We start from the raw sequence: 115343 nt of genomic DNA, 5'->3' as shown, positions 1-115343 counted from the left end.
GGCCAGCACCAGCGCAGCCAGCAAAGCTGCGCCTTTCATCATCTTGCTCGTGTTCATCCTGCTCCCTGACGCCAACAAAAACCGTACCTTAACGTTTTCAGTGGCCTGCCGCTATCGGAGCGGGAGGATTTTGCGCGCTAGCTCCAGCGCTCAGCGGCCTGATGATCGCTATCACGGGCATCAACCCAGCGGTCGCCTGCGGCGGTGGCTTCACGCTTCCAGAACGGCGCGCGGGTTTTCAGGTAATCCATGATGAACTCGGTGGCGGCGAATGCGCTGCCGCGATGCGCGCTGCTGACGCCCACAAACACGATCTCATCGCCGGGAAACAGTTCGCCAACGCGATGGATCACCGTAACCTGCTGCAGCGCCCAGCGCTGACGCGCGTCTTCTACGATCTCCCCCAGCGCTTTTTCCGTCATGCCGGGATAGTGCTCCAGCGTCAAGGCCGCCACGCTGGCACCGAGATTGTGATTGCGCACTTTGCCGGAGAAGGTGACGACCGCGCCGTCGCTGTCATGGGCGGCGAGTTTTTCGTACTCCTCGCCGACGTTGAACGGCTCTGAACCCACACGAATCCGCGTTTCCATCATCAGCCTCCCGTGACCGGCGGGAAAAAGGCCACTTCATCACCCGCACGCAGCGGATGACTCATCGGCACCAGCGTTTGGTTTACCGCCGCCAGCAGCTTGCCGGATTCCAGCGCCAGCGCCCAGCGATCGCCCTTCTCTGCTAACGCCGCGCGCAGCGTGGCGACATCGGCGTAGTCAGGCTGCAAATCCAGTGAAGCGGTGCCGGTTAATTCCCGCACCTGAGCAAAAAACAGCACCTTAATCATGGCTCACCGCCTTGAAGTCGCCGGATTTGCCGCCGCTTTTGGTCAGCAAACGCAGCTGGTCGATGACAATGTCTTTTTGCACCGCTTTGCACATGTCATAGATGGTCAGCGCTGCAACGGACGCCGCCGTCAGCGCTTCCATCTCAACGCCGGTTTTGCCGGTGAGACGACAGAGTGAGGTGACGCGCACGCGATTATGCTGCGGTTCCGCCAGCAAGGTAACCTCCACTTTGCTCAGCATCAGCGGATGACAGAGCGGAATCAGTTCCCAGGTGCGTTTCGCCGCCTGAATACCGGCGATGCGTGCGGTGGCGAACACGTCGCCTTTATGATGGCTGCCGTCAATAATCATCTGCAGCGTTTCGGCGCTCATCAGCACCAGTGCTTCGGCCTGCGCTTCGCGCACCGTTTCGGTTTTGCCAGAGACATCCACCATGTGGGCTTCGCCAGCGGCATTGATATGAGTTAACGATGACATGCTTACAACTTCTTCAAATGTGAGACGAAATTACACGGACGCGTACGCGCATCCAGCTGATCTTCGATAATGCGCTCCCAGGCGCTGCGGCAGGCGTTGGTCGATCCCGGCACGGCAAAAATCAGCGTCTGATTGGCTAATCCAGCCACCGCGCGCGACTGCAGCGTCGAGCTGCCGATCTCTTCATAGGAGATCATGCGGAACAGCTCGCCAAAGCCTTCGATTTCGCGGTCCAGCAGCGGCAGCAACGCTTCTGGCGTGCTGTTTTTGCTATTGAAACCGGTGCCGCCGTTAACGATCACCACTTGCACATCGTCGCTGGCAATCCAGCGCGATACCGTGGCGCGAATGCGATAGCGGTTATCTGGCACAATCGCGCGATCAACCACCTGATGCCCGGCTTCCGCCAGCGCTTCACGCAGATAATCGCCCGATGTGTCATTGCTGGCATCGCGGCTATCCGAGACGGTCATCACCGCCACATTTAAGGCGACAAATTCGCCGGAAGGTTTACCCATGGCCGTAACTCCTGTGTTTAGCCACCAATAAAGGAGAGATTTTGCGTGATGCCGGTGTTGCCCTGATGCAGGAAATGCGTCTGCTTTTTCTGTCCAAGGCTGTGTGCAATGCGCGCCTGCAACTCGTCTTGCTGATCGTCAGAAGCCAGCAGATCGCGCAGCGACACGCCGCCGTCACCAAACAGGCACAGATGCAGATTGCCCAGCGCCGAGACGCGCAGGCGGTTGCAGCTGGCACAAAAATCTTTCTCGTACGGCATGATCAGGCCGACTTCGCCCTGATAATCGGGATGACGGAACACCTGCGCCGGACCGTCGCTGCGGCCGCGCGGCTGGCGTTGCCAGCCTTGCAGGATCAGCTGATCGCGGATCACTTCACCGGAGATGTGATGACGGCGGAACAGATCGCTGCCTTCGCCGGTTTCCATCAGTTCGATAAAGCGCAGTTGAATCGGTCGCAGGCGCAGCCACTCAAGGAAGGTGCTAAGGCTGTGGCTGTTCACATCGCGCATCAGCACGCTGTTGACTTTCACTTTCTCGAAACCGGCATCAAAGGCGGCGTCGATTCCCGCCATCACCTCGGCAAATTTGTCCTGGCCGGTAATGGCGTGAAACTGGCGTGCATCGAGGCTATCGACGCTGACGTTGATATGGGTGAGACCGGCAGCGCGCCAGGCATGTACGTCACGCGCCATGCGATAACCGTTGGTGGTCATCGCGATCTGGCGAATGGCGGCGTTTTCACGCACTGCAGCGATGATGTCGGTGAAATCACGCCGCATGGAGGGTTCGCCGCCCGTCAGGCGCACTTTTTCCGTGCCCGCCGCCGCAAAGGCACGCGTCACGCGACGAATCTCATCCAGCGAGAGAAAACTTTTATTGTGCGTACCGTTCGGCTTATAGCCGTTCGGCAAACAGTAGGTACAACGGAAGTTACACACATCCGTGACCGACAGGCGCAGATAGTAAAAGCTGCGCGCATAGGCATCTGTAAATTGTGGCACCTGAACACCTTTCCAAAGTCGGGAGATGCAGTCATTTCTTTCTGCACCCTGGCAGCTCAAGGCTGCGGCCTGGCTTCCATATCTATAGCGACTTAGGAAACCAGGCTTGGGAGTTTGTTGTCATTATGGACAACACGGTTAAAACGAATGGTAGCGCGATTAACGGTTAGCATCCATGAGTGATTTTCGCTATATATCTTGATGCATAACGTTTTTTCACCGCATTTTCGCGACAGGATACGGTAAAATGCACCACAGATATTGATGCACATCAGTTCAACTACGCCTCAACGCGAGGACGTCAGTGACAAAGGAGAAACATGAATCGAACCCTGGCAGATTTGGATCGCGTAGTGGCATTAGGTGGCGGACACGGTTTGGGTCGCGTGATGTCGGCGCTGGCACCGTTAGGTTCGCGCCTGACCGGCATCGTCACCACCACCGATAACGGCGGATCCACCGGCCGCATTCGCCGCTCGGAAGGCGGCATTGCGTGGGGCGATATGCGTAACTGCATCAATCAGTTGATCACCGAACCGAGCGTCGCCACCGCGATGTTTGAGTATCGCTTCACCGGTAATGGCGAGCTGGCCGGACACAACCTCGGCAACCTAATGCTGAAGGCGCTTGATCATCTCAGCGTGCGCCCGCTGGAAGCCATCAACATCATCCGCAATCTGCTCAAAGTCGATGCGTTTCTGATCCCGATGTCGGACCAGCCGGTCGATCTGGTGGCGCAGGATGGCGAAGGCAATATGGTGTACGGCGAAACGGCAATTGATGAGATGAAGCAGCCGCCCCAAGAGTTGATGTTACATCCGAATGTGTTGCCAACCCGTGAAGCCATCGAGGCGATTGGCGAAGCGGATTTGATTCTGATTGGCCCCGGCAGCTTCTACACCAGCCTGATGCCGATTCTGCTGATGGAAGAGATGGCGCGCGCGCTGCGCCGTACGCCTGCCACCATGGTGTTTATCGGCAATCTGGGCCGCGAACTGAGCCCAGCGGCAGCTAGCCTGAATGTGGCCGACAAGTTGGCGATTATGGAGAAAGCGATTGGCAAGCGGGTGATTGATGCGGTGGTGGTGAGTCCGGCCGCCGATATTCGCGGCGTGGAAGAGCGTTTAATTATTCGCGAACCGCTGGAGGCCGCCGACATCAAATATCGCCATGACCGCCAGCTGCTGCGCATCGCGCTGGAACATGCGATTCAGGCCGTTTAATTTCCAGGTGCGCATGAATGCGCACCCTACGAAAACCGCGCTGAATTCCTGTAGGGTCGTCATTCATGGCGACCTGGATACCACGATCACGAAGCCGCAATAAACAGCTCGCGCAATTGATGCAACTGATCGCGCACGCTGGCAGCCTCTTCAAACTCCAGATTCTGCGCGTGCTGCTGCATCTGCCCTTCCAGCTCGTGAATCTTCTTCTGCATCGCTTGCGGCGTAAGCGCCATATAGTTGGCTTCCGCTTCTGCTGCGGTGCGTGAGGCGGTTTTGCCTTTACCACGCGTTTTCACTACGTTTTTGCCGAGCTCAAGAATATCGGTGATCTTCTTGTTGAGCCCTTGCGGCGTAATGCCATTCTCTTCGTTGTATTTCTGCTGCTTCTCACGACGACGCTCGGTTTCGCCCATCGCGCGCTCCATCGACGGCGTGATTTTATCGGCGTAGAGAATCGCCCGGCCATTGATGTTACGCGCGGCGCGACCAATGGTCTGTATCAGCGAACGCTCCGAACGCAGGAAGCCCTCTTTATCGGCATCAAGAATCGCCACCAGCGACACTTCCGGCATATCCAGACCTTCTCGCAGCAAGTTGATGCCAACCAGCACATCAAATTCGCCAAGACGTAAATCGCGGATGATCTCCATACGTTCCACAGTATCGATATCCGAGTGCAGATAGCGCACCTTCTCGCCGTGCTCTACCAGGTATTCGGTAAGATCTTCCGCCATACGCTTGGTCAGCACAGTCACCAGCACGCGCTCGTTGATCTCAACACGTTTGCGGATTTCCGACAGCAAATCGTCGACCTGCGTCGCCACCGGCCGTACTTCCAGAATCGGATCCAGCAGGCCGGTTGGACGCACCAGCTGATCGATCACTTCGCCACCCGATTTTTCCAGCTCGTAATTGCCCGGCGTGGCCGACACGTAAATGGTTTGCGGAGCGGCTGCTTCAAACTCTTCAAACTTCATCGGACGGTTATCCAGCGCCGACGGCAGGCGGAAACCGTACTCCACCAGCGTCTCTTTACGCGCGCGGTCACCACGATACATGCCGCCAATCTGCGGAATGGTGACGTGCGATTCGTCGACCACCAGCAAGCCATCCGCCGGTAAATAGTCGAACAAGGTCGGCGGCGGCTCGCCCGGTCCGCGCCCGGAGAGATAGCGCGAGTAGTTTTCGATGCCGGAGCAGTAACCCAACTCGTTCATCATCTCGAGATCGAACTGCGTCCGCTGGGAAATACGCTGCTCTTCCAGCAGCTTATTGTTCTCCAGCAGCACTTTGCGGCGCACCACCAGCTCATCTTTGATCTCTTCCATCGCCTTAAGAATGCGCTCACGCGGCGTCACATAGTGCGTTTTCGGATAGACGGTAAAGCGCGGGATCACCGAATCAATCTGCCCGGTGAGCGGATCAAACAGCGACAGCCGCTCAACTTCTTCATCAAACAGCTCAATACGCAGCGCAATGTCGTCCGATTCCGCCGGGAACACATCAATCACTTCGCCGCGCACGCGGAAGGTGCCGCGCTGGAAGGCCTGATCGTTGCGGCTGTACTGCAGCTCCGCCAGACGACGCAAAATGCTGCGCTGATCAATAATCATGCCGCGCGTCAGATGCAGCATCATTTTCAGGTAGAGATCAGGATCGCCCAAACCGTAGATCGCCGAAACCGAGGCCACGACGATGACATCACGGCGCTCCAGCAGCGCTTTGGTCGCCGACAGACGCATCTGCTCAATGTGCTCATTCACCGAGGCATCTTTTTCGATAAAGGTGTCAGAACTCGGCACATAGGCTTCAGGCTGATAGTAATCGTAATATGAGACGAAAAACTCCACCGCGTTATCCGGGAAGAACTCCTTCATCTCCCCGTAGAGCTGCGCCGCCAGGGTTTTATTTGGCGCCAGCACCATCGTCGGGCGGTTGAGGTCGGCAATCACATTCGCCACGGTAAAGGTTTTACCTGAGCCGGTCACGCCCAACAGCGTTTGATGCGCGAGTCCATCTTCCAGTCCCTCTTCGAGACGGCGAATCGCCTCAGGTTGATCCCCTGAAGGCTTGAAAGCGGAGTTGAGTTTAAAGACTTTGCTCATGTTTTAGCGGTTCCAGCAGATGAAGTCGGCGGGCAGGCTGCTAATTCTACTCTGCTATGGCGAATTTGCCAGAAAAAAATACTGGACATAATCACAGTAACCTTGCACGATAATGGCACCTGACGGCGATTCTCTTCAGTGCAATTTAAGCGGCAGGCGGCAAGTTGTTGTTGCGCAATGTTATCCCCAGGCGGAGGATGCTTTTAACATTTGTCAATAGAGTGTCATTAAATTGCAGTCCGATGACAAGGCAGATAATTCGCATGCTTGATTTTAACTAACCTGCTGTTTTAATTCACTTTGACTCAAAAGCCCAGTTTCTCATCATAATGTAGGAAGTCCGCGAATTTACTCGCTTCCACACGGTTTTCAGTCGCTAATGCACAAGGTTATCCACAGTAATGGTGGATAAGTGAATCCAGCCCCGAGCCCATCGGCTGTGTATAATTTTCTCCCGCCCATTCTTAAGCGTGAAAAAAAATTTTTTCGCATTTATTTTTCCCGCCGTGCGTGTCGCATTCCCCCCCTTTTTCCGGCTTTACCTTCCCGTGCCCGGCGAAAAGTCAGGCGTTAAGGCCATTTATTTCTCCGGTTATTGCCTTACGAACGATCAAATGCACCAGAAACGTTAAGCAGTCAGCACCGTCAAAGTGCAGTCGGTTTATCACCGCTGGCAATTGTTAAGCGTTTCTCAACTTTTAGCCGCTGATTTGTCAGGTTTCCGCCGTAGATGCGCCTGAATTCCTAACCTGGCCTGGGAATTGCAGTGTTAGCTCTATGGAGTGACGAGTCCATATCGGCGCTTGCCGACGACAGCGGTGTCCATCAATCGTGCACGACTGTATGCCAGACGACACAGAGCGGGAGCATTCAGGCTAATAATCTGGAAGGAGTATGTCAGATGCTGAGTTTACGTTCGGTGAATCAGTTTTACGGTCAAAATCACATTCTGTGGGATGTCGATCTCGATCTGCCGCCGGGCACCTGTACCGGCGTGCTGGGCAGTCCCGGCATGGGCAAAACCACGTTGGTGAACTGCATTATGGGCCGCCTGCCAATTAACAGTGGCTCGATGACCTGGCAGGAGGATGGCGCGCCGCCGGAAGATTTACTGTTGCAACCGGCCGAACTGCGCGCGCGCACCGGCATTGGTTATGTGCCGCAAGGACGGCATATTTTCTCGCAAATGAGCGTGGAGGATAACCTGCTGATCGCCCTGATGGCGGCACAGGACGATCGTAGCCGTGCCATTCCGGAAATGGTGTTCGACCTGTTCCCGGCACTCTATTCATTGCGCCATCAGCGCAGCGGCGAGTTGCCAATGGAACAGCAGCAACATTTGGCCCTGGCGCGTGCGCTTGTGCTGCAACCCAAGCTGGTGATTCTGGATGAGCCGACAGAAGGGATGTCGCCGTGGCTGGAAGAGGAGATGGGCAATCTGATTCGTCGGTTAAACCGTGAGTATGGTTTAACCATTCTGCTGCTGGAGCAGCACGTCTCGTTTGTCCGCCGCGTCGCCGATTATTTCCTGCTGCTGCATCGCGGACGCAATGTTGCGCACGGCAAAGTGGCGCAGCTGGATGATTTGACGGTGAATAAGTGGCTGACCGCAAGGTGAAGATGTAGCCAGGTCGCCGTGAATGGCGACCCGGGTTATTTATTGCGGCAACGTCAAATAACGCCCGCACTCGGCCTGCTGCGCCTGGTCGCGTAGGTGCGGAATCTCACCGAGGAACGGCGCATCAATGCGCTGACGCAGCGTGGCCATATACTCCTGATGACGTTTGCCGGGCGGCTGAATATCATTGGCAATCCAGCCCGCAAGGCGTAATCCGCGCGCTTTAACCGCTTCGGCGGTGAGCATGGCATGATTGATGCAGCCTAACTTCACACCCACCACCAGAATCACCGGCAGCTGCTCGGCTTCCACCCAATCGGCGTAAGTTTTCGTCTCCGACAGCGGCGTAAACCACCCGCCTGCGCCTTCGACTAACACCCATTCTGCATGCTGCTCCAGCGCGCGCAAGCCCGCTGACAGCGTGGCAAAGCTAATCGGCCTGCCCTCTTCCGCGCTGATGATATGCGGCGAGGTCGGCTCGACAAACGCCAGCGGGTTCACCTGCTCGTAGCTTAACGACAAGGTGCTGTAGCGCTGCAACGCCAGCGCGTCGCTGTTGCGAATGCCTTGCGGCGTGATTTCGCAGCCGGATGCCACCGGCTTATAGCCTGCGGTGCGTAAACCGGCGGCGCTTGCCGCCTGCAGCAGCGCGCCGCTGGCCACGGTTTTGCCCACTTCGGTATCGGTTCCGGTAATAAACCAGCGTGTCATTTGCTTAAAACTCCATACATCAGGTGATAACTCAGGCGATAACCAGCCTCATCTTGCGGCCAGTGCTGCTCAAGTTGTGCCAGTTGGGAACGCGTTAGCACGCTGGCGCCGCGTCCGCCGTGCAGATGCGTGGCACCAATGCCTTTCAGCGAGCGCATAGCGCTGAGCGCGCTGGGAAAATGCAGCGTAATAACCTGCTGCTGCACGGCGATCGGCAGCGTCGCGGTGGCCGCATGAAACTGGGCAGCGCTGAGGAAACGGTTGGCGTGCCGGCGACCATCCAGCTGCGCCCACGCGTGATGCACTTCGTGCAGCGAACCGTCGAGCAGCGTGGAAAACAGCACCGTGCCGCCCGGCCGCGTGACGCGCAAAAACTGCTGCAGCGCGGTGTGCAAGTCGCTGCTCCACTGCACCGCCAGATTGCTCCACACGCCGTCAACGCTGGCGTCCGGCAGCGGCACCGCATCAATATCGCCCAACAGATAGTGCTGCGCCGATTGCTGATCGCGCGCGGTTTGCAGCATGTTGGGAGACAGATCGAGCGCCGTCAGCGTACGCCCGCGATCGCGCCAGTAGCGGCTATACCAGCCGGTACCGCACCCGGCATCCAGCAGGTGCGGACCAAAACCAGCGGGCGCCAGCGCCAGCAGCGCATCGCCGCTCAGCCGCTGTAACTGCGCGTGCTGCTCGTAATGCGCAGCCGCACGACCAAATGCCTGCGCCACAGCCTGTTTGTTAACCTGCAGCGTCATACAGCGCCTCCAGCAGACGATCAATGTCATCGGTGTGATGTGCAGCGGTAAGTGTGATGCGTAGCCGAGCTGTGCCCGGCGGCACGGTTGGTGGCCGAATCGCACTGACCCAACAGCCGGCCTGCGCCAGCCGCTGCGACAACGCCATAGCCGCGCTGTTTTCGCCAACGATCAGCGGCTGGATGGCGCTCGCAGAATCGACCAGCTGCCACGGCAAATCCGCCGCAGCGGCGCGGAAACGCGCAATGTGGCTGTGCAGTTTTTCGCGCAGCGCATCACCTTGTTGAATCTGCCGCAACGCCGCCAGCAGCGCATAGCACTGCGCCGGTGGCATCGCGGTGGAGTAGATCAGATGGCGGGAAAACTGCTCGACGTAATCAGCGGTGGCGTCATCGCACAGCAGCGCCGCGCCGCTGACGCCAAACCCTTTGCCGAAGGTGACGATCAGCAGTTCCGGTTTGACCTGCTGCTGCCAGCAGCTGCCGCGCCCTTGCGCGCCGGTCACGCCGATACCGTGCGCATCATCCACCAGCAGCCAGCCGTTGCCGCGCCGCGTCTCTGCGGCGATCTGTGTTAGCGGAGCGCTGTCGCCGTCCATGCTGAATACGCCTTCGGTCACCACCAGCGTGCCGCCTTCCGACGGCTTTGCCAGCAGCTTCGCCAGGCTTTCCGGCTGATTGTGGGCAAAACGGCGCAGGCTCGCCGGGCTGTGGCTGGCGGCATCCAGCAGTGAAGCGTGCGCCAGCTTATCGGCAAAGATGCGATCCTGCTTTTCCGCCAGCAGATGGATCACCGCCTGATTGGCGGCAAACCCCGAAATGAACAGCAGCGCGCGCGAATAGCCCAGCCAGTCAGCCAGCTCCGCTTCGAGCTGCGCATGGTGGCGGCTGTAGCCGGTCACATGCCCGGATGCGCCCGCGCCAGCACCCGTCTCGGCCGCGCCCTGCTGCCACGCGGCAATCACCGCCGGATGCTGGCTCAAACCAAGATAGTCGTTGCTGGAGAAGTGACGGTAACGCTGCCCCTCCAGCATAATTTCCCGCACGCTGTTGTGCTCAACGCGACGCCGTAAACGCCAGCCATCCGCGGCGCGCCGCGCCGTCAGCGCCTCGTCGATACGTTGTGACCAGCCCATTTACACAGCCGCGTTGTAGAACTGCGCGGTATCCGCGTGCAGCAGCTGCTCACTGAGCTGATGCTGCTGCTCATTGTCACCCGCCGTTGTCGCGGTGTGCTCCGGATTCAGGCCCAATTTGCGGAACAGAATCAGATCCTTATCCTCTTCCGGATTTGGCGTGGTAAGCAGTTTGCAGCCGTAGAAGATCGAGTTAGCGCCGGCCATAAAGCACATTGCCTGCGTTTGCTCGCTCATCTGCTCGCGTCCGGCAGAAAGACGCACGTGTGACGAGGGCATCATGATGCGCGCCACCGCGATGGTGCGAATAAAGTCGAAGGGTTCAACATCGTCGTTATCGGCCAGCGGCGTGCCTTTAACCTTCACCAACATGTTGATCGGTACGCTTTCGGGCGGCGTCGGCAGATTCGCCAGCTGCACCAGCAAGCCCGCACGATCTTTCACCGTTTCACCCAGACCCACAATGCCGCCGGAACACACCTTGATGCCCGCGCCGCGCACTTTATCCAGCGTATCCAGACGTTCCTGATAGCTGCGCGTGGTGATGATGTTGCCGTAAAACTCTGGCGAGGTGTCGAGGTTGTGGTTGTAGAAATCCAGTCCCGCTTCGGCGAGGCGCTGCGCCTGGTCGCCATCCAGCGTGCCAAGCGTCATGCAGGTTTCCATGCCCATCGCTTTCACGCCTTGCACCATCTGCTGAAGGTAAGGCATGTCGCGCTCGTGCGGGTTTTTCCACGCGGCGCCCATACAGAAACGGCTCGATCCCGCCGCTTTGGCTTTGCGCGCCGACTCCAGCACCGCGTCCACTTCCATCAGACGTTCCGATTCCAGCCCGGTTTTGTAGCGCGCGCTCTGCGGACAGTATTTACAGTCTTCCGGACAGGCGCCGGTTTTGATTGATAGCAGCGTGCTGACCTGCACCTGGCGTGGATCGAAATGTTGACGATGCACTTGCTGCGCTTCAAACATCAACTCAAGGAAAGGTTTATCGAAAAGTGCCTGAGCTTGTGTCAGTGTCCAGCGGTTTGCCATTGCTTACTCCAGAAAAAGGGGGTTCATCCCGACGATTAACGTGGTTATAATTGTAAACTAAATCTTTTTAAAATGGTTTACAACTCACATGTTCACTCAGGATGACCTCAACTTTGACCGTCAGCATATCTGGCATCCCTACACGTCGATGCGCGATCCCCTGCCCTGTTATCCGGTTGTGGCGGCGCACGGCTGCCAGCTGCAGTTGGCCGATGGACGTGAACTGGTGGACGGCATGTCGTCGTGGTGGGCGGCGATACACGGCTACAACCATCCGCGTCTCAATCAGGCGCTGCAGCAGCAAATAACGCAGATGTCGCATGTGATGTTTGGCGGCATCACCCATCCGGCGGCGGTGGAACTGAGCCGCCAGCTGGTTGCCATGACGCCTGATGCGCTGGAGTGCGTGTTCCTCGCCGATTCGGGTTCGATCGCCGTCGAAGTGTCGATGAAAATGGCGCTGCAATACTGGCTGGGACGCAACCAAACGCGACAGAAATTCCTCACGCTGAAGCGCGGCTATCACGGTGATACCTTTGCCGCGATGTCGGTGTGCGATCCGGAAAATTCGATGCACAGCCTGTGGCGCGGCTATCTGCCGGAACATCTGTTCGCCAACGCGCCGCAGTGCGCTTTCGATGACGCGTGGAACGAGGCCGATTTCGCCGATTTTGCGCAGCTGGTGGAAATCCACCATCGGGAGATTGCGGCGGTGATTCTGGAGCCGATTGTGCAAGGCGCTGGCGGGATGCGTTTCTACCATCCGCGCTATCTGCAGCAGGTGCGCGAGCTGTGCGATCGCTACGATTTGCTGCTGATTGCCGATGAGATCGCCACCGGATTTGGCCGCAGCGGCAAGCTGTTTGCCTGCGACCATGCGGGTATCACGCCGGACATTCTCTGCCTGGGCAAAGCGCTGACCGGCGGCACCATGACGCTCTCCGCCACGCTGACCACGCGTGAAGTCGCCGACACCATCAGCCGCAGCGCAGCGGGCTGCTTTATGCACGGCCCTACTTTTATGGGCAATCCGCTGGCCTGCGCGGTGGCGGTGGAAAGTCTGAAGATGATCAATGAAGGCGGCTGGATAACGCAGGTGGCGCACATCCAACAGCAGCTGCGCACCGAGCTGCTGCCGCTGCGCCGTCATCATGCGGTGGCCGATGCGCGCGTGCTGGGTGCGATTGGCGTGATCGAAACCCATCAGGCCGTAAACATGGTAGCGCTGCAGCACTTCTTCGTTGAGCGCGGCGTGTGGATTCGTCCGTTTGGGCGCTTTATCTACCTGATGCCACCTTATCTGATTTCTGCCGCCGAACTGACGAAACTAACGCAAGCGGTCGGTGCGGCACTGGATGTTGCGGCGCATTTCCACCATGATTGAGGGTTCTGCACAACCATAAAAGGAGCGATCATGCGCGTAGTTAGCCAGGATTTTAACGACGGCGATAAGATGCCAGAGCGACACGTTTTCAATGGCATGGGTTACCAGGGCGACAATCTGTCACCGCATCTGGCGTGGGATGATGTACCGGCAGGCACCAAAAGCTTTGTTGTCACCTGCTACGATCCTGACGCGCCTACCGGTTCCGGCTGGTGGCATTGGGTGGTAGCGAACATTCCGGCTGACGTTACCGTGTTGCCGCAGGGTGCCGGTTCCGGCGTGGCGGACTTGCCGGAGAGCGCCATTCAGACGCGTACCGATTTTGGCCAAACCGGCTACGGCGGCGCAGCGCCACCGCAGGGCGAATCCCATCGCTACATCTTTACGGTGCATGCGCTGGATACGGATAAAATTGACGTGGATGAAGGCGCGAGCGGCGCGATGGTTGGCTTTAATGTGCATTTCCATGCGCTGGCCAGTGCGTCGATTACGGTGAAGTACGCGTAACAGCTCAGAATCGCGCTGTTAGGAAATATGCCTGCCTGTTTGATCAGGCAGGCATTTTATTTATCCCAACGGGTGGATAACCACCCACATTGGGCCTTGTCCTACCGCGTAACGCGCCAGCGGATTAAGCAGGCCGCGTTCCTGAATCTTATACACTTCGATGTGGTGCGATTTCTGTCCCGCCGCTACCAGATATTGACCGCTGTGATCAATATTGAAGCCGCGCGGCTGGGTTTCAGTTGGCTGGTAGCCTTCAATCGCCAGCACCGAGCCATCTTCACTGATGCTGAATACCGTAATGGTGCTGCTGGTACGGTCGCAGGCATAGAGGAAACGGCCATCCGGCGTGATGTGGATGTCCGCCGCCCAGCGCGTATCGCTGAAATCTTTCGGCATCATATCAAGGCTCTGCACGCGCTCAACCTGGCCGTGCACATTGTTCAGCGCCCAGACATCCACGGTGCTATCCAGCTCGTTCACTACGTAGCCATATGCGCCGTTCGGATGGAAGGCCATGTGACGCGGACCGGCACCTTCAACGGTGGTGACCTGCGCTTGTTCGCGCGGAGCCAGAGTGCCGTCTACGTTCAACTGATACAGGCAGATGCGGTCCTGCTTCAGTGCCGGTACAAACAGCGTTTGGTTATTCAGATCGATATTGGCGGAGTGGCAACCGTCTAACCCGCTGATCACCTGACCAGGCGCTTGCGGCAAACCATCGCTGCCAATCGGGCTGATGCTGACGCAGGCATCGTTATACGAGCCGCAGAACAGATAATTGCCCTGACGATCGGTGGAGATGTGGGTCGGGCTGCCCGGCAGCGGTGCTTCACCGGCGAGGCTCAACGTGCCGTCGGCCGCAATGCGAAACGCCAGCACGCGAAAATTCGGACGCACACCGACATAGAGAAAATCTTTCTTCGGGCTCACCACCATCGGCTGCACCTGGCCGGCAACATCTGTTACCTGCAATAACGTCAGTGCGCCATCTTCCTGCAACTGCCAGGCATGAATCTGCTGGCTCTCGGGACTGGCGGTATACACGACTTGTTTCATGCGTTTTCCTTATTCGCTGCCTGATGAAAGGGATAACTGTAGCGCGTTTCATTTTGTCGCGCTGGATTCATTTGTGCCCTGTTTTTTGTCTCAGGGCCGCTGCCGGGTGTAGACTCAATGCTTTGCCAACTCCCGGACGGAAAGTGTAATGAGCTACCGCGTAATCGCCCTTGACCTCGACGGCACCCTGCTGACCCCGAACAAAACCATCTTGCCTGAATCCATTGAAGCGCTGGCCCGCGCGCAACAGGCGGGCGTGAAAGTGTTGATCGTTACCGGTCGCCACCACTGCGCTATCCACCCTTTTTATCAGGCACTTAAACTGGATACACCCGCAATTTGCTGTAATGGCACCTATTTGTATGATTATCCCGCGAAACAGGTGCTGGCCGCCGATCCGCTGGATAAAAGCAAAGCTGCTCGGGTGATTGAGATGCTGGATGAAGAGAACATCCACGGTCTGCTGTATGTCGATGATGCGATGCTGTACCAAACGCCAACCGGACATGTGATGCGTACGCTTAACTGGGCGCAATCGCTGCCGGAAGCGCAGCGTCCGCTGTTCCTGCAGGTGCCAAGCCTGGCGCAGGCGGCGATTGAGGCTGATTCGATCTGGAAATTCGCCCTGTCGCATCCCGACACGCGCGCGCTGCAACAATTTGCCGAACGCACCGAAGCCGAACTCGGTCTGGCGTGTGAATGGTCGTGGCACGATCAGGTGGATATCGCCAAAGGCGGCAACAGCAAAGGCAAGCGTCTCGCGCAGTGGGTTGAGAGTCAGGGCTTTAGCATGCAAGACGTGCTGGCGTTTGGCGACAACTACAACGATCTCAGCATGCTGGAACAGGTGGGATTGGGCGTGGCGATGGGCAATGCCGATGACGCCATCAAAGCGCGCGCCAAAAAGGTGATTGGCACCAATCTGGAGCCGGGCATCGCCGAAGTGATTTATCAAGAGGTTCTGTAACCGTAGGAAGTAGTGCGCAATTCATGGCGCGGATTTTTCTCACACCGCGCAATGAATCAATTTACGCCGCTATCGACACGCTCTTAATCTGCGCATACAGCCACAGATCGGGCCGGATGCCCAGCTCATCGCGCGCCCACGGCGAAATGCGCGCCCACAGTTCGCTTATCCCAATGCGCAGCTTCACTTCCACCTGATCGTCAATCTCCAGCAGTTCAACCACCTGCGCCGGCAGAATATTGCGGATCGAGGTGTTGTGCGGCGGCTGCAATGCCAGCGACACATCGGCTGAGGCGATGCGAATACGCAGCGGCGTTTTCAGCGGCTGATTCACCCGGCTCACCCAAATATGCTGATCGCCAAGCGACAGCGCGGTCATCGGGTAATCAGGATGCTGCTCCAGCACCTGCACGCGCAGCACGCTGGTGCGCTCGGCGATCGGCAGCCACGGACGCATCGCCGAACTGCTCCACACTTTTTCCAGCGGACCAAAGGCTTTCACCTGGCCGGCATCCAGCACCAGCACGTTATCCGCCAGCTGCAGGATTTCATCGAGGCTGTGCGATACGTAAAGAATGGGAATATCGACCTGCTTCGCCAGCTTTTGCAGATAGGGCATCAGCTCACGTTTGCGCGGCAGATCAAGCGACGCCAGCGGCTCATCCATCAGCAGAATATCGGGCGCCGTCAGCAACGCGCGGCCTATCGCCACGCGCTGTTTTTCACCGCCCGAAAGCGACGCAGGAAAACGCGTCAGCAGCGATTCTAAACCCAGCAGCGCCACCAGCGCGTTGAACTGCGGCTTCATTGAGGCCGCCATGCCGTATTGCAGATTGCCGCGCACGCGATAATGTGGAAACAGCCGCGCGTCCTGAAACACATAGCCGATACGGCGCTTTTCCGGCGGCAAATTCACGCGCGTGGCCGAATCGAACAGCAGGCGATCGTTTAACTCAATACGTCCGCTCTGCGGCTGGGTTAATCCGCCAATCGCGTTAATCAACGAGGTTTTGCCCGCACCCGACACGCCGAAAATGGCGGTAATGCCGCTGGCGGGAATATTGACGTTAACGTCGAGCAGGTGATCGCCCAACTGCTGAGAAAGTTGCAGATTGAGCATTATGCCGCTCCCAGCCGTTTACGGCCCCAGCGCGCCAGCATTTCCGATGCCACTAACGACATCAGCGCTAACGCTATCGCCACCGCACAGAGGCGCGCTGCGGTGCCTTCCGCGCCCGGCGTTTCAATCAGGGTAAACATCGCCGACGGAATGGTGCGCGTCTCGCCGGGAATGTTGGAGACAAACGTGATGGTGGCGCCAAATTCGCCCAGCGAACGGGCAAAGGCCAGCACCGTGCCGACAATAATGCCCGGCAAGGTGAGCGGAAGCGTAATGGTGAAAAATACGCGCCAGCGCCCGGCACCCAGCGTGCGTGCGGCCAGCTCCAGTTTGGTATCCACCGCTTCCAGCGCAAGACGAATTGCACGCACCATCAGCGGAAACGCCATCACCGCCGAAGCGATCACCGCGCCGCGCCAGCTAAAGGCAAAGGTGAAACCGAACCAGTCATACAGCCATTCGCCGATAAAACCGCGCCGGCCTAAGGCGATCAGCAGCAGATAGCCGACCACCACCGGCGGCAGCACCAGCGGCAGGTGGACGATGCTGTCCAACAGGGTTTTGCCCGGAAAGCGGCAGCGCGCCAGAATCCAGGCCATCAGGATGCCAAACGGCAAGCTGCATATCACAGCTACACAGGACACTTTCAGGCTGAGAAAAACGGCCTGCCATTCGGGATCGCTCAATATCATTTCTTCGGCGTGAATCCATACTGTTTAAACACGGCAGCGGCATCCGGCCCCTGCAAATAGTTGTAGAAGGCTTCCACCGTTGCGTTCTGATGTTCTTTGACAATCGCCATCGGATATTCCACTGGCTTGTGGCTATTTTCCGGGAATCGTCCCACGACCTGCACTTTCTGGCTGGCTACCGCGTCCGAACCATACACGATGCCGTACGGCGTTTCGTTACGCTCAACCAATGCCAGCGCGGCGCGCACATTGTTGGCTGGCGCCAGCTGCGGGGATAAAGCGTCCCACGCGCCGAGTTTTTGTAATGCTTCTTTGGCATAAATGCCGGCCGGCACGTGATCCGGATCGCCCACCGCCAGACGCTCGCCTTTCAGCAGACTTCTCCAGTCGGTTTTGCTATCAAGGGTGACCGCTTTAGCCGCGTCGCTTTTCGGTGCAATCAGCACTAAATCATTGCCGAGCAGCGTATAGCGCGTGCTGCTCACCACGCTGTTTTTTGCCACCACATCGTCCATCCACTGCTGATCGGCAGAGATGAACAGATCAGCCGGTGCGCCCTGATCAATCTGGCGCGCCAGCACCGAAGAAGAGGCAAAAGAGGATACCACTTCTACACCGCTTTTCTTCTGGTACTGCGTCGCAATGTCCTGCAGCGCATTAGTCAGCGATGCTGCTGCAAACACGGTGATTTTCTCTGCGGCCGCGGCATGACCGGCCAATGAAACGCTTAAAACGGTTGCAGCAGCCCAACGGTACTTGATGGTTCGCATTTGTTGCTCCTTGTTACGTTATATATTTGATAATACAACGTACGCGCAAATGCGTCATGAGCTTTATATCGGCAGGATTTTACGGAAGTTCAGAAACAAAACGCCCGCAGGAAGCGGGCGTTGAGAAATTAGTGTTGTGAGCTGTTGGCAGGACGATCGTCGCGGCGGCCAAATTTTGAGATGACGTTGAAAACTTCACCCAGGCCGTAAATCAAACCGAGCATAATCGCCATCACAATCGGCACCATGATGATAGCCACAGCCAGGCTTTTTAACAGTTCCAGCATGGAAACCTCACGCAGAAAATAAAAAAGTGATTGTAACGGTTAGCGAAAAAAACGCACTGCCCTTTTCGTGCTTTTACTTTTAAGCAGTAAACTGAGCGGATTAACCTAAGGAGCTGACATGCAGGCAGAACTTTCTCTCCATATTCGTCTTCAGCAAAAGCTGTTTGCCGATCCGCGTCGCATCGAATTACTGAAACGCGTGCAGCAAACCGGCTCCATCAGCCAGGGCGCGAAACTGGCGGGCATCAGTTATAAAAGTGCCTGGGATGCGATCAATGAGATGAATCAGCTGGCCGACCAAACGCTGGTGGATCGCGCCACCGGCGGCAAAGGCGGCGGCGGCGCGCAGCTGACGCGTTATGGCGAGCGGCTGATTCAGCTGTTCCAGTTGATGGAGCAGATCCAACAAAAGGCCTTCGATGTGCTACAAAACGACAGCTTGCCGCTCGACAGTTTGCTGGCGGCGATTGCGCGTTTCTCGCTGCAAACCAGCGCGCGCAATCAGCTGTTTGGTACGGTGCTGGCCAGCGATCTTCAGCAGGTGCAGCAGCACATTGAGGTGCTGCTCGCCGATGGCTTAACGCGCCTGCAGGTGGCGATCACCGCACGCAGTGCCGAACGCTTGCAGCTCGACAGCGGCAAAGAGGTGCTGGTGCTGATTAAAGCACCGTGGATTCACGTCAGTCACGCCGCCGCCAGCAGCGACAATCAACTGGCTGCGCAGATCAGCGCAATTGAGCCCGGCGATCAGCTTAGCGAAGTATTGATGGCGTTGCCGAGTGGCGAAACGCTGTGCGCGACCGTCACCAATGAGGCGGTGAAACAGCAGAATCTGCAGGTTGGTGCCAGCGTCACCGCCAGTTTTAATGCCGAACACGCCATCATCGCCACACTGCTCTGAAATCCACGCCATGATTTGACTTCGCCTGCGTCGCTGGCTAAAACTGGACGACACGATGCATAAAACGGAATAGATCATGGCTTCATTGCAAATTTCGCAAGGTACGTTTCACCTTAGCGACACCCGAGCACTGTCCCTTAACGATTTAACCCTCAACAGCGGCGAAAGCTGGGCGTTTGTCGGCGCCAACGGCAGCGGCAAGTCATCGCTGGCGCGCGCCCTTTCCGGCGAGTTGCAGCCCGGTAAAGGCAGCGTGCAGCAGGATTTTCAGCGTCGTACGCGCCTGTCGCTGGAGCAGCTACAGAAACTGGTCAGCGATGAGTGGGAACGTAATAACACCGATCTACTGAGTGAAGGCGAAGACGATACCGGTCGCACCGCCGCACAGATCATTCAGGATGAAGTGCAAGATGAGGCGCGCTGTCAGGCGCTGGCGCAGCAGTTTGGCATCACTTATCTGCTCGATCGCCGGTTCAAATATCTCTCCACCGGCGAGACGCGCAAAACGCTGTTGTGTCAGGCGCTAATGGCGCAGCCGGATCTGCTGATCCTCGATGAACCTTTCGATGGGCTGGATGTGGCGTCGCGCGCCAGCCTGGCGCAAACCCTCAACGATCTGCATCGAAGCGGTTTTAGCGTGGTGCTGGTGCTCAATCGCTTTGATGATATTCCCGATTTTGTCGGGAAGATCGGCGTGTTAGCCGAATGCACGTTAACCCACGTGGGCGAACGGCGCGCGATTCTGGCCGAAGCGCTGGTGGCGCAGCTGGCGCATAGCGAGAAGCTTGCTGGCATGGCGCTGCCGGAGGCGGATCAACCCGATCAACTGCCGCAGCTGGCCGAAGATGCGCCGCGCGTGATACTGCGCAACGGCGTGGTGTCGTACAACGACAAAGCGGTGATTGATGGCCTGAACTGGCAGGTTAATCCCGGTGAACACTGGCAGATTGTGGGGCCGAACGGCGCGGGTAAATCCACCCTGCTCAGTTTGGTAACCGGCGATCATCCGCAGGGTTACAGCAACGATTTGACGCTGTTTGGCATCCGACGCGGCAGCGGTGAAACCATCTGGGACATCAAGCAGCACATCGGTTACGTCAGCAGCAGCCTGCACCTCGATTATCGCGTCAGCTGTAATGTGCGCACCGTGGTGCTCTCCGGCTTCTTCGATTCGATTGGTCTGTATCAGGCGGTGTCCGATCGGCAAAAAGCGCTGGCGCGTCAGTGGCTGGCGCTGCTCGGTATGGATAATCAGCTGGCGGATGCGCCGTTCCACAGTTTGTCGTGGGGCCAGCAGCGGCTGGTGCTGATTGCGCGCGCGCTGGTGAAACATCCCACGCTGCTGATCCTCGATGAACCGTTGCAGGGGCTGGATCCGATTAACCGCCAGCTAGTGCGCCGCTTTGTTGATGTGCTGATTGGCGAAGGCCGTACGCAACTGCTGTTTGTCTCCCACCACGCCGAAGATGCGCCGCAGTGCATCACCCATCGCCTGAGTTTTGTCTCGCAGGAACAGGGTTACGGTTTCCTGCAAGAGTCGCTGCGTTAAATAGCGGTTGCCATAAGTGGCAATCCTACAAACATCTAACGTGCATAGCGCCATTGCCAAAATAATTCGAGCTGCGGCAAGCAGCAGCAGTTCGAAGTATGAAGGCAATGTAAGCGTTACCATTTCATCGCCTGGTAATTCAACAAACACACGCAACAACCCCACAAAATGAGAATCGTCACCTTATGTAAACGATACCATTTATCCAGACTGGATCACGCTTTCACGCTGGTCTTTGTGCTACTTTGATCAAAATCATTTTTATCTGTTTGCCGTTTACCAGGACTCATCATGGAAAAATTTAACCCGGTCGATCACCCGCATCGCCGTTATAACCCATTGATCGATCAATGGGTGCTGGTCTCACCCCATCGCGCTAAGCGCCCGTGGCAAGGTGCGCAGGAAACCCCGGCACTGGAGCAACTGCCAGCGCACGATCCTGACTGCTTCCTTTGTGCTGGAAACACCCGCATTACCGGTGACAAAAACCCCAACTATAAAAGCACTTACGTGTTCACCAATGACTTTGCCGCGCTGATGACTAACACGCCAGACGCACCGCAAAGCGACGATCTGTTGATGCGCTGCGAAAGCGCGCGCGGCACCAGCCGGGTGATCTGCTTCTCGCCGGATCACAGCAAAACGCTGCCGGAACTGCCGCTGAGCGGGCTGGAAGATATCGTGCGGACCTGGCAGGAACAGACTGCCGATCTCGGCCAGCATTATCCGTGGGTGCAGGTGTTTGAAAACAAAGGCGCGGCGATGGGCTGCTCCAACCCGCATCCGCATGGCCAGATTTGGGCCAACAGCTTCCTGCCGAACGAAGCGCAGAAAGAAGATGACAACCAGCGTCACTATTTTGCCGAGAAAGGCACGCCGCTGCTGGTCGATTACGCTGCGCGCGAGTTGAGCGATGGCAGCCGTACGGTGGTGGAAACCGAACACTGGCTGGCCGTGGTGCCGTGGTGGGCGGCGTGGCCGTTTGAAACCTTGCTGCTGCCGAAAGCCCATGTGAAACGCATCACCGATCTCTCCGAGCCGCAGCGCACCGATTTGGCGCTGGCGCTAAAGCAGCTCACCAGCCGCTACGACAACCTGTTCCAGTGCTCTTTCCCCTATTCGATGGGCTGGCACGGCGCGCCGTTCAACGGCGAAGCCAACGATCACTGGCAGCTGCACGCACACTTCTATCCGCCGCTGCTGCGTTCAGCCACGGTACGCAAATTTATGGTTGGCTATGAAATGCTGGCCGAAACCCAACGTGATTTAACGGCGGAACAGGCAGCTGAACGTCTGCGTTCTGTCAGCGATGTCCATTTCCGCGAGGCGCAATAAATGTCATTAAAATCCATTACTCAACAGGTTTTCGCTGACACTTTCGGCTATCAGGCGACACACAGCATTCAGGCACCGGGCCGCGTCAATCTGATTGGCGAACACACCGACTACAACGATGGCTTTGTGCTGCCGTGCGCCATCGATTATCAAACCGTGATTGCCTGCGCCAAACGCGACGATCGCCAGGTGCGCGTGATTGCCGTCGATTACGACAATCAGCAGGACAGCTTCTCGCTGGATGCGCCGATTGAGCCGCTAAAAGAGCCAATGTGGGCCAACTACGTGCGCGGCGTGGTGAAACATCTGCAAAAACGCGATGCCAGCTTTGGCGGCGTCGATATGGTGATCAGCGGCAACGTGCCACAAGGCGCGGGCCTGAGTTCTTCGGCGTCGCTGGAAGTGGCGGTCGGTACCGTATTCCAGCAGCTGTATGCATTAAACCTCGATGGCGCAGCGATTGCGGTGAACGGTCAGGAAGCGGAAAACCAGTTTGTCGGCTGCAACTGCGGCATCATGGATCAGCTGATCTCCGCGCTCGGTCAGCCGGATCACGCCATGCTGCTGGATTGCCGTACGCTCGGCACGCGCGCAGTATCAATGCCGGAAGATGTTGCGGTGGTGATCATCAACTCCAACTTCCGTCGTAGCCTGGTGGGCAGCGAATACAATACGCGTCGTGAACAGTGTGAAACTGGCGCACGCTTCTTCAATAAACCGGCGCTGCGCGATGTGACGCTGGAAGAGTTTGAAGCCTCTGCTGGTGAGCTGGATGCGTTGGTGGCAAAACGCGTGCGTCACGTGATTAGCGAAAATGCACGCACGCTGGAAGCAGCCGATGCGTTAAGCGCGGGCGATCTGAAACGCATGGGCGAACTGATGGCCGAATCGCACGCCTCAATGCGTGACGATTTCGAAATCACCGTGCCGCAAATCGATCAGCTGGTTGAGATTGTGAAAGCAGAAATCGGCCCGCGCGGCGGCGTGCGTATGACCGGCGGCGGTTTCGGTGGCTGCATCGTGGCGCTGATGCCAATCGATCTGGTCGATGCGGTGAAAACGGCGGTGGCCGAGAAGTATGAAGCGCAAACCGGCATCAAAGAGACCTTCTACGTGTGCAAAGCGTCCGCAGGAGCAGGCCAATGGTAAGTGATGTGAATTCACACGCGCCAGACGGGCAACCGTGGCGCATCACTGTGCTGCGCAATCGCAACGGCATGGTGGCTACTTTTATGGATTGGGGCGCGACCTGGCTGTCAGCGCGCGTGCCAATGTTGGATCACAGCGTGCGTGAAGCGCTGCTCGGCTGTGCCACGCCGTCCGATTATCTGCATCAGGATGCTTATCTTGGCGCGACGATTGGCCGCTACGCGAACCGCATCGCCTCGGCCGAACTTAAGCAACTCAATCTACAGCTGGCGGCTAATCAGGGCGCACATCAGCTGCACGGCGGGCCGCAAGGTTTCGATAAACGTCGCTGGCAGATTCTCAGTCAGAGCGAAAGCGAGGTGCACTATCGCCTCGATTCGCCCGATGGCGATCAGGGTTATCCCGGCAATGTGAACGCCAATGTCATCTATCAACTTGATGACGATAATTGCTTGTCGATTCGCTATGAAGCGCAAACCGACAAGCCTTGCCCGGTCAATCTCACCAACCATGCTTACTTTAATCTTGATGCGCATCATGGTGATGCGCGCCAGCATCGCTTACAACTGCACGCCGATCGTTACCTGCCGGTGGACAGCGAAGGCATTCCTAACGCGCCGCTGAAAGAGGTGGCGGGAAACAGTTTTGATTTCCGCCAGCCGAAGCGCGTCGCCGATGAGTTCCTTGCCGATGACGATCAAAAAGCGGTGAAAGGCTATGACCACGCCTTTTTGCTTAACACCGCTGGCGACAGCAGCCAGCCCGCCGCCCATTTATGGTCTGCCGATGGCAAGCTGGAGCTGAGCGTGTTTACTGCCGCTCCGGCGCTGCAGTTCTACACCGGCAACTATCTGGCGGGAACACGCGCCCGTGAGCAGGACAGCTATACTGCTTTCCAGGGCATCGCTCTGGAGAGCGAATTTTTACCGGATTCGCCTAACCATGCAGAGTGGCCGCAGCCCGATTGCTGGCTGCAACCCGGCGACAGCTGGCAGTCCGTGACGCGTTATCGCTTCACGCCGCACTGAGCCACCGGATGAAAAACGCGCACTGCGCTGCCGACAGGCTTACGCCGTGCGTTGTTTTCCGCTATGGTATGGCGCTATTAGTGAGCCGCTTCTCAGTGGCCGCAGCCGGTTTCAATACTAATCGTAAATCGAGCATTAAGGAGTAAAGCTATGGCCGTAACTAAGCTGGTACTGGTGCGACACGGCGAAAGCCAGTGGAACCAGGAAAACCGCTTCACCGGATGGTACGACGTTGACCTGTCTGACAAAGGTCGCACTGAAGCCAAAGCAGCCGGTCAGCTGCTGAAGAAAGAAGGTTTCGTGTTTGATTTCGCTTACACCTCAGTGCTGAAGCGCGCTATTCACACCCTGTGGAATGTGCTGGATGAGTTGGATCAGGCTTGGCTGCCGGTTGAAAAAACCTGGCGTCTGAACGAGCGTCACTACGGTGCGCTGCAAGGTCTGGATAAAGCAGAAACCGCCGCTAAATACGGTGACGAGCAAGTGAAACAGTGGCGTCGTGGCTTTGCTATCACGCCACCAGAACTGGATCGCGCTGATGAGCGTTTCCCAGGCCACGATCCGCGTTACGCTTCACTGACTGACGCGCAGTTGCCAACCACCGAAAGCCTGGCGCTGACCATCGAACGCGTGATTCCTTACTGGAACGAAAGCATTCTGCCGCGCATTAAGAGCGGTGAGAAAGTGATCGTTGCTGCACACGGCAACTCACTGCGTGCCCTGGTTAAATACCTCGACAACCTGAGCGAAGACGAGATCCTCGAACTGAACATCCCAACTGGCGTGCCGTTGGTGTATGAGTTCGATGAGAACTTCAAGCCACTCAAACGTTACTATCTGGGTGATGCTGATGAGATTGCTGCGAAAGCCGCAGCCGTAGCAAACCAGGGTAAAGCGAAGTAAGCGAACGCTGAAACGCAAAAAGGCCAGACGCAAGTCTGGCCTTTTTTATTGCCGCATTGGCTTAGCTGCGGCGCTGTTTGACCGCCTGAGCCAGCTGACGCAACGCCTTCTCAGTGTCTTCCCAGCCGATACAGGCATCTGTCACGCTCTGGCCGTACACCAGCGGTTTGCCGCTTTCGAGGCTCTGATTACCTTCCACCAGATGACTCTCGATCATCACGCCAGTAATCGCCTGCTCACCACCGGCAATTTGCTGTGCCACGTCGTCGGCAACCACCATCTGACGTTGGAACTGCTTGCTGCTATTAGCATGGCTGAAGTCGATCATCACTTGCGGACGCAAGCCTGCTTTCTCCAGACCGGTTTTCACGGCCGCCACGTGTTCGGCGCTGTAGTTCGGCTCTTTGCCGCCGCGCAGGATGATGTGGCAGTCTTCGTTACCGCTGGTTTCGACTATCGCCGAGTGACCATATTTGGTGACTGACAGGAAGCAGTGTGGCGCGCTGGCCGCACCGATGGCGTCAATCGCCACTTTGATGGTGCCGTCGGTACCGTTTTTGAAGCCCACCGGGCAAGAGAGGCCGGAAGAGAGTTCGCGATGCACCTGCGATTCGGTGGTACGTGCACCAATCGCGCCCCAGCTCATCAGGTCGGCCATATATTGTGGCGTGATCATATCGAGGAACTCACCGGCGGCTGGCAACCCGATATCGTTGATATCCACCAGCAGCTTGCGCGCCAGGCGCAGGCCGTCATTGATCTGGAAGCTGCCATCCATAAACGGGTCGTTGATCAGCCCTTTCCAGCCCACCGTGGTGCGCGGTTTTTCAAAGTAAACGCGCATCACCACTTCGAGATCGTCTTTCAGCTCATCACGCAGTGCCAGCAGGCGCGTCGCATACTCTTGCGCAGCTTGGGTATCGTGAATTGAGCACGGACCGATCACCACCAGCAGACGATCGTCTTCGCCATGAAGAATGCGGTGAATCGCCTGACGTGACTGCGCTACGGTTGCAGCCGCTTTATCGGTGGCGGGGAATTTTTCAAGCAAAGCAACAGGAGGCAGTAACTCTTTGATCTCTCTGATGCGTAAATCATCGTTCTGGTAATCCATACACAATTCCATTCAAATTTCTGGCCCAACGTCCGTCGGGCGCAACCCGCCCACTTTAGCCCTTCACGCGGTGGGTGTAAATTACGCACCGCGCTTAAAATGTACATCTCAAATTTGCATTTATATATCCATGCACTAAGCTTTTTAAATGTAAGCACTAAGGAATGATGTGTTTGCAAAATTAAATTTTTAAGTGAAGCGTATAAGGTGGATTTTATTCCATCGCGGCACGCTATTTTCGTCACTCAACACCAGCGGGTGTTAGACGGCAACTATCCATTAATTACTGGAGCATAATGATGAATAAGTTTGCAATGATCTTTCTGACAGCAGCGATGACCATGGGTAGCGGTGCTGTAATGGCTGCGGATAACAACAATGGTGCGGCCAACGCTTCAGCTGAAGCCGGTGCAGCAGCTGGCGGTGCAAAACAAAATCTGCCACCTAATAATGTTGATAACAGCAAAATTAACAGCAGTAGCACCAATACCAACAGCGCAGCAACGTCAGGCACTGACTCAAGCAATATGTCAGCCAACCAGGTGCACAAAAACAGCATGTGCAAAGACGGCAAATGCCCGGACATGAATAAAAAAGTCGACACTAAAGAGGGTGGCGGCCACGTGAAACATAAAACAGACGGTACTTCGCAATAAGTTTCCTTCTGTTTGATCAAGGGAGAGCTTCGGCTCTCCCTTTTATTTTGCCTCCCGCCCTTTTCCGCTATGCTGAAGCAATGAAATTCACAGGAACTGTTTCATGGCTTCATTGCTGCTTATTGATGATCACCCGTTAGTTGCCGTCGCACTGGAAGCGGCTTGCGTTAACGCTCCTATCACGTTGAACATTCACGCCGCTGGCGACGAAGCGCAGGCGCGACAACTGCTTCAACAACATCCCATCGATTTAATTGTGCTGGATATCGGTTTACCCGATTGCGACGGACTCGAACTGCTGCGCCGGTTGCGCGTGCGTAATCAGCACTGCCCGGTGTTGATCTATTCCGCGCAGCAGAGCCGCCACACGCTGCTCAGCGCCGTGTCGCTTGGCGCTGCTGGTTACGTGGTGAAAAGCCAAAGCATGGCGCAACTGCTGAGCGCGATTCTGGCGGTGCTCGGCGGCCAGCAGGCTTTTCCGCCGCTGCCGGAACGTATCGAACTGCCGTTAACCGAGAAAGAGCAGCAGATTGTAGCGCTGCTGGTGCGCGGCCTCTCGAATCTGCAGATTGGCGAACAGCTGCATATCAGCAATAAAACCGTTAGCACCCACAAGAAGAACATCCTGGAGAAAACCGGCGTACAGTCGGTGGTTGAGCTGGCTGAGCTGTGGAAAGCGCAGCAGTGAGGATCTGTTTGCTGCTGTGTACGCTGCTGCTGAGTGTGATGGCGAAAGCCGATCTGCAACCCGCCAGCAGCGTGATGCTACCCGCGATGATGCCGGCCCCACACGCCGAGCCGTGGCCTGGCGCAACGTTGCGCGTCGCGGTGCCGGCACAAAACAGCGCACCCTGGGCGATGCGTATTGGCGATCACATCTGGGGCATCGACGCCGACTATCTCAGCGCCCTAAGCCAGTTGACCGGTACGCATTTCACGCTGCAAAGCTATGCCGATCGCGCGCAGCAACTGGCAGCCTTGCAGCGCGGCGAGGTGGATTTGGTGTTAAGTAATCAACATGCCCAGCTCCCATCCGATGTGCTGCTCAGCGACAGCTGGTACAGCAGCCCGATTCGCATCTATCGCAACCGGGATAATCAGCGCGCGGTGATGTTCAATAGCGAAACCGCGCAGCTCACCATTGCCGAAGCGACGCTGGCGCAGTTGCCCACTGAATTTGTGCAGCAGCATCGCTGGCACAGCTTGCCGGGCGATCTGCAGGCGCTGTATGCGCTGCTCAATCAGCAAAGCGATTATCTGGTCGCCGATGAAGCCAGCGCCGGTTTCTTGCTGGGCCAGCTGCAGCAAGGACAAATTTACCAAATCACTGCCGATCCTGGCGCGGGCGAATTAACGCTACGCGCAATGACGCGCAATGCCGCGCTGATCCACTGGCTTAACAGCCAGCTGCGCCTGCTGCCCGCCGAGTTCAGCAGTCGGGTCCAGCAGCGCTGGAGCCCGCCGCTGCTGCGTTATCAGGACACACAAACTCTGATGCTGTCGGCCAGCGAAAAGCAGTGGCTGGCGCAACATACTGAGATTCCGTATGCGGTTGAGGCGGATAACGCGCCCTGGAGTTATCGCGACAGCAGCGGCAACGCGCGCGGCTTCGGCATCGACATGCTGAACGCGCTGAGCCAAAGTACCGGCCTGCGTTTTACCCCGCGCTGGGTCAACAATCCGCAGCAGGCCGCCACGCTACTGCAACAACAGCAGGTGATGCTCAACCTGTTGCAGCCGCTGTATGGCGACGATCCCGGCAGCAATACTTTGCCGGTATGGCGCGCCATTTGGGGCATTTACACGCTTGCCACGCATCAGCCAATGAACTGGCAATCGTTACAAGGCCAGCGCGTGGGCGTATTACGCGACGATCTCGCCATACGTTTGCTGCCGTCAGGTATTACGCCGCAGCCGTTCGACGATCGGACGCAGCTGTGGCAAGCGCTGAATAACGGTCAGATCGATGCGCTGGTAGATAACGTGCTCTCTGCCCGCTGGCGTATGGCGAGTCACGAAGATAATCGTGTGCATCTGGCGTTTGCTGCCAGCGATATCGCCTGGCCGCTGGCGCCGCAGGTCAGTGCTGAACAGCCTGAGCTGCGCGCCCTGCTCGACCATGCATTGCAGCAAATCCCGCCTGATACGCTCAACCAGATGCGCGTCAGCTGGTCACAGCCGCCGCAGCCCGGCACGACGATGGCGATGCGCAATATTCCGCTGATGATTTTGCTTGCGGCAGGCGTAATTATTCTGTTGCTGTTGGGCTTGCTGGCGCGTCGTTACTGGCAGCAGCGTCGTGACCGATTGCAGCGTGAGCAGGCCGAACGCGCCAATGCCGCCAAAAGCCAGTTTCTTGCCACTGCCAGCCACGAACTGCGCACGCCGATGCAGGCGATACTCGGTTTGCTGGAGCTGGAACAGCAGCAGCATCCGAGTGAACGGCTGGCGCTGATGCACAGCAGCGCGCGGTCGCTGATGGCGCTATTGAACGACTTGCAGGATCACGCGCGTATTGAGAGCCAGAGCTTCCGTCTGGCACCGCGCCCGCTCAATCTGACGCTCTGGCTGCAGCAACAGCAGCAGTTTTATCATCCCTTAATGCGCGATGCCGGGCCGAACCTGATTGCCGAAGCGCTGACGCCGCTGCCTGCCAGCGTGTTGCTGGATGGCGATCGCCTGCAGCAGGTAGTGAATAATCTGGTGGCCAACGCCCTTAAGTTTACCCGCGAAGGCGAAGTGCGCCTGTCGCTGGCGGTCAGTGAGCACATCCAGCTTACGGTCACCGACACCGGCAGCGGCATCCCGCTTAACGAGCAGGCAAAACTGTTTGAGCCGTGGTATCAGGCTCCGTCCGGCAAAAGCCATGCGGTGCAAGGCAGCGGCTTAGGTTTGTTTATCTGTCGCGAGATTGTGCAACGAATGGGCGGTACGCTAACGCTCACTTCAGCATCGGGCAGCGGCACCACGGTCAGCGTGCAGCTGCCATTAGTCGTGAGCCAAGAGCCGTTAACCGAGCGCACAGCCAGCTGGCCTGTTTACCCGCAGCTGCGCGTGGCCATTGTGGACGATCACCCGACCAATCTTTTGGTGATGCAGCAGCAGCTGGCGATGTTTGGCGTTGAGGCGCAGGTATTTGAAGAGGGCCGAGCGCTGCTGCGCGCCGATGCTCAGCGCGCCTTCGATATTCTGTTTATCGACCAGATGATGCCGCGCCCGGATGGTTTAACGCTGCTGCGTATTCTGCGCCGTCGTCAGCGCCAGCGCGGCAGCACCTCGCTGCGCGTGCTCTGCTCTGCCGATGTTCAGTTGCTGAAAATCGCCTTGCTGGATGACGAAGCTCTGCTGCTCAAACCCATTGAGCTCGATCATCTGGCACCGCTGCTGGCGCGCGCAGTAAAAGATCCATTGGATGTCTTGCCAAACAGCTTACTGATTCTGGCGCAGGATAATCAGGCATTTATTCCGCGCATCTGTCAAACCTTGCAGCGCACGCTGCAACAGGATCGGGATTTGCTGTTGAACGCGCGCGATACACAAAATTGGACGGCGCTGGAACAGGCTGCACACCGCATGAAGGGCAGCTGGTTGATGCTGGGCATTGATGAGGTAGCCGAGCGCTGTCAGCAGTTGATTGAGCAGGTTAAACAGCAGCAGTTGCCGCTTGATGATCTCAATTTACTGATATCATTAACAAACAGGTTACTTAAACAACTGGATAATTATGGCACACACGCATTCTCACGGGACCGCTAACGGCAACCGCAAACGACTGGCCGCGGCGTTTGGCGTAACGGCGCTGTTTATGGTGGCCGAAGTGATCGGCGGGCTGGTTTCTGGCTCGCTGGCGCTGCTGGCCGATGCCGGACATATGTTGACCGATGCCGCCGCGCTGCTGATGGCGTTACTCGCGGTGCAGTTTGCTCAGCGCAAGCCTAACGCGCGCCATACCTTCGGCTTGCTGCGTCTCACCACCTTAGCGGCGTTCGTCAACGCCATTGCGCTATTGGTGATTACGGTGCTGATTGTCTGGGAAGCGCTGCGTCGCTTCTATGAACCCCAGCCGATTGCCGGCGGATTGATGCTCGGCATCGCCATTGCTGGTTTGCTGGCCAATCTGCTGTCGTTCTGGCTGCTGCATCGCGGCAGCGAAGAGAAGAATCTCAACGTACGTGCGGCGGCATTGCATGTGCTGGGCGATTTGCTGGGTTCGGTCGGTGCGATTGTCGCGGCGGTGATCATCATGCTGACCGGCTGGACGCCAATCGACCCGATTTTGTCGCTGCTGGTGTCATTGCTGGTGGTACGTAGCGCCTGGTCGCTGCTGCGCGAGAGCCTGCATGAGTTGCTGGAAGGTGCGCCGGGCCATATCAACGCGGATAAACTGTCACGCGAGCTGACGCGCAATATCGATGAAGTACGTAACGTGCATCACGTTCATTTGTGGCAAGTGGGTGAAAAACCGGTGCTGACGCTGCATGTGCAGGTGATTCCGCCATACGATCATGACGGCCTGCTTAAGCGCATTCACCACTATTTGCATGAGCACTATCAGATTGCCCACGCCACGGTGCAGATGGAATATCAGCCGTGCAGCGGGCCGGACTGCGAGTTGTGTTTAGATAATAGCGCCGCGCAGCACGATCACCACGATCATGCTGCGCTGGAAGGTCAAGCTCATCATCACTGATGGGACAGCGCGCGCGAGCCATGTTCGCGTGCGCTTTGCATCCACAGGCGCGAACCGTTAAGCGCAATCAGCGTCAGAATCGCGTACTCCAGTGACATGGCATATACGCCCTGACGCGCAAAGATCATCACGCTGATAACGTTGATCACCACCCAAAGCAGCCAGTTCTCAACATATTTTCGCGTCATCAAAATCATCGCCACAATCGACAGCACCATCATGCACGAATCCCAGAACGGGAACGCGTCAGGCTGCAGTTGCGGCATCGCCACGTTAAGCCCCAGACTCTGCATAATGCCGACCGCTGTTTTGGTCAGGAAAGCAAAGACCGGATCGATGTACACCGTCATCAGCGCAATCGCCACCACGCACGCCGCGCCCCAGCCCAATGCTTTCGGCAGCGGCAGCCAGCGAATTCTCAGCTCCGTTTCGTTGTTAGAGGTTTGCCGACTCCACGCGTACCAGCCGTAAACGTTGGCGACGAAGAAGAACAGTTGCAGCAACAAGCTGGCGTAGAGCTGAATCTGGAAGAAAATCACCGCGAACAGCGTGACGTTTATCAGCCCGAAAAAGTAGTTGATGATTTTCTCAAGGCTGGCGAGCCAGATGCACAGCAGGCCCGCAAGGGTGCCAACGGCTTCGATCCATGAGAGATCGTAGCCGCCAACGCCGAGCGGAATGTGAACCAGAATATTTTGCGTGCTAAAGAAGTCCATATAAGGTGCCTGTGTAACGGGAGCCCGTCATGCATTCCCTTTGATTTTAAGTTTGAGATCTGCAGCAAAGGATAGCATGCGGTTGAGCGGTAGCAACGCGGCCTCACGCAACGCGCTATCCACATGGATCTCATGCGCGCTGCCGCCACGCTCCAGTCCTTCGGCAATCGCTTTCAGGCCGTTCATCGCCATCCAAGGACAGTGCGCACAGCTGCGGCAGGTGGCGCCCTCGCCTGCGGTGGGCGCTTCCAGCAACTCTTTGTTCGGCACCGCCTGCTGCATTTTGTAGAAGATGCCGCGATCGGTGGCGACGATCATCTGCGGATGCGGCAAACTTTGCGCCGCCTGAATCAGCTGACTGGTGGATCCCACCGCATCAGCCAGATCGACAATCGCCTGCGGTGATTCAGGATGCACCAGCACCGCCGCATGCGGATAGAGCGCCTTCATGCGTTGCAAAGCCTGTGTTTTGAATTCGTCATGCACAATACAGGCGCCCTGCCAGCACAGCACATCCGCGCCGGATTTTTGCGTGACGTAGCGGCCGAGATGGCGATCCGGTGCCCAGATGATTTTCTCGCCGAGGCTGTCGAGATGCTCAATCAGCTCAACCGCGATGCTCGAGGTGACGACCCAATCCGCACGCGCCTTCACCGCCGCCGAGGTGTTGGCATACACCACCACAGTGCGATCGGGATGCTGATCGCAGAAGCGGTTAAATTCTTCAATTGGGCAACCGAGATCGAGCGAGCATTCCGCCTGCAAGGTGGGCATCAGCACGGTTTTTTCCGGGCTAAGGATTTTTGCGGTTTCACCCATAAAACGCACGCCCGCCACCAGCAAGGTTTTAGCGGGATGGGTGCTGCCGAAACGCGCCATTTCCAGTGAGTCCGATACGCAGCCACCGGTCTCTTCCGCCAGCGCCTGAATTTCGGGATCGGTGTAGTAATGCGCCACCATCACCGCATCGCGTTCTTTCAGCAAGCGTTTGATTTTGTTTTTGTAGTGGGCTTTTTCATCGTCGCTGAGACGTGCCGGTTTCGGCGGGAAAGGATAGATCGCGCTTTCAGGATCGAACATCAGGCTCATGACACGGCTCTCGTTTTCTCAATTTAACAAAATTGCCGGTTACGGCAATGATGCGGCATCAAAACCGCTATCGTGTTTTATATGCTAAACACGATAACGGAATTGCGCGAGAGTGTCGTCTCTTTTTTGCGCGCTCTACAGCAACAATGCGCTGCTCAACGTTTTCTGCGGACTTTCCAGCTCCAGCAGGAAGGCTTTAACGGTGAGTCCGCCTGCAAAACCGGTGAGTTTGCCGTTGCTGCCAATCACGCGATGGCACGGTGCCATAATCGACAGCGGATTTTTACCGTTCGCTGCGCCCACAGCGCGCACCGCTTTCGGATTGCCGATCTGCTCGGCGATTTGCTGGTAGCTGCGCGTTTCTCCAAACGGGATGGTGAGCAGCGCCTGCCACACTTTTTTCTGGAACTCGGTGCCGACGGTGTCGTACGGCATATCAAACTGCTGACGCTCACCGGCGAAATATTCGCGCAGCTGGCGTTCGGCCTCACACAGAATCGGATGCTGATCGTTACGGCTGATCGGCTTCAGCGGCACGCGCTGCGCCCCTTCGTTTTCCCACAGAATCGCCGACAATCCTTTATCGGTGGCAACAAGCGTGAGCTCGCCAACGGGCGTCGCGATGATTTTGGCATGATACATGGTGCACCTCCGGCATATTCTCTGCTGGCGATTATCGCATTTCCGCCGCAGGAAACTGGCTGTTTTCGGTCATCAGCATAAACTGGTTAGTTGTCCGAAAGCAGCGAGTTTTCCTGTTCAGCTTGCGCGACTATGCCGTTTATTTGCCGGAGACGATGATGTTTGATGCTGAAATTGCGTACCAGGCGCTGACGTCGCGCGATAGCCGCTTCGACGGGCTGTTTTTTGTTGGCGTGACATCCACCGGCATCTATTGCCGCCCCATTTGTCCAGTGAAAGCGCCGATGCAGAAGAACTGCCTGTTTTTTAGTAGCGCAGAAGCCGCCGAGAAAGCGCACTTCCGTCCGTGTTTACGCTGCCGTCCGGAACTGGCGCCCGGCTCTGCGCCGGTGGATAGCCATCACCGCATTGCCGATCGTTTGATTCGCCGCATCGAAGAGGGCTTGCTGGAAGAGCAGGAGACGCTGGCAGACATCGCTGGCGAGTTTGACCTCAGTGAACGTCAATTGCGTCGCGTGGTGCAGCAGGAGCTCGGCGTATCGCCTTTAGAGCTGCGTCAGACACGTCGTATGCTGCTAGCCAAGCAACTTCTGACAGAAACCTCTTTGCCGGTCACGGAAATTGCTTACGCCAGCGGCTTCCGCAGTTTGAGGCGCTTTAACGATGTGTTCCAGGCGCGCTATCGCATGACGCCCTCCCGCCTACGTAAGCAGAATCAACCCGACGCCGTGAAAACCACGCAGGAGAGCGCCGAACTGCGCCTGAGTTATCGGCCGCCTTACGATTGGGATGCGATGCTCGATTTCCTGCAACAGCGTGTGATGAAGGAAGTGGAATGGGTGAACGAGGGCATGTATCACCGCACCGTGGCGCTGGGCAACTGTCGCGGCTGGGTGCGTGTGAGCCATGTTGCGGGGAAACAGTCGCTGAAGGTGCAATTCACAACGTCGCTAACGCCAGTGCTGCCCGCTCTGCTGCGTCGGCTACGCGATCTGTTTGATTTGGATGCGCAGCCACAGCGCATAGCTGAGCATCTAAGCCACGATCCGCTTTTAGCCGAGAGCTTGTCCCGCTTTCCGGGTTTGCGCGTTCCTGGTGCGTTTGACGGCTTTGAGTTGGGTGTGCGCGCGATACTCGGCCAGCAGGTTACCGTCAAAGCCGCAACCACGCTAAGCAGCCGAATGGCACAGCGCTTTGGTGAGCCGCTGGTGACGCCGTGGTCAGAACTTTCGCGTTTGCCGCCAAATGCGGAGTCGCTAGCGGCGGCGAGCATCGATGATATTGCCAGCCTGGGAATCGTCAGTGCGCGTTCACATGCCATTCAGGCGTTGGCGCAGGCCTGCGCTTCTGGCGCATTACGCTTTAACGGTGCGGTGAATCCGGACGTGGTTCAGCAGCAGTTACTGGCGCTGAAAGGCATAGGGCCGTGGACGGCAAGTTATATCGCCATGCGCGCACTGCGTTGGCCTGATGCGTTTCCCAAAGAGGATATTGCGATTCGTAATAATCTCGGCGGCGTGAGTGCCAAAGTGGCGGAGCAGTTATCGCAGCTTTGGCGGCCGTGGCGCAGCTATGCGGTGCTGCATATCTGGAAAAGTCTGACGCCGGTTAAGGTTAAAAAATAGATTGGGCTTAAAAGCTTGCCAACCAGCCGGAAGGACCGGGCGGTTCCGTAAAGTCGCCGTGGATACATCCCTGTAGGCTCTGCCGGCGCATCCATGCGCCGGAAGCTTTACTCCACCGCCCGGCCCTTCCGTCTTCGTCCAGCATGCGTGCGATTATTTCAAGCAACGACAAAGCATAAGGGCCAGAAAAGGCGGGAGCGGAAGGAGCGAAGCGTCCGAGCCATGGACAAAAACGCCGGGAGTGTTTTTGCACAACGCGAAGCGTTGCCCGCTTGCGGGCGAGCCTCATGGATGAGGCGAGTACTTGCGAGGCCGATCCACAGGGATGTGAGGTTTCTTCGCGATCCGCCCCGCCTTATCTGGCCGGTGCACCATCTCAAAGCAAATCCACCTAGCGTAGAAAAGCAAAAAGGCGCCTTTAGGGCGCCTTTCTACATAACTGGTGGGTCGTGCAGGATTCGAACCTGCGACCAATTGATTAAAAGTCAACTGCTCTACCAACTGAGCTAACGACCCGCTGTGGGGCTTACAACCTTTACTTGATGGTGGGTCGTGCAGGATTCGAACCTGCGACCAATTGATTAAAAGTCAACTGCTCTACCAACTGAGCTAACGACCCATCAAGGTTGTGAAGCTTACTGAAGAAATCATCTCACTTACAACGGGTTGAGATGGTGGGTCGTGCAGGATTCGAACCTGCGACCAATTGATTAAAAGTCAACTGCTCTACCAACTGAGCTAACGACCCATCTTCAGTGCTGCCGATACTTGTTAAGATATGTCCCGGCAACGGCGGCATATATTACTGATTTAGCGGGAGGGCGCAACCCTTATTTTCCACTAAATGTCTCAATTGCTTACCTTTCATGCTTTAAGACCAGAAATCACACGAAATCCGGTCTTTTAGGCACAAATTACAACCCGGCAAGGCGTTTTTGCGCCTGCTTAGCAGAATCACTATTTGGGAATTGTTTGATCACTTGCTGGAAGACAGCCTTGGCTTTCGCCGTATCGTTCTTCTCTTGCATGATCACACCAACCTTAAACAGCGCTTCCGGGGCTTTTGGCGATTTCGCGTAATTTTTTACCACAGTGGCAAAATAATAAGCCGAATCGTCTTTTTTACCCTTGTTGTAATACAGCTGACCCAGCCAGTAATTGGCATTCGGCTGATAGGTAGAATCAGGATATTTCTTCACCCAAGCCTGCAGGGCAGTAATCGCCTGATCGTACTGCTTCTTCTCCAGAATCAGCGCAACCGCAGCATTGTAGTCCGTGTTGGCATCGCCGGTTTGCGCTGGCGCGGCCGAACTGGCGCTGCTACCGCTATCCGCAGAAGCCGCAGCGCCCGCTGCAGCGGCATCAGCACCACCACTCGCCTGCGCACCGTTACTGCCGGAGCTAAGGCTGTCGATTTGCTGATAGAGCTGCTTCTGGCGCTCAATCACCTGATTAAGCTGATAGCTATTTTGCTGGATTTGCCCGCGCAGCGAATCGATATCGCTTTGGTTGTCGCTCATCTGCTGCTGCAATTGCTGCAAAAGCTGAGCCTGGGCATTAGAGATACGTTCAAGAGTGGTGACGCGGTCTTCGACCGAGCCTGAGCCAACGCTACTGATTGACGCCTGGGCATTAGCGGCCCCCAAAGGAGCCGCTAAACCAACCAGTAACGACAGACTCAACAGATGAAGTCTGAAGTTACTCATCATGATATTTTCTTAGTAAACCAGTACGGCACGACGGTTTTTAGCGTAAGCCGCTTCGTCATGACCCAGTACAGCTGGTTTTTCTTTACCGTAAGAAACGATAGACATCTGGTCAGCAGAAACGCCTTTGCCTTGCAGATACATCTTAACGGCGCTTGCACGACGTTCGCCCAGAGCGATGTTGTATTCTGGGGTACCGCGCTCATCCGCGTGACCTTCGATGGTCACTTTGTATGACGGGTTGCCACGCAGGAATGCAGCGTGCTGATCCAGCATCTGAGCGTAGTCAGAAGCCACGTCATACTTGTCCAGACCGAAGTAAACGATGTTGTTCTGCTGCAGCTGCTGCATCTGCAGGCGCGCTTGCTCATCAGAAGACATGTTACCGCCGTTCTGACCAGCACCGTAAGCACCGTCGTTAGCGCCCATGCCAGTCTGATCGTTGTTGTTGTTTTTGTGTGAGCTACATGCAGCTACTGCGATAACCGGCAGAGCCAGCATCAAACCCTTCAGCACTTTGTTCAGTTGCATTTCTTTATCCTATTATTTTGTTTGCCATACATTTTAATCCCCCGCCGTGCAGGGGACCTATGCATCACAGATACGGCGACCAGGCAGGGAATTTGACCTGTCCATCAGTTGCCGGAAGACGCGCTTTGAAACGCCCGTCGGTTGAAACCAATTGCAACACGGAACCCATCCCCTGAGTAGAGCTATAGATTACCATTGTGCCGTTTGGCGCCAGACTCGGCGTTTCATCCAGGAACGTGTCCGTTATTGTTTGAACGGCTCCCGTTACCAGATCCTGTTTGGCGACGTGCTGAGCGCCACCGGCGCTGCTGATCATCACCATAGTTTTACCGTCGGTTGACACATCCGCATCCTGGTTTTGCGCACCTTCCCAGGTAATACGTTGTGGCGCACCGCCGTTGATACCAACTTTATAAATCTGGGGCGCACCGGCCTGATCCGAGGTGTAAGCCAGTGTCTGGCTGTCCGGGAACCACGTTGGTTCAGTGCTGTTGTAGCGACCATCGGTCACCTGACGCGTCTGACCAGAAGCCAGATCCATCACATACAGGTTCAGGCTACCGGTTTTCGACAGCGCGAAGGCCAGTTTAGAACCGTCTGGTGAGAAGGCTGGCGCACCGTTATGACGCGGATAAGAAGCCACCTGACGGATTGCACCGTTAGACAGCGTCTGAACCACCAGCGCAGATTTGCCGCTTTCGAAGGTCACGTAAGCCACTTTGCTGCCATCTGGCGACCAGGCCGGAGACATCAATGGCTGCGGTGAACGGTGAACCACAAACTGGTTGTAGCCATCGTAATCCGACACGCGCAACTCATACGGGAACTGACCGCCATTGGTCTGCACCACATAGGCAATGCGGGTACGGAATGCGCCTTTGATGCCGGTCAGCTTTTCGAACACTTCGTCACTGGCGGTGTGCGCTGCGTAACGCAGCCACTGCTTAGTCACTTTATAAGAGTTCTGCGCCAGCACGGTGCCTGGCGCGCCGCCAGTGTCCACCAGCTGATAGGCAACTTGATAGCTGCCGTCAGCGTTAGGCGTTACCTGACCAACTACGACCGCATCAATACCCAAGGCGCTCCATGCGGCAGGTTGAACTTCCTGCGCGCTGGCTGGCTGTTGTGGCAGACGAGAACGATCGAGCGGATTGAATTTACCGCTGTTACGTAAGTCAGCAGAAACGATCCCGCCGATGTCTTCTGGTGCCGCACCTGGGCCAGCCCATTGGAACGGGACCACACCAATAGGACGTGCGGTGTTAACGCCCTGCGTAATTTCAATACGGACTTCTGCATGAAGCATTGCTGCCCACAGCAGTACAAAAAAACCTAAGGTTACACGAAGTGCCTGCTTCATTTTTTCTCCCTTACCTGAACCAGAGGTTCATGATAATTCGCACAGTTCCTGAAAAACACGAGTACTCATAGAGTATGGCAAGCTAACCTTAGTTCAACCTGCCGTACGTTACTGCATTTACTGAGGCTTGAAATCCAGAGGTGCATTCTTAAACACCTGATAGACATCCTGGCTTGGAGGCTTAGGAATACGAGCCTGTTTAGCAGCCGCTACCGCAGCTTGGCACAATGCAGGATCTCCACCTTCAGACTTAATCCCTGCCAATGTACCATCCGGCATTAGCTGGAGACGCAAAGTACAAGTTCGGCCTTTGAAGCTTTCCCAATCATAAAATTTACTTTTGATTGCAGCCTGAATCTGACCAGCATAATTACTAATATCCGCACCAGAAGCCCCGGATTTCTTCTGATTGCCCTGCCCTGCAGCGCCACCCGATGCGGTGCCGCTTTTCGGTGCATTCTTACCAGAAGACAAACCACCTAACAGGTCATCAACCGCATTTTCGTTCTTCGCAGCTTCAGCGGCGGCTTTTTTGGCATCCGCAGCCGCTTTCGCTTTTGCATCCGCTTTTGCCTTAGCAGCCGCATCGGCCTTGGCTTTCGCCTCGGCGGCAGCCTTCTCTTTGGCTTCTGCTGCGGCTTTTTCCTTCGCCTCAGCAGCCGCTTGCTCTTTAGCCTCTTTGGCTTCCTGAGCCGCTTTCGCCTTGGCATCGGCAGCAGCCTGCGCTTTGGCTTCAGCGTCCGCTTTGGCTTTCGATTCTGCGGCCGCTTTTGCCTGCTGCGCCGCTTTCTCTTTCGCTGCTTCAGCGGCAGCGGCTTTCGCCTGCTCTTCTGCTTTCTTCTTCGCGTCAGCTGCGGCTTGCTTGGCTTCTTCTACCGCTTTGGCTTTGGCGTCAGCCGCTGCTTTTGCCTGCGCATCAGCTTCCGCTTTGGCATCAGCCTTGGCTTTCGCTGCGGCGGCTTCGGCAGTTTTCTGCTGTTCCTGGGCTTGCTTAGCGGCGGCTTCAGCGGCTTTCTGCTGCTCGGCCTGCTGCTTCGCCTGCTCTTTGGCTTCCTGCTGGGCCTGCAAGCGCTCTTTTTCCATCTCTTTCAGGCGCTGCTGCTCAGCAGCTTGTTTCTGCTGTAACTCTTCGGCCTGCTGCTGCGACTGCTTCTGACGCTGCTGCTCGGCGCGCTGACTGTCTCGTTGCTGATTCTGCTGGCGGTTATACTGCTCAACCACGGCGCCGGAATCGACCATCACTGCGTCAATATCACTGCCACCGCCACCGCCGCTGGATTCGATTTTTTCGTTAAACGAGCTCCAAATCAGTAAGGCGATCAGCACGATGTGCAGAATCACCGAAACGATTATCGCGCGCTTTAACTTGTCGTTCTGCTCGGTTGCCTTCGACACACTCGGTTCCCAAAAAACGGTTCGCTTTAAATCGGCTGCGTCATCAAACCGACAGATTTCACGCCTGCCTGATGTAACAGGTTCAGCGCCTTGATGATTTCGTCGTAAGGGACGTCTTTCGCACCGCCGATCAGGAAGACCGTTTTCGGATTGGCTTCAATCCGGCGCTGCGCTTCGCTCACCACCTGCTCCGGCGGTAACTGCGTCATACGATCGTGATCCACCACCAGGCTGTACTGGCCAACACCAGACACTTCAACAATCACCGGTGGATTATCATCAGTTGAGACGGTTTTTGAATCTGTCGCATCCGGCAGATCCACTTCCACGCTCTGGGTAATAATCGGCGCGGTTGCCATAAAGATGAGCAGCAACACCAACAGCACGTCCAGCAGTGGAACAATGTTGATTTCCGACTTAAGGTCGCGTTTACCGCGACCACGGGTTCTGGCCATCGTAAACCTCGACTTACTTCGTGTTGTCGGTGGAGAAAGCCTGACGATGCAGGATAGCCGTGAACTCTTCCATGAAGTTGTCGTAGCCCTGTTCCAGCTTGTTAACGCGCTGGTTCAGACGGTTGTACGCCATAACGGCAGGAATGGCCGCAAACAGACCGATTGCGGTCGCGATCAACGCTTCGGCAATACCCGGTGCAACCATCTGCAGCGTGGCCTGTTTTACCGCACCGAGGGCGATAAAGGCGTGCATGATCCCCCACACCGTACCAAACAGACCGATATACGGACTGATGGAGCCAACGGTGCCAAGGAAAGGAATGTGAGTTTCCAGCGTTTCCAGTTCACGATTGAAGGAGATACGCATCGCACGGCTCGCGCCCTCAACAACCGCTTCAGGCGCATGGTTGTTAGCACGATGCAAACGCGCAAACTCTTTGAAACCCGAATAGAAAATTTGCTCAGATCCGCTCAGTTCATCGCGGCGTCCCTGGCTTTCCTGATACAGGCGTGACAGCTCGATACCCGACCAGAACTTATCTTCAAACGCTTCGGCTTCGCGCCCCGCCGCATTCAAAATGCGCGTACGCTGAATAATGATCGCCCATGAGGCAATAGAAAAGCCGATCAAAATCAACATGATAAGTTTGACCAGAAGGCTCGCCTTCAGGAACAAATCAAGAACATTCATGTCAGTCACTGCTTGAACTCCGCGACAATAGACTTGGGAAGCGCAATTGGCTTCATTAGATGTGGGTTGATGCAGGCAATCAGGACTTCTGCTTCATTTAGCACTTTGCCTTCTGCATTCACGATACGCTGCGAGAACGTCATCGTTGCACGCGTCATTGAGGTCACTTCTGTTTGAATTTCCAAAAGATCGTCCAGACGTGCAGCCGCAACAAAATCGATCGTCATGCGTCGTACCACAAAAGCCACCTGCTCTTCCAACAGGACCTGCTGATTGAAATGGTGCTGGCGCAACATTTCGGTACGTGCTCGTTCATAGAAAGCAAGATAACTGGCGTGGTAAACCACACCACCGGCATCGGTGTCTTCGTAATAGACACGAACCGGCCAGCGAAACAGCGTTGTACTCACTCTACATCCCGGTCTCATTTTAAACGTTGCTACTATACGCAAGAGAGATCGGCTTGGGAATGGTCCGCTGACGCCGCGAGAAAATAATTATCACAGGTTAACAACTGGAAGGATTTATAGGATGTTTCTTGACCGGACGCTGACAAAACCTCACGTCAGCGTCTGAAATTGCGGCGTTTTTTAAGTCCAGAGCCTGGACTTAATAGTAGAACCAGAAAATTCCTGCCACTAAAACTATCATCGCGGGCAACGGCGAGAAGAGCGCTTGCCAGCGTAGGCGCTGAGGGCGAAATCCGGTGCCGTGTATCACGCCGGTACAAACGGCCCATATCAGCAGCATTCCGTGCCATATCGCTAAATCACTGGTGCGCGCGGCAAAGCGTGAAGGCTGCCAAATGACACAGCCCGCCAGCCACAACGCGAGGATTAGCGAAAGGGCCCGAAGCGGGCCCTTGTCCATCAGACGATAAAGAGTCTGAATCAGTGTGCGCATCAGACTTGCTCGTCCTTCGCGCTGCTCTCTTCAACGTGCTCCAGCGCCAGCGCCGTAATCACACCGAACGCACAGGCCAGCAAGGTGCCAAGAATCCAGGCAAAATACCACATGCTCAATCTCCTTAATCAGTACAGGGAGTGCGTATTGCTCTCAATGTGTTCTTTGGTGATACGGCCAAACATCTTGTAATAACACCAGGCGGTGTACGCCAGGATAATCGGTACAAAGATGATGGCGGCAATGGTCATCACTTTCAGCGTCAGCAGGCTAGACGTGGCATCCCACATGGTCAGGCTGATGCCCGGCACGGTGCTGGATGGCATGATGAAGGGGAACATCGCAATCCCGGCCGTCATAATCACGCAAGCCAAAGTCAATGAAGACGAGATAAACGCCAGAGCGCCCTTCTCGATACGCGAGCAGAGAATGGTCAGCAGCGGCAACACCACGCCCAACAGCGGGAACAGCCACAGTACTGGCATCTGATCGAAGTTCACCATCCACGCACCGGCTTCACGCACCACATCTTTACCCAACGGGTTGGATGCCGCGTGATGATCGATAACGCTTTTCAGCACATAACCGTCGATGCCGTATTTCACCCACACACCCGCGAGAATGAAGCACACCATCATTACCAGCGCCGAGATTTGCGCGGTGCTGCGGCTGCGGACGTGCAGTTCACCGGCAGTACGCATCTGCAGATAGGTTGCGCCCTGCGTCAGGATCATCGCCACACTCACCACGCCCGCCAGCAAGCCAAACGGGTTCAGCAACTGGAAGAAATTGCCGGTATAGAAGAGGCGCAGATATTCGTCAGCATGGAACGGCACCCCTTGCAGCAGGTTGCCGAACGCCACACCAATCACCAGCGGCGGAACAAAGCTGCCGATGAAAATGCCCCAATCCCACATGCCGCGCCAGCGCATATCTTCAATCTTTGAACGGTAATCAAATCCAACCGGACGGAAGAACAGTGAAGCCAGCACCAGAATCATCGCCACGTAGAAGCCGGAGAACGCGGCGGCATATACCATTGGCCAGGCGGCAAACAGCGCGCCACCGGCAGTGATCAGCCAAACCTGGTTTCCGTCCCAGTGCGGCGCAATGGTATTGATCATGATGCGACGTTCGGTATCAGTACGACCCAGAATGCGCGTCAGCATACCAACGCCCATATCAAAGCCATCGGTGACTGCGAAACCGATCAGCAACACGCCAATCAGCAGCCACCAGACAAAGCGCAATACTTCGTAATCAAACATGGTCGCTCTCCTTATCCACGCGCCGGCTGAGATGATGTCTTCAGCGTTTCATGATGATAGCGGCCGGTTTTCAGGCTGCTTGGACCGAGGCGCGCGAACTTGAACATCAGGTACATTTCCGCCACAAGGAACAAGGTGTAGAGACCGCAAATCAGCGTCATTGAGAACAGCAGATCGCCAACGGTCAATGAGGAGTTAGCGACCGCGGTTGGCAGCACCTCACCAATTGCCCACGGCTGGCGACCATACTCAGCAACGAACCAACCCGCTTCAATCGCAATCCACGGTAACGGAATGCCGTACAACGCGGCTTTCAGTAACCAGCGGGACTTACCGATGCGGTTACGAATCACGCTCCAGAAGGAGAGCGCAATAATGCCCAGCATCAGCACACCGCCCAGCACCATGATGCGGAAGGCGAAGTACAGTGGCGCAACGCGTGGGATCGAATCCTGTGTCGCTTTCTGAATCTGCTCTTCGCTGGCGTTAGCCACATCCGGCGTATAGCGCTTCAGCAGCAGGCCATAACCGAGATCCTGTTTGCTGGCTTCAAACTGGCTGCGCACCTCAGGATCTTTGCTGCCACCACGCAGTTCGTTCAGCAGCGCGTAGGCTTTCATGCCATTACGAATACGCACTTCATGTTGTGCCAGCAGCTCTTTCAAACCGGTGACCGGCGTATCCACTGAACGCGTGGCGATCAGGCCGAGCAGATACGGAATCTGAATCGCATATTTGTTCTCCTGCGTCTCCTGATCCGGAATACCAAACAGCGTAAACGCAGCCGGAGCCGGTTGGGTTTCCCATTCCGCTTCAATTGCCGCCAGTTTGGTTTTCTGCACGTCACCGATTTCATAACCGGATTCGTCACCCAGTACGATCACTGACAGAATCGCCGCCATACCGAAACTGGCTGCGATGGCGAAAGAGCGTTTAGCGAAAGCAATGTCGCGCCCTTTCAGCAGATACCATGCGCTGATACCAAGGATGAACATCGCGCCCGTGGTGTAACCGGCGGCCACGGTATGGACAAACTTCACCTGCGCAACCGGGTTCAGCACCAGCTCGGAGAAACTCAACATCTCCATACGCATGGTTTCGAAATTGAATTCCGATGCAATGGGGTTTTGCATCCAGCCATTCGCCACCAGAATCCACAGCGCGGACATGTTCGAACCGAGCGCCACCAGCCAGGTCACCGCAAGGTGTTGCACCTTACCGAGGCGATCCCAGCCGAAGAAGAACAGGCCAACAAAGGTGGATTCGAGGAAGAACGCCATTAAACCTTCGATGGCGAGCGGCGCACCGAAGATATCGCCGACATAGTGTGAATAATATGACCAGTTGGTACCGAACTGGAATTCCATGGTCAGGCCGGTAGCCACGCCGAGTGCAAAGTTAATACCAAACAACTTGCCCCAGAACTTGGTCATATCTTTATAAATTTGTTTCCCCGTCAGGACATATACCGTTTCCATGATCGCCAATAAAAACGCCATACCCAGCGTTAATGGCACGAACAGGAAATGGTACATCGCCGTCAGGGCAAACTGTAAACGCGACAGCTCGACAATATCTAACATGATGACTCCTTGCTCCTCGCATGAACTTCCCCTGCGGATGACAACGGCAAACAACAGACATTGACGCGCAGAACAAGATTCAGGAACGACTGATTATTGATTCCAGTTTTGTTACTGATAGAACAGAGAAAGCTGTTGCCCGAAGAGAGCGAGTAACAGTGATAAAATTCCCTTAAAAACCGATCTTTTCAGTCAATTTAAAGCAGGAGTAACACGAGGAGGCGGCAGAATTGATATAACAACGCCTGGCACAAACTCCTGATAAATTATGACGAAGACTGAATTGATGCAGCGCAATTTATACCGGTTAGTCGGCCTTTTGCTAGCGGTAAAGTTTCCTATAAGTCGCCAATTATTGATCTAGATTAAGACAATAAATTTCCAGATATGTAGTGTTACAGTGGTTGTTAATTAGATGTCACAACATCATCATATTATTAAGAATATAATTACCTTTTCCGCAATTATTTAACCTCATTTTGGAAAGCCGCACGCCAATTGCTTGACAAAAATCCAGCGCCTTTTCCCTTCTTTACCTTGATGACAGAGTAAGCATAGCCGCAATTTTTTGAAGCCGTTGCGCTTTTTTCCCTATCTTTCAGGCGGGTTATTACCAAAAAAAAGCCACCCGAAGGTGGCTTTTCATTGTCAGTCTGTATTGGCTTATTTGATTGGTAAAACCGCTTTAACCGCGTCACCAATGTCTGCCAGACTGCGTACGGTTTTCACACCGGCCGCTTCCAGCGCAGCAAATTTCTCATCAGCGGTACCTTTACCACCGGCAATGATGGCGCCTGCGTGCCCCATACGTTTGCCTTTCGGTGCAGTCACACCGGCGATGTAGCCGACAACCGGCTTGGTCACGTGGGCTTTGATGTAAGCTGCTGCTTCTTCTTCCGCGCTACCACCGATCTCACCGATCATCACGATCGCTTCGGTCTGTGGATCTTCCTGGAACAATTTCAGGATATCGATGAAGTTAGAGCCAGGGATCGGGTCACCACCGATACCTACGCAGGTTGACTGGCCGTAGCCGATGTCAGTGGTCTGCTTAACGGCTTCATAAGTCAGCGTACCTGAACGCGATACGATACCGACGCGGCCTGGCTGGTGAATGTGGCCTGGCATGATACCGATCTTACATTCGCCTGGCGTGATCACGCCTGGGCAGTTCGGGCCGATCATGCGCACGCCAGCTTCATCCAGCTTCACTTTCACGGTCAGCATATCCAGCGTTGGGATACCTTCGGTGATAGTGATGATCAGTTTAATGCCCGCATCGATCGCTTCCAGGATACCGTCTTTGCAGAACGGCGCTGGAACGTAGATCACGGTGGCAGTTGCGCCGGTGGCTTCTACTGCTTCACGTACGGTGTTGAACACCGGCAGGCCGAGATGCGTGGTGCCGCCTTTGCCTGGCGTTACACCGCCAACCAGCTGCGTACCGTAAGCCAGCGCCTGCTCAGAGTGGAACGTCCCTTGACCACCGGTGAAACCCTGGCAAATGACTTTGGTGTTTTTGTCGATCAAAATGGACATTATTTACCCTCCGCTGCAGCTACAACACGCTGTGCAGCGTCTGTCAGGCTGGTTGCTGCAATGATGTTCAGACCGCTGTCCGCCAATTTCTTAGCGCCCAGCTCGGCGTTGTTACCTTCCAGACGTACCACAACCGGCACGTTGACACCCACTTCTGCCACGGCACCGATGATGCCGTCTGCGATCAGGTCGCAACGCACAATACCGCCGAAGATGTTAACGAACACGGCTTTCACTGCATCGTCAGACAGAATGATTTTGAAGGCTTCGGTGACGCGCTCTTTGGTTGCGCCGCCGCCAACGTCCAGGAAGTTTGCTGGCTCACCACCGTGGTGTTTCACGATGTCCATGGTGCCCATCGCCAGACCGGCGCCGTTCACCATACAGCCGATGTTGCCATCCAGCGCAACGTAGTTCAGTTCCCACTGCGTTGCGTGGGCTTCACGTGGATCTTCCTGGCTCGGATCGCGCATTTCACGCAGTTCCGGCTGACGGAACAGTGCGTTACCGTCCGCGCCCAGTTTGCCATCGAGGCAGATCAGATCGCCCTGCTTGGTGATCACCAGCGGGTTGATCTCAACCATCGCCAGATCGCGCTCAAGGAACATGGTCGCCAAACCCATGAAGATTTTGGTGAACTGGCTAACTTGCTTGCCGGTCAGGCCGAGTTTGAACGCCAACTCGCGGCCCTGATACGGCTGTGGACCCGCTAATGGATCGAGCGCCATCTTGTGGATCAAGTGTGGCGTTTCTTCTGCCACTTTCTCAATCTCAACACCGCCTTCTGTCGAAGCCATGAAGATGACACGACGGGTAGCACGGTCAACAACCGCACCCAGATACAGCTCCTGATCGATATCCGTCGCGGCTTCAACCAGAATCTGGTTTACCGGCTGACCGTGCGCATCAGTTTGATAGGTCACCAGACGTTTGCCCAGCCAGTGTTCAGCAAAAGCACGAATGTCTTCTTTGCTGTTCACCACTTTCACGCCGCCCGCTTTACCGCGGCCACCGGCATGAACCTGACATTTCACTACCCACGGACCTGCGCCAATTTTAGACGCGGCTTCTTCAGCTTCACGTGGCGTGGTGCAGGCGTAGCCTGTCGGTGCTGGCATGCCATAGCGTGCAAACAGCTGCTTCGCCTGGTATTCATGTAAATTCATGATGTTCTATCCATTCAGGTATGAGTTTGGGCGCGCCTTCACACCGCGCGCCCGGCGAAATTAGACGTCCAGCAGCAGGCGAGCTGGATCTTCCAGCATCTCTTTCACCGCGACCAGATAGCCAACGGATTCACGACCATCAATCAAACGGTGATCGTAAGAGAGCGCCAGATACATCATTGGCAGAATCACAACCTGACCATTAACCGCCATTGGGCGATCTTTGATGGCGTGCATGCCGAGAATCGCGCTCTGCGGCGGGTTGATGATTGGCGTAGACATCAGCGAACCAAACACACCACCGTTGGTGATGGTGAAGTTACCGCCGGTCAGCTCTTCAACCGTCAACTTGCCGTCACGGCCTTTCACCGCCAGCTCTTTAATTTTCTTCTCAATGTCGGCCATGCTCAGTGCATCAACATCTTTCAGCACCGGCGTAACCAGACCACGCGGGGTAGAAACCGCAATGCTCACATCGAAATAGTTGTGGTAAACCACATCTTCGCCATCAATAGACGCGTTCACTTCCGGGAAGCGTTTCAGCGCTTCCACTACCGCTTTGATGTAGAAGGACATGAAGCCCAGACGCACGCCGTGACGTTTCTCGAACGCATCGCCGTACTGCTTGCGCAGATCCATGATTGGCTTCATGTTGATTTCGTTAAACGTGGTCAACATCGCGGTACTGTTTTTCGCTTCCAGCAGACGCTCGGCAACACGCTTACGCAGACGCGTCATCGGTACGCGTTTTTCGCTGCGGTTAGCCACAGCGGCCTGCGGTGCAGCAGCGGCTGGCGCGGCAGCCGGTGCAGCTTTGCCACCGTCAGCTTTCTTCGCCAGATGTTTTTCCACATCTTCACGCGTCAGACGGCCACCAACGCCGGTGCCTTTGATCTGGCTGGCATCGAGGTTGTTTTCAGCAATCAGGCGGCGTACCGCTGGGCTGAGCGCATCGTTGCTCTCTTCTTCCAGCGAAGCGGTCTGGCGCTGTGCCGGTGTAGATTCGTTGCTTTCCGCTTTGGCCGCAGTCTCTTTCCCGCCGCTGTTGCCCTCTTTCAGACGGCCCAGAATCTGACGAGAAGTGACGGTAGCGCCTTCCTCTTCCAGCACGGCTTCCAGGATGCCATCCGCTGAAGCAGGCACTTCCAGAACCACTTTGTCAGTTTCAATCTCTACCAGTACTTCATCGCGGCTCACAGAGTCGCCAGGTTTTTTGTGCCAGGTTGCAACCGTTGCGTCCGCTACGGATTCAGGCAAATCGGGAACGAGAATTTCTACGCTACTCATTTTCTTTCCTTTTTATTAACCAAGGTTCAGCGCGTCATTAACCAGGTCTTGCTGCTGTTTTTGATGTACGGACATGTAGCCCACGGCCGGTGAAGCAGAAGCCGGACGGCCTGCATAACGCAGTGACGCACCAAATGGAACCACTTCGCGGAAATGATGCTGACTGCAATACCATGCGCCCTGATTCAGCGGCTCTTCCTGACACCACACGAAATCCTGCACATGAGCATAGTTTTTCAATACGTCCTGCACGACTTTGTGCGGGAACGGATAGAGTTGTTCGATACGCACGATGGCCACGTCGGTCTGCTCGTTTTTACGACGCTGCTCCAGCAGATCGTAATAAACCTTGCCCGAACACAGCACCACGCGTTTTACCTGTTGTGGATCGAGATCGTCGATCTCACCAATCGCTGGCTGGAAGCTGCCTGTGGCCAACTCTTCCAGGCTGGAAATCGCCAGCGGATGGCGCAGCAGTGATTTCGGTGACATCACGATCAGCGGACGGCGCATACCGCGCAGCGCCTGACGACGCAGCATGTGGTAAACCTGCGCTGGCGTAGAAGGCACGCACACCTGCATGTTCTGTTCAGCACAGAGTTGCAGATAACGCTCCAGACGCGCTGAGGAGTGCTCAGGACCCTGACCTTCATAACCGTGCGGTAGCAACATGACCAGGCCACACATACGGCCCCATTTCTGTTCGCCGGAGCTGATGAACTGGTCGATCACGACCTGCGCGCCGTTGGCGAAGTCGCCGAACTGCGCTTCCCAGATGGTCAGCACGCGCGGTTCTGCGGTGGCATAACCGTATTCGAAAGCCAGTACCGCTTCTTCAGACAGCACGGAATCCCACACTTTGAACTGACCCTGGCCGTTATGGACATGGTGCAGCGGCGTGTAGGTTGAGCCGTTGGTCTGGTTGTGGATTACCGCATGACGGTGGAAGAAGGTCCCGCGACCGGTATCTTCACCGGAAAGACGCACCGGAATCCCCTCGTCAACCAGCGTGGCATAGGCGAGGTTTTCTGCACCGCCCCAGTCGAACGCTTTGTTGCCTTCGGCCATCTCTTTACGATCGTTGTAGATCTTGGCAACGCGAGACTGCACTTCTACCGATTCCGGTACGCTGCTAATGCGACGCGCCAGTTCCTGCAGGCGTTTCAGTTCCACTGTTGCCGGGTAGCTTTCGTCCCACTCGTGGTTCAGATACGGCGACCAGGTGAATGAGTGCAGGCTCATCGGACGCCACTCTGGCACCACGCATTCGCCTTCATCCAGCGCGTCGCGATAGAGATTGACCATCTCGGTGGCATCTTCGCTGGTCGCTACGCCTTCGCTTTCCAGCTGATCGGCATAGAGTTTACGCGGCGTCGGATGTTTTTTGATTTTCTGGTACATCAACGGCTGCGTTGCACTTGGCTCGTCGGCTTCGTTGTGGCCGTGACGGCGATAGCACACCAGGTCGATGAAGACATCACGTTTAAAGGTGTTGCGATAATCCAGCGCCAGGCGAGTCACAAAGGCTACGGCTTCCGGATCGTCCGCGTTAACGTGGAAAATCGGTGCCAGCACCATCTTGCCGATATCCGTACAGTACGGCGTAGAGCGCGCATCTTTCGGGTTGGAGGTGGTGAAACCAACCTGGTTGTTGATCACGATGCGAACGGTACCGCCCACTTCGTAGCCACGCGCCTGCGACATGTTCAGGGTTTCCTGCACCACGCCCTGACCAATAACAGCGGCATCACCGTGAATGGTGATAGGCAGAACTTTGTTGCTGCTTGGCTCAGCCAAACGATCTAAACGCGCACGCACCGAACCCATCACTACCGGGCTTACGATTTCCAGATGCGACGGGTTGAACGCCAGCGCCAGGTGCACTAAGCCGCCTTCGGTTTCCACGTCAGACGAGAAGCCCATGTGGTACTTCACGTCGCCGGTGCCGAGGTGTTCTTTGTGCTTGCCGGAGAATTCGTCGAACAGATCCTGCGGCTTCTTACCTAATACGTTGATCAGTACGTTGAGACGACCGCGGTGCGCCATACCCAGCACCACTTCGCGCGTACCGCTCTTGCCCGCGTGACGAATCATCTCGCGCAGCATGGGCACCAGTGCATCGCCGCCTTCCAGCGAGAAGCGCTTCGCACCCGGGAATTTTGCACCCAGATATTTTTCCAGGCCTTCTGCCGCGGTCAGCTCTTTCAGGAAACCTTTTTTCTCGTCACTGCTGAAAGACGCGTGGCCCACCACCGATTCCAGACGCTGCTGAATCCAGCGCTTCTCGTCGGTGTTGTTGATGTGCATGTACTCAGCACCAATCGAGCCACAGTAAGTCTGCTGCAGCGCCGCAAACAGATCGGCCAGCTTCATGGTCTCTTTGCCGATAGCAAAAGAGCCTACGTTAAAGCTTTCCTGAAAATCGGCGTCGGTCAGATCGTGATAAGCCGGATCGAGGTCGGCTACCGTGTCCTGTTTCCACAGGCCAAGCGGATCGAGGTTTGCATGCTGATGGCCGCGGAAGCGGAACGCATTAATCAGCTGCAGCACTTTTACCTGTTTGGAGTTGGTTGCCGGATCGGTCACGGTTGATGTGTAACGCGTAGCGTCTTTAGCCAGGCGGCGGAAGTAGTCACGCGTGGTGGAGTGAAATTGCTCAGGTTTCACGCCAGTGCCCGGCAGCTGTTGGAACAGCTCGCGCCACATGTCATCAACTGAGTCAGGATCGGTCAGGAAATCCTCATAGAGCTGCTCTATGTAAGATTGGTTCGCGCCGGCCAGCCAGGAGGAGTCCAGCCAGGGTTTCATCGCGCTGTTCTGCATTGTGATCCCTTAAGCATTAATCTGCTTTTTATGAGGTTTCATTTTTTACCGCTTACGCGGCTTGCCGTAGTGAGTTCAGCGATACGAACCTGTGCGCTACCGGCGCCTGGCTCGTAAGGGAACCTTTATAAGCGTGGTCAGCACCGCGCTTATAGAGGCTTCCGTAAACATCCGGGAACTCAGGTTCCCGGAGAGTGACTTTTTCTGTTACGCCCCGCGTTGCAGCAGCATCGACTTAATATGGCCGATGGCGCGCGTTGGGTTTAGGCCTTTCGGGCACACGCTCACACAGTTCATGATGCTGTGACAGCGGAAAACACTGAAAGCATCGTTGAGATTGTCGAGACGCGCATTGGTTTCCGTGTCGCGGCTGTCGATCAGGAAACGGTAAGCGGCCAGCAGGCCAGCCGGACCGACAAACTTGTCCGGATTCCACCAGAACGACGGGCACGACGTTGAGCAACAGGCGCAGAGAATACACTCATACAAACCGTCCAGATGCTCACGCTCGGCTGGGCTCTGTAAGTGCTCGCGCGCCGGTGGATTTTCCCCATTATTCAACAGGAAAGGCTTAATCTTCTCATACTGTGCATAGAATTGTCCCATGTCTACCACGAGGTCGCGGATCACCGGCAAACCTGGCAGTGGACGGATAACAATTTTCTTCGAACCGTTGCCCAGCGCAGAGATCGGCGTGATACACGCCAGACCATTTTTACCGTTCATGTTCAGACCATCTGAACCGCACACGCCTTCACGGCAAGAGCGACGGAAAGCCAGCGTAGGGTCTTTCTCTTTCAGACGGATCAGCGCATCCAACAGCATCATGTCGCGACCATCTTCCGACTCCAGGGTGTACTCCTGCATGCGCGGCTTGGCATCGACTTCCGGGTTGTAACGATAGATTGAAAATTCGAGTCTCATGATGATCTCCGCAATTAGTAGGTACGCGCTTTCGGCGGGAAGGCCGCACGCAGTTTCGGTTGCATGTTCACCTCACGGCGCGTCATGCTTTCCGTCTGCGGAACATAGAGACTGTGGCACAGCCAGTTTTCATCATCGCGGTCCGGGAAGTCGAAGCGGCTATGTGCACCACGGCTTTCGGTACGGAAGTTGGCGGCAACAGCGGTGGCGTAAGCGGTTTCCATCAGGTTATCCAGCTCAAGACACTCGATACGCTGGGTGTTGAAGTCTGGCGAACGGTCATCAAGACGCGCTGATTTCAGACGCTCACGAATCACTTTCAGCTCTTCCAGACCTTCACGCATCGCATCGCCATCGCGGAACACCGAGAAGTTGTTCTGCATGCAGCGCTGCAGCGCTTTACGGATTTCGACAGGATCTTCACCGGTGGTGTTATTTTCCCAGCGGTTGAAGCGCGCCATCGCTGCATCGATATTTTCCGGCGTGGCTTCACGCAGTTCGCCCTGCTCTTCAATACACTCCAGCAGATGCACACCGGCTGCGCGACCGAACACCACCAGATCGAGCAGCGAGTTGCCGCCAAGGCGGTTAGCGCCATGAACCGATACGCAGGCGATTTCACCGACGGCGAACAGACCCGGAATCACCTCATCCTGGCCCTGCTCATTCACACGCAGCGCCTGGCCGGTCACTTTGGTCGGCACGCCGCCCATCATGTAGTGACAGGTTGGGATCACCGGAATCGGTTCTTTAATTGGGTCAACGTGGGCAAAGGTACGCGACAGCTCAAGGATGCCAGGCAGACGCGACTCCAGCACTTCGGCACCGAGATGGTCGAGTTTCAATTTAATGTGCGGACCCCAGGGGCCATCGCAACCGCGACCTTCGCGGATTTCCACCATCATCGAACGCGCAACCACATCACGCCCCGCCAGATCTTTGGCGTTCGGCGCATAACGTTCCATGAAGCGTTCACCGTGCTTATTCAGCAGGTAACCGCCTTCACCACGGCAACCTTCGGTGACCAGCACGCCCGCACCGGCAATTCCGGTTGGGTGGAACTGCCACATTTCCATATCCTGCACCGGCACGCCGGCGCGCAGCGCCATGCCAACGCCGTCACCGGTGTTGATGTGGGCGTTAGTGGTGGATTGGTAAATACGGCCCGCGCCGCCGGTCGCCAGAATAGTGGCCTTGGCTTTGAAATAGACGGTTTCGCCGGTTTCCATGCAGATAGCCGTACAGCCGACAATCGCGCCGTCTTCGTTTTTCACCAGATCCAGCGCATACCATTCGGAGAAGATGGTGGTTTTGTTTTTCAGGTTCTGCTGATACAGCGTATGCAGCAAGGCGTGGCCGGTACGGTCGGCCGCAGCTGCGGTACGCGCCGCCTGCTCACCGCCGAAATTCTTCGACTGACCACCAAACGGACGCTGATACACCCGGCCGTCATCCAGACGGGAGAACGGCAATCCCATGTGTTCCAGTTCCAGAATCGCTTCCGGACCGACATGACACATATATTCGATCGCGTCCTGGTCGCCGATAAAGTCGGAACCTTTGACGGTGTCGTACATGTGCCATTCCCAGTTATCGTCATGGGTGTTACCCAGCGCAACGGTAATACCGCCCTGCGCCGATACGGTATGGGAACGGGTTGGGAAAACTTTGGACAACAAGGCACAAGTCTGGCCCGATTGGGAGATTTGCAAGGCGGCGCGCATTCCTGCGCCACCCGCGCCGATCACCACGGCATCAAATTCTCTGACTGGCAAACTCATTTACACACCCCACACAACAACGGTTCCATAAATCGCATACGACAACAGCGCAACCACAATCACAAACTGCAGCAACAAACGGGTTGCAACAGGTTTCACGTAGTCAGTCAGCACCTGCCACATTCCAATCCAGCCGTGGATCAGAATCGAGAACAGCGTCAACATGGTGAACACTTTCGTGAAGGCGGACGAGAAGAAGCCATGCCAGACGTCATACGTCAGCGTGCCTGTCATCACGACAAAACCGAGGATGTAGAGAATATAGAGCGTAATTAAGATTGCAGCAGCACGCAGTAACAGCCAGTCATGGATACCGTTGCGTCCTAATGCAGAAGCATTGCTTACCATACGAGGACTCCAGCCAAAATTGAGAGCACGACAGTGATAACAAAAGCCGCTTGCGCGGAACGGGTTCCCACCTGCAGGGTTTCTGCTGTTACACCAAAATCAGCCAACATATGGCGAATACCGCTCACAGCGTGATACGCCAGCGCAGTTAAAATGCCCCACATGATGAATTTGGCGAAGAAGCTATCCATGATGGATGCCGCTTGCTGGAAACCTTCTGGAGAGGAGAGAGAGAGACCCAGTAACCAGAGCAGAATTCCGAGAGCGACAAAGGTGATCACGCCGGAGACGCGGTGGAGAATGGACGATATTGCAGTAACGGGAAACCGGATCGTCGAGAGATCCAAGTTAACAGGTCTTTGTTTTTTCACGGTTTTGCCCACACAGCTCTTTTTTATTTTGCTTCCTCCGGTCCTGAGTTGCATCAGAGACACAGCGTGTGTTCAGACTGCAACCGCCACCAAAATAGCAACATCCAGTGTTAAATAAAGCGGGTAAAACGCTGGGTGGCTCCTGGTGTCAGGGTGTTCCGGAGACCTGGCCGCAGTATAGGAGGATCACATTCTGATTACAATTCCCCTACAATCTCTTTGGTCACATTTAGGCTGAACAGTGATCAGTCTCACGAATTTCACAATTCATACATTTTTAATTATCTGATTTGACAAAAGATCAACATTTCAGTTACAAACAATCGCATTAAAGTCCTATGATGCACAAAAGTTATGGGGATACACTTTCCCCTAAGCTCAAGTTATGTAACATTGCCAATACAAGTAACACCAAGCATCAGGTTATTGGTTACCAAGAAGTTATGTCGTGACAGGAACTTTAACATCCTCGATGTGCAGCATGTCATGCCCCGACGCCACCGAATGGCCCAGTTCAGCATTTACTCTGTAACCCTGCACGACCAACGTTACCGCAGAGTGATGCTGTGAAGATTGTGGTTTTACGTAACAACATGGCTATTCTGGTGTCTAAGATCCTTACCTTAAAGGCGCTATGGAGACGAAATAATGACAGATAAAAAAGTGACGCTAACCCTACAAGATAATACTTCTGTTGAACTGGACGTGATGCAAGGCACGCTGGGACAAGATGTAGTTGATGTCCGCGCCCTTGGCTCACAAGGCCTGTTCACCTTCGATCCCGGCTTCACCTCTACGGCGTCCTGCGAATCTAAAATCACCTTTATTGATGGTGACGAAGGTATTCTGTTACACCGCGGTTTCCCGATTGATCAGCTGGCAACCCACTCTAACTATCTTGAAGTGTGTTACATCCTGTTAAATGGCGAAGCCCCGACCCAAGCCCAGTTTGAAGAGTTCCGCACCACCGTTACCCGCCACACCATGATTCACGAGCAAATCACCCGACTGTTCCACGGCTTCCGCCGCGATTCGCATCCAATGGCAGTAATGTGTGGTGTGACCGGTGCGCTGGCAGCGTTTTATCACGACTCATTAGACGTCAACATTGAACGTCACCGTGAAATCGCTGCGTTCCGCCTGTTGTCGAAAATGCCGACCATGGCAGCGATGTGCTACAAGTACTCGATTGGCCAGCCGTTTGTCTATCCGCGCAACGATCTCTCTTATGCCGGTAACTTCCTGCACATGATGTTCGCCACGCCGTGCGAAGAGTACAAAGTGAATCCAGTGCTGGAACGCGCGATGGACCGTATTCTGATTCTGCACGCCGACCATGAGCAGAACGCTTCTACCTCTACCGTCCGTACCGCAGGCTCTTCAGGCGCGAACCCGTTTGCCTGTATCGCCGCCGGTATCGCTTCACTGTGGGGACCGGCACACGGCGGTGCCAACGAAGCGACACTGCGCATGCTGGAAGAGATCAGCACCGTTGATCACATCCCTGAGTTTGTTAAACGTGCGAAAGATAAGAACGATTCGTTCCGTCTGATGGGCTTCGGCCACCGCGTGTACAAAAACTACGATCCACGTGCCACCGTGATGCGCGATACCTGTCACGAAGTGCTGAACGAACTGGGCATGAAAGATGATCTGCTGGAAGTGGCGATGGAGCTGGAACACATCGCGCTGAACGACCCGTACTTCATCGAGCGTAAACTCTATCCAAACGTCGATTTCTATTCAGGCATCATCCTGAAAGCGATGGGCATTCCGTCTTCCATGTTTACCGTTATCTTCGCGATGGCGCGCACCGTGGGCTGGATTGCACACTGGAAAGAGATGCACGACGAAGGCATGAAAATCGCCCGTCCGCGTCAGCTTTATACCGGTTACACCGAGCGTCCATTCACCTCGGCGCTGGATAAATAAGAGAAAGGCGGCCATCTGGCCGCCTTTTTTATAGCGCTACAACTGGCATCCAGGGCACCAGTAAAACGGCCGCGATGACAGCACACCCTTCTCAATCACCGCGCCGCACCGCCGACACTTTTTACCCTGCCGATGAAACACCTCGAAGCGAAACGCTGCTTCTTCATGATACTTCTTCATGCTGCCACGCATCTCGTATGACAAACGCGGCACCGCCAGCATCGCCTCACTTAACGCCGTCAGCTGCTGTTCGCTGAGGTCCTGCGCCCGATGCGACGCCAGCAATCCGGCATGCCACAAAATCTCCACGCGCAGATAATTGCCGAGGCCGGCCAAAAAGGCCTGATCAAGCAGCAAGCCGCTGAACTGGCGACGACGAAAACGCGGCGACAGCAAACGCTCGCGCACCTCTTCCACCGTTAAGCTGGCATCCAGCACATCCGGGCCCACGCGCTGCAAAAACGGATGCGCAGCTAAAGTATCGGCGTTGAGCAGCTCAATATCCGAGGCGCTATACAGCAAAATGGTTTTATCCGCCGTTGCGAGCCGAACGCGCAGCTGGCGCGTGGTATTCGGTTGCGTACCGGTTGGCACCACGCGCCACACGCCGTACAGCTGATTGTGGCTGTAGAGCGTCAAACCGTTGGAGAAGTGGGTGAGCAGCGCTTTACCGCGCGTTTCGAAGGCGTTGATGGTGGCATCCATCAGCGCCGGTTCGTAGGTTTTCAGCTGTGGAAAGGCAAACCACACATCGGTAAGGGGTTTGCCGACCATTGCCTCTGCCAGCTGATCCGCCGCGCGGCGGATCTCCGGTCCCTCAGGCATAACAACTCCTTTTAATGCGTAGCGCCACCGACGACGCGGATATCATTTTCGGTACTCAGGATCACCTGCAGCGAGGTTTCCAGCGCCTGAATCACGCTTGCAGTCGCCATGCTGGCCACGCCGGGATGGTGCACCGCTTGTTCCGGCATATACGGGATATGAACAAAACCGCCGCGCGCCTTGCTGTTGGTGGTGTGGATCCAGTGCAGCAGGCTGTACATCACGTGGTTACAGGTGAAGGTGCCGGCGGTTTGCGATACCGAGGCCGGCACACCCACTTCACGCAGCGCGGCAACTATCGCTTTGATCGGCAGCGTGGAGAAATAAGCCGCCGGGCCATCCGCCTCGATGGGCTGATCGATCGGTTGCTGCTGGTTGTTATCCGGTATGCGCGCGTCATCCACGTTGATCGCAACGCGTTCAACGGTAATATCGGCGCGGCCGCCGGCTTGCCCGACGCACAACACGCGGTCGGGTTGAATCTCCTCCAGCGCGCGCGTCAGCACTTCACCGCAAGTGGCAAATACCACCGGCAGTTGGCGCACCACAATGCGTGCACCGGCGATCTCTTTGCCGTCGAAGGTGCGCACCGCTTCCCACGAAGGGTTGATGTTTTCGCCACCAAAAGGCTCAAACGCCGTCATTAACACCGTTTTCATTGCAACCTCACAAGAACATCAGGAAGTAGAGCAGGAAAATATTCACTACCAACAGTAGCACACCGGTTGGCACCTGAGCCTTGATCACCGCGTTGCGGTCCGGCAGCTCCAGCAGGCGCGCCGGCACAATGTTGAAGTTGGCCGCCATCGGCGTCATCAGCGTGCCGCAATAGCCGGAGAACATCCCAATCGCCGCCATTACCGCTGGATTGCCGCCGTGCTGCAGTACCAGAATCGGAATACCAATGCCGGCGGTCACAATCGGGAAGGCGGCAAACGCATTGCCCATCACCATGGTCAGCAATGCCATGCCACCCGCATATACCGCGACGGCAATCAGGCGATTATCTACCGCCAGATACTGTTCGGTGAGATGCGAAATTGCCGTGCCGACACCGGCGCTGGTGAACAGCAGGCCAAGCGTGGCCAGAATCTGCGGCAGAATAAACGCCCAACCCACCGCATCCAGCAGGCGACGGGTTTCCTGCATCGACTGCAACGGCTTTTCATGGGTGATTTTCAATGCGATCAGCCAGCCCAGCAGGCAGCCAATCATCATGGAGAACAGCGTCACCAGCGTGGCGTGATTGCCGGGACCAAACACCGTATCCTGCAAACCGGGAATATGGTTAAACGCCAGCACGCCAATCACCGTCACCAGTGGAATCGCCAGCGCTGGCAGGAACAGTTTGTTGTGCAGACGTTTAGCACTTTCCTGTTTCTGCTCATCGCTGCGCTGATGATAACGCCCCAGACGCACGCCGCCGAAACCGGCAATTAGCGCCATCAACACCACGGCCACGCCCACGCCGATATGCAACCAGCGGCGGCCCAGTTCCGCATCGCCCGCCCATTGTCCCATTAGCTGATAAGCACCGTCGCCAATCAGGAAAATCAGGCCATACAGTGCCCAGAACAGACCGGTGGTAAAACGGCGCGGGTTAGCGCTGTCACGCCATGAAAGCACGGCAACCACCAGCAGGATCACACCTGCCAGCCACATCAAATATTGTTGCTGGAACATTACTTCGCTCCTTTGGCGTTCAGCGCCTGCTGGTTCAACGCGCCCAATTCACGCGACAGCTGGCGATCAAGACGCACCAGACGAGCTGAATGAATGAGGAAAGCACAGATAGCGGTAGGAATGCCCCACAGCGCGATATGCAGCGGTTCGGTGCTGATACCGGCAGATTCCTGCATGAAGTTATGCATGAAGATAATCGCGCCAAAGGCAACGAAGATATCCTCGCCAAAGAACAGACCGATGTTATCGGTCGCCGCAGACATGGCGCGCAGACGATGGCGCACTTCTGGTGGGACGTCCCCGTAGCGGTTCTCCGTGGCACCTTCGGCCATCGGCGCCAGCAGCGGACGCACCATTTGCGGATGTCCGCCCAGGCTGGTTAAGCCCAGCGCGGCGGTGGCTTCACGCACAAACAGGTAGACGATCAGCAAGCGACCCGCGGTGGCGGTTTTGATCTGCGCGATCCAGCTTTGCGCCCGCTCTTTCAGGCCATGACGCTCCAGCAAACCGATAACAGCCAGCGGCAGCAGCAGAATCAGCGGCAGGTTACGCGTATTGAGGAAGCCAGAACCGAGTTTTTCCAGAATGTCTGCCAGCGGCAGATGCGCCGCCAGCCCGGTGACGAAACCCGCCACAATCACCACCAGCACCGGGTTAAAGCGCAGCACAAAACCCAGAATGATGGCGGCAATGCCCAGCAGCGGCCAGAGGTTTACCACGTTATCCATGTTGTTCCCTTATGTGAAAAGACAAAGCCCGGCGTGATGCCGGGCAATGAGTAAAACGTTATGCGCTGGTGACCGCAATCTGACTGGTCGCAAATGCCGCGCGCAGCGTGCGGGCGAATTGCAGCGCGTGTGCGCCATCACCGTGTAAACAGACGGTTTCGGCGTTAACCTTGACCCATTCTCCGCTGATGCTCTGCACCTGACGCTGCTGCACCATCGCCAGCGTTTGCGCCAGCGCCTGATCGGCATCTTCAATTATTGCTTGCGGCTGGCTGCGTGGCACTAACGCCCCGCTCGCCAGATAGCCACGATCGGCAAACACCTCTTCGCGGGTGCGCAGACCATGATGCGCCGCCGCAGCAATCGACGCGCTGCCCGCTAATCCGACCAGAATCAATCCGCTATCCACGGCTTTTACCGCGCGCGCGATAGCATCCGCCAGTTGCGGATCGCCCGCCGCCTGGTTGTACAGCATGCCGTGCGGCTTGACGTGTACCAGCCGTTCGCCTTCGCTCTCGGCAATGCTTTTCAGCGCACCAATCTGGTAGATCATCTGCGCATACACCGTTTCCGGCGGCAGCTGCATGGCGGTACGGCCAAAGTTTTCCCGATCGGGGAAACTCGGATGCGCGCCAATCGCCACGCCAGACGCTTTCGCCCAGCGCACCGATTGCAGCATGGTTTGCGCATCACCAGCGTGGAAGCCGCAGGCGATATTGGCTGAACTCACCAGCGTCAGCAGCTCCCGATCGCTGGCGCTGCCTTCGCCGAGATCGGCGTTAAGATCAATCTTCATGGGCCAATCCCCAGGCTATTTGGTCGAAGGAACGCTGTTGATGCTGTTTGGCGTGTATCGCGTCTTCCAGCGTGCAGTGGATAAAGTGAATCGGTTCGCCGAGACGAATTTGCGCCAGATGATAGAGATCGGCTTCGATGATGCAGGCAATGCGCGGATAGCCGCCGGTGGTTTGTGCATCCGCCATCAACACAATCGGCTGGCCATTGGGCGGCACCTGTACCACGCCGGGCACTAAACCGTGCGACAGCAAATCGCGCGTCGCATCGCGATGCAGTTGCCGTCCCTGCAGGCGATAACCCATGCGATTACTTTGCGGACTGAGCTTCCACGGGCTGCGCCAGAAACCCTGCTGCGCCTCACGCGAGAACTCGTTATATTCCGGGCCCGCTAAGGCGCGGATGCGGTTGCCCCACAGCAGTTGACGCACGCCGGCTTTGTCTTTGAAGTCGCGCGTCGGTTTACCCAACGGCAGCTCATCGCCATCCTGCAGTTTACGTCCCTGCCAGCCGCCGAATGCCGCCTTGAGATCGGTACTGACCGAACCGAGCATGTCCGGCACGTCAAAACCACCGTTGACCGCCAGATAACTGCGCATGCCGCGCGTTGGCTTTGCCAGCGTCAGCACCTGCCCTTTTTTCACCGGCAGACGCCAGCCGGTCCAGACCGGTTTGCCATCCAGATCGGCATTGCAGCCCGCGCCCGTCAACGCAAACCAGCCATCACGGGTAAACTGCGTTTTAAATTGTCCCAGCACGATTTCCAGCACCGCGCTCTGCTCGGGGTTGCCCACCAGCATATTGGCGGTGCGCATTGCCGGTTGATCGAGCGCGCCGCCCACGCTGATGCCATATTGGCGGAAGCCGGTGCGGCCGTGGTCTTGCAGCGAGGTCATCATGCCCGCGCGGAGAATTTTCAACATACGCCCTCCTGCTGCGGCACAAAACGCACGCTATCGCCGGGGCGTAACAGTGTCGGCGGATGCTGAAGCGGGTCGAACAGGCTGAGCGGCGTATGGCCAATCAGTTGCCAGCCGCCGGGCGCGGCTAAGGGATAGATGCCGGTTTGGCTGCCGCCGATGCCCACCGAGCCGCTCGGCACCAGTACGCGCGGTTCAGCGCGGCGCGGCGTGTGTAAACGCTCATCCAGGCCACCGAGATAAGGAAAACCAGGCTGAAAGCCGATAAAATAGACCACATAATCGATGCTGCTGTGCAGTTCTACCGCTTGCCTGGGCGTCATGTTGGCGCGCTCCGCCACCTCCTGCAGATCCGGCCCGCCTGCGCCGCCGTACACAACTGGAATCTCGACGCGGCGCGATTCCGGCAGCTGCGCTTCGCTCTCTTCCCACCAACGCTGCAAACGCTCAATCGCGTCCAATGCATTGCGTTGCGGATCGCGCAGCAGCAACGTCAGGTTGTTCATGCCAGGAATCACTTCCTCAACCTGCTCGTTTTTCTGCAGTCGCTGACACAATCCCCAGATGCGCTGCTGGCTGGTCAACGAAACCGGTGGCTCCAGTTCCAGCACCACAGCGCGCTCACCTAGCAGATAACAACGTGCTCGTTGCAAAAACAACCTCCTGGTAAAAGTCTTACATGTCGCAGAACGAATGTTGCAGGATCGCCATTCATAGCGAACGAACTTCTCGTTTATGCGTAAAGGCCATAAGTTATGCGAAAGTGACAGAGATGTGTCAACAGATTTGCGCCCTTAACGCAGGTTAAGGGCGTGAGAGGGAAGAAATCAGGCAGGATTGTCGATGTCGATAAAGGTCACATCAAGGCCATGATGGGCAGCTAACCATTCGCCCAGCGCCTTGATGCCGCCGCGTTCGGTCGCGTGGTGTCCGGCGGCAAAGAAGTGCAAACCTTGTTCGCGCGCGCTGTGGATGGTTTGCTCGGAGACTTCGCCGGTGATAAAGGCATCGACGCCAAAGGCTGCCGCGCTATCGATAAAGCCCTGACCGCCGCCGCTGCACCAGGCAACGCGCTTGATCAATGCCGGCGCGTTATCGCCACAGTGCAGCGGTGTGCGACCTAAACGTTGAGCAATTTTTTCCGCCAGCGCCGCGCCACTCAGTGGTTGTGCCAGCTCGCCCCACGGCACCAGTGGCTGAATCTCGCCTTTCACTGCAATATCAAACAGACGCGCCAGCTGCGCGTTATTACCCAACTCGGGATGCGCATCCAGCGGCAGATGCCAGCCATACAAATTGATATCATTGGCCAGCAGCGTGCGCAGACGCTGGCGCTTCATGCCTTTAATCACCGGCGCTTCGCTTTTCCAGAAGTAACCGTGATGCACCAGCACCGCATCGGCGTTGCGCTTCACCGCCTCATCCAGCAGCGCCTGACACGCGGTTACGCCAGTGATGATGGTTTTCACCTCGGCGCGCCCTTCCACCTGCAAACCGTTCGGCGCGTAATCGCTGAAGGCGCTGTTATTCAGCTGCTGGTTAACGATCTGTTCTAACTCGACATTATTCATTACGGCTCCCTGACCGCCTCAGGCCGCGCTGCGAGCGCGCTCAAAGGCGTCTAGTGTCTTTTTACGTGCGTCCTTATGTTCCACGATTGGCGCGGGATAATCGAGTTTGTTGTTATTTTTCTGCGCCCACACTTGCGGCTGATGGATATCGCTGTCGGGCACGTCGCTGAGTTCCGGCAGCCACTGACGGATAAAGTCGCCCTGTTTATCAAAGCGCTCGCCCTGCGTGGTGGGATTGAAGATACGAAAATAGGGCGCGGCATCGGTGCCAGTTGACGCGGCCCACTGCCAGCCGCCATTGTTGGCGGCCAGATCGCCATCGATCAGCTGCTGCATGAAATAACGCTCGCCTTCACGCCAGTCAATCAACAGATCCTTTACCAGGAAACTGGCAGTAATCATGCGCAGTCGATTATGCATCCAGCCGAGCGTGTTGAGCTGGCGCATCGCCGCATCAACAATCGGATAACCGGTTTTGCCCTGTTGCCAGGCTGTGAGATGTGCGTCGTTTCGCTGCCAATCCACGTTGCGCGTCCAGTCGACAAACGGCTGATGCTTACACAGCGCCGGAAACGCCACCATCAGATGACGATAGAATTCGCGCCAGATCAGTTCGTTCAGCCAGGTAAAGGCCTTACCCTCGTTGAGCGCATCGGGATGCTCTTTGAGCACGCGATGAAGACATTGGCGCGGCGACAGCACGCCAGTGGTCAAATAAACCGATAGGCGGCTGGTGCCGTCAATGGCCGGTAAATCACGCTGATCCGGATAATGCTGCACCGCCTGTTTAGCGAAATGGCGCAGCTGTTTTAACGCCGCCTCTTCTCCCGCCGGGAACAGACTTTCATCAAAGGCTTCACAAGGATAATCAAAAGCGGGAATCTTCTTTTCGATACTAATGGGCGCACCATCACGCGCTTTCGGTGCCTGATGGCACTCCGGTAAGCCCTGATGTAAACGACGAACAAAGGCTTTGCTGAACGGCGTGAAAACTTTGAACATGGTGTTGCTGCCGGTTTGCACGCTGCCCGGCGGCAACAGCAAGCTGTCATCGAATCCCTGACATACTACGCCCTGCGCATCCAGACGTTTCTCCGCCTGCGCATCGCGTTCACGCTCGTTGATTTCGTACTGGTAGTTGTAGAACAGCGCATCAACCCGTTGCTGCTGGCAAAATTTCGCCAGATATTCAATCGAAGCGGCAAAGTCATCACACTGATGGAAATGCAGAGGAATGCCGCGTTCAGCCAATGACTTCTGCAACAAACTGAGACTTTGCTGGATGAACGCCGCCTGCTTTGGCGCCATATGGTGTTGCTGCCACTGCTGCGGTGTGGCGATAAACAGCGCAATCACTTTGGCCTGGCCATCGCGGCAGGCAGCGGCCAGCGCCATGTTGTCATTGATGCGCAAATCGTTGCGCAGCCAAACTAAATGGGTGGTCATAAATCCCCGAAATTATTGGCCGTAGCGCAAACGCAGCGCTTCCGGATAAGGATCAAAATAGCGCTGCTGTGCCAGCCACGGATGCGGGTATTCCGCCATGTAATGTTTCAGCATGGTGATCGGTGCTAACAGCGGCTGTACGCCCTGACGATAACGGTCAATCAGTTGCGCCAGCTCCTGACGCTGCGGCGAACTCAACTGCGGACGGAAGTAGCCTTGTACATGCATCAGCACGTTAGTGTGATTGCGTCGTGATGCCTGATGTGACATCAGGTGCATCAGACGACTGCGGTACTCAAAGGCGTAATCCTCCAGCGAATCCCACTGGTCCATCGCCGCGACAAAGCGGCCCATCTCGCGGTACTCATCCTGCGCATGAGAAAGCAGCAGCAATTTGTAGCGACTATGGAAGGCCATCAGCTTGTGGCGCGATAATCCGCTGCGCCACATTTCGTTGAATTCGTGCAGCGCATAGACGCGGCCGATAAAGTTTTCGCGGATAGCGTCATCATGCAGACGACCATCCTCCTCCAGCGGCAGCCACGGCATCTCTTTCTGTAAAAATGCGGTAAACATGCCGGTGCCCGCTTTACGATTGTTGTTGGTTTCAGGCTCGTAAACGCGGACACGTTCCAGCCCACAGCTAGGGGATTTGGCACAGAGGATGTAGCCGCACAGATGATGTAGCGACTTCACGCGTTCGGCGGACCAGCGCTGCATCTTTTCCGTCACCTCTTCGCCGCCATCTTTGCTGAAACAGAGATGGATGTTTTCATCGCTCTCTTTTACCAGGCGCAAAGCCGGACGCGGCGTCGGTAAGCCAATCGCCATTTCGGGACATACAGGTTCAAAGCGCACAAATGGCACGAGTTCGTCCGTGGCGAAAGCAAAACGTTTATGGCCACCATCAAATCGGACGTTATCCCCGAGCAGGCAAGCGCTGATACCAACAGGAATTTTCTCGCTCATACTTGTACAACCTCATAAATCTTGTAGAGGTTTTAAGTGTAGCTGAAATGCGCGGAGATAACAGCGGCAACGCGCGGTGGGCGTGAAAATTATCGATAAAAAAACCGGCGCTTCACGTGAAGTCGCCGGGTTAATAGTGCGTTAAAATCGCTTACCAGTGAATGCCGGCAGCCGCTTCAGACTGCGCCAGCCAGACGGGTTTCGTGCTGGTTTTGCACCACATACGATGCAGGTAACTGTACAAACGTGCGCGATCTGAGCGGAATAACATCACTGGCAGCGCCAGCAAACCGATTGCTACCACCAGCACGCGGCGCAGTACGATTTTATACAGTGGATATGCGCGATCCATCTTTGGCCCCCTTGTGGTAAACATTGCGTTGAAATGTGATCTGGTTCAGATATTACCCGTTATTGTGTAATTTTACTACTCATCCGACCACTATATTTGCGCTTTTTTTCAGCAATTTGTGTGGTGGTGAAAGTTAGTTACAAGATTGTGAATTAAACGATCCATTTAAGTTAAAAACTTCGTGACGGACGCCGGGCCGCTTTATTGCTAAAGTGATACGTTAACTTTTTTGCCGCTGGAGGCAGCGTGACGACCATCTTGATAGTGGAAGATGAAAAAGAGATTCGCCGTTTCGTGCGCCTTGCGCTGGAGAGCGAAGGCCTTAAGATTGTGGAAGCGGAGCAACTGCAGCGCGGCCTGATTGAAGCGGCGACGCGTAAGCCGGATCTGGTGATCCTCGATCTCGGCTTGCCGGATGGTGATGGCAATGACTTTATCCGTGAAGTACGTCAATGGAGCAGCATGCCGGTGATTGTGCTGTCGGCACGGAGCGATGAGCAGGATAAGATCGATGCGCTGGACGCGGGTGCGGATGATTATCTCACTAAGCCGTTTGGCATAGGTGAACTGCTGGCGCGCGTGCGCGTGGCGCTGCGTCGCCATCAAAGCAACCAGCCAGAACCGATTGTGAAATTTGGCGAAGTGAGCGTCGATTTGGCGGCGCGCCGTGTACTGCGCAACCAACAGGAAGTGCATCTGACACCGACTGAATTCCGCCTGCTGAGTTTGCTGGTGAACAACGCCGGAAAAGTGCTGACCCAGCGTCAATTACTGAATCAGGTTTGGGGGCCCAATGCGGTGGAACACAGCCATTATTTGCGCATCTATATGGGGCACTTGCGGCAGAAGCTGGAAGCGAATCCCACGCAGCCCAGCCATTTGCTGACCGAAACCGGTATCGGCTATCGATTTATGCCATAAAAAAAGGCCGCTAAGCGGCCTTTTCTCTTCACTGCCCAATCAGGCGTTTTTCAGTACTTCGCTAACAATCTCAACCGCTTCTTTCTCGATTTGCTGACGATGTTCAGCACCCAGGAAGCTTTCGCAGTAGATTTTGTACGCGTCTTCTGTACCTGATGGACGCGCGGCGAACCAGCCGTTTTCCGTCATCACTTTCAGACCACCGATTGACGCACCGTTACCCGGCGCGGCAGTCAGGCGTGCGGTGATCGGATCACCCGCCAGCGTATCTGCGCTCACCATTTCGGGTGACAGCTTAGACAGCGCGGCTTTCTGTGCAGAAGTCGCCGGAGCTTGCAGACGGTTATAGCTTGGCGCACCAAAGCGTTCGGCCAGCTCGTCATAGTGCTGCTGCGGATTCTTGCCAGTTACCGCCGTGATTTCAGCAGCCAGCAGGCATAGAATGATGCCGTCTTTATCGGTTGACCAGGCTGAGCCATCGAAACGCAGGAAGGATGCGCCCGCGCTCTCTTCACCGCCGAAACCGAAGCTGCCATCGAACAGACCATCAACGAACCATTTGAAACCAACCGGCACTTCCACCAGCTTACGTCCAATGTCGTTGACCACGCGGTCGATCATTGCGCTGGAAACCAGGGTTTTCCCTACAGCAACGTCTTTGCCCCACTGCGGGCGATGCTGGAACAGGTAGTTGATCGCCACCGCCAGATAGTGGTTCGGATTCATCAGACCCGCAGGCGTGACGATGCCGTGACGGTCGTAATCAGGATCGTTACCAAAGGCCAGATCGAATTTGTCTTTGTACGCCAGCAAACCGGCCATCGCGCACTCGGATGAGCAGTCCATACGCACCACGCCATCTTTATCCAGATGCATGAAGCGGAAAGTCTGATCGATCGCATCGTTCACGATGGTCAGATCCAGTTTGTAGTGCTCAGCAATGCGCTGCCAGTAAGCAATGCCGGAACCGCCTAACGGATCGACGCCAATTTTCAGGCCGGCTTTCTGGATGGCGGCGAAGTCAATCACCTGCGCCAGACCTTCAACGTATGGCTGGATCAGATCCTGCTCAACGATGTGGCCGCTCGCCCATGCCTGATCCAGCGGCAGACGTTTCACGTCTTTCAGCTCGCCTTTGATCAGCTGGTTAGCGCGATCTTCCACCACTTTGGTAACGTTGGTATCAGCCGGGCCACCGTTTGGCGGATTGTATTTGATACCACCATCTTCCGGTGGATTATGCGAAGGCGTGATAACGATGCCGTCCGCCTGCGCGCCGCAGCGTTTGTTGTACTCAAGAATCGCGTTCGAGATTGCAGGCGTTGGCGTGTAGCCATTGTCCTGCTGAACAATTACGTCCACGCCATTAGCGGCCAGCACTTCCAGCACCGACAGAATCGCTGGCTCAGACAGTGCATGCGTGTCTTTACCGACGTAGCACGGACCGGTGATGCCATTCTTTTTACGCTCTTCAGCAATCGCCTGCGCGATCGCCAAAATGTGCTGTTCATTGAAGCTTTGGCGTCCCGCGCTACCGCGGTGGCCTGAAGTGCCAAATTTCACCGCATGATCCGGATTCGCCACATCGGGCTTCAGGACGTAATACTGCGAGGTTAATTGTGCAACGTTAATCAAATCGCTCTGCTGGGCAGGCTGCCCGGCACGGGGGTGATTGGCCATTGGCGCTTCTCCCTGACGCTTCAGTTAAATGGTGCCGCGAACTTTCTCTGTCAGTTCCTGTGGGAACTGCATAGCCAGCATGATGTGTTCCACCATGCTGCATTTGCGACCTGTATTGGTGTTCGTGATCACCCAGTACGGTGTGCCGGGAACGTGCTTCGGCTTGGTATGGGTGCCATTTTGCAGCAGCGTGTGCTCGTCGCCCGCAAAGTAGACGCGGGTACGGCCCTGCAGCGAGGCAGTAGCTTCAGCAAACGCAGCCGGATCAAGACGATAGAGCGTTGACAGTACCAACATGAAGCGGTTAACCGCCTTATTCTGCTCGGCATATTCATCGGAAAGTAGCAGCTCTCGTACCGCACGGACGCGATCCTGAGGACGCGCTTCACGGCTGGCAGGTTGCGCTTCTTTCATTGATGCACCAGCGGCGGGCGCAGCGGGTGCGCTCTGTCCGGCGGTGAACTTCAACATGCGGCGCAAAATATCTGAGGCGCTTTCACCAATGTGCTGCGTGTGGCTGGCAATATAACGGTAGAGTTCTTCGTCAACTTCAATCGTTTTCATCTTTTTCCGTACGATTCTGGCAAATGACAGAACCACGCATTATTGCAACGGCCTTAGCAAAATCCAGTCGTGCAAAACGTGAGCGGGTTCTAACATAAGGATTATAAAGTTAAATCCGTGGCAGCCGATAGCGTTGGCAACGTTTACGGGCAAAAGTCGGAATATGCCCTAATGCCCACCGGCCTGACTGCTGGACAGGTGAATCCATGATAACCTAAGCCAAGGTCACAACCGTAAGAACTTTAGCCATGATTTTGAACGCCCGTCTGCAAACTGAACAATCTGCCTCCGATGCCACGCCGATTCTGTTGATCCATGGTCTTTTTGGCAGCCTTGATAACCTTGGCGTGCTGGCGCGTGGGGTGCGTGATGCACGTCCGACGCTGCAAGTTGACGTGCGCAATCACGGCTTGTCGGCGCGTAGCGATGAGATGAATTATCACGTGATGGCGCAGGACATTGTCGAAACGCTGGATGCGCACCATATCGATCGCGCGGGAGTGATAGGACACTCGATGGGCGGCAAAATCGCCATGGCACTCAGTGCAATCGCGCCGGAGCGTATTGATAAAATGGTAATGATCGATATCGCGCCCGTTGATTACCAAACGCGCCGCCATGACGAAATTTTTGCCGCTATTCGGGCCGTGAGCGCCGCGGGCGTCACGCGCCGCAGCGAAGCCGCTGAAGTAATGCGTCAGCATATTGATGAAGAAGGCGTGATCCAGTTCATCCTCAAATCTTTCGCAGAGGGCGAATGGCGCTTTAATGTGCCGGTGCTGTGGGATAACTACAGCACCATTTCCGGCTGGGAAGAGATTCCTGCGTGGCCGCATCCGGCGCTGTTTATCCGCGGCGGCGACTCGCCTTATCTGGATAATCAGCATCGCGATGCGCTGCTGCGTCAGTTCCCGCAGGCACATGCACATGTGATCAGCGGTGCTGGACACTGGGTGCACGCCGAGAAACCCGATGCGGTGTTACGCGCCGTTCGGCGTTTTTTTAACCTGTAAAAGCAAAAGCTTGCCGCTTGCGCTTTAGGGTTGGCGTCAGGGAAGGCGCTGGAGTATGATGTCGCGCTAAAAATTTGCCACGGATATTTTTTCGCCGTGGTCGGGCCGATAATGTTTTAATCGCGCAGCGCCTTTCCGCCGTTCGCGCCCACTCAGTTTTACAAACCATGGCAAAAGAACAGACAGACCGCACTACGCTTGATCTCTTCGCAGACGAGCGGCGTCCTGGTCGCCCGAAAACCAGCCCGCTGACGCGTGATGAACAGTTACGCATCAACAAACGCAATCAGCTCAAGCGCGATAAAGTGCGTGGGCTGCGTCGTGTTGAGCTGAAGATGTCGAGCGAGGCGGTTGACGCCCTCAGCACGCTGGCCGATCAGCAAAACATCAGTCGCAGCGAATTGATTGAACAAATGCTGCTGGCACAGCTCAAACTGTCGTAACGCGCGGAGACCGCACGCTGGAACACAAAGTCACGGCTTTATACGTTCCGCACTTTTTACCGGTCTGCTATTATTCGCATAACTGTGCAGTCAACTGACTTACTTTCACAATCAGGATTTAAGAGGTTACCTAACCCATGGCAATCGTAGGCATTTTCTTCGGCAGCGATACCGGCAACACTGAAAACATTGCAAAGATGATCCAGAAACAACTGGGTAAAGATGTCGCCGAAGTGCATGACATTGCTAAGAGCACCAAAGAAGATCTCGAAGCGTTCGACATCCTGCTGCTGGGTATCCCAACCTGGTATTACGGCGAAGCGCAGTGTGACTGGGATGATTTCTTCCCGACGCTGGAAGAGATTGATTTCAATGGCAAGCTGGTAGCGCTGTTTGGTTGTGGCGATCAGGAAGATTACGCCGAGTACTTCTGTGATGCGATGGGCACTATCCGTGACATCATTGAGCCGAATGGTGCGGTGATCGTCGGTCACTGGCCAACCGAAGGCTATCACTTCGAAGCCTCTAAAGGCCTGGCCGATGACAAAAACTTCCTTGGTTTGGCCATTGACGAAGACCGTCAGCCGGAATTGACCAACGAACGCGTTGAGAAGTGGGTGAAGCAGATCTTTGATGAGCTGCAGCTCAAAGAGATTATTGAAGCTTAATTCCCTGCTCTGCCCGATGTGCGCACTGCCTCACATCGGGTAACGGAATTTCCTATAAAAATAATAGCTACGGTTTTTTAACTTTTCCCCGCAAATCTGTAGAATACCCGCAATGGTCATCCGCTTATTCCTCTGGCAGTAGAATGAGGCTGAGTGAAATGGAATCCAAAACCCAAGCGTCTTGAAGACGTTAGTGACGATATCCTTACAACCTTTGGTGATTAAGGACGTTGCCTTGGTTTTCATTTCACTGCTTGAGTTCTATAATGAGACGCAAATGAGAATGCGCGTTGACCTAAACATTCAAGGCCCCTGCGCCGCAAGTGACTAGCAAAGTAACAGGACAATATCCGCATGACTGACAACAACTCCGCATTGAAGAAGGCTGGCCTGAAAGTCACGCTACCCAGACTGAAAATTCTGGAAGTGCTTCAGGGACCCGGCCCAGAGTCCCATCACGTCAGTGCGGAAGATTTGTATAAGCGCCTGATTGATATGGGCGAAGAGATTGGTCTGGCAACGGTGTATCGCGTTCTTAACCAGTTTGACGACGCGGGCATCGTAACCCGTCACAACTTTGAAGGCGGCAAATCTGTCTTCGAACTGACTCAGCAGCATCACCACGATCACTTGATCTGCCTGGATTGTGGCAAAGTTATAGAATTCAGCGATGAATCAATCGAAACGCGTCAGCGTGAAATTGCCACTCGCCACGGCATTAAGCTCAGCAACCACAGCCTGTACCTGTACGGTCATTGTGCTCTGGGAGACTGCCGCGAAGACGATACGCTCCACGATAAGTAATTGAGTGTGCTATGCAGTATAAAAAAAACCGGCGCTTGAGCCGGTTTTTTTATGCCTGTAATCAGGCGACAAGCGTTTCCTGCAGGTAGCGCCAGCGCGGAATGGCGGTGCTGCAATCCAATACCGCCAGTGAAATGCGGCTCTGATTGATGCCGTTCATCATCTGTAATTCACGATACTGAATCGTCACTTCCTCGCTTTGCTGCGAGATGATGGCGTGCTCACTGGTGGCAATGCGCATGCCTTCACGCTGCCCCTGCAACTGGCGAAACAGCACTTCCATTTCATTGAGGTCCAATCGTTTGCCTTGCGGCGTGACCATTTTGAACTCGGGATGAAAGTGCGACAAAAACAGATCAATGCTGTCGTCACTGCCTTCCGCCTGATTGAAAATACGTTCAATAAGCTGATGTAAAACCACCACGCTATGCCTGGCTTCCTGGGCGAGAGTTGTCATTTTTTTTCCTTAGATAAGCCGCAGAGCACCGTCTGAGAGCGCATAGCCTACCTGAAAAAAAGTTTTTCACACTGCCAAATGGGTTAATTTTTCTAAAGTCAGAATAGTCGCAAATAGGGAATTAAAGGCGGATTGAGGCGTGCAGCATAAAAGGTCGTATCTGGCCAAATTGAGATAATAAAAAAGGGCGATTGCTCGCCCTTTCATGATCTTATCGTGCTCGCGACTAAAACTATTAATCGCCGATTTTTGCCCAGGTATCACGCAAACCTACGGTGCGGTTAAACACCAGCCTGGAGGGCTGTGAATAGACGCTATCAGCACAGAAATAGCCTTCACGTTCGAACTGGTACGGTGCCATCGAATCGGCAGCACGTAAACCAGGCTCAACGAAGCCCTGTTTGATTTCCAGTGAGTTTGGGTTGATGGTGGTGAGGAAATCCTCAGCCGCGCCCGGATTTGGCACACTGAACAGACGATCGTACAGGCGGAATTCCGCTGGCAGCGCGTGGATTGCAGAAACCCAATGGATAACGCCTTTCACTTTACGGCCATCGGCCGGATCTTTGCTCAGCGTATCAACGTCGCAAGTACAATAGATGCAGGTAATATTGCCTTCAGCATCCTTCGCCACACGTTCGGCACGGATCACGTAAGCATTACGCAGACGCACTTCTTTACCCAGCACCAAACGCTTGTACTGCTTGTTGGCTTCTTCACGGAAGTCAGCGCGATCGATCCACACTTCACGGCTGAATGGCACTTCACGCGTGCCCATCTCCGGTTTGTTCGGATGATTCGGCATAGTGATGATCTCATCGTGACCTGCAGGCAGGTTCTCGATCACCACTTTCAACGGATCCATTACCGCCATCGCACGCGGTGCGTTTTCATTGAGATCGTCACGAATGCACGATTCCAGTGAAGCCATCTCCACGATATTGTCCTGTTTGGTCACACCAATACGGCGGCAGAACTCACGGATAGAAGCGGCGCTATAACCACGACGACGCAGACCCGAAACGGTTAGCATGCGCGGATCGTCCCAGCCTTCTACCACCTTCTCGCTCACCAGCTGAGTCAGTTTACGCTTCGACATCACCGCATATTCCAGATTTAGGCGTGAGAACTCGTACTGACGCGGATGAACCGGAATGGTGATGTTATCCAGCACCCAATCATACAGACGACGGTTATCCTGGAACTCCAACGTGCAGAGAGAGTGCGTAATGCCTTCGATCGCATCCGAAATGCAATGAGTGAAGTCGTACATCGGGTAGATGCACCACTTGCTGCCGGTCTGATGGTGATCGGCAAACTTAATGCGGTACAGCACCGGATCGCGCATCACGATAAAGCTGGACGCCATGTCGATTTTGGCACGCAAACAGGCTTTGCCCTCTTCGAAACCGCCATCGCGCATCTTCTGGAACAGCGCCAGGTTTTCTTCCACGCTGCGATCGCGGTATGGGCTGTTTTTACCCGGCGCCGTCAGTGAACCGCGATACTCACGGATCTCATCCGCCGAAAGTTCATCAACGTAAGCCAGACCTTTGTTGATCAGCTCAACCGCATAGTTGAACAGTTGGTCGAAGTAGTCTGAGGAGTAACGAATGTTGCCGCTCCACTCAAAGCCCAGCCATTGCACGTCACGCTTAATGGATTCGACAAACTCCAGATCTTCTTTAACTGGGTTAGTGTCGTCGAAACGCAGATTGCACTGACCTTGATAGTCTTGCGCGATACCAAAGTTCAGGCAGATAGATTTCGCATGGCCAATATGCAGATAACCATTGGGCTCAGGCGGGAAACGGGTATGCACACTGTTGTGCTTACCGCTCGCCAAATCTTCGTCGATGATCTGACGAATAAAGTTCGTTGGGCGGGCTTCAGCCTCACTCATCTCAAAATCCTCAAAAACTATAACGGGTGATTTGTACCACGAAGTAACGGAGTATGATCCACAAAGCGCAGGAGGGAAACAACCGTTTGTTGGTCGTTTTAAAACAAAAAAGGCAGGAATCGCTTCCTGCCTTCTGGCTCAATCACAAGGACTTAGCCTTTAACCTCGTACAGCGGGGTTTCGCCTGCAACCACTGAACCGGTTGCCAGTAAATTCAGACCAGCGAAATCATCGCTATTGCTGACCACAACCGGACTGATCATCGAGCGGGCGTTGGCATTGAGGAAGTCCAGATCCATTTCCAGGATTGGCTGACCTGCAGTGACCGTTGCGCCCTCTTCAACCAGACGCGCGAAGCCTTTGCCTTCCAGCGCTACTGTATCCAGCCCCATATGTACCACGATCTCGACGCCGTTTTCCGCCTCAAGGCAGAACGCATGGTTGGTATTGAAGATCTTCACCACGGTTCCGGCGGTTGGCGCAACCACGGTTTTGCCGGTTGGCTTGATGGCCAGACCATCACCGACTGCCTTGCTGGCGAATGCTTCGTCAGGCACATTTTCCAGCGCAACTATGTCACCGGTTACTGGCGCCAGCAGCGTAGCGATCACGGCTTTTTCGCTGTTCAGCACCGCCTGCGGTTTTACTGCAGCAGCAGGAGCAGCCGTTGACGCCGCGGCAGATGCCGCAACTGGACCTTTGCTCAGTACGGTTTTCATTGCTGTTGCAATGCTTTCCGCCTGCGTACCGACAATAACCTGTACGCTCTGCTTGTTCAGACGAATCACACCTGAAGCGCCGAGACGTTTAGCGACACCTTCATTAACCTGCGCGGAATCTTTAACGTTCAGACGTAGACGTGTGATACAGGCATCGATGTTGGTCAGGTTTTCTGAGCCACCTACCGCCGCAATATAACGACGCGCCAGAGATTCAGTTTGGCTTTCACCGTTGCCGCTGTTATCGACATTGACGTCATAACCATCGGTTTCATCGCCCGCAGAGAGTTCGCGGCCCGGCGTCATCAGGTTGAATTTCTGGATGGTGAAGCGGAATACCACGTAGTAGATAACGAAGAACACCAGACCTTGTGGGATCAGCATCCACCAGTGCACCGCCAGCGGGTTACGCGTTGACAGCACCATATCCACCAGACCCGCACTGAAGCCGAAACCGGCAATCCACTGCATGCTCGCGGCGATGAAAACTGAAAGACCGGTCAGTGCCGCGTGAATCACATACAGCACCGGCGCCACGAACATAAAGGAGAATTCCAGCGGTTCAGTGATACCCGTAAAGAAGGCGGCAAAGGCCGCCGCCAGCATAATGCCGCCGACTTTAGCGCGGTTTTCCGGGCGTGCACAGTGGTAAATTGCCAGCGCTGCACCTGGAAGACCAAACATCATGATTGGGAAGAAGCCCGCCTGATAACGACCGGTGATGCCTGGGATACCTGTACCTTCAGCGATAGACTGCGCGCCGCCAAGGAATTTAGGAATATCGTTGATACCGGCAACATCGAACCAGAATACCGAGTTCAATGCGTGGTGTAAGCCAACAGGAATCAGCAGACGGTTAAAGAAGGCGTAGATGCCCGCACCGACGGAACCCAGCTTCTGAATATGCTCACCAAAACATACCAGTCCACCGAAAATGATCGGCCAGATATACATCAGAATGAACGCAACCAGGATCATCAGGAACGATACAAGGATCGGCACCAGACGGCGACCGCTAAAGAAGGACAACGCTTTTGGCAGTTCAACATGACTAAAGCGGTTATAGACTTCAGCAGAAAGAATCCCGACAAGAATGCCAACAAACTGGTTATTAATTTTACCGAAGGCAGCGGGAACTTGCTCCACCGGCATCTTCTGAATCATTGCCACCGCTGCCGGAGAACAGAGTGTGGTCACAACAAGAAAGCCGACAAAACCGGTTAACGCTGCAGCGCCGTCTTTATCTTTTGACATACCGTATGCCACACCAATGGCAAACAGCACTGGCATATTGTCGATGATTGCCGAACCGGATTTGATCAACAGTGCTGCCAGCGCATTGCCTGCGCCCCAGCTATCTGGATCAATCCAGTATCCAACGCCCATCAAGATTGCCGCTGCCGGCAGAGTCGCTACCGGCACCATAAGCGCGCGGCCGACCTTTTGCAGATATCCTAGAATACTCACCTTATTCTCCCCCTATGAGACTGGCGTTTTGCCGTGGCGAAGGTTGATTTTATTATCCCGTCGCCCGGTACCTTGATGACACTTTTCACCACGAGGCGCAGTGTAAAGATAAATTAATTCGCCTCGCAAATTAAAACCACTACAACTGTGACTTTAATCACCAAAATGGTGGTTTGATAATGCGAAATGCTAGCCAGCACCACAAGCTTATTTTATGATAAAAAATATCGAGTCGCACTTATCCCTGGTGGCTACGCTTAAACGCATTACGCTTAAGGGCAAAAACTGTCAGAGAAACGGCAACTCCACATTTCCAATCTTAATTGAGGTGAAGACATGAGACTGATCCCTTTGGCCACACCGACCCAAGTGGGTAAATGGGCTGCACGCCACATTGTTAACCGCATTAATGCGTTTAAGCCTAGCGCAGAACGTCCCTTCGTGCTGGGTCTGCCAACCGGTGGAACACCGCTGGAAGCTTACAAGCACCTGATCGATATGCACAAAGCGGGCCAGGTTAGTTTCAAGCACGTTGTCACCTTCAACATGGATGAGTACGTTGGCCTGCCAAAAGAGCATCCGGAAAGTTACCACAGTTTCATGTACCGTAACTTTTTCGATCATGTTGATATTCAACAGCAAAATATCAATCTTCTGAATGGTAATGCCGAAGATATTGACGCAGAATGTCGCCAATACGAAGAGAAGATCCGCGCTTACGGCAAAATTAACCTGTTTATGGGCGGCGTGGGCAACGATGGTCACATCGCCTTTAACGAACCGGCTTCTTCCCTCTCCTCACGTACCCGCATCAAAACCCTGACGCACGATACGCGTATTGCAAACTCACGCTTCTTTAATGGTGATGTGGATCAGGTGCCGAAATACGCCCTGACGGTCGGTGTCGGTACGCTGCTGGATGCTGAAGAAGTGATGATTCTGGTTACCGGCCACTTGAAAGCGCAAGCGCTGCAGGCTGCGGTTGAAGGTAACGTCAACCACATGTGGACCATCAGCTGCCTGCAGCTGCATGCCAAATCTGTCGTGGTATGTGACGAGCCAGCCACCATGGAACTGAAAGTGAAAACCGTGAAATATTTCCGCGAAATGGAAGCGGAAAATATGAAAGGTGTGTGAAAACACGTTGTAACAAAACCTGCTGCTTTCAGGCAGCAGGCTTAGCCGGGAGAGAGAAACGATGTACGCATTAGTGAACGGCCGGATTTTTACTGGTCATGAAATTCTGGACAATCATGCAGTTGTGATTGCAGATGGCCTGATTGAGCGCGTGTGTCCGCGTGATGCCCTGGACGCGGCAATTGCACAGCAGGATGTGGCTGGTGCGTTTATCGCTCCTGGTTTTATTGATTTGCAGCTTAACGGCTGCGGCGGCGTGCAGTTCAATGATGACATCAATGCGTTAAGCGTTGAAACGCTGGAGATCATGCAGCGCGCCAACGAGAAATCAGGCTGCACCAGCTATTTGCCAACACTGATTACCAGCACCGATGCGCTGATGAGACGCGCAGTCGAAACCATGCGCGCTTACCTGGCCAAGCATCAGAATCAGGCAATCGGCCTGCATCTGGAAGGTCCGTGGCTGAATAAAGCTAAAAAAGGTACGCACAATCCTGAATTGATTCGCCTGCCGGATGCCGAGCTGGTGGATTTCCTCTGCGCCAATGCCGACGTCATCACTAAAGTCACGCTGGCACCTGAAAATACGGGCAGCGAGGTGATTCGTCAGCTGCGTGATGCCGGCATCATCGTGTCAGCGGGTCACTCCAACGCGACCTATGAAGAAGCAAAAATTGGCTTCAGCGCGGGCGTCAGCTTTGCTACGCATCTCTACAATGCCATGCCAACCTTCGCTGGACGTGAGCCAGGTCTGATCGGTGCGCTGTTTGATTCGCCTGATGTATACTGCGGCATCATTGCGGATGGTTTACATGTCCATTACGCTAATGTGCGCAATGCAAAACGCATTAAAGGCGACAAGCTGGTGTTAGTGACGGATGCCACAGCACCGGCGGGCGCATCGATTGATCAATTTATTTTTGCAGGCAAAACAATATACTATCGCGATGGCCTGTGCGTTGACGAGAACGGTACGCTCAGCGGTTCTGCCTTGACCATGATTGAAGCGGTGCAGAACAGCGTTGAACATTGCGGTATCGCTCTTGATGAAGCGCTGCGTATGGCGACGCTCTATCCAGCGCAGGCGATGGGTGTGGAGAAGCAGTTAGGCACGGTCGAAGCAGGAAAAGTCGCCAACCTGACTGTCTTTACCCGCGATTATCAAATCACTAAGACGTTCGTCAACGGAGACAACGTCCTCAGCGAGTAAGCATTGAATGACCACTGGCGGCCAGTCTCAAATAGGAAATGTTGATCTTGTTAAACAACTCAATAGTGCAGCCGTTTATCGGCTAATCGATCAGCAGGGGCCAATTTCGCGCATTCAGATTGCCGAACACAGTCAGCTTGCGCCCGCCAGTGTCACCAAAATTACCCGCCAGCTCATTGAGCGCGGCCTTATCAAAGAGGTGGAGCAACAAGCCTCCACCGGTGGGCGTCGCGCGATCTCCATCATTACTGAAACCCGTCATTTTCATACTATCGGCGTGCGCTTAGGGCGTAATGACGCGACGTTGACGCTGTTTGATCTGAGCGGGAAATCGCTGGCGCAGGAAGATTATCCGCTGCCCGAGCGCACGCAGGAAACGCTGGAGAACGCGCTGTTCAATGCCATCAGCGCCTTTATGGCCGCGCATCAGCGTAAGATTCATGAACTGATTGCTATCTCGGTGATTCTGCCCGGATTGGTCGATCCCATTAACGGCATCATTCGCTACATGCCGCACATCGCGGTAAGTCATTGGCCGCTGGTTTCCAGCCTGAAAAAACGCTTCAACGTCACCAGCTTTGTTGGTCATGACATCCGTAGCCTGGCGCTGGCCGAGCACTACTTCGGTGCAAGTCGCGATTGCGCAGACTCCATTCTGGTGCGTTTGCATCGCGGCACCGGTGCCGGAATCATCGCCAACGGCCACATTTTCCTCGGCAGTAACGGCAACGTGGGCGAGATTGGCCATATTCAGGTTGATCCGCTGGGTGAACGCTGCCACTGCGGTAACTTTGGCTGCCTGGAAACCATTGCGGCTAATGGAGCGATTGAAAACCGTGTGCGTCACTTGCTGAATCAAGGCTATCCCAGCTCATTAACCTTGAATGATTGCCTGATGCCGCAGATTTGTCGCGCCGCTAATCATGGCGACGCGCTGGCGTGCGAAGTGATTGAATATGTCGGCCGCTATTTAGGCAAGGCGATTGCTATCGCCATCAACTTGTTCAATCCGCAAAAAGTGGTGTTGGCCGGTGAAATCACTGAAGCCGATAAAGTGCTGTTTCCTGCCATTGAAGGGTGTATCAATACGCAGACGCTGCCTGCCTTCCGTAAAAATCTGCCGGTGGTGCGTTCCGAGCTCGATCATCGCTCGGCGATTGGCGCCTTTGCGTTGGCAAAACGCGCAATGCTGAATGGCATTTTGCTGCAACATCTGCTGGAAGAGTAATCACCAGCCTGCTGTCAAGCAGGCCCGACCGGATGCAATCTATGACGATTAAAAGCGTAATCTGTGACATCGACGGCGTGTTGATGCATGACAATACCGCCGTTCCCGGCGCGAAAGAATTTCTGCAGCGCATTCTGGCGAAGGATATGCCGTTGGTGGTGTTGACCAACTATCCTTCGCAAACCGCGCTGGATCTGGCGAACCGCTTTGCCAACGCCGGCATTGACGTACCGGATTCGGTGTTTTACACCTCGGCGATGGCCACCGCCGATTTCCTGCGCCGTCAGGAAGGGAAAAAAGCCTACGTAATTGGCGAAGGTGCGCTGATTCATGAGCTGTATAAAGCTGGCTTCACCATCACCGACGTTAATCCAGATTTCGTTATCGTCGGCGAAACCCGCTCCTTCAATTGGGAAATGATGCACAAAGCCGCTTTCTTCGTGGCCAATGGCGCCCGCTTTATCGCCACTAATCCCGATACACATGCACGCGGCTTTGTTCCTGCCTGCGGAGCACTCTGCGCCGGTATCGAAACCATCTCCGGTCGTAAACCATTTTACGTCGGCAAACCGAGTCCGTATATCATGCGCGCGGCGTTAAACAAAATGCATGCGCATTCGGAAGAGACGGTTATTGTGGGCGATAACCTGCGGACAGACATTCTGGCAGGCTTCCAGGCGGGTCTGGAAACCATTCTGGTGCTGTCTGGCGTTTCCACACTGAGTGATATAGATGCGATGCCTTTCCGCCCGGATTGGATTTACCCATCGGTCGCCGATATCGACCTGTTCTGATTCCAGCCATCACCCCTTCTTATGGCCCTGCTTATGCAGGGCTTTTGTTTTTTCTGTGGTTATGCCTTTCTTTACCGCTCGCCTTATGCCTATAAAACGAACGATAATGCAGTTTCATTAGATGACATCTAAAATAAACACGTAATAATTGAATAATATTCAATATTATTTGCCCATCAACATTCTTTTTATCAAAGAATCGCAATTTTGCTTGCACTAACACCGCCATTTAGCGCATTTTCTTATACATCACGCAGCCAAGGCTGCCGGACAAACGTAGAAATAACTTCGCCACAAGGTGAGATCAGGAGTCAGTTATGTGTTCAATTTTTGGTGTGCTGGATCTGAAAAGCGATCCTATTGAGCTGCGCAAGAAAGCGCTGGAATCTTCTCGTCTGATGCGTCACCGCGGCCCGGATTGGTCAGGTGTTTATGCGGATGATAAAGCCATTCTGGTGCATGAGCGTCTGTCGATTGTTGACGTTAACAACGGCGCACAGCCGCTGTATAACGCTGACCACACCCACGTACTGGCTGTTAACGGCGAAATTTACAACCATCAGGCGCTGCGTGCTGAGTTGAGCGATCGTTACGCTTTCCAGACCGGTTCTGACTGTGAAGTGATCCTCGCGCTGTATCAGGAAAAAGGCGTCGATTTCCTCGACGAGCTGCAAGGCATGTTCGCCTTCATTCTGTGGGACAGCGTGAAGCAACAATATCTGATTGGTCGCGACCATATCGGCATTATCCCGCTGTATATGGGCAACGACGAGCACGGCAACCTGTATGTCGCTTCCGAGATGAAAGCGCTGGTGCCGGTGTGCCGCAGCATCAAAGAATTCCCGCCGGGAAGCTACATGTCGAGCGCCGATGGTGAAATCCGTCGTTACTGGCAGCGTGACTGGATGGAATATTCCGCTGTTGAGCACAACACCACGGATGCCGCCGAGCTGAAACATGCGCTGGAAGAGTCAGTAAAAAGTCACCTGATGTCTGACGTGCCTTACGGCGTTCTGCTGTCTGGCGGCCTGGACTCATCCATCATCTCTGCCGTGACCAAACGCTTTGCTGCGAAACGTGTTGAAGATGCGGATAAGAGCGATGCATGGTGGCCGCAGCTGCACTCCTTCGCGGTTGGCCTGGAAGGTTCTCCAGACCTGAAAGCAGCGAAATCAGTCGCAGAACACCTCGGTACCGTGCACCACGAAATCCATTTCACCGTGCAGGAAGGCCTGGATGCGATCCGTGACGTGATTTACCACATCGAAACGTATGATGTGACCACCATTCGCGCCTCTACGCCGATGTATTTAATGTCGCGTAAGATCAAAGCGATGGGCATCAAAATGGTGTTGTCCGGTGAAGGTGCGGATGAAGTCTTTGGCGGCTACCTCTATTTCCATAAGGCGCCAAACGCCAAAGAATTCCACGAAGAGAACGTACGTAAACTGCTGGCTCTGCACATGTTTGACTGTGCTCGCGCCAACAAAGCGATGTCCGCCTGGGGCGTGGAAGCGCGTGTGCCGTTCCTCGACAAGAAATTCCTCGACGTGGCGATGCGCATCAACCCGGCAGACAAACTCTGTGGCAGCAACGGCAAGATGGAAAAACACATCCTGCGCGAATGCTTCTCTTCTTACCTGCCGGAGAGCGTGGCGTGGCGTCAGAAAGAGCAGTTCTCTGATGGTGTGGGCTACAGCTGGATCGATACGCTGAAAGAAGTGGCGGCGAAGCAAATCACCGACCAACAGCTGTCGACTGCGCACTTCCGCTTCCCGTACAACACGCCGAACTCGAAAGAAGCGTATCTGTATCGCGAAATCTTTGAGGAATTGTTCCCAATCGCCAGCGCCGCAGAGTGTGTGCCAGGCGGTCCGTCGGTGGCCTGTTCTTCGGCTAAAGCGATCGAGTGGGATGAAGCCTTTAAATCCATGGATGACCCTTCTGGTCGTGCCGTTGGTGTGCATCAGTCCGCGTATAAATAAGGTTTTTACTCAACAAGATATGGGGCTCATTCGAGCCCCTTTTTTATGCAATCTATCGTACAGCCTGTGAAATTAGCCGAATAAATCACCAGCCTGGTTACAAGCCAGACAAACAGGCGTTTTAAGGCGAAAAACGGCAAAAAAATTGTTGACGCTACAAGACTCAATACGCATAATGCGCCCCGCAACGCCGATGAAGGTTACGCGAAAAAGATGGCTACGTAGCTCAGCTGGTTAGAGCACATCACTCATAATGATGGGGTCACAGGTTCAAATCCCGTCGTAGCCACCATCTTTTTGCGGGAGTGGCGAAATTGGTAGACGCACTAGATTTAGGTTCTAGCGCCGCAAGGTGTGCGAGTTCAAGTCTCGCCTCCCGCACCATTTCAGTCTTCGGCAGCCGGATGGGGTATCGCCAAGCGGTAAGGCACTGGTTTTTGATACCAGCATTCCCAGGTTCGAATCCTGGTACCCCAGCCAATCCGGATTATGTTGTGGATACAAAGTCGACGAATGGGATATCGCCAAGCGGTAAGGCACCGGTTTTTGATACCGGCATTCCCTGGTTCGAATCCAGGTATCCCAGCCATCGTCGGACGCAGTAAGCAGTACAAAGGCTACGTAGCTCAGCTGGTTAGAGCACATCACTCATAATGATGGGGTCACAGGTTCAAATCCCGTCGTAGCCACCAAATTATTGGGGTGTCGCCAAGCGGTAAGGCTCTGGTTTCTGATACCAGCATTCCGGGGTTCGAATCCCTGCACCCCAGCCATAAAAAGACAATTTGATCAAACACCTATTGGGGTGTCGCCAAGCGGTAAGGCACTGGTTTCTGATACCAGCATTCCGGGGTTCGAATCCCTGCACCCCAGCCAAATTGCACAATAAAGCCCGCTTATGCGGGCTTTATTGTTTTCTGCGTTTGGCAAAGTGGCGAGCAAAGTTTTAACCAGGAGCGCATCAATACGCTCCCTACAATCACAAACCTAATGCGTAACGCAGCACCTTGCGTTTCAACGCGCCGGCATTCTCCGCCGCAATCAGCGCCAGGTTTCGCGCAAAACGCAGCGGCGGCAGTTTATTGCTAAACGCGAAGTAGAACAGATCCATACCGCCCTGCATCAGTAAATTATCTTTGTAACGCTGACGATGATAACGCTGCAGCACAGCATCCGATGACCAGAGCTCCGCCTGGTTGCGCGCCTCGACCAGCGTCGTGATCAACGCATCCACATCCCGATAGCCCAAATTAACGCCCTGCCCGGCCAGCGGATTGATGGTGTGCGCCGCATCCCCCACCAGCGCCAATCCCGGCATCACATAACGTGTTGCATGACGTCGCACCAGCGGGAAAGAGGCCGCAGTTTTGACCTGAATACGGCCAACGCGTGCCGGGAAGTGAGCATAAATCTCTTTCTCCAGTTGCGGGAGCGGCAAACTTTGCAGCTGACGAATTCGTGCTGGCGCGTCGTACCACACCAGCGAAGCACGACGATCAAACAGCGGCAGGAAAGCGCGCGGCCCTTGCGGCGTAAACTGCTGCCAGGTGGCATCGCCCGCCTCCTGCTCGCACTCCACGCTTATCAGCATGCAGGATTGCGCATAGTTCCAGCCGCGCACGCCAATACCCGCTAACTGACGCACACGCGAGTTAGCACCATCTGCGCCGACCACTAAACGCGCATCCAGCGTTTGGCCGTTATCGAGTTGCACCTGCCAGCCAGCGCTGTGCGGCTGCAAACCCTGCAAGCTCGCCGGGCAGATCAGTGTGATGCCCTCTTGCTGCATTTTTTCCCACAGCGCACGCTGCAGCACGCTGTTTTCCACCATAAAGCCCAGCTCGGGCAACCCAAGCGACGCCGCATCAAACTTCACATGCGCGTTTTGCCACTCCCAGGTTTCCAGCTGGCGATAGGGCGCACAGCGCATCGCCTGCACACGTTGCCAGACATCCAGTTGCTGCAGCAGCGCAACCGACGACGCACCGATGGCGGAGATACGCACATCTGGCTCGCTGCTGGCATCAAAGCTTGCCGGTTCTGCCCGTTCAATGACCGCTACGCGAAACTGCTGCTGCGCCAGGCCACACGCCAGCGCCGCACCAACCATGCCACCGCCCACGATCACCACATCAAAATGTGAATCCTGCATCGACTCTAATCCTTCTTTTTGCCATGAAACCTTCCAGCATCACGTTGATAGCTAAAGTGTACCGGAAATTAGCAGCGCGATGCGATGCAGATGCGTGAAGCCTGGTAACAACAGCGTCGAAGCATTACAATACGCGCCCTGCACTTCGCTTGAATCAATGGCTAGTTCGATGACCAAAAAACTGCACATCAAAACCTGGGGCTGTCAGATGAATGAATACGATTCATCGAAGATGGCCGATCTGCTGAACAGCACGCACGGCTACACCCTTACCGAGGAAGCTGAAGAGGCGGACGTTCTGCTGCTCAACACCTGCTCCATCCGTGAAAAGGCGCAGGAGAAGGTTTTTGCTCTGTTAGGCCGTTGGAAAAAGCTGAAAGCGAGCAATCCCGATCTGATCATCGGCGTGGGTGGCTGCGTGGCCTCACAAGAAGGTGAACGTCTGCGCCAACGCGCCAGTTACGTCGATATCGTCTTTGGCCCGCAGACCTTACATCGTCTGCCGGAGATGATTAACACCGTGCGCGGCAGTAAAAGCCCGGTTGTTGACATCAGCTTCCCTGAAATTGAGAAGTTTGATCGCCTGCCAGAACCGCGCGCCGATGGCCCAACCGCCTTTGTGTCGATTATGGAAGGCTGCAACAAATATTGTACTTTCTGCGTGGTGCCTTACACGCGCGGCGAGGAAGTCAGCCGTCCGAGCGACGATATTCTGCTGGAAATCGCCCAGCTTGCCGCTCAGGGCGTACGTGAAGTCAACCTGCTGGGCCAGAACGTCAACGCCTATCGCGGCGCCACCTTTGATGGCGATATCTGCACCTTTGCTGAGTTGCTGCGCTTAGTGGCGGCGATCGACGGCATTGACCGTATTCGCTTCACCACCAGCCATCCTATTGAATTTACCGATGACATCATCGAGGTTTACCGCGATACACCCGAGCTGGCGAGCTTCCTGCATCTGCCGGTTCAGAGCGGATCAGATCGCATCCTGACGCTGATGAAGCGCGCGCACACCGCACTCGAGTACAAAGCGATTATCCGCAAGCTGAAAGCCGCACGTCCGGATATCCAGCTGAGCTCTGATTTCATCATCGGTTTCCCCGGCGAAACGCAGCAGGATTTTGAGCAGACCATGAAGCTGGTCGGTGAAGTGAATTTCGATGTCAGCTTCAGCTTTATCTACTCCATGCGCCCAGGCACGCCAGCGGCCGATCTGCCCGACGATGTGACAGAAGAGGAGAAAAAGCAGCGTCTTTTCATCCTGCAGGACCGCATCAATCAGCAGGTGATGGCGTGGAGCCGCCGCATGCTGGGCACCACGCAGCGCGTGCTGGTGGAAGGCATTTCGCGTAAGAATGTGATGGAACTGACCGGCCGCACCGATAATAACCGCGTGGTGAACTTCGAAGCACCGGTTGAAATGATCGGTAAGTTTGTTGATGTCGAAATTGTTGATGTCTATGCCAGCTCCCTGCGCGGCGTGCTGGTGCGCACCGAAGATCAAATGGCGCTCCGTGTGGCCGAAAGCCCGGCGTCAGTGATTGCGCGTACCCGCAAAGAGAACGACATCGGCGTCGGACTGTTCCAGCCTTGAAACCTCGAACGTTGAGCGATAGCGCACAAAGCGCTGTCGCCTGTTTCATCCCCAGGCCCTTGCTTTCCACAAGTGCTGCCCAAATATCGACTCTGAAGCTTGCGCCAGTGCGCAGCGCCATAAATAATTTCATAAAGATGTGGAGAGATTGCTCTTCGACATCCGGCACACCTTTTCAACTGGCCCTGAGTGACCTTAAGGATTCATTTGAATATCGAAACGCGTGAAATCGCCCTTGAACCGGCAGATAACCAACGACTGATGAGCTTGTGCGGTCCGATGGATGACAATGTGAAACAGCTGGAGCGCCGTTTGGGCCTTGAAATCAAACGCCGTGACAACCAATTCACGCTTACCGGCCGCTCGCTCTGTGTGGACGCTGCCGTCAATATCCTGCGCACGCTGTATGTTGATACCGCCCCAATGCGCGGTCAGATCAAAGATATCGAACCGGACCAGATTCACCTGGCAATCAAAGAGAGCGGCGTTCTGGAACAGAGCGCTGAGAGCGTGCCGGAATTCGGCAAAGCGGTGAACATCAAAACCAAGCGTGGCGTAATCAAACCGCGTACGCCTAACCAGGCGCAGTACATCGCTAATATCTTCTCCCACGACATTACCTTTGGTATCGGCCCGGCAGGTACCGGTAAAACCTATCTGGCGGTCGCTGCCGCAGTGGATGCGCTGGAGCGTCAGGAGATTCGCCGTATTCTGCTGACGCGTCCGGCGGTTGAAGCGGGTGAGAAACTCGGCTTCCTGCCTGGCGATCTCAGCCAGAAGGTCGATCCCTACCTGCGCCCGCTGTACGACGCGCTGTTCGAAATGCTCGGCTTTGAGCGCGTAGAGAAACTGATTGAGCGCAACGTGATTGAAGTGGCTCCGCTGGCCTACATGCGCGGACGCACGCTGAACGACGCCTTTGTGATTCTCGATGAGAGCCAGAACACCACTATCGAACAGATGAAGATGTTCCTGACGCGTATCGGCTTTAATTCGAAAGCGGTCATTACCGGCGATATCACGCAGATTGACTTGCCGCGCAGCACCAAATCCGGCCTGCGCCACGCCATTGAAGTGCTGGCAGAAGTCGATGAGATTAGCTTTAACTTTTTCCACAGCGAAGACGTGGTGCGTCATCCGGTTGTCGCACGCATCGTGAATGCTTATGAAGCCTGGGAAACCGCCGACCAGAAACGCCGTGATCAACAGGCAGAAGAGCGCAAACGCGAAGCTATCGCGGCTCAGCTTGCCAGCCAAACCAGCCCGCAGGAGCGTTCATGAGCGCGGTGATTCTTGATTTACAACTGGCCTGCGCCGATGAAAACCATCTGCCAGCGGAGAGTGATTTTCAACGCTGGCTGGAAGCGGCGGTAACGCCGTTTCAACCAGAAAGCGAAGTCACGATTCGTCTGGTGGATGAAGCCGAGAGTAATGAGCTTAATCTGACTTATCGCGGCAAAGATAAGCCGACCAACGTGCTGTCATTCCCGTTTGAAGCACCGCCGGGAATTGAACTGCCACTGCTCGGCGATCTGATTATTTGCCGTCAGGTTGTCGAGCAAGAGGCTGCTGAACAAGGCAAAACCGTCGAAGCCCACTGGGCGCATATGGTGGTGCACGGTACGCTGCATCTGCTGGGTTACGACCATATCGAAGATGAAGAAGCCGAAGAGATGGAGGCGCTGGAGACCGAGATAATGCTTGCTCTTGGTTATCCTGATCCGTACATTTCGGAGAAAGAAGACGCCTGAGCCGCTGGTTCAGGTTATTGCGCTGCTGGCGCGGATGCCAGCAGCCCCAATCCCTCATTAGAGAGAACGAAATAAAAACGCCATGAGCGACGACCATTCTCAAAACAGCGACGCACCCAGTAGTAAAAAGGGATTTTTCTCCCTGTTAATCAACCAACTGTTTCACGGTGAACCCAAAAACCGTGATGAACTGCTGGGGTTAATCCGCGATTCTGAGCAAAAAGAGCTGATTGATCAGGACACCCGCGACATGCTCGAAGGGGTGCTGGACATTGCCGAACAGCGCGTGCGCGACATCATGATCCCTCGCTCGCAAATGATCACCCTGAAACGCAACCAAACTCTGGAAGAGTGCCTTGCGGTGATTATTGAATCCGCCCACTCACGCTTCCCGGTGATCAGCGAAGACAAAGACCACGTCGAAGGCATTTTGATGGCCAAAGACCTGCTGCCGTTTATGGCCAGCGCGTCTGAGCCGTTCAGCATGGAAAAAGTGCTGCGCACCGCCGTGGTGGTTCCTGAAAGCAAGCGCGTCGATCGCATGCTGAAGGAGTTCCGCTCGCAGCGTTATCACATGGCGATTGTCATTGATGAATTTGGTGGCGTCTCTGGTCTGGTGACCATTGAAGATATTCTTGAGCTGATTGTTGGCGAAATTGAAGATGAGTATGACGATGAAGAAGATCGTGATATCCGCCAGCTCAATCGTTACACCTATACCATGCGCGCCTTAACGCAAATTGAAGATTTTAATGAGGTCTTTGGCACCGATTTCAGCGATGACGAAGTCGATACCATTGGCGGATTGGTCATGCAGGGATTCGGCCACCTTCCCGCTCGCGGCGAAAGTATTGTCATTGATGGCTATCAGTTCAAAGTCGCCATGGCTGACAGCCGCCGTATCATCCAGGTGCATGTAAAAATTCCGGAAGACTCACCACAACCGCAACTGGAAGACGAATAACTTTATGGCTTTAGCCTCTCTTTACTCGCAGCAGCGGGTTCGCCTGCTGCTGGCGTTAATGACGGGTGCCATTGGCACCCTTTCCTTTTCCCCCTACGATTTCTGGCCTGCGGCGATAATTTCGCTGATTGGTCTGCAACTGTTGCTGCTGGAACGTCGCACTGCGCAGGCTGCGGCGATCGGCTTCGTTTGGGGCTTTGGACTGTTTGGCAGCGGCATCAATTGGGTTTACGTCAGCATCGCCACCTTTGGCGGCATGCCCGGCCCGGTAAACATCTTGCTGGTGATTCTGCTGGCGGCTTATCTATCGCTTTATCCGATGCTGTTTGCCATCCTGCTCAACCGTTTCTGGCCGCGCGCCACAATCTGGCGATTGGCTTTAGCGGCACCCGCGCTGTGGCAGATTAGCGAATTCCTGCGCGGTTGGGTGCTCACCGGCTTTCCGTGGCTGCAGTTTGGCTACAGCCAGATTGACGGTCCGCTAAAAGGCCTCGCGCCGCTCGCAGGCGTTGAAACCATTACCTTCCTGTTGATGGTGATCGCCGGCTTGCTGGTGCACGCGCTGCATCATCGTACCGTGAAAAGCTTGATAGCCGCCGCGCTCCTGCTGTTACTGCCGTGGCCGCTGCGCATGATGCAGTGGTATCAGCCGCTGCCGGAACGCAGCGTTGATGTTGCGATGGTGCAAGGCAATATTCCGCAGTCGATGAAGTGGGATCCGCAGCAACTGCTGAACACGCTGCGCGTTTACACCTCCTATAGCCAGCCGTTTATCGGCAAAGCACCGATCATTATCTGGCCCGAATCAGCGATTACCGATCTGGAAAGCAACCAGCAGCCGTTCCTGCGGGCGCTGGATGCTGACCTGCGCGCGCGCGGCAGCTCACTGATTACCGGTATCGTGGATTCTCGCGTGGAAGGCGATAATCGCTATCACGACTATAACTCGGTAATTGTGCTGGGTGGCGAGCAGCCTTACAGCTATCAAAGCCAGAACCGCTATCAGAAGAATCATCTGGTGCCATTTGGTGAGTTTGTGCCGCTGGAAGCGTTGCTGCGTCCGCTGGCGCCGTTCTTCGATTTGCCGATGTCCTCCTTCAGCCGTGGCGCCTATGTCCAGCCGCAGCTGAAAGTAGCGGGTTATCACCTGACCAGCGCTATCTGCTATGAGATCGTGCTGGGCGAACAAGTGCGCGCCAACTTCCGTCCCGATACCAACTTCCTGCTGACCGTCTCCAACGATGCCTGGTTCGGTCACTCCATCGGGCCGTGGCAGCATTTCCAGATGGCGCGCATGCGTGCGCTGGAGCTGGGACGTCCGTTACTGCGCTCCACCAATAACGGTGTTACCGCAGTAGTAAATGCCAATGGTGAGGTGGAGAAAGCGTTGCCGCAGTTCACACGCGATGTGCTGGAAGCCAAAGTCACGCCAACCAAGGGTGAAACGCCGTATGCGAAAGCGGGCATCTGGCCAGTGTGGCTAGTGACGTTGATTAGCATTGTGGTGGCCATTCTGCGCCGTCGCCACTAGTTCAGGCAGCTATGCAAACAGGCGAAGTGAATACTTCGCCTTTTTTATGCGCTGTTTTCTCTTCCTTCCGTGGTGCTTTCCCCGATTCTCTGCTGGCTTTTTACACTTCTTCATCGTGCTGGCACGATCATTGCTATTTATTTCAGTGATTTTCGCAAACATCGGCTTTTGTCAGCGTAGTGCAACCTTTACGCACTAATTTATGGCAATGATGCGCACTCTATTGGCGCATCGGGGAATTTTTGCCTTTTATTGGTGCGGAGCGGCTCGCAAAAAAGAAACTTTTTTGTTTCATTGCGTTAACAATTCGCTATGTTAATCACTATCCTGCGTGCGGTTGCGCTATGGGATAACAAAAAAAGCAGCACGAAATACACACAACATCACAATCTGCGCAGTTTATGTTCTGCGCGACATCCATACGAAGGAGTTGGAACATGCAGATACGCAAAGTGGCATTATCTCTTTTGCTGTTGGGAGCAGCAGCGGGAGCGGCCCAGGCGGAAGATCTCACCGGTACCCTGAAAAAAATCAATGATAGCGGCGTGATCGTCGTTGGGCATCGTGAATCATCAGTTCCCTTTTCTTACTATGACAACCAGCAAAAAGTGGTTGGCTATTCACAGGATTATTCAAACGCCATCATCGCGGCTATTAAAGCCAAACTGAATAAGCCTGATTTGCAGATCAAAATGCTGCCGATTACCTCGCAGAACCGTATTCCCCTGTTGCAGAACGGGACTTACGATTTTGAGTGCGGTTCTACCACCAACAACCTGGAGCGTCAGAAGCAAGCGGCATTCTCTGACACCGTGTTCATCATCGGTACGCGTCTGCTGGTGAAAAAAGGCGGCGACATCAAAGATTTCCCTGATCTGAAGGGTAAAACCGTTGTCGTGACCTCCGGTACCACTTCAGAAGTTCTGCTGCACAAACTGAACGACGAGCAAAAAATGGATATGCGCATCATCAGCGCGAAAGACCATGGCGATTCTTTCCGTACGCTGGAAACCGGTCGTGCTGTGGCCTTCATGATGGATGACGCGCTGCTGGCAGGTGAACGTGCCAAAGCCAAGAAGCCAGACAACTGGGACATCGTGGGTACACCGCAGTCGAAAGAAGCTTACGGCTGCATGCTGCGTAATCAGGATCCACAGTTCAAACAGCTGATGGATGAAACCATTGCTAAAGCGCAAACCTCTGGCGAAGCCTCAAAATGGTTTGAAACCTGGTTCAAAAAACCGATTCCACCGAAGAATCTGAACCTGAACTTCGAACTCTCAAGCGATATGCAGGCCCTGTTCAAAGCACCGAACGACAAAGCACTCTGAATTAACAACGACAACAAGGGCAGCCCCGCTGCCCTCTCGATTGCTGAACATGCGGTGCGGACAGACAGACTGTAACAGGCCGTTCCCCTGAAGCAGGATGCAAGACACCGCTCAACAATCTTATGGGTAGCCTCGCTACCCTTTTTTTACCGGAGCTCGTTATGGGTATCGATTGGAACTGGGGCATTTTTCTTGAACAGGCCCCGTTCGGCAATACGACTTACCTCGGCTGGCTGTGGTCCGGTTTTCAGGTCACCATTGCGGTGTCCTGCTGCGCCTGGATTATCGCCTTCCTGGTAGGTTCCTTATTTGGCATTCTGCGTACCGTGCCCAACCGCCTGTTGGCGGCAATTGGCACCTGCTACGTGGAGCTATTCCGTAATATCCCGCTGATTGTGCAGTTCTTCTTCTGGTATCTGGTTGCGCCAGAACTGGTGGGCGAAAAGCTGGGCATGTGGTTTAAGTCAGAATTGGATCCTAACATTCAGTTCTTCGTCTCCTCGACGATTTGCCTTGGTTTGTTCACCGCAGCGCGCGTCTGTGAACAGGTACGCGCGGCGATTCAGTCGCTGCCACGCGGTCAGAAAAATGCCGGCCTGGCGATGGGCCTGACGCTGCCGCAAACCTATCGCTACGTGCTGCTGCCGAATGCCTATCGCGTGATTGTTCCGCCAATGACGTCGGAAATGCTTAACCTGGTGAAGAACTCGGCGATCGCCTCAACCATCGGACTGGTGGATATGGCGGCGCAGGCCGGCAAGCTGCTGGATTACTCCGCGCATGCCTATGAATCCTTTACCGCCATCACTCTGGCGTACGTCGGCATTAACCTGGTGATCATGCTGATTATGAGTGTGGTAGAACGCAAAATTCGCCTGCCTGGCAATATGGGAGGCAAATAATGTACGAGTTTGACTGGAGTTCGATTGTTCCCAGCCTGCCTTACTTGTGGAATGGGTTGATCATTACCTTCAAGATCACCGCGATTGCCGTGGTGTTTGGCATTATCTGGGGCACGATTTTGGCGGTGATGCGCTTGTCGCCAATTGCGCCGATACGCTGGTTTGCCAAGCTGTACGTTAACCTGTTCCGATCCGTACCCTTGGTGATGGTGCTGCTGTGGTTCTATTTGGTGGTACCCGCCTTCCTGCAACAGGTGCTGGGCTTATCGCCTAAATCCGATATCCGCCTGATTTCTGCCATGGTGGCATTTGCGCTCTTTGAGGCCGCGTACTACTCGGAAATCATCCGCGCCGGTATTCAGAGCATCTCACGCGGGCAGTCCAATGCCGCGCTGGCGCTCGGCATGACGCACTGGCAATCGATGAAACTGATCGTATTGCCGCAGGCGTTCCGCGCCATGGTGCCGCTGCTGCTGACGCAGGGCATCGTGCTGTTCCAGGATACGTCGCTGGTGTATGTACTGAGCCTGGCCGATTTCTTCCGCACCGCTTCAACCATAGGTGAGCGTGACGGAACCCAGGTTGAAATGATTTTGTTTGCTGGTCTGGTCTACTTTGTGATCAGCCTGAGCGCTTCGCTGTTGGTTACCTATCTGAAAAGAAAGAGGACGGTTTAAATGATTAGCCTGAAAAATGTTTCAAAGTGGTATGGGCACTTTCAGGTGCTGACCGACTGCTCCACCGAAGTGAAAAAAGGTGAAGTGGTGGTGGTCTGCGGTCCGTCTGGCTCAGGTAAATCAACGCTGATCAAAACCGTGAACGGCCTGGAGCCGATTCAAAAGGGCAGCATTCAGGTGACCGGCACCGAAGTGAACAACAAAAAAACCAACCTCGCTCAATTGCGTAGCAAAGTGGGCATGGTGTTCCAGCATTTCGAGCTGTTTCCTCATCTCAGCATCATCGAGAACCTGACGCTGGCGCAGGTCAAAGTGCTGAAGCGTGATAAAGCGGCCTCGCGTGAGAAAGCGCAGGGCTTGTTAAAACGCGTTGGGCTCTCTGCGCACGCGGATAAGTTTCCCGGCCAGCTTTCCGGCGGCCAGCAGCAGCGCGTGGCAATCGCGCGTGCGTTGTGCATGGATCCGGTGGCGATGCTGTTTGATGAGCCGACGTCAGCGCTTGATCCTGAAATGATCAACGAAGTGTTAGACGTGATGGTTGAGCTGGCGAATGAAGGCATGACCATGATGGTGGTAACGCATGAAATGGGCTTTGCGCGCAAAGTCGCTAACCGCGTGATCTTTATGGATGAAGGGAAAATTATCGAAGACACCAATAAGGATGACTTCTTTAACAATCCGCAATCCGATCGTGCGAAAGACTTCCTGGCGAAGATCCTGCACTAATTAGCGCAATAAATCGCGCCGCTACGATAAGTGCTCGTACCCGTAGCGGCGCGATTCATCGCGCGGGGGTTATACATTCATAAAATCAGGGTTCAAACGGCTGGCGCTGGAACTGATCGTGCCCGCACTCCGGGCAGCGCGTTAAGCTCTCTGGCGTATAAATCGCCCGTGTGAAGCCGCACTTCTCACAGACTAAATTCCCCAGCCCCACCACTTCACCGCTCTGGTAAACGCCGTGATGGCGCAAATCCTGAAACACTTCACGCCACTCGAGCTGACTTTTATCGGTGATATCCGCCAGCTCTTTCCACAGGCTTTCACGAATCACGCGCAAAAACACTGAATCGCCGACCACATCAGAAGACTCCTGATAGCTCAGCGCAAACTCGTGTAAATCGCGCCGCACGGCGCGCATCACTTCATTGACCTCGGCGGGTGACAGCGTTTTTTTCGCCAGCAAACTTTGCCGCGCCTCGGCCACCAACGCATCAACATCGCGCTCGCCATGATCCAATCGTTGGGATAATGCTTCAATCGTTGCACGGTATTCCTGCGCCACGTTATTCATTTTATTCTCCTTTCCGCTGCGGATACTGCTATTAAGTTTAGCGGTTTTGTCACAATTGCATCGACAGCAAGCGGAGAAATCACAAAAGGGTGAAAGCGGCGGCGCATTCGGCAGAAATCCGGCCGGCGAGGGCGTGAAAAGTTGTTGAGGCGCAGCCTTATGGGTATGCTATGCGGATCTAAAAGTATGCTTAGCGATTTTCACAAAGGACCACAGGCAGCCATGCAAGAGCAATACCGCCCGGAAGAGATAGAATCCCGCGTCCAACAACACTGGGACGAAAACGAAACCTTTAAAGTGACCGAGCAGGAAGGCAAAGAGAAATATTATTGCCTTTCGATGCTGCCCTATCCTTCTGGCCGCCTGCACATGGGGCACGTGCGTAATTACACCATTGGCGATGTGATTGCGCGTTACCAGCGTATGCTCGGCAAAAACGTTTTGCAGCCAATTGGCTGGGATGCGTTTGGTCTGCCAGCCGAAGGCGCTGCGGTGAAAAACAACACCGCGCCGGCGCCGTGGACGTACGACAACATCGCTTACATGAAGAACCAGTTGAAATTACTGGGCTTTGGCTATGACTGGAGCCGCGAACTGGCGACCTGCCAGCCAGAATACTATCGCTGGGAACAGTGGTTCTTCACTAAGCTGTATGAAAAAGACATGGTCTATAAAAAGACCTCGGCGGTGAACTGGTGCCCGAACGATCAGACCGTGCTGGCCAACGAACAGGTTATCGACGGCTGCTGCTGGCGCTGTGATACCAAAGTTGAGCGCAAAGAGATCCCACAGTGGTTCGTCAAAATCACCGCCTATGCGGAAGAGCTGCTCAACGATCTCGATAAGCTGGAAGATTGGCCGGAGCAGGTCAAAACCATGCAGCGCAACTGGATTGGCCGCTCTGAAGGCGTAGAAATCACCTTTGACGTTGCCAACAGCGCTGAGAAGCTGACCGTTTACACCACCCGTCCAGATACCTTTATGGGTGCAACCTATGTGGCGGTTGCCGCAGGTCACCCACTGGCGCAGCAAGCAGCTGCCACTAATCCTGCGCTGGCTGAATTTATCGACGAATGCCGTACCACCAAAGTCGCCGAAGCCGACATGGCAACGATGGAGAAGAAAGGCGTGGCCACCGGCCTGTTCGCTATCCATCCGCTGACCGGTGAAGAAATTCCGGTGTGGGTCGCTAACTTCGTGCTGATGGAATACGGCACCGGCGCGGTAATGGCTGTTCCAGGCCACGATCAGCGTGACTGGGAGTTCGCTACCAAGTACAACCTGAACATTAAGCCGGTGATCCTGAATCTCGACGGTTCTGAACCGGACCTGAGTGCTGCCGCGATGACCGAAAAAGGCGCGCTGTTCAACTCGGGTGAATACAACGGTCTGGATCATCAGGCGGGCTTTAACGCCATCGCCGATGCGCTGGCTGCCAAAGGCGTGGGCGTGCGTAAAGTCAATTACCGTCTACGCGACTGGGGCGTTTCCCGTCAACGTTACTGGGGCGCGCCAATTCCAATGGTGACGTTGGAAGATGGCACCGTGATGCCAACGCCAGAAGATCAGTTGCCGGTCATCCTGCCAGAAGACGTGGTGATGGATGGTATCACCAGCCCAATCAAAGCCGATCCTGAGTGGGCCAAAACCACCGTTAATGGCCAGCCTGCGCTGCGTGAAACCGACACCTTTGACACCTTTATGGAGTCATCCTGGTACTACGCGCGTTATACCTGCGCCAACTACCATGAAGGCATGCTGGATCCGGCGGCGGCAAACTACTGGTTGCCGGTCGATCAGTATGTTGGCGGTATCGAACACGCCATCATGCACCTGATGTATTTCCGCTTCTATCACAAGCTGCTGCGTGATGCTGGCCTGGTGAACTCTGATGAGCCGGCCAAACGCCTGCTGTGTCAGGGCATGGTGCTGGCTGATGCGTTCTACTACCTCGGCGTGAACGGCGAGCGTAACTGGGTTTCTCCGGTTGACGTGACCGTAGAACGCGACGAGAAAGGCCGCATTATCAAAGCCACCGACAACGAAGGTCGTGAAGTGGTTTACGCCGGCATGAGCAAAATGTCGAAGTCGAAAAACAACGGCATCGATCCCCAGCTGATGGTTGAGCGTTACGGTGCAGATACCGTTCGTCTGTTCATGATGTTTGCTTCGCCAGCAGAGATGACGCTGGAGTGGCAGGAATCGGGCGTTGAAGGTGCTAACCGTTTCCTGAAGCGCGTATGGAAACTGGCTTACGAGCACATTGCGAAAGGCGCGACCGTGGCGCTGGACGTCAATAACCTGAATGACGACCAGAAAGCGCTGCGTCGCGATCTGCACAAAACTATTGCCAAAGTGGCCGATGATGTGGGGCGTCGTCAGACATTCAACACCGCCATCGCTGCCATTATGGAGCTGATGAACAAACTGATCCGTGCCCCGCAGGAGAGCGAGCAAGATCGCGCGCTGCTGCAGGAAGCGCTGGTCGCGGTGACGCGTCTGCTCTATCCATTCACCCCGCACGCCAGCTATGTATTGTGGCAAGCGCTGGGCGGCGAAGGCAGCATCGACGAAGCCAGCTGGCCGGTAGCTGATGAAGCGGCCATGGTGGAAGATTCGCTGCTGGTGGTGGTGCAGGTGAATGGCAAAGTGCGCGGCAAGATTACCGTCGCGCCGGATGCCACGCAGGAGCAGGTGCAGGCGCGTGCTGCGCAGGAGCATTTGGTGGCGAAATATCTGGATGGCGTCACCATTCGTAAAGTGATTTATGTCCCTGGCAAACTGCTTAACCTGGTCGTAGGTTAAGTTCAGGAGGAACTGTGCGACAACTGATTATCAGGCTGTTTGTCCTGCTTGCGGTAGTGATTACCGCAGGCTGTGGTTTCCACCCGCGCGGCACCACCTCGGTGCCGAGTGAGATGAAAACCCTTATCGTCCAGAGCGGCGATCCCTATGGCCCACTGGCACGTGCCGTGCGCCAGCAGCTGCGCATCAACAATGTCACCATCATTGAAGACAGCAAAGCGGCCAGCGCCAAATACCCAACGCTGCGTCTGGGTGCTGAAGGCCAGGGACGTGATACCGCATCGGTGTTTATCAGCGGTACCACCGCGGAATACTCGCTGGTGATGACGGTCACCGCACAGGTTCTGCTGCCGGGTAAAGGTATCTACCCGATCAGCACCACCGTGTATCGTTCTTTCTTCGACAACCCGAACGCCGCACTGGCGAAGGATGCCGAGCAAGATATGATCGTGCAGGAGATGCGTCAGCGCGCGTCCGAGCAGTTAGTACGTAAACTGCTGACCGTGCATGCCGCGCAGGAAAGCAACAAAGATACTTTGCCGCAGCCTGAGACGATTGCACCGGGACAGAACTCACCGGAAGTGTCCTCTTCGTCAGCTACCAGTCTGCAATGATCAGGATTTATCCTGAACAACTGAGCGCGCAGCTTCGAGAGGGGCTGCGCGCCTGTTATTTTCTCACCGGTAATGAACCTCTGCTGATTCAGGAAAGCGCGGATGCAATCCGTGCTACCGCCAGCGCACAGGGATTTGAAGAGCACTTCAGCGTCACCATTGATGCGCAAACCGATTGGGATGCGATCTTCGTTAGCTGCCAATCGCTCAGCCTGTTTACCCAACGCCAAACCCTGACGCTGCAACTGCCCGAAAACGGCCCCAATGCCGCTATCGCCGAGCAGTTAGTGAAACTCTCCACGCTGCTGCACAGCGATATTTTGCTGGTGCTGCGCCTGGCGAAACTGACCAAAGCGCAGGAGAACAGCGCCTGGTTCAAAGCGCTGAGTACGCAGGCGGTAATGGTTCCGTGCCAGACGCCTGAACAGGCACAGCTGCCGCGCTGGGTGGCGAGTCGCGCCAAAGCGATGAAACTCAGCGTAGATGATGCGGCGATCCAGCTGCTTTGCTACTGCTACGAAGGGAATCTGCTGGCGCTGTCGCAGGCGCTGGAACGCTTATCGCTGCTGTGGCCGGATGGCAAATTAACGCTGCCGCGCGTGGAAGCCGCCGTCAACGATGCTGCGCACTTTACACCGTTCCATTGGGTGGATGCATTGCTGGCAGGGAAAAGTAAACGCGCCCTGCACATCCTGCATCAGCTGGAGAAAGAGGACAGCGAAGCGGTGATTCTGCTGCGCACGCTGCAACGCGATTTACTCACGCTGCTGCACCTGCAGCGGAATCAGGCGAAACAAGCGCTGCGCACGCTGATGGATCAGCAACGTATCTGGCAAAACCGTCGCGCGCTGTTTACTGAAGCCTTGCAGCGCCTTGATGCACAGCGTTTACAGCGCGCGGTGCATTTGCTGGCAGAGCTGGAACTCAGCATGAAGCAGGATTACGGACAAAACCTGTGGCCGCAGCTGGAAACGCTGTCGCTGCTGCTGTGTCACCGCGATTTCCCGCTGAACTTTACTGATGTCTAAACTCTACGCCCTGTTTGGCGGCACCTTCGATCCGATTCACTACGGCCATTTGCGCCCGGTAGAAGCGCTGGCACAGCAAGTGGGATTAAAAAAGGTCACGCTGCTGCCGAACAACGTGCCGCCGCATCGCCCGCAGCCGGAAGCCAGTGCGCAACAGCGCGTTGAGATGCTGCGCTGTGCTATTGCCGGTCGCCCGCTGTTTGATATCGATACGCGCGAACTGGCGCGTGCAACGCCGTCCTGGACAGTTGCCACGCTGGAAGCACTGCGTGCGGAACGCGGCCCAGAACAGCCCCTCGGGTTTATCATTGGTCAGGATTCTCTGCTAACGTTAGCCAAATGGCATCGCTGGCAGGATCTATTGTCGCTGTGTCATTTGCTGGTGTGTAAGCGTCCAGGTTATGCCGCGCAGATGGAGACGCCAGAGATGCAGCAGTGGCTTGATGAGCATCTCGCCGATGAGGTGCAGCAACTCCATCACGCACCGGCGGGACACATCTGGCTGGCGGATACGCCGCTGTTCGACATTTCCGCCACCGAAATCCGTCAGCGCCGCCATGCGGGCATCTCCTGCGCGGATTTACTGCCAGATGCAGTGATCGGCTACATCGATAGCGTTGGCTTATATCGCAGCTAAAGGCAGCATGCTATACTGCGCCGCTTCATTTTCGGCTACCTTTCTCGCATCGTTAGCCCGTCCGTAATCACCTGTTTTTAAGGGGAACCTTTTGCAAGGTAAAGCACTCCAAGAGTTCGTTATTGATAAGATTGATGATCTCAAAGGCCAGGACATCATTGCTATTGATGTTCAGGGCAAATCCAGCATCACCGATTGCATGATCATTTGCACCGGCACTTCAACACGTCACGTCGCTTCTATCGCCGATCATGTGGTGCAGGAATCGCGCACTGCGGGCCTTAAGCCGCTGGGTGTAGACAGTAAAACCGCCTCCGATTGGGTGGTCGTTGACCTGGGTGACGTGATTGTGCACGTGATGGAAGCAGAGAGCCGCCAGCTGTACGAGCTGGAAAAACTCTGGAGCTAAGACGTGAAACTGCAGCTTGTGGCCGTCGGCACCAAAATGCCCGACTGGGTTCAGACCGGTTTCATGGAGTATCTGCGCCGCTTCCCGAAAGATATGCCGTTTGAACTGATCGAAGTAACTGCCGGCAAACGCGGCAAGAACGCTGACATCAAACGCATTCTGGAAAAAGAAGGTGAAGCGATGCTGGCCGCCGTGGGTAAAGGCAATCGTATTGTCACGCTGGATATCCCCGGACAGCCGTGGGAAACCCCACAGCTGGCGCAGCAGCTTGAACGCTGGAAACTGGATGGCCGCGATGTCAGCCTGTTAATCGGCGGTCCGGAAGGACTGGCGCCCGCGTGCAAAGCCGCTGCTGAACAAAGCTGGTCACTGTCAGCGCTCACGTTGCCACATCCGCTGGTGCGTGTGCTGGTAGCGGAAAGCCTGTATCGTGCGTGGAGCATCACCACGAATCATCCTTATCATCGTGAATAAACGCCTGACAACCCCAGACAATAAATGTAGCGGATGAAATTACAGAGCAACGCCTTTCGCGATTACACTGCCGAACAGAAACTTTTTGTCCGCCGAGCATTGGTGGCTTTTGTTGGCATTCTGCTGCTCTCCAGCATTCTGGTGGTCAACATGTACCACCTGCAAATTCTGCGCTTTGACGACTACAGCACCCGTTCAAATGAAAACCGCATTAAGCTGGTGCCGGTGGCACCGAGCCGCGGCATTATTTTCGATCGTACCGGCGTCCCGCTGGCAGTAAACCGCACGATTTATCAGGCCGAACTGATGCCGGAAAAGGTCGACAACCTGAAGCAGACCTTGCAGGATCTGCGTCCGGTACTGGATCTGACCGACGACGATCTCGATGCGTTTGACAAAGAGCGTAAACGCTCGCGCCGCTTTACCTCGATTCCGGTCAAAATCGGTTTAAACGAAGTGCAGGTGGCGCGTTTCGCCGTCAATCAATACCGTTTTCCTGGCGTGGAAGTAAAAGGCTATCAGCGCCGCTACTATCCGTACGGCCAGACGCTGACGCACGTAGTGGGCTACGTCTCCAAAATCAACGATCGCGACGTTGCGCGCCTCGATCAGGAAGGCAAATGGCCGAACTATGCGGCTACGCATGATATCGGCAAGCTCGGCATCGAAAACTATTACGAAGATGTGCTGCACGGTAAAACCGGCTATGAAGAGGTTGAAGTTAACAACCGTGGCCGCGTCATTCGACAGCTGCACGAGCAGTCTCCGCAAGCCGGACGCGATATCTACCTGACGGTTGACCTCAAACTGCAGCAGTACATCGAAACCTTGTTGACCGGCAGCCGCGCGGCAGTGGTGGTGAGCGATCCACGCACCGGCGAAATTCTTGCACTGGTTTCTACCCCCAGCTACGACCCGAACCTGTTTGTCGACGGTATCTCGAGCAAAGATTATAAAGCGCTGTTAAGCGACGAAAACCGTCCGCTGTATAACCGTGCGCTGCAGGCCTCCTATCCCCCAGCGTCAACGGTGAAACCCTACGTTGCCGTGTCGGCGCTGAGCGCAGGCGTGATCAACCGCAATACCAGCCTGTTCGATCCCGGCTGGTGGCAACTGCCCGGCTCGGAAAAGCGCTATCGTGACTGGAAAAAATGGGGCCACGGTCGCCTGAATGTCACTAAATCGCTGGAAGAATCGGCGGATACCTTCTTCTATCAGGTTGCCTACGATATGGGCATCGATCGCCTGTCAGAGTGGATGACCAAGTTTGGTTACGGCCATCGCACCGGCATTGATCTGCCACAGGAGAGCGCGGGCAACATGCCCACGCGCGAATGGAAGCTGAAGCGCTTTAAGAAGCCGTGGTATCAAGGTGACACCATTCCGGTGGGTATCGGCCAGGGTTACTGGACCGCGACCCCCATTCAGATGAACAAAGCGATGATGATCCTGATCAATGACGGTGTGATCAAAGTGCCGCACTTACTGCGCGCCACGCGTGAAGGCCAGGTCATGGTGCCTTATCGCCAGGTTCCGGATGCGCCCATTGGCGATATTCATTCAGGTTACTGGGAAATTGCCAAAGACGGCATGTATGGCGTAGCCAACCGCGCCAACGGTACCGCGCACAAGAGTTTTGCCGATGCGCCCTACAAAATCGCCGCCAAATCCGGTACCGCGCAGGTTTACGGACTGAAAGAAAATGAAGTCTATAACGCGCACAAGATTGCCGAACGTCTGCGTGACCATAAATTAATGACTGCCTATGCGCCTTACGATAAACCGCGCGTGGCCGTCACCATGATTCTGGAAAACGGCGGCGCAGGCCCGGCTGTCGGCACCGTGATGCGCCAGATTCTCGACCACATTATGTTAGGCGACAACAATACCGTGCTGCCAGAAGCCGCACCGACACCGCCCGGCTACGAAGGTGAATGACAATGTCCATGAACGATAGTCCGCAGAAAAGATCGATCTGGACGCGCATCCATATCGACCCCCTGTTTATGCTGATCATTCTCAGCTTGCTGACCTACAGCGCCATCGTCATCTGGAGCGCCAGCGGACAGGATCCAGGCATGACCGAGCGTAAGTTCGGGCAAATTGCCATGGGCATCATCGTTATGCTGGTGCTGGCGCAGGTGCCGCCGCGCGTCTATGAAAGCTGGGCGCCCTATCTCTATATTGTCTGCGTGATATTGCTGATAGCGGTGGACGCATTTGGTCACATTAGTAAAGGCGCACAGCGCTGGCTCGATCTTGGTTTTGTGCGTTTTCAGCCCTCGGAGATCGCCAAGATTGCCGTGCCACTGATGGTGGCGCGCTTTATTAACCGCGATGTCTGCCCGCCGACGCTGAAAAACACCGGCATCGCGTTGATTCTGATTTTCATGCCGACGCTGCTGGTGGCGGCACAACCCGATCTCGGCACCTCGATTCTGATCGCTGCTTCCGGCCTGTTTGTACTGTTCTTATCCGGCATGAGCTGGAAGCTGATTGGTATCGCGGTATTGCTGGTCGCCGCCTTTATCCCGATTTTGTGGTTCTTCCTGATGCATGATTACCAGCGCGCCCGCGTGATGATGCTGCTGGACCCGGAAAGCGATCCGCTCGGCGCCGGTTATCACATCATTCAGTCGAAGATTGCTATCGGCTCCGGTGGCCTGCGCGGCAAGGGCTGGCTGCACGGCACCCAATCGCAGCTGGAGTTCCTGCCTGAACGCCATACCGACTTTATTTTTGCCGTTTTAGCGGAAGAACTCGGTCTGGTTGGCGTGTTGTTACTGCTGGTACTCTATTTGCTGCTGATCATGCGCGGACTGATTATCGCGGCGCGCGCGCAAACCACGTTTGGTCGCGTGATGGCGGGCGGTTTGATGCTGATTTTATTCGTTTATGTTTTCGTTAACATTGGCATGGTAAGTGGTATCTTACCGGTGGTTGGCGTACCGCTGCCGCTGGTGAGCTACGGCGGATCGGCATTGATTGTGTTAATGGCTGGATTTGGCATCGTGATGTCGATCCATACTCATCGAAAAATGTTATCTAAAAGCGTTTAAGAGGCTGCACATGCGTAAGGACTGGCTTGGGGTTGCACTGGCATCATTGGTACTGGCTGCCTGTTCCACACCGGAACCGCAGAATAATACTGCGCCACCGCAACCGGCCTATAACGGCCCGGTAGTGGAAATTCCTGGCGTGGAACCACGCTATGAACCGATCAATCCTTCCACCAGCCAGGATTACAGCGTCAACGGTAAAAACTACCGCGTGATCAAAGATCCTTCGAACTACAGCGAAGTGGGTTTAGCCACCTGGTACGGTGACGAAGCGCAGGGGAATCGCACCGCTATCGGTGAATCTTACGATCCGGAAGGCATGACCGCCGCGCATCCAACGCTGCCGCTGCCGAGCTATGTGCGCGTTACTAACCTCGCCAACGGCCGCCAAATTGTGGTACGCGTCAACGATCGTGGCCCTTACACGCCAGGCCGCATTATCGACTTGTCGCGTGCGGCGGGCGATCGCCTGAATATCTCTAACAATACTCGCGTGCGTGTTGATTACATTAAAGTGGCGCCGGATGGTTCCGTTTCCGGTCCCGGCACCATCGGTACCACCGTCGCCAAACAGAGTTACGCCCTGCCCGCGCGTCCCGATCTCGGCGGCGGCATGGTGATGATGGGCGGCAGCGCCAATGCGGCGCCAGCGCCTGCACCGCAGGATGTGCGCGCTGTCGATAACAGCACCTTGCAAAGCAGTGACAGCATGGGTGCGCCCGTCCAGAGCAGCGGTTTTCTCGGCGCGCCACAGCCGTTAGCCACGGGCGTGCTGGAAGGGAACGAGCCGGTTGCCGCGCCAGCCGCAACAACATCTTCCACGCCAGCCGCCGCACCAGCTACCAGCCAGAATGCCCATGCCGGCAGCGGTTATGTGGTTCAGGTCGGCGCGATTAACGATCCGGCGCGTGCACGTCAGCTGGCCGAAAGCCTGGGTAAACGCTTTGGCGTGCCGGGCGCGGTTGAAGCCAATGGCAACGTCTATCGCATTCAGTTAGGTGGCTATAAAAGCCGTGCCGAAGCCGCTGCCTTGCAGCAGCGTCTGAACACTGAAGCGCAAATGAGCTCATTTATTACCACTGCCCGTCCATCGATGTAACGGACAGTGACATTTCCTGCTGAAACTGATTTGCAAAGCAAGATGTCGCCCGATCGGACGTTTGCTATAGTTAGGCACTTTTTTCACTCTAAACCCACGGATGTTGTAGTCCTGAACATGAATACGCTGAAACCTTCTCGTTTTCTGAAACGCCTGACAGTGGGATCACTGGTCGCCCTTTCTCTCAGCCATGCCGCATTTGCGGACGATGTTAATCTTAAGACTATGATTCCGGGTGTACCGGACATTGATGCTGAAGCTTATGTGCTGATCGACTATAACTCCGGCAAAGTGCTGGCCGAAAAGAACGCGGATGCACGCCGCGATCCGGCAAGCCTGACCAAGATGATGACCAGCTACGTGATTGGTCAGGCGGTCAAAGCGGGAAAAATCCATAACGATGACATCGTGACCGTGGGTAAAGATGCCTGGGCAACCGGTAATCCGGTATTCAAAGGTTCATCACTGATGTTCCTCAAGCCTGGCGATCGTGTGCCGGTTTCTCAGCTGACGCGCGGTATCGTGCTGCAATCAGGTAACGACGCTTGTGTAGCGATGGCGGATTACGTTGCTGGCAGCCAGGACGCATTCGTCAACCTGATGAACAACTACGTTGGCGCGCTGGGTCTGAAAAACACCCACTTCCAGACCGTGCACGGTTTGGATGCCGAAGGCCAATACAGCTCGCCGCGCGATATGGCGTTGATCGGCCAGGCGCTGATCCGTGACGTACCCGATGAGTACGCGGTTTACCGTGAAAAAGATTTCACCTTTAATAACATCAAGCAGACCAACCGTAACGGTTTGCTGTGGGATACCAGCCTGAACGTCGATGGCATTAAAACCGGCCACACAGACGCAGCGGGTTACAACCTGGTCGCCTCGGCAACAGAAGGCCAGATGCGTTTGATCTCCGCGGTGATGGGCGGTCGTACCTTTAAAGGCCGTGAAACCGAGAGCAAGAAATTGCTGACGTGGGGCTTCCGCTTCTTTGAAACCGTCGCACCGCTGAAAGCGGGCAAAGAGTTTGCCTCTGAGCCTGTGTGGTTCGGTGACAGCGATCGTGTGCAGTTGGGGGTGGAGAAAGATGCCTACCTGACCATTCCGCGTGGCCGCATGAAAGATCTCAAAGCCAGCTATGTGCTGAACAACACTGAACTGCATGCGCCGCTGCAGAAAAATCAGGTAGTGGGCAGCATCAACTTCCAGCTCGACGGCAAAACGGTGGAACAGCGTCCGCTGGTGGTGCTGAATGAAGTGAAAGAAGGTGGTTTCTTCGGCCGCATCATCGATTACATCAAACTGATGTTCCACCACTGGTTCGGCTAAGGCGCGCTTGAAAAAACGCCAATTTGCCCCCAATTAAGTTACTATCTTTGCTCCCGCCTCGGCGGGAGCCTGTTTTTTAAGCACCGGAGTCAATGTATGAAAACCAAATTGAATGAACTGCTCGAATTCCCTACGCCTTTCACTTACAAAGTGATGGGTTTGGCGCAACCGGAGCTGGTTGATCAAGTGGTTGAAGTGGTGCAGCGCCACGCGCCAGGCGATTACAAACCGGACGTTAAGCCAAGCAGCAAAGGCAACTATCACTCTGTTTCCATTACCATCATCGCCACCCACATTGAGCAGGTTGAAACCCTGTATGAAGAGCTAGGCAACATCGAAATCGTGCGCATGGTGCTGTAATTCTGGCGCTGGCAAAGTCCGCTTTGCCAGCGTTATACTCTGCCTTCCACTCTTTACCGGATCTCTGCTTTGTCAGCTAATACGCTTCTTGTTCGTCAACTCGGCCAGCGCGATTGGCAACCCATCTCCGATGCCATGCATCACTTTACCGATCAACGCGACAGCAGCACTGCCGATGAAATCTGGCTGGTGGAACATCATCCGGTGTTTACCCAGGGTCAGGCAGGGAAAGCTGAACATCTGCTGATGCCGGGCGATATTCCGGTGGTACAAAGCGATCGCGGCGGCCAGGTAACCTATCACGGCCCCGGCCAACAGGTGATGTATGTGCTGATTGACGTGAAACGTCGCAAGATGGGCGTGCGCGAGTTAGTGACGGCGTTAGAAGAAACGGTGATCGCCACGCTGGCCGACTATGACATCAGCGCGCGGGCGCGACCGGATGCGCCAGGCGTGTACGTTGGCGATGACAAGATTTGTTCGCTGGGGCTGCGTATTCGTAAAGGCTGCTCGTTTCACGGCCTGGCGCTGAATGTGGCGATGGATTTAGCGCCGTTCCTGCGCATCAACCCGTGCGGATATGCCGGGATGCAAATGACGCAGCTTAGCCAGCTACAGCCGGGCGTTACACCGGCCGATGTGCAGCCGCGTCTGGTGCAGCATTTCGCCCGTTTAACCGGATTTACCCAACTGGAATGGCAAAGTGATGCCGCGGTCTGACCTTGACTGTACGTGCCTATTTACAAAATTGTAACTTTTGCACCGGCGAATCGGCTGCTTATGGGCAGACGAGATGATATAATTTTTGCCATATTTTCAAAAAAAGTTGAAAGCCTGGTTCTCAGTTTGAGTGAGGAAGCTTTCAAATCGCAATCCCGACCGGAACCTGCAGATTTATGAGTAAACCAATTCAGATGGAACGTGGCGTCAAGTATCGCGATGCCGACAAAATGGCGCTGATCCCGGTGAAAACCGTGATGGTTGAGCGTGAAGAAATTCTGCGTAAGCCGGAATGGATGAAGATCAAACTGCCTGCAGACTCCAGCCGCATTCAGGGCATCAAGGCCGCGATGCGTAAAAACGGTCTGCACTCGGTGTGTGAAGAAGCCTCCTGCCCTAACCTCGCAGAGTGTTTCAACCACGGTACCGCGACCTTTATGATCCTCGGCGCGATCTGTACCCGTCGCTGCCCATTCTGCGACGTGGCGCACGGCCGTCCGAATATGCCTGACGCTAACGAACCGCTGAAACTGGCACAAACCATCGCCGATATGGCGCTGCGTTATGTGGTCATCACTTCAGTGGACCGTGATGACCTGCGCGACGGCGGTGCCCAGCACTTTGCTGACTGCATCAGCGCGATTCGCGAAAAAAGCCCAACCATCAAAATTGAAACATTGGTACCGGACTTCCGTGGTCGTATGGATCGCGCGCTGGAAATCCTCACCGCGACGCCACCGGATGTGTTTAACCACAATCTGGAAAACGTGCCGCGCGTTTACCGTCAGGTCCGTCCTGGCGCCAACTACGATTGGTCACTGAAATTGCTGGAGCGTTTCAAAGAAGCGCATCCGGATATCCCGACTAAATCGGGTTTGATGGTCGGCCTTGGCGAAACCAATGCTGAAATCATTGAAGTGATGCGCGATCTGCGTCGCCACGGCGTCACCATGCTGACGCTGGGACAGTATTTGCAGCCGAGCCGTCACCACTTGCCGGTGCAGCGCTACGTTAGCCCGGCCGAGTTTGACGAAATGAAAGAAGAAGCAATGGCGATGGGCTTCACCCATGCCGCCTGCGGCCCGTTTGTGCGCTCCTCTTATCATGCTGATATGCAGGCCAAAGGTCTGGAAGTTAAGTAATATTCTTCGCGATTGCGCTCTTACCAGGGCGCAATCGCAAATATCCCCTTAAAAGTCTTAATCCCTGTCTCAAATCTGTCGCTTTAATCGCTGAGGCCATAAGAGCCTATTTCTCTTTTCTCAGTGTTTATTTTGAAGGTCAGATAATGCAAACATCCTCTCACTTAAAGGGGCTCGATTTTCTCCGGGAACCCGATTTGTCAGGTCAATTACCCGATGTGCGGCTCAACAGTGCATCCGGAGAGAGTTTGGATGCGCTTAAAGCGCGCACCACGCCCATAGATAACACCAATCCCTATACTTCATCTCACGCCTCATGTGCCAATGCATTTATCGCTACCGCTATCAGTATTGAGCATCGATACGATGAAATTCATTTAGAGTTGCCACTAAAGGGTCATGAAACTGTCGCTGTGATGCCCGAAGTGGTGCGACACATCATGCCTTATGCTGAAGATATCGCTTTTCAAACTTCTCAGGAGAATGTACTCCCTGTGATTAATGAAGAGCCTGAACCTGAATGGAATTTTGATTTGCTGGAAGCGAAATTCAATGCTCCTCTGCCACAACTGTGGCAACCGGCTATCGGCATGCACCACGAGAGTGTGGAAATTGCCACGCTACCTGAACGCGAGAGTGCCAAACCTCAACTTTTAGTACAGGTACAGTCAAAGGTTATCACTGAAAATGAGGTCATTATTGATGATCTGAATGAGGATGAAGGGTCTTTCAGCGGTAATGCGCCAGTTGGTACGACGTTATACTTTTATCTTGATGATGTGTGGGTCGGCAGCTCTGAAATTGATAGCCAAGGCCGCTGGCAGTTTGAACTGCCCACCGATATTTCTGTCGCTCAGCATGTTTTTAGTGCAGTCCCCATTAATCCGCAAGGCGTAATGGGTGGCAAAGTTGATTATCCGTTTTTGACTAAGCCTAAAATTGGCGAAATCATTATGCCAATTGATGAGAGTGAATCAGACAAAATTGAAATAGCACTCATTGATGTTTTTACAGCCGAGGAAGAAGAAAGACTATCGTTAATACCCTTAATTTTAACTGATGATATGTTGCAGGGCTGGCATACCCAGGATGGGTTGAGCGACTTTGATGGCTTATATGGCTCAACAGTATTTGATGTGGATGAGCAGGAAATCATTTACGCCAATTGGCACTAAGACGCAAAAAACAAAAACCAGGCTGGCGACAGTCTGGTTTTTTATCAACGTAATAAATATTTACACTTATTGACGTTCGGCGCAGAGATTACTCTTTGTGGCTGACACGTTCAGCAGGCACTTCTTCAGCGCTGCTTTTGGATGCGCCGGATTCATCATCTTTCATGGCTTTTTTGAAGCCTTTGATTGCGGAACCCAGATCGCCACCCAGTGAACGTAACTTATTGGTGCCAAAAAGCAGTACGATGAGCGCACCGATGATCAGCAGTTTGGCAATACTGATACCTTCCATAATTTACCTTTCAACCAATGTGAAAAACGGACCTGACTATTAACGCGCAGTTTATAAACGGCCTCAACTACAATCTGTAACAGAGTGAGACCGCCTGCTCAGATAAAGCGGCTGAGAAATGCCTGCGTGCGCGGATGTTGCGGGTTACCAATCACCTGCTCCGGACTGCCCTGCTCCACTACCACGCCGCCATCCATAAACACCACGCGATCGGCCGCCTCACGCGCGAAACCAATTTCATGGGTCACGACAATCATGGTTAGCCCTTGATCGGCTAAGGTGCGCATGGTGGCCAGCACTTCGCCAACTAACTCCGGATCGAGTGCCGAAGTGGGTTCATCGAACAGCATCAGCGCCGGTTTAATCGCCAGCGCGCGCGCAATCGCCACGCGCTGCTGCTGGCCACCGGATAGATGACGCGGCCAGGCATCGGCTTTGTCACTTAATCCCACGGTTGCCAGCAGTTCACGCGCATGCTTGAGTGCATCCTGCCGTGCAAACTTGTGCACGCCTATCGGCGCTTCAATGATGTTTTGCAGCACCGTCATGTGCGGATAGAGGTTGAACTGCTGAAACACCATGCCGATTTTCTGGCGCTGATGAGCAATTTTACGCGCCGACAGACGATGCAGAATACCGCGCTTCAGTTCATAACCGATCTGATCGTCACCGACCACAATCGAACCGGCATTCATGTCTTCCAGATGGTTAATGCAGCGTAAAAAGGTGGATTTACCCGAACCTGATGGCCCGAGAATCACCACCACTTCACCGGGAAACACATCGAGATCGATGCCTTTCAGCACTTCATTATCGTCATAACTCTTCTGCACATTACGCGCACGCACCAGTGGCTGAACTTCACTCATACATCCTCCTTCAAACGGTGCGCGACGGCAGGCGCGGCTTCGTTAGCAGCAACGCGACGTTTATTCACCACCGTGCGGGTGGTGCCACGGGCGTAGTAACGCTCGATGGCGGACTGGCCAACGTTAAGAATCGAGGTGATAAGCAGATACCAGATCACCGCAACCATCAGCATCGGGATAATTTCAAAGGTGCGGTTATAAACGGCTTGCACCGAGTACAGCAGATCGCCCATAGCGATCACACTTACCAGCGAGGTCGCTTTGATCATGCTGATCAACTGGTTGCCGGTAGGCGGAATAATTGAACGCATCGCCTGTGGAATGATCACGCGGCGCAGCGCACGACTGCGACTCATGCCAAACGCCTGGGTGGTTTCGACCTGACCGTTATCCACTGACAGCAGGCCGGCGCGAATGATCTCGGCCATATAAGCCGCTTCATTGAGCGCCAGTCCGGCAATGGCGGCGGTCAGTGGCGTGATCAGATCGTTGGTGTTCCAGCTGGCAAAAGTGATATCCGTCCACGGAAGAGTGATTGCGATGGTGGGAAACAGCGTCGACAGGTTGTACCAAAAGATCAGCTGTACCAGCAGCGGCGTACCCCGGAAAAACCAGATGTAGAGCGACGATAAGCCGCTCAGCAATTTGTTTTCCGAGAGACGCCACACGCCCAACAGCAGCCCGAGCAGCGTGCCGAGAATCATCGACACCACCGTCAAGCCGAGCGTGACCTGCAGGCCTTTCATCACCGAACCTTCGGTGAACCACTGCAGCACCACGTTCCACTCGAAATTGGGGTTGGTCGCCACCAGCCAGAGGAAGTTCGCGGCAATAACCAGCACCAAAATCCATGAGATCCAGCGCCCATAAGTGGGCGCACTGCGGGCAAAAGCCACATCGCGCTGCTGCACGTCGGCCTTATCCCTGGCTCGCGAATTGTTGGTGACCAGACTCATTTTGCTGCCCCTTGCGCCAGGTTACGTCCCGGTTGCTGCAACACGTTGCCGTCTAATTTCCACTTCTTCATGATGGCCGCGTAAGTGCCGTTACTGAACAGCTCTTTGTACGCATCCAGCACCACGTTGCCGAGTTCCGAACCCTTCGGCACCACGGTGCCCTGGAAAATGTCGCCAAAGCCGTTTTTCTTGCCTTTGCCCGACAGCTCCAGCTGGCCATTGGCCTGTTCGATGAAGTATGTCAGCGGCGCCTGCGAGGAGAAGAAAGCATCGGAACGTTTTGAGCGCACGGCTAAAATCGATGATGGCTGGTCGGTGAAGGATTGCACCACCACCGCCGGTTTACCCGCCGCGACACAGGCATCGGACTGCTTGCGAATCACCTGCTCCGCCGAACCGGCCGCCATCACCGCAATGCGTTTACCGCAGGTATCTTCCAGACCGTTAATCTTCGAGGGATTGCCTTTCTGCACGCCAAACACCACGAACTCCTGCACGAAGTCGATAAAATCAACCTTCTGCTGACGATCCGGATAATCGCCAATCGGGCCAATCGCCATCTGGTAGCGGCCGGAATTAATGCCGGTGAGCACGCCCGATAAACCGCTGACGGTGGCATGTTCAATCTTCACGCCCAGCAATTGTGCCAGCGCTTCGGTGAGATCGGCGGAAGCGCCGTCCATTGAGTGCGGACCGTTAACGATCTCATACGGAGGAAAAGATCCGTTGTTCACCGAGATCATTTTACCGCTGCTTTTGATCTCTGCTGGCAGACGATCGTGCAGCGCCTGATCCACTTTTTGCGCAGGAATCACGTCGGCGGCCTGAGCGAAACAGGCCGTGAGGCCCAATGACAGCGCGATGGCGGTAGCAAGAATTTTCATCAGTTAGATTCCCCAGCGATCAAAGTGGTTTAAGTTCGGGACGCGCAAAACAGCGATTTTCCAGCACCGGCAGTACGCTGCGTGCATAGGCGATGCGCTGTGGATCGAGATCGGCAAACACCAGCGCGGCCGATTCCGGCGCTTTGGCAATCGCCACGCCCAACGGATCGATTACCAGACTGTTGCCGATATTGCGTGGCCCGCATTCGCCCACCGCCACCATGTAGCAGGTGTTTTCCAGCGCACGCGCGGTGGTCAGCAACTCCCAGTGCATCTCTTTCAGCGGGCCTTTCACCCACGCTGCCGGCAGCACCAGCACATCCGCGCCGTCAAGCACTAAGCGACGCGCCAGCTCCGGAAAGCGCACGTCGTAGCAGGTCATCAACCCGACTTTCATGTCCGCCACGTCAACCAGCGGCGGAATTTCGCGCCCCGGATTCACGCGCTGCGACTCCTGCATGGCGAAGGCATCGTAAAGGTGCAGTTTCACGTACTCGGCGATGATTTCGCCGTTGCGAATGGCGATCAGTACGTTGAGCGCTTTCTGCCCTTCTGTCGGCACATGCACGCTCATCATGGTGGTCAGGTTGTTGCCTTTGCTAACCGCCAGCAGCTGCGTGACGAAAGGACCATCAAGTGGTTGCGCCGCTTTCAATACCAGATCAGGATCGGCGATATCACGCGCCAGCACGCCTTCCGGCAGCACCAGCAGATCAGCACCGCCTGCCAATGCCTGGTTCATCAATCCGATGCAGATATCGGTGTTTTCCTGCCATTCGCGGCTGACGGCAAATTGTCCCATTGCTACTTTCATGGTTATTCTCCTTGCGCCGCAGCCGGAAAAATCGCTTCCGGCGTCAGCAATGTTTGGGTTAGGCCTTGCTGGAACAGCTCATTCGCAAAGTCGGCAATCATCTTTTTGTTAACGGAAAATCCGTTCTGATTCCAGTTGGCCGGTAATTCCTGCGCGGTGCGCCGCAAATCGTCCAGCAGCCACGGCGTGGTGTCGGCGTATTTCTCGCGCTTCTTCATCCACATCTGGTACGAACGATCAATGATGTCGCTCAGCGCCTGAGGCAGCCACGGATGCGCCTCCGCTAAGGCGGGCTTCAGTGCCAGTAAGTGAATGCCCGGCACATAACCGACGCGATTAAAGTAGTCGCGCTCGGCAGCGGCAAAATCCACCTGCAGCTGACGCAAACCCGAATCGGCGAGGAAAAAACCTTCCGGCATAAAAGGGGTAAACACAGCATCCAGCTCGCCCGCTTTCAGCAACGCGATCAGTGGACGCTCACCTGGCGCCGGTTCAATACGCCCCGGACGACCAAAACCGGCCAGACGATCAACAATCGG

The 115343-nt window shown here is 55.1% G+C and carries 113 protein-coding genes, 10 tRNA genes and 1 riboswitch (2 of these 124 only partly in view); of the genes, 57 read left to right on the top strand and 66 right to left on the bottom strand.

The window, feature by feature from the left end:
• From K5Y33_RS01985 to moaA, 6 genes are all read right to left on the bottom strand, one after another.
• Positions 1-57, bottom strand: the 5' end (the start) of a protein-coding gene (locus tag K5Y33_RS01985) for a DUF1615 domain-containing protein (RefSeq protein ID WP_101763173.1). It extends 1038 nt beyond the left edge of the window; 57 of the gene's 1095 nt are visible here — the first part of the coding sequence; it begins with the start codon at positions 55-57; its stop codon lies off the left edge, out of view.
• Between the two features lie 80 nt (positions 58-137).
• Positions 138-590 (bottom strand): molybdopterin synthase catalytic subunit MoaE, encoded by a 453-nt coding sequence (gene moaE / locus K5Y33_RS01980; RefSeq protein ID WP_222233842.1) that lies wholly within the window; start codon positions 588-590, stop codon positions 138-140.
• Between the two features lie 2 nt (positions 591-592).
• Positions 593-838 carry a molybdopterin synthase sulfur carrier subunit gene (gene moaD / locus K5Y33_RS01975; protein WP_101763175.1) on the bottom strand — a complete coding sequence of 82 codons (246 nt, stop codon included), beginning with the start codon at positions 836-838 and terminating at the stop codon, positions 593-595.
• A complete protein-coding gene (gene moaC / locus K5Y33_RS01970) occupies positions 831-1316 on the bottom strand; it encodes a cyclic pyranopterin monophosphate synthase MoaC (RefSeq protein WP_110865768.1) in 486 nt (161 codons plus the stop codon). Before moaC ends, moaD begins: the two co-directional genes overlap by 8 nt.
• A gap of 2 nt (positions 1317-1318) precedes the next feature.
• Positions 1319-1834, bottom strand: coding sequence for a molybdenum cofactor biosynthesis protein B (gene moaB / locus K5Y33_RS01965; RefSeq protein ID WP_101763177.1), 516 nt, complete (start codon positions 1832-1834; stop codon positions 1319-1321).
• Positions 1835-1851: 17 nt separating this feature from the next.
• Positions 1852-2838, bottom strand: a complete 987-nt coding sequence (moaA, locus tag K5Y33_RS01960; RefSeq protein WP_110865767.1) for a GTP 3',8-cyclase MoaA — start codon at positions 2836-2838, stop codon at positions 1852-1854.
• Positions 2828-2963, bottom strand: a riboswitch (molybdenum cofactor riboswitch). (Overlaps the previous gene by 11 nt.)
• A gap of 195 nt (positions 2964-3158) precedes the next feature.
• Between moaA and yvcK the strand changes: the two genes are divergently transcribed.
• A complete protein-coding gene (yvcK, locus tag K5Y33_RS01955; RefSeq protein ID WP_222233161.1) occupies positions 3159-4061 on the top strand; it encodes a uridine diphosphate-N-acetylglucosamine-binding protein YvcK in 903 nt (300 codons plus the stop codon).
• Between the two features lie 86 nt (positions 4062-4147).
• Here yvcK and uvrB read toward each other — a convergent pair whose 3' ends face one another.
• Positions 4148-6169 carry an excinuclease ABC subunit UvrB gene (uvrB, locus tag K5Y33_RS01950; protein WP_101763180.1) on the bottom strand — a complete coding sequence of 674 codons (2022 nt, stop codon included), beginning with the start codon at positions 6167-6169 and terminating at the stop codon, positions 4148-4150.
• 901 nt (positions 6170-7070) lie between these two features.
• Between uvrB and K5Y33_RS01945 the strand changes: the two genes are divergently transcribed.
• Entirely contained in the window at positions 7071-7787 is a 717-nt protein-coding gene (locus K5Y33_RS01945) for an ABC transporter ATP-binding protein (protein ID WP_110865765.1), read from the top strand.
• Positions 7788-7826: 39 nt separating this feature from the next.
• On the opposite strand, the gene bioD is transcribed toward K5Y33_RS01945, so the two are convergent.
• The 4 genes from bioD to bioB are packed head-to-tail and all read right to left on the bottom strand — an operon-like array spanning position 7827 to position 11417.
• Entirely contained in the window at positions 7827-8498 is a 672-nt protein-coding gene (gene bioD / locus K5Y33_RS01940) for a dethiobiotin synthase (RefSeq protein WP_222233160.1), read from the bottom strand.
• The gene (gene bioC / locus K5Y33_RS01935; RefSeq protein WP_222233159.1) at positions 8495-9250 is read right to left on the bottom strand and encodes a malonyl-ACP O-methyltransferase BioC; all 756 of its coding nucleotides are present in this window, start codon (positions 9248-9250) and stop codon (positions 8495-8497) included. Before bioC ends, bioD begins: the two co-directional genes overlap by 4 nt.
• A complete protein-coding gene (bioF, locus tag K5Y33_RS01930; protein WP_222233158.1) occupies positions 9234-10385 on the bottom strand; it encodes an 8-amino-7-oxononanoate synthase in 1152 nt (383 codons plus the stop codon). The genes bioC and bioF overlap by 17 nt, the downstream gene beginning before the upstream one ends.
• On the bottom strand, positions 10386-11417 hold the full coding sequence (bioB, locus tag K5Y33_RS01925; protein ID WP_222233157.1) for a biotin synthase BioB: 1032 nt from the start codon (positions 11415-11417) through the stop codon (positions 10386-10388).
• Positions 11418-11505: 88 nt separating this feature from the next.
• Between bioB and bioA the strand changes: the two genes are divergently transcribed.
• Both bioA and K5Y33_RS01915 read left to right on the top strand, forming a co-directional pair.
• Positions 11506-12801 carry an adenosylmethionine--8-amino-7-oxononanoate transaminase gene (gene bioA / locus K5Y33_RS01920; RefSeq protein ID WP_222233156.1) on the top strand — a complete coding sequence of 432 codons (1296 nt, stop codon included), beginning with the start codon at positions 11506-11508 and terminating at the stop codon, positions 12799-12801.
• 30 nt (positions 12802-12831) lie between these two features.
• Positions 12832-13308: a kinase inhibitor gene (locus tag K5Y33_RS01915; RefSeq protein WP_101763187.1), complete on the top strand. Its 477-nt coding sequence runs from the start codon at positions 12832-12834 to the stop codon at positions 13306-13308.
• A gap of 60 nt (positions 13309-13368) precedes the next feature.
• Here the strand turns inward: K5Y33_RS01915 and pgl are convergent, their stop codons facing one another.
• A complete protein-coding gene (gene pgl, locus K5Y33_RS01910) occupies positions 13369-14364 on the bottom strand; it encodes a 6-phosphogluconolactonase (protein WP_222233155.1) in 996 nt (331 codons plus the stop codon).
• 148 nt (positions 14365-14512) lie between these two features.
• On the opposite strand from pgl, the gene K5Y33_RS01905 reads away from it, so the two are divergent.
• Entirely contained in the window at positions 14513-15331 is an 819-nt protein-coding gene (locus K5Y33_RS01905; RefSeq protein ID WP_222233154.1) for a pyridoxal phosphatase, read from the top strand.
• A 61-nt stretch (positions 15332-15392) separates the two neighbouring features.
• On the opposite strand, the gene modC is transcribed toward K5Y33_RS01905, so the two are convergent.
• The 4 genes from modC to K5Y33_RS01885 all read right to left on the bottom strand — a co-directional run bounded on the left by modC (position 15393) and on the right by K5Y33_RS01885 (position 18200).
• A complete protein-coding gene (gene modC, locus K5Y33_RS01900; RefSeq protein WP_222233153.1) occupies positions 15393-16451 on the bottom strand; it encodes a molybdenum ABC transporter ATP-binding protein ModC in 1059 nt (352 codons plus the stop codon).
• Positions 16451-17143 (bottom strand): molybdate ABC transporter permease subunit, encoded by a 693-nt coding sequence (gene modB / locus K5Y33_RS01895; protein WP_192236612.1) that lies wholly within the window; start codon positions 17141-17143, stop codon positions 16451-16453. Before modB ends, modC begins: the two co-directional genes overlap by 1 nt.
• Positions 17140-17913, bottom strand: a complete 774-nt coding sequence (modA, locus tag K5Y33_RS01890; RefSeq protein WP_222233152.1) for a molybdate ABC transporter substrate-binding protein — start codon at positions 17911-17913, stop codon at positions 17140-17142. The genes modB and modA overlap by 4 nt, the downstream gene beginning before the upstream one ends.
• Before the next feature lie 128 nt (positions 17914-18041).
• Positions 18042-18200 (bottom strand): AcrZ family multidrug efflux pump-associated protein, encoded by a 159-nt coding sequence (locus K5Y33_RS01885; RefSeq protein WP_007890616.1) that lies wholly within the window; start codon positions 18198-18200, stop codon positions 18042-18044.
• Positions 18201-18318: 118 nt separating this feature from the next.
• Here K5Y33_RS01885 and modE point away from each other — a divergent pair, with 118 nt between their 5' ends.
• The 6 genes from modE (at position 18319) to gpmA (ending at position 25065) form a co-directional block, all read left to right on the top strand.
• Positions 18319-19101: a molybdenum-dependent transcriptional regulator gene (modE, locus tag K5Y33_RS01880; RefSeq protein WP_222233151.1), complete on the top strand. Its 783-nt coding sequence runs from the start codon at positions 18319-18321 to the stop codon at positions 19099-19101.
• Positions 19102-19177: 76 nt separating this feature from the next.
• The gene (modF, locus tag K5Y33_RS01875; protein WP_222233150.1) at positions 19178-20650 is read left to right on the top strand and encodes a molybdate ABC transporter ATP-binding protein ModF; all 1473 of its coding nucleotides are present in this window, start codon (positions 19178-19180) and stop codon (positions 20648-20650) included.
• A 291-nt stretch (positions 20651-20941) separates the two neighbouring features.
• On the top strand, positions 20942-21985 hold the full coding sequence (gene galT, locus K5Y33_RS01870) for a galactose-1-phosphate uridylyltransferase (protein ID WP_222233149.1): 1044 nt from the start codon (positions 20942-20944) through the stop codon (positions 21983-21985).
• A complete protein-coding gene (gene galK, locus K5Y33_RS01865; RefSeq protein ID WP_222233148.1) occupies positions 21986-23134 on the top strand; it encodes a galactokinase in 1149 nt (382 codons plus the stop codon).
• Positions 23128-24162, top strand: coding sequence for a galactose-1-epimerase (gene galM, locus K5Y33_RS01860; RefSeq protein ID WP_222233147.1), 1035 nt, complete (start codon positions 23128-23130; stop codon positions 24160-24162). Before galK ends, galM begins: the two co-directional genes overlap by 7 nt.
• A 150-nt stretch (positions 24163-24312) precedes the next feature.
• Positions 24313-25065, top strand: coding sequence for a 2,3-diphosphoglycerate-dependent phosphoglycerate mutase (gene gpmA / locus K5Y33_RS01855; protein WP_008109047.1), 753 nt, complete (start codon positions 24313-24315; stop codon positions 25063-25065).
• A 61-nt stretch (positions 25066-25126) separates the two neighbouring features.
• Here the strand turns inward: gpmA and aroG are convergent, their stop codons facing one another.
• Complete coding sequence (gene aroG / locus K5Y33_RS01850; protein ID WP_110865751.1) at positions 25127-26179, bottom strand: 3-deoxy-7-phosphoheptulonate synthase AroG; 1053 nt, start codon at positions 26177-26179, stop codon at positions 25127-25129.
• Between the two features lie 299 nt (positions 26180-26478).
• Between aroG and K5Y33_RS01845 the strand changes: the two genes are divergently transcribed.
• The 4 genes from K5Y33_RS01845 to zitB all read left to right on the top strand — a co-directional run bounded on the left by K5Y33_RS01845 (position 26479) and on the right by zitB (position 31525).
• On the top strand, positions 26479-26835 hold the full coding sequence (locus K5Y33_RS01845; protein ID WP_222233841.1) for a YbgS-like family protein: 357 nt from the start codon (positions 26479-26481) through the stop codon (positions 26833-26835).
• 103 nt (positions 26836-26938) lie between these two features.
• Positions 26939-27523: a response regulator transcription factor gene (locus K5Y33_RS01840; RefSeq protein ID WP_137385389.1), complete on the top strand. Its 585-nt coding sequence runs from the start codon at positions 26939-26941 to the stop codon at positions 27521-27523.
• A gap of 38 nt (positions 27524-27561) precedes the next feature.
• Positions 27562-30591, top strand: coding sequence for an ATP-binding protein (locus tag K5Y33_RS01835; RefSeq protein ID WP_255610261.1), 3030 nt, complete (start codon positions 27562-27564; stop codon positions 30589-30591).
• Positions 30560-31525, top strand: a complete 966-nt coding sequence (gene zitB, locus K5Y33_RS01830; protein ID WP_222233145.1) for a CDF family zinc transporter ZitB — start codon at positions 30560-30562, stop codon at positions 31523-31525. Before K5Y33_RS01835 ends, zitB begins: the two co-directional genes overlap by 32 nt.
• Here the strand turns inward: zitB and pnuC are convergent.
• The 3 genes from pnuC to K5Y33_RS01815 all read right to left on the bottom strand — a co-directional run bounded on the left by pnuC (position 31519) and on the right by K5Y33_RS01815 (position 33972).
• The gene (pnuC, locus tag K5Y33_RS01825; protein WP_110865748.1) at positions 31519-32241 is read right to left on the bottom strand and encodes a nicotinamide riboside transporter PnuC; all 723 of its coding nucleotides are present in this window, start codon (positions 32239-32241) and stop codon (positions 31519-31521) included. The two genes, zitB and pnuC, sit on opposite strands and share 7 nt — an antisense overlap.
• A gap of 27 nt (positions 32242-32268) precedes the next feature.
• Entirely contained in the window at positions 32269-33330 is a 1062-nt protein-coding gene (gene nadA, locus K5Y33_RS01820) for a quinolinate synthase NadA (RefSeq protein ID WP_101763203.1), read from the bottom strand.
• A 135-nt stretch (positions 33331-33465) separates the two neighbouring features.
• Positions 33466-33972, bottom strand: a complete 507-nt coding sequence (locus tag K5Y33_RS01815) for a methylated-DNA--[protein]-cysteine S-methyltransferase (RefSeq protein ID WP_110865747.1) — start codon at positions 33970-33972, stop codon at positions 33466-33468.
• 158 nt (positions 33973-34130) lie between these two features.
• Here K5Y33_RS01815 and K5Y33_RS01810 point away from each other — a divergent pair, with 158 nt between their 5' ends.
• On the top strand, positions 34131-35597 hold the full coding sequence (locus K5Y33_RS01810; protein ID WP_222233840.1) for an AlkA N-terminal domain-containing protein: 1467 nt from the start codon (positions 34131-34133) through the stop codon (positions 35595-35597).
• A 440-nt stretch (positions 35598-36037) separates the two neighbouring features.
• Here the strand turns inward: K5Y33_RS01810 and K5Y33_RS01805 are convergent.
• The 22 genes from K5Y33_RS01805 to sdhC all read right to left on the bottom strand — a co-directional run bounded on the left by K5Y33_RS01805 (position 36038) and on the right by sdhC (position 55782).
• A tRNA-Lys gene (locus tag K5Y33_RS01805) sits at positions 36038-36113 on the bottom strand.
• 27 nt (positions 36114-36140) lie between these two features.
• Positions 36141-36216 (bottom strand) — tRNA-Lys (locus K5Y33_RS01800).
• A 53-nt stretch (positions 36217-36269) separates the two neighbouring features.
• Positions 36270-36345, bottom strand: a tRNA-Lys gene (locus tag K5Y33_RS01795).
• A 166-nt stretch (positions 36346-36511) separates the two neighbouring features.
• A complete protein-coding gene (gene cpoB / locus K5Y33_RS01790) occupies positions 36512-37306 on the bottom strand; it encodes a cell division protein CpoB (protein WP_101763206.1) in 795 nt (264 codons plus the stop codon).
• Positions 37307-37315: 9 nt separating this feature from the next.
• Positions 37316-37834, bottom strand: a complete 519-nt coding sequence (gene pal / locus K5Y33_RS01785; protein ID WP_101763207.1) for a peptidoglycan-associated lipoprotein Pal — start codon at positions 37832-37834, stop codon at positions 37316-37318.
• A 64-nt stretch (positions 37835-37898) separates the two neighbouring features.
• Positions 37899-39194 (bottom strand): Tol-Pal system beta propeller repeat protein TolB, encoded by a 1296-nt coding sequence (tolB, locus tag K5Y33_RS01780; RefSeq protein ID WP_101763208.1) that lies wholly within the window; start codon positions 39192-39194, stop codon positions 37899-37901.
• Between the two features lie 117 nt (positions 39195-39311).
• Positions 39312-40589 carry a cell envelope integrity protein TolA gene (gene tolA, locus K5Y33_RS01775; protein WP_222233144.1) on the bottom strand — a complete coding sequence of 426 codons (1278 nt, stop codon included), beginning with the start codon at positions 40587-40589 and terminating at the stop codon, positions 39312-39314.
• A gap of 26 nt (positions 40590-40615) precedes the next feature.
• Positions 40616-41044, bottom strand: coding sequence for a colicin uptake protein TolR (tolR, locus tag K5Y33_RS01770; RefSeq protein WP_008107389.1), 429 nt, complete (start codon positions 41042-41044; stop codon positions 40616-40618).
• Between the two features lie 13 nt (positions 41045-41057).
• Complete coding sequence (gene tolQ, locus K5Y33_RS01765; RefSeq protein WP_101763210.1) at positions 41058-41744, bottom strand: Tol-Pal system protein TolQ; 687 nt, start codon at positions 41742-41744, stop codon at positions 41058-41060.
• On the bottom strand, positions 41741-42145 hold the full coding sequence (ybgC, locus tag K5Y33_RS01760) for a tol-pal system-associated acyl-CoA thioesterase (RefSeq protein WP_008107385.1): 405 nt from the start codon (positions 42143-42145) through the stop codon (positions 41741-41743). Before ybgC ends, tolQ begins: the two co-directional genes overlap by 4 nt.
• Positions 42146-42344: 199 nt before the next feature.
• Entirely contained in the window at positions 42345-42638 is a 294-nt protein-coding gene (gene ybgE / locus K5Y33_RS01755) for a cyd operon protein YbgE (protein ID WP_101763211.1), read from the bottom strand.
• Positions 42638-42751: a cytochrome bd-I oxidase subunit CydX gene (cydX, locus tag K5Y33_RS01750; RefSeq protein WP_007890642.1), complete on the bottom strand. Its 114-nt coding sequence runs from the start codon at positions 42749-42751 to the stop codon at positions 42638-42640. Before cydX ends, ybgE begins: the two co-directional genes overlap by 1 nt.
• 15 nt (positions 42752-42766) lie before the next feature.
• Positions 42767-43906, bottom strand: coding sequence for a cytochrome d ubiquinol oxidase subunit II (gene cydB, locus K5Y33_RS01745; RefSeq protein ID WP_101763212.1), 1140 nt, complete (start codon positions 43904-43906; stop codon positions 42767-42769).
• A gap of 11 nt (positions 43907-43917) precedes the next feature.
• Positions 43918-45489, bottom strand: coding sequence for a cytochrome ubiquinol oxidase subunit I (cydA, locus tag K5Y33_RS01740; protein ID WP_101763213.1), 1572 nt, complete (start codon positions 45487-45489; stop codon positions 43918-43920).
• Between the two features lie 663 nt (positions 45490-46152).
• Complete coding sequence (gene sucD, locus K5Y33_RS01735) at positions 46153-47028, bottom strand: succinate--CoA ligase subunit alpha (RefSeq protein ID WP_101763214.1); 876 nt, start codon at positions 47026-47028, stop codon at positions 46153-46155.
• Positions 47028-48194, bottom strand: a complete 1167-nt coding sequence (gene sucC / locus K5Y33_RS01730) for an ADP-forming succinate--CoA ligase subunit beta (protein WP_007890646.1) — start codon at positions 48192-48194, stop codon at positions 47028-47030. Before sucC ends, sucD begins: the two co-directional genes overlap by 1 nt.
• A 60-nt stretch (positions 48195-48254) precedes the next feature.
• Positions 48255-49481 (bottom strand): 2-oxoglutarate dehydrogenase complex dihydrolipoyllysine-residue succinyltransferase, encoded by a 1227-nt coding sequence (gene odhB, locus K5Y33_RS01725; protein WP_101763215.1) that lies wholly within the window; start codon positions 49479-49481, stop codon positions 48255-48257.
• 15 nt (positions 49482-49496) lie between these two features.
• The gene (sucA, locus tag K5Y33_RS01720; protein WP_110865741.1) at positions 49497-52304 is read right to left on the bottom strand and encodes a 2-oxoglutarate dehydrogenase E1 component; all 2808 of its coding nucleotides are present in this window, start codon (positions 52302-52304) and stop codon (positions 49497-49499) included.
• A 207-nt stretch (positions 52305-52511) separates the two neighbouring features.
• A complete protein-coding gene (locus K5Y33_RS01715) occupies positions 52512-53228 on the bottom strand; it encodes a succinate dehydrogenase iron-sulfur subunit (RefSeq protein WP_007890649.1) in 717 nt (238 codons plus the stop codon).
• A 14-nt stretch (positions 53229-53242) separates the two neighbouring features.
• On the bottom strand, positions 53243-55009 hold the full coding sequence (sdhA, locus tag K5Y33_RS01710) for a succinate dehydrogenase flavoprotein subunit (RefSeq protein WP_101763217.1): 1767 nt from the start codon (positions 55007-55009) through the stop codon (positions 53243-53245).
• A complete protein-coding gene (sdhD, locus tag K5Y33_RS01705) occupies positions 55010-55357 on the bottom strand; it encodes a succinate dehydrogenase membrane anchor subunit (RefSeq protein WP_049850912.1) in 348 nt (115 codons plus the stop codon).
• The gene (gene sdhC, locus K5Y33_RS01700; RefSeq protein WP_168197448.1) at positions 55351-55782 is read right to left on the bottom strand and encodes a succinate dehydrogenase cytochrome b556 subunit; all 432 of its coding nucleotides are present in this window, start codon (positions 55780-55782) and stop codon (positions 55351-55353) included. The genes sdhD and sdhC overlap by 7 nt, the downstream gene beginning before the upstream one ends.
• A 594-nt stretch (positions 55783-56376) precedes the next feature.
• Between sdhC and K5Y33_RS01695 the strand changes: the two genes are divergently transcribed.
• Positions 56377-57660 (top strand): citrate synthase, encoded by a 1284-nt coding sequence (locus K5Y33_RS01695; RefSeq protein ID WP_008107361.1) that lies wholly within the window; start codon positions 56377-56379, stop codon positions 57658-57660.
• A gap of 36 nt (positions 57661-57696) precedes the next feature.
• Here the strand turns inward: K5Y33_RS01695 and nei are convergent, their stop codons facing one another.
• The 11 genes from nei to K5Y33_RS01640 all read right to left on the bottom strand — a co-directional run bounded on the left by nei (position 57697) and on the right by K5Y33_RS01640 (position 66949).
• The gene (nei, locus tag K5Y33_RS01690) at positions 57697-58485 is read right to left on the bottom strand and encodes an endonuclease VIII (RefSeq protein ID WP_101763219.1); all 789 of its coding nucleotides are present in this window, start codon (positions 58483-58485) and stop codon (positions 57697-57699) included.
• A gap of 11 nt (positions 58486-58496) precedes the next feature.
• Positions 58497-59144 (bottom strand): pyroglutamyl-peptidase I, encoded by a 648-nt coding sequence (gene pcp / locus K5Y33_RS01685; protein ID WP_222233143.1) that lies wholly within the window; start codon positions 59142-59144, stop codon positions 58497-58499.
• A 7-nt stretch (positions 59145-59151) separates the two neighbouring features.
• Positions 59152-60168: a DUF979 domain-containing protein gene (locus tag K5Y33_RS01680; RefSeq protein ID WP_110865739.1), complete on the bottom strand. Its 1017-nt coding sequence runs from the start codon at positions 60166-60168 to the stop codon at positions 59152-59154.
• Complete coding sequence (locus tag K5Y33_RS01675) at positions 60168-60896, bottom strand: DUF969 domain-containing protein (RefSeq protein WP_222233142.1); 729 nt, start codon at positions 60894-60896, stop codon at positions 60168-60170. Before K5Y33_RS01675 ends, K5Y33_RS01680 begins: the two co-directional genes overlap by 1 nt.
• Before the next feature lie 58 nt (positions 60897-60954).
• Positions 60955-61692 (bottom strand): 5-oxoprolinase subunit PxpA, encoded by a 738-nt coding sequence (pxpA, locus tag K5Y33_RS01670; RefSeq protein WP_222233141.1) that lies wholly within the window; start codon positions 61690-61692, stop codon positions 60955-60957.
• A complete protein-coding gene (gene pxpC, locus K5Y33_RS01665) occupies positions 61682-62614 on the bottom strand; it encodes a 5-oxoprolinase subunit PxpC (protein WP_222233140.1) in 933 nt (310 codons plus the stop codon). Before pxpC ends, pxpA begins: the two co-directional genes overlap by 11 nt.
• The gene (pxpB, locus tag K5Y33_RS01660) at positions 62608-63264 is read right to left on the bottom strand and encodes a 5-oxoprolinase subunit PxpB (protein WP_222233139.1); all 657 of its coding nucleotides are present in this window, start codon (positions 63262-63264) and stop codon (positions 62608-62610) included. Before pxpB ends, pxpC begins: the two co-directional genes overlap by 7 nt.
• Positions 63265-63438: 174 nt before the next feature.
• Positions 63439-64182 (bottom strand): type 2 GTP cyclohydrolase I, encoded by a 744-nt coding sequence (locus K5Y33_RS01655; RefSeq protein WP_110865734.1) that lies wholly within the window; start codon positions 64180-64182, stop codon positions 63439-63441.
• Between the two features lie 18 nt (positions 64183-64200).
• Positions 64201-65628 (bottom strand): deoxyribodipyrimidine photo-lyase, encoded by a 1428-nt coding sequence (gene phrB / locus K5Y33_RS01650; protein ID WP_222233138.1) that lies wholly within the window; start codon positions 65626-65628, stop codon positions 64201-64203.
• 12 nt (positions 65629-65640) lie between these two features.
• On the bottom strand, positions 65641-66597 hold the full coding sequence (locus K5Y33_RS01645; protein WP_101763228.1) for a 2-thiouracil desulfurase family protein: 957 nt from the start codon (positions 66595-66597) through the stop codon (positions 65641-65643).
• Positions 66598-66748: 151 nt separating this feature from the next.
• Positions 66749-66949: a YbfA family protein gene (locus K5Y33_RS01640; RefSeq protein WP_008107019.1), complete on the bottom strand. Its 201-nt coding sequence runs from the start codon at positions 66947-66949 to the stop codon at positions 66749-66751.
• 246 nt (positions 66950-67195) lie between these two features.
• On the opposite strand from K5Y33_RS01640, the gene kdpE reads away from it, so the two are divergent.
• Positions 67196-67870, top strand: coding sequence for a two-component system response regulator KdpE (kdpE, locus tag K5Y33_RS01635; protein ID WP_101763229.1), 675 nt, complete (start codon positions 67196-67198; stop codon positions 67868-67870).
• A gap of 39 nt (positions 67871-67909) precedes the next feature.
• On the opposite strand, the gene pgm is transcribed toward kdpE, so the two are convergent.
• Positions 67910-69550 (bottom strand): phosphoglucomutase (alpha-D-glucose-1,6-bisphosphate-dependent), encoded by a 1641-nt coding sequence (gene pgm, locus K5Y33_RS01630; protein WP_222233137.1) that lies wholly within the window; start codon positions 69548-69550, stop codon positions 67910-67912.
• 24 nt (positions 69551-69574) lie between these two features.
• Complete coding sequence (gene seqA / locus K5Y33_RS01625) at positions 69575-70114, bottom strand: replication initiation negative regulator SeqA (RefSeq protein WP_110865729.1); 540 nt, start codon at positions 70112-70114, stop codon at positions 69575-69577.
• 248 nt (positions 70115-70362) lie between these two features.
• Here seqA and ybfF point away from each other — a divergent pair, with 248 nt between their 5' ends.
• The 4 genes from ybfF (at position 70363) to fur (ending at position 73042) form a co-directional block, all read left to right on the top strand.
• A complete protein-coding gene (ybfF, locus tag K5Y33_RS01620; protein ID WP_222233136.1) occupies positions 70363-71127 on the top strand; it encodes an esterase in 765 nt (254 codons plus the stop codon).
• Positions 71128-71294: 167 nt separating this feature from the next.
• Complete coding sequence (gene ybfE / locus K5Y33_RS01615; RefSeq protein ID WP_007890670.1) at positions 71295-71570, top strand: LexA regulated protein; 276 nt, start codon at positions 71295-71297, stop codon at positions 71568-71570.
• Between the two features lie 137 nt (positions 71571-71707).
• Positions 71708-72238 carry a flavodoxin FldA gene (gene fldA, locus K5Y33_RS01610; protein ID WP_110865727.1) on the top strand — a complete coding sequence of 177 codons (531 nt, stop codon included), beginning with the start codon at positions 71708-71710 and terminating at the stop codon, positions 72236-72238.
• Positions 72239-72592: 354 nt separating this feature from the next.
• Positions 72593-73042 carry a ferric iron uptake transcriptional regulator gene (fur, locus tag K5Y33_RS01605; RefSeq protein WP_007890672.1) on the top strand — a complete coding sequence of 150 codons (450 nt, stop codon included), beginning with the start codon at positions 72593-72595 and terminating at the stop codon, positions 73040-73042.
• Between the two features lie 61 nt (positions 73043-73103).
• Here the strand turns inward: fur and K5Y33_RS01600 are convergent, their stop codons facing one another.
• The 3 genes from K5Y33_RS01600 to nagE all read right to left on the bottom strand — a co-directional run bounded on the left by K5Y33_RS01600 (position 73104) and on the right by nagE (position 77582).
• Positions 73104-73499, bottom strand: a complete 396-nt coding sequence (locus K5Y33_RS01600) for a hypothetical protein (RefSeq protein WP_101763235.1) — start codon at positions 73497-73499, stop codon at positions 73104-73106.
• Between the two features lie 235 nt (positions 73500-73734).
• A complete protein-coding gene (gene glnS, locus K5Y33_RS01595) occupies positions 73735-75402 on the bottom strand; it encodes a glutamine--tRNA ligase (protein WP_101763236.1) in 1668 nt (555 codons plus the stop codon).
• Positions 75403-75554: 152 nt separating this feature from the next.
• Positions 75555-77582, bottom strand: coding sequence for an N-acetylglucosamine-specific PTS transporter subunit IIBC (nagE, locus tag K5Y33_RS01590; RefSeq protein WP_222233839.1), 2028 nt, complete (start codon positions 77580-77582; stop codon positions 75555-75557).
• 342 nt (positions 77583-77924) lie between these two features.
• Here nagE and nagB point away from each other — a divergent pair, with 342 nt between their 5' ends.
• From nagB to K5Y33_RS01530, 12 genes are all read left to right on the top strand, one after another.
• A complete protein-coding gene (nagB, locus tag K5Y33_RS01585) occupies positions 77925-78725 on the top strand; it encodes a glucosamine-6-phosphate deaminase (RefSeq protein ID WP_110865725.1) in 801 nt (266 codons plus the stop codon).
• 61 nt (positions 78726-78786) lie between these two features.
• Positions 78787-79935 (top strand): N-acetylglucosamine-6-phosphate deacetylase, encoded by a 1149-nt coding sequence (nagA, locus tag K5Y33_RS01580; RefSeq protein WP_222233135.1) that lies wholly within the window; start codon positions 78787-78789, stop codon positions 79933-79935.
• Positions 79936-79942: 7 nt separating this feature from the next.
• Complete coding sequence (locus tag K5Y33_RS01575; RefSeq protein ID WP_137385370.1) at positions 79943-81163, top strand: N-acetylglucosamine repressor; 1221 nt, start codon at positions 79943-79945, stop codon at positions 81161-81163.
• 41 nt (positions 81164-81204) lie between these two features.
• A complete protein-coding gene (locus K5Y33_RS01570; protein WP_192236634.1) occupies positions 81205-81957 on the top strand; it encodes an HAD-IIA family hydrolase in 753 nt (250 codons plus the stop codon).
• Between the two features lie 317 nt (positions 81958-82274).
• Positions 82275-83942, top strand: coding sequence for an asparagine synthase B (asnB, locus tag K5Y33_RS01565; RefSeq protein ID WP_008107047.1), 1668 nt, complete (start codon positions 82275-82277; stop codon positions 83940-83942).
• Positions 83943-84157: 215 nt separating this feature from the next.
• A tRNA-Met gene (locus tag K5Y33_RS01560) sits at positions 84158-84234 on the top strand.
• A 7-nt stretch (positions 84235-84241) separates the two neighbouring features.
• Positions 84242-84326, top strand: a tRNA-Leu gene (locus tag K5Y33_RS01555).
• Positions 84327-84347: 21 nt separating this feature from the next.
• A tRNA-Gln gene (locus K5Y33_RS01550) sits at positions 84348-84422 on the top strand.
• Between the two features lie 34 nt (positions 84423-84456).
• Positions 84457-84531, top strand: a tRNA-Gln gene (locus tag K5Y33_RS01545).
• Between the two features lie 26 nt (positions 84532-84557).
• Positions 84558-84634, top strand: a tRNA-Met gene (locus tag K5Y33_RS01540).
• Positions 84635-84640: 6 nt separating this feature from the next.
• Positions 84641-84715 (top strand) — tRNA-Gln (locus tag K5Y33_RS01535).
• 28 nt (positions 84716-84743) lie between these two features.
• Positions 84744-84818 (top strand) — tRNA-Gln (locus K5Y33_RS01530).
• 103 nt (positions 84819-84921) lie between these two features.
• On the opposite strand, the gene ubiF is transcribed toward K5Y33_RS01530, so the two are convergent.
• Complete coding sequence (gene ubiF / locus K5Y33_RS01525) at positions 84922-86094, bottom strand: 3-demethoxyubiquinol 3-hydroxylase (protein WP_222233134.1); 1173 nt, start codon at positions 86092-86094, stop codon at positions 84922-84924.
• Between the two features lie 169 nt (positions 86095-86263).
• Here ubiF and miaB point away from each other — a divergent pair, with 169 nt between their 5' ends.
• The 9 genes from miaB (at position 86264) to K5Y33_RS01480 (ending at position 95570) form a co-directional block, all read left to right on the top strand.
• Entirely contained in the window at positions 86264-87688 is a 1425-nt protein-coding gene (gene miaB / locus K5Y33_RS01520) for a tRNA (N6-isopentenyl adenosine(37)-C2)-methylthiotransferase MiaB (RefSeq protein WP_101763242.1), read from the top strand.
• A gap of 207 nt (positions 87689-87895) precedes the next feature.
• Positions 87896-88969 carry a PhoH family protein gene (locus tag K5Y33_RS01515; RefSeq protein WP_101763243.1) on the top strand — a complete coding sequence of 358 codons (1074 nt, stop codon included), beginning with the start codon at positions 87896-87898 and terminating at the stop codon, positions 88967-88969.
• Positions 88966-89439: an rRNA maturation RNase YbeY gene (ybeY, locus tag K5Y33_RS01510; protein ID WP_008103651.1), complete on the top strand. Its 474-nt coding sequence runs from the start codon at positions 88966-88968 to the stop codon at positions 89437-89439. The genes K5Y33_RS01515 and ybeY overlap by 4 nt, the downstream gene beginning before the upstream one ends.
• An 82-nt stretch (positions 89440-89521) precedes the next feature.
• Entirely contained in the window at positions 89522-90403 is an 882-nt protein-coding gene (gene corC / locus K5Y33_RS01505; RefSeq protein WP_176971375.1) for a CNNM family magnesium/cobalt transport protein CorC, read from the top strand.
• A 4-nt stretch (positions 90404-90407) separates the two neighbouring features.
• Positions 90408-91934 (top strand): apolipoprotein N-acyltransferase, encoded by a 1527-nt coding sequence (gene lnt, locus K5Y33_RS01500; RefSeq protein WP_222233133.1) that lies wholly within the window; start codon positions 90408-90410, stop codon positions 91932-91934.
• Positions 91935-92371: 437 nt separating this feature from the next.
• Entirely contained in the window at positions 92372-93265 is an 894-nt protein-coding gene (locus tag K5Y33_RS01495; protein ID WP_101763246.1) for a glutamate/aspartate ABC transporter substrate-binding protein, read from the top strand.
• A gap of 161 nt (positions 93266-93426) precedes the next feature.
• Positions 93427-94167, top strand: a complete 741-nt coding sequence (locus K5Y33_RS01490; RefSeq protein WP_061717388.1) for an amino acid ABC transporter permease — start codon at positions 93427-93429, stop codon at positions 94165-94167.
• On the top strand, positions 94167-94844 hold the full coding sequence (gene gltK / locus K5Y33_RS01485; protein WP_101763247.1) for a glutamate/aspartate ABC transporter permease GltK: 678 nt from the start codon (positions 94167-94169) through the stop codon (positions 94842-94844). The genes K5Y33_RS01490 and gltK overlap by 1 nt, the downstream gene beginning before the upstream one ends.
• Positions 94845-95570, top strand: coding sequence for an amino acid ABC transporter ATP-binding protein (locus K5Y33_RS01480; protein WP_008103661.1), 726 nt, complete (start codon positions 94845-94847; stop codon positions 95568-95570).
• Between the two features lie 85 nt (positions 95571-95655).
• Here K5Y33_RS01480 and K5Y33_RS01475 read toward each other — a convergent pair whose 3' ends face one another.
• Positions 95656-96138 carry a zinc ribbon-containing protein gene (locus K5Y33_RS01475; RefSeq protein ID WP_007890691.1) on the bottom strand — a complete coding sequence of 161 codons (483 nt, stop codon included), beginning with the start codon at positions 96136-96138 and terminating at the stop codon, positions 95656-95658.
• 222 nt (positions 96139-96360) lie between these two features.
• On the opposite strand from K5Y33_RS01475, the gene leuS reads away from it, so the two are divergent.
• From leuS to K5Y33_RS01405, 14 genes are all read left to right on the top strand, one after another.
• Positions 96361-98943, top strand: a complete 2583-nt coding sequence (gene leuS, locus K5Y33_RS01470; protein WP_101763315.1) for a leucine--tRNA ligase — start codon at positions 96361-96363, stop codon at positions 98941-98943.
• 14 nt (positions 98944-98957) lie between these two features.
• Positions 98958-99557, top strand: a complete 600-nt coding sequence (gene lptE, locus K5Y33_RS01465) for an LPS assembly lipoprotein LptE (RefSeq protein ID WP_110865718.1) — start codon at positions 98958-98960, stop codon at positions 99555-99557.
• Positions 99554-100585: a DNA polymerase III subunit delta gene (gene holA, locus K5Y33_RS01460; RefSeq protein ID WP_222233132.1), complete on the top strand. Its 1032-nt coding sequence runs from the start codon at positions 99554-99556 to the stop codon at positions 100583-100585. The genes lptE and holA overlap by 4 nt, the downstream gene beginning before the upstream one ends.
• On the top strand, positions 100578-101222 hold the full coding sequence (nadD, locus tag K5Y33_RS01455; RefSeq protein ID WP_222233131.1) for a nicotinate-nucleotide adenylyltransferase: 645 nt from the start codon (positions 100578-100580) through the stop codon (positions 101220-101222). The genes holA and nadD overlap by 8 nt, the downstream gene beginning before the upstream one ends.
• A 91-nt stretch (positions 101223-101313) precedes the next feature.
• Positions 101314-101631, top strand: a complete 318-nt coding sequence (gene rsfS / locus K5Y33_RS01450) for a ribosome silencing factor (protein ID WP_008103673.1) — start codon at positions 101314-101316, stop codon at positions 101629-101631.
• 3 nt (positions 101632-101634) lie between these two features.
• Positions 101635-102105, top strand: a complete 471-nt coding sequence (rlmH, locus tag K5Y33_RS01445; protein WP_008103678.1) for a 23S rRNA (pseudouridine(1915)-N(3))-methyltransferase RlmH — start codon at positions 101635-101637, stop codon at positions 102103-102105.
• Positions 102106-102138: 33 nt separating this feature from the next.
• On the top strand, positions 102139-104043 hold the full coding sequence (gene mrdA / locus K5Y33_RS01440) for a peptidoglycan DD-transpeptidase MrdA (protein WP_222233130.1): 1905 nt from the start codon (positions 102139-102141) through the stop codon (positions 104041-104043).
• A gap of 8 nt (positions 104044-104051) precedes the next feature.
• Positions 104052-105164 (top strand): peptidoglycan glycosyltransferase MrdB, encoded by a 1113-nt coding sequence (gene mrdB / locus K5Y33_RS01435; protein ID WP_101763316.1) that lies wholly within the window; start codon positions 104052-104054, stop codon positions 105162-105164.
• Positions 105165-105174: 10 nt separating this feature from the next.
• A complete protein-coding gene (rlpA, locus tag K5Y33_RS01430) occupies positions 105175-106263 on the top strand; it encodes an endolytic peptidoglycan transglycosylase RlpA (protein ID WP_222233129.1) in 1089 nt (362 codons plus the stop codon).
• Positions 106264-106380: 117 nt separating this feature from the next.
• Positions 106381-107592, top strand: a complete 1212-nt coding sequence (gene dacA, locus K5Y33_RS01425; protein WP_101763253.1) for a D-alanyl-D-alanine carboxypeptidase DacA — start codon at positions 106381-106383, stop codon at positions 107590-107592.
• Between the two features lie 96 nt (positions 107593-107688).
• Entirely contained in the window at positions 107689-107952 is a 264-nt protein-coding gene (gene ybeD / locus K5Y33_RS01420) for a DUF493 family protein YbeD (RefSeq protein WP_008103691.1), read from the top strand.
• 69 nt (positions 107953-108021) lie between these two features.
• Positions 108022-108672 (top strand): lipoyl(octanoyl) transferase LipB, encoded by a 651-nt coding sequence (gene lipB, locus K5Y33_RS01415; RefSeq protein WP_101763254.1) that lies wholly within the window; start codon positions 108022-108024, stop codon positions 108670-108672.
• 176 nt (positions 108673-108848) lie between these two features.
• Positions 108849-109814: a lipoyl synthase gene (gene lipA, locus K5Y33_RS01410; RefSeq protein ID WP_101763255.1), complete on the top strand. Its 966-nt coding sequence runs from the start codon at positions 108849-108851 to the stop codon at positions 109812-109814.
• A gap of 146 nt (positions 109815-109960) precedes the next feature.
• Positions 109961-110989 (top strand): hypothetical protein, encoded by a 1029-nt coding sequence (locus K5Y33_RS01405; RefSeq protein ID WP_222233128.1) that lies wholly within the window; start codon positions 109961-109963, stop codon positions 110987-110989.
• A gap of 88 nt (positions 110990-111077) precedes the next feature.
• On the opposite strand, the gene tatE is transcribed toward K5Y33_RS01405, so the two are convergent.
• The 6 genes from tatE to K5Y33_RS01375 form a co-directional block, all read right to left on the bottom strand.
• Positions 111078-111281 (bottom strand): twin-arginine translocase subunit TatE, encoded by a 204-nt coding sequence (tatE, locus tag K5Y33_RS01400; protein ID WP_064740541.1) that lies wholly within the window; start codon positions 111279-111281, stop codon positions 111078-111080.
• A gap of 98 nt (positions 111282-111379) precedes the next feature.
• On the bottom strand, positions 111380-112150 hold the full coding sequence (locus K5Y33_RS01395; protein WP_255610227.1) for an amino acid ABC transporter ATP-binding protein: 771 nt from the start codon (positions 112148-112150) through the stop codon (positions 111380-111382).
• On the bottom strand, positions 112147-113106 hold the full coding sequence (locus tag K5Y33_RS01390) for an amino acid ABC transporter permease (protein WP_222233127.1): 960 nt from the start codon (positions 113104-113106) through the stop codon (positions 112147-112149). The genes K5Y33_RS01395 and K5Y33_RS01390 overlap by 4 nt, the downstream gene beginning before the upstream one ends.
• Positions 113103-113990 (bottom strand): ABC transporter substrate-binding protein, encoded by an 888-nt coding sequence (locus K5Y33_RS01385; RefSeq protein WP_101763259.1) that lies wholly within the window; start codon positions 113988-113990, stop codon positions 113103-113105. Before K5Y33_RS01385 ends, K5Y33_RS01390 begins: the two co-directional genes overlap by 4 nt.
• 19 nt (positions 113991-114009) lie before the next feature.
• Positions 114010-114804 carry a deaminated glutathione amidase gene (locus K5Y33_RS01380; RefSeq protein ID WP_222233126.1) on the bottom strand — a complete coding sequence of 265 codons (795 nt, stop codon included), beginning with the start codon at positions 114802-114804 and terminating at the stop codon, positions 114010-114012.
• A 2-nt stretch (positions 114805-114806) separates the two neighbouring features.
• A protein-coding gene (locus K5Y33_RS01375) for an ABC transporter substrate-binding protein (RefSeq protein WP_101763261.1) crosses the window boundary here: on the bottom strand, positions 114807-115343 show its 3' portion. It continues 423 nt past the right edge of the window; 537 of the gene's 960 nt are visible here — the last part of the coding sequence; its start codon lies off the right edge, out of view — the gene reads right to left on this strand; the stop codon is at positions 114807-114809.

Source organism: Pantoea sp. DY-17 (genome assembly GCF_019795975.1).
GTDB lineage: Bacteria > Pseudomonadota > Gammaproteobacteria > Enterobacterales > Enterobacteriaceae > Pantoea > Pantoea leporis.
Note: the sequence above shows the minus strand (reverse complement) of the source record. Positions and strands in the feature narration are given on the sequence as shown.

Coding starts and splice junctions, on each gene's coding strand:
- K5Y33_RS01655 (WP_110865734.1), bottom strand. CDS start 64,182: ATGAATAATGTCGAGTTAGAACAGATCGTTAACCAGCAGCTGAATAAC.
- corC (WP_176971375.1), top strand. CDS start 89,522: ATGAGCGACGACCATTCTCAAAACAGCGACGCACCCAGTAGTAAAAAG.
- modE (WP_222233151.1), top strand. CDS start 18,319: ATGCAGGCAGAACTTTCTCTCCATATTCGTCTTCAGCAAAAGCTGTTT.
- K5Y33_RS01835 (WP_255610261.1), top strand. CDS start 27,562: ATGGCGAAAGCCGATCTGCAACCCGCCAGCAGCGTGATGCTACCCGCG.
- pxpC (WP_222233140.1), bottom strand. CDS start 62,614: ATGTTGAAAATTCTCCGCGCGGGCATGATGACCTCGCTGCAAGACCAC.
- holA (WP_222233132.1), top strand. CDS start 99,554: ATGATCAGGATTTATCCTGAACAACTGAGCGCGCAGCTTCGAGAGGGG.
- cydX (WP_007890642.1), bottom strand. CDS start 42,751: ATGTGGTATTTTGCCTGGATTCTTGGCACCTTGCTGGCCTGTGCGTTC.
- modF (WP_222233150.1), top strand. CDS start 19,178: ATGGCTTCATTGCAAATTTCGCAAGGTACGTTTCACCTTAGCGACACC.
- ybfE (WP_007890670.1), top strand. CDS start 71,295: ATGGCAAAAGAACAGACAGACCGCACTACGCTTGATCTCTTCGCAGAC.
- pnuC (WP_110865748.1), bottom strand. CDS start 32,241: ATGGACTTCTTTAGCACGCAAAATATTCTGGTTCACATTCCGCTCGGC.
- K5Y33_RS01905 (WP_222233154.1), top strand. CDS start 14,513: ATGAGCTACCGCGTAATCGCCCTTGACCTCGACGGCACCCTGCTGACC.
- mrdA (WP_222233130.1), top strand. CDS start 102,139: ATGAAATTACAGAGCAACGCCTTTCGCGATTACACTGCCGAACAGAAA.
- K5Y33_RS01845 (WP_222233841.1), top strand. CDS start 26,479: ATGAATAAGTTTGCAATGATCTTTCTGACAGCAGCGATGACCATGGGT.
- yvcK (WP_222233161.1), top strand. CDS start 3,159: ATGAATCGAACCCTGGCAGATTTGGATCGCGTAGTGGCATTAGGTGGC.
- K5Y33_RS01390 (WP_222233127.1), bottom strand. CDS start 113,106: ATGAGTCTGGTCACCAACAATTCGCGAGCCAGGGATAAGGCCGACGTG.
- K5Y33_RS01495 (WP_101763246.1), top strand. CDS start 92,372: ATGCAGATACGCAAAGTGGCATTATCTCTTTTGCTGTTGGGAGCAGCA.
- K5Y33_RS01570 (WP_192236634.1), top strand. CDS start 81,205: ATGACGATTAAAAGCGTAATCTGTGACATCGACGGCGTGTTGATGCAT.
- K5Y33_RS01600 (WP_101763235.1), bottom strand. CDS start 73,499: ATGACAACTCTCGCCCAGGAAGCCAGGCATAGCGTGGTGGTTTTACAT.
- tolR (WP_008107389.1), bottom strand. CDS start 41,044: ATGGCCAGAACCCGTGGTCGCGGTAAACGCGACCTTAAGTCGGAAATC.
- asnB (WP_008107047.1), top strand. CDS start 82,275: ATGTGTTCAATTTTTGGTGTGCTGGATCTGAAAAGCGATCCTATTGAG.
- pgm (WP_222233137.1), bottom strand. CDS start 69,550: ATGGCCAATCACCCCCGTGCCGGGCAGCCTGCCCAGCAGAGCGATTTG.
- bioD (WP_222233160.1), bottom strand. CDS start 8,498: ATGACACGCTGGTTTATTACCGGAACCGATACCGAAGTGGGCAAAACC.
- moaB (WP_101763177.1), bottom strand. CDS start 1,834: ATGGGTAAACCTTCCGGCGAATTTGTCGCCTTAAATGTGGCGGTGATG.
- miaB (WP_101763242.1), top strand. CDS start 86,264: ATGACCAAAAAACTGCACATCAAAACCTGGGGCTGTCAGATGAATGAA.
- sucA (WP_110865741.1), bottom strand. CDS start 52,304: ATGCAGAACAGCGCGATGAAACCCTGGCTGGACTCCTCCTGGCTGGCC.
- seqA (WP_110865729.1), bottom strand. CDS start 70,114: ATGAAAACGATTGAAGTTGACGAAGAACTCTACCGTTATATTGCCAGC.
- aroG (WP_110865751.1), bottom strand. CDS start 26,179: ATGGATTACCAGAACGATGATTTACGCATCAGAGAGATCAAAGAGTTA.
- gltK (WP_101763247.1), top strand. CDS start 94,167: ATGTACGAGTTTGACTGGAGTTCGATTGTTCCCAGCCTGCCTTACTTG.
- tolB (WP_101763208.1), bottom strand. CDS start 39,194: ATGAAGCAGGCACTTCGTGTAACCTTAGGTTTTTTTGTACTGCTGTGG.
- tatE (WP_064740541.1), bottom strand. CDS start 111,281: ATGGAAGGTATCAGTATTGCCAAACTGCTGATCATCGGTGCGCTCATC.
- sdhA (WP_101763217.1), bottom strand. CDS start 55,009: ATGAGTTTGCCAGTCAGAGAATTTGATGCCGTGGTGATCGGCGCGGGT.
- K5Y33_RS01575 (WP_137385370.1), top strand. CDS start 79,943: ATGACCACTGGCGGCCAGTCTCAAATAGGAAATGTTGATCTTGTTAAA.
- galM (WP_222233147.1), top strand. CDS start 23,128: ATGGTAAGTGATGTGAATTCACACGCGCCAGACGGGCAACCGTGGCGC.
- ybeY (WP_008103651.1), top strand. CDS start 88,966: ATGAGCGCGGTGATTCTTGATTTACAACTGGCCTGCGCCGATGAAAAC.
- K5Y33_RS01480 (WP_008103661.1), top strand. CDS start 94,845: ATGATTAGCCTGAAAAATGTTTCAAAGTGGTATGGGCACTTTCAGGTG.
- K5Y33_RS01680 (WP_110865739.1), bottom strand. CDS start 60,168: ATGTTCCAGCAACAATATTTGATGTGGCTGGCAGGTGTGATCCTGCTG.
- bioA (WP_222233156.1), top strand. CDS start 11,506: ATGTTCACTCAGGATGACCTCAACTTTGACCGTCAGCATATCTGGCAT.
- K5Y33_RS01945 (WP_110865765.1), top strand. CDS start 7,071: ATGCTGAGTTTACGTTCGGTGAATCAGTTTTACGGTCAAAATCACATT.
- pxpA (WP_222233141.1), bottom strand. CDS start 61,692: ATGAAGATTGATCTTAACGCCGATCTCGGCGAAGGCAGCGCCAGCGAT.
- gpmA (WP_008109047.1), top strand. CDS start 24,313: ATGGCCGTAACTAAGCTGGTACTGGTGCGACACGGCGAAAGCCAGTGG.
- ybfF (WP_222233136.1), top strand. CDS start 70,363: ATGATTTTGAACGCCCGTCTGCAAACTGAACAATCTGCCTCCGATGCC.
- zitB (WP_222233145.1), top strand. CDS start 30,560: ATGGCACACACGCATTCTCACGGGACCGCTAACGGCAACCGCAAACGA.
- nei (WP_101763219.1), bottom strand. CDS start 58,485: ATGCCTGAGGGACCGGAGATCCGCCGCGCGGCGGATCAGCTGGCAGAG.
- modB (WP_192236612.1), bottom strand. CDS start 17,143: ATGATATTGAGCGATCCCGAATGGCAGGCCGTTTTTCTCAGCCTGAAA.
- pcp (WP_222233143.1), bottom strand. CDS start 59,144: ATGAAAACGGTGTTAATGACGGCGTTTGAGCCTTTTGGTGGCGAAAAC.
- K5Y33_RS01715 (WP_007890649.1), bottom strand. CDS start 53,228: ATGAGACTCGAATTTTCAATCTATCGTTACAACCCGGAAGTCGATGCC.
- cydB (WP_101763212.1), bottom strand. CDS start 43,906: ATGTTTGATTACGAAGTATTGCGCTTTGTCTGGTGGCTGCTGATTGGC.
- moaC (WP_110865768.1), bottom strand. CDS start 1,316: ATGTCATCGTTAACTCATATCAATGCCGCTGGCGAAGCCCACATGGTG.
- K5Y33_RS01915 (WP_101763187.1), top strand. CDS start 12,832: ATGCGCGTAGTTAGCCAGGATTTTAACGACGGCGATAAGATGCCAGAG.
- K5Y33_RS01885 (WP_007890616.1), bottom strand. CDS start 18,200: ATGCTGGAACTGTTAAAAAGCCTGGCTGTGGCTATCATCATGGTGCCG.
- ybgE (WP_101763211.1), bottom strand. CDS start 42,638: ATGCGCACACTGATTCAGACTCTTTATCGTCTGATGGACAAGGGCCCG.
- fur (WP_007890672.1), top strand. CDS start 72,593: ATGACTGACAACAACTCCGCATTGAAGAAGGCTGGCCTGAAAGTCACG.
- cpoB (WP_101763206.1), bottom strand. CDS start 37,306: ATGATGAGTAACTTCAGACTTCATCTGTTGAGTCTGTCGTTACTGGTT.
- moaE (WP_222233842.1), bottom strand. CDS start 590: ATGGAAACGCGGATTCGTGTGGGTTCAGAGCCGTTCAACGTCGGCGAG.
- leuS (WP_101763315.1), top strand. CDS start 96,361: ATGCAAGAGCAATACCGCCCGGAAGAGATAGAATCCCGCGTCCAACAA.
- dacA (WP_101763253.1), top strand. CDS start 106,381: ATGAATACGCTGAAACCTTCTCGTTTTCTGAAACGCCTGACAGTGGGA.
- nagB (WP_110865725.1), top strand. CDS start 77,925: ATGAGACTGATCCCTTTGGCCACACCGACCCAAGTGGGTAAATGGGCT.
- modC (WP_222233153.1), bottom strand. CDS start 16,451: ATGCTCAATCTGCAACTTTCTCAGCAGTTGGGCGATCACCTGCTCGAC.
- moaD (WP_101763175.1), bottom strand. CDS start 838: ATGATTAAGGTGCTGTTTTTTGCTCAGGTGCGGGAATTAACCGGCACC.
- K5Y33_RS01645 (WP_101763228.1), bottom strand. CDS start 66,597: ATGAGCGAGAAAATTCCTGTTGGTATCAGCGCTTGCCTGCTCGGGGAT.
- odhB (WP_101763215.1), bottom strand. CDS start 49,481: ATGAGTAGCGTAGAAATTCTCGTTCCCGATTTGCCTGAATCCGTAGCG.
- ubiF (WP_222233134.1), bottom strand. CDS start 86,094: ATGCAGGATTCACATTTTGATGTGGTGATCGTGGGCGGTGGCATGGTT.
- sdhD (WP_049850912.1), bottom strand. CDS start 55,357: ATGGTAAGCAATGCTTCTGCATTAGGACGCAACGGTATCCATGACTGG.
- lipA (WP_101763255.1), top strand. CDS start 108,849: ATGAGTAAACCAATTCAGATGGAACGTGGCGTCAAGTATCGCGATGCC.
- lnt (WP_222233133.1), top strand. CDS start 90,408: ATGGCTTTAGCCTCTCTTTACTCGCAGCAGCGGGTTCGCCTGCTGCTG.
- sucC (WP_007890646.1), bottom strand. CDS start 48,194: ATGAATTTACATGAATACCAGGCGAAGCAGCTGTTTGCACGCTATGGC.
- K5Y33_RS01695 (WP_008107361.1), top strand. CDS start 56,377: ATGACAGATAAAAAAGTGACGCTAACCCTACAAGATAATACTTCTGTT.
- K5Y33_RS01490 (WP_061717388.1), top strand. CDS start 93,427: ATGGGTATCGATTGGAACTGGGGCATTTTTCTTGAACAGGCCCCGTTC.
- fldA (WP_110865727.1), top strand. CDS start 71,708: ATGGCAATCGTAGGCATTTTCTTCGGCAGCGATACCGGCAACACTGAA.
- sdhC (WP_168197448.1), bottom strand. CDS start 55,782: ATGCAACTCAGGACCGGAGGAAGCAAAATAAAAAAGAGCTGTGTGGGC.
- K5Y33_RS01675 (WP_222233142.1), bottom strand. CDS start 60,896: ATGGATAACGTGGTAAACCTCTGGCCGCTGCTGGGCATTGCCGCCATC.
- cydA (WP_101763213.1), bottom strand. CDS start 45,489: ATGTTAGATATTGTCGAGCTGTCGCGTTTACAGTTTGCCCTGACGGCG.
- ybeD (WP_008103691.1), top strand. CDS start 107,689: ATGAAAACCAAATTGAATGAACTGCTCGAATTCCCTACGCCTTTCACT.
- K5Y33_RS01395 (WP_255610227.1), bottom strand. CDS start 112,150: ATGAGTGAAGTTCAGCCACTGGTGCGTGCGCGTAATGTGCAGAAGAGT.
- bioC (WP_222233159.1), bottom strand. CDS start 9,250: ATGACGCTGCAGGTTAACAAACAGGCTGTGGCGCAGGCATTTGGTCGT.
- mrdB (WP_101763316.1), top strand. CDS start 104,052: ATGAACGATAGTCCGCAGAAAAGATCGATCTGGACGCGCATCCATATC.
- bioB (WP_222233157.1), bottom strand. CDS start 11,417: ATGGCAAACCGCTGGACACTGACACAAGCTCAGGCACTTTTCGATAAA.
- rlpA (WP_222233129.1), top strand. CDS start 105,175: ATGCGTAAGGACTGGCTTGGGGTTGCACTGGCATCATTGGTACTGGCT.
- sucD (WP_101763214.1), bottom strand. CDS start 47,028: ATGTCCATTTTGATCGACAAAAACACCAAAGTCATTTGCCAGGGTTTC.
- phrB (WP_222233138.1), bottom strand. CDS start 65,628: ATGACCACCCATTTAGTTTGGCTGCGCAACGATTTGCGCATCAATGAC.
- K5Y33_RS01380 (WP_222233126.1), bottom strand. CDS start 114,804: ATGAAAGTAGCAATGGGACAATTTGCCGTCAGCCGCGAATGGCAGGAA.
- K5Y33_RS01475 (WP_007890691.1), bottom strand. CDS start 96,138: ATGAATAACGTGGCGCAGGAATACCGTGCAACGATTGAAGCATTATCC.
- K5Y33_RS01385 (WP_101763259.1), bottom strand. CDS start 113,990: ATGAAAATTCTTGCTACCGCCATCGCGCTGTCATTGGGCCTCACGGCC.
- galK (WP_222233148.1), top strand. CDS start 21,986: ATGTCATTAAAATCCATTACTCAACAGGTTTTCGCTGACACTTTCGGC.
- galT (WP_222233149.1), top strand. CDS start 20,942: ATGGAAAAATTTAACCCGGTCGATCACCCGCATCGCCGTTATAACCCA.
- modA (WP_222233152.1), bottom strand. CDS start 17,913: ATGCGAACCATCAAGTACCGTTGGGCTGCTGCAACCGTTTTAAGCGTT.
- K5Y33_RS01810 (WP_222233840.1), top strand. CDS start 34,131: ATGTTTGATGCTGAAATTGCGTACCAGGCGCTGACGTCGCGCGATAGC.
- pgl (WP_222233155.1), bottom strand. CDS start 14,364: ATGAAACAAGTCGTGTATACCGCCAGTCCCGAGAGCCAGCAGATTCAT.
- K5Y33_RS01840 (WP_137385389.1), top strand. CDS start 26,939: ATGGCTTCATTGCTGCTTATTGATGATCACCCGTTAGTTGCCGTCGCA.
- bioF (WP_222233158.1), bottom strand. CDS start 10,385: ATGGGCTGGTCACAACGTATCGACGAGGCGCTGACGGCGCGGCGCGCC.
- nadD (WP_222233131.1), top strand. CDS start 100,578: ATGTCTAAACTCTACGCCCTGTTTGGCGGCACCTTCGATCCGATTCAC.
- uvrB (WP_101763180.1), bottom strand. CDS start 6,169: ATGAGCAAAGTCTTTAAACTCAACTCCGCTTTCAAGCCTTCAGGGGAT.
- nadA (WP_101763203.1), bottom strand. CDS start 33,330: ATGAGCCTGATGTTCGATCCTGAAAGCGCGATCTATCCTTTCCCGCCG.
- K5Y33_RS01815 (WP_110865747.1), bottom strand. CDS start 33,972: ATGTATCATGCCAAAATCATCGCGACGCCCGTTGGCGAGCTCACGCTT.
- nagA (WP_222233135.1), top strand. CDS start 78,787: ATGTACGCATTAGTGAACGGCCGGATTTTTACTGGTCATGAAATTCTG.
- K5Y33_RS01405 (WP_222233128.1), top strand. CDS start 109,961: ATGCAAACATCCTCTCACTTAAAGGGGCTCGATTTTCTCCGGGAACCC.
- glnS (WP_101763236.1), bottom strand. CDS start 75,402: ATGAGTGAGGCTGAAGCCCGCCCAACGAACTTTATTCGTCAGATCATC.
- pal (WP_101763207.1), bottom strand. CDS start 37,834: ATGCAACTGAACAAAGTGCTGAAGGGTTTGATGCTGGCTCTGCCGGTT.
- K5Y33_RS01640 (WP_008107019.1), bottom strand. CDS start 66,949: ATGGATCGCGCATATCCACTGTATAAAATCGTACTGCGCCGCGTGCTG.